Origin of the sequence: Pseudomonas sp. NPDC089392 (genome assembly GCF_044749595.1) — a bacterium.
Classification (GTDB): Bacteria; Pseudomonadota; Gammaproteobacteria; order Pseudomonadales; family Pseudomonadaceae; genus Aquipseudomonas.
In genome coordinates this window covers 109,125-222,886 of the sequence record NZ_JBIVIF010000005.1, presented here as the reverse complement: position 1 = coordinate 222,886, position 113,762 = coordinate 109,125, and the positions used below count along the sequence as shown (strand labels likewise).

Annotated in this window: 102 protein-coding genes (2 of these 102 cut by a window edge); 52 read left to right on the top strand and 50 right to left on the bottom strand. The window is 62.9% G+C overall.

The features are described 5' to 3' along the window. From rng to tldD, 4 genes are all read left to right on the top strand, one after another. Nucleotides 1–975 carry the 3' portion of a ribonuclease G gene (gene rng / locus ACIP1G_RS07940; RefSeq protein ID WP_201198720.1) on the top strand. Its footprint begins 483 nt before the window's first position, so 975 of the gene's 1,458 nt are visible here — the last part of the coding sequence; the start codon falls outside the window, past its left edge; the stop codon is at nt 973–975. A gap of 82 nt (nt 976–1,057) precedes the next feature. Continuing rightward, nucleotides 1,058–4,891, top strand: a complete 3,834-nt coding sequence (locus ACIP1G_RS07935; protein ID WP_400735264.1) for a YhdP family protein — start codon at nt 1,058–1,060, stop codon at nt 4,889–4,891. 8 nt (nt 4,892–4,899) lie between these two features. Beyond that, nucleotides 4,900–5,751, top strand: coding sequence for a carbon-nitrogen hydrolase family protein (locus tag ACIP1G_RS07930; protein ID WP_400735262.1), 852 nt, complete (start codon nt 4,900–4,902; stop codon nt 5,749–5,751). A gap of 2 nt (nt 5,752–5,753) precedes the next feature. Then, nucleotides 5,754–7,193 (top strand): metalloprotease TldD, encoded by a 1,440-nt coding sequence (tldD, locus tag ACIP1G_RS07925; protein WP_400735261.1) that lies wholly within the window; start codon nt 5,754–5,756, stop codon nt 7,191–7,193. 118 nt (nt 7,194–7,311) lie between these two features. Here tldD and yjgA read toward each other — a convergent pair whose 3' ends face one another. Beyond that, nucleotides 7,312–7,833 (bottom strand): ribosome biogenesis factor YjgA, encoded by a 522-nt coding sequence (gene yjgA / locus ACIP1G_RS07920; protein ID WP_009683052.1) that lies wholly within the window; start codon nt 7,831–7,833, stop codon nt 7,312–7,314. Nucleotides 7,834–7,941: 108 nt separating this feature from the next. On the opposite strand from yjgA, the gene pmbA reads away from it, so the two are divergent. The 6 genes from pmbA to ACIP1G_RS07890 all read left to right on the top strand — a co-directional run bounded on the left by pmbA (nt 7,942) and on the right by ACIP1G_RS07890 (nt 13,311). After that, a complete protein-coding gene (gene pmbA, locus ACIP1G_RS07915) occupies nt 7,942–9,288 on the top strand; it encodes a metalloprotease PmbA (RefSeq protein ID WP_400735259.1) in 1,347 nt (448 codons plus the stop codon). Nucleotides 9,289–9,532: 244 nt separating this feature from the next. Continuing rightward, nucleotides 9,533–9,934, top strand: coding sequence for a FagA protein (locus tag ACIP1G_RS07910; protein WP_400735257.1), 402 nt, complete (start codon nt 9,533–9,535; stop codon nt 9,932–9,934). Beyond that, nucleotides 9,927–11,303, top strand: a complete 1,377-nt coding sequence (locus ACIP1G_RS07905) for a class II fumarate hydratase (protein WP_400735256.1) — start codon at nt 9,927–9,929, stop codon at nt 11,301–11,303. Before ACIP1G_RS07910 ends, ACIP1G_RS07905 begins: the two co-directional genes overlap by 8 nt. Nucleotides 11,304–11,331: 28 nt before the next feature. Further along, nucleotides 11,332–11,793 carry a hypothetical protein gene (locus tag ACIP1G_RS07900; RefSeq protein ID WP_400735254.1) on the top strand — a complete coding sequence of 154 codons (462 nt, stop codon included), beginning with the start codon at nt 11,332–11,334 and terminating at the stop codon, nt 11,791–11,793. Nucleotide 11,794: 1 nt separating this feature from the next. Further along, nucleotides 11,795–12,406: a superoxide dismutase gene (locus ACIP1G_RS07895; RefSeq protein ID WP_400735252.1), complete on the top strand. Its 612-nt coding sequence runs from the start codon at nt 11,795–11,797 to the stop codon at nt 12,404–12,406. A gap of 11 nt (nt 12,407–12,417) precedes the next feature. Then, nucleotides 12,418–13,311, top strand: coding sequence for a ZIP family metal transporter (locus ACIP1G_RS07890; protein ID WP_400735250.1), 894 nt, complete (start codon nt 12,418–12,420; stop codon nt 13,309–13,311). 37 nt (nt 13,312–13,348) lie between these two features. On the opposite strand, the gene ACIP1G_RS07885 is transcribed toward ACIP1G_RS07890, so the two are convergent. The 12 genes from ACIP1G_RS07885 to ACIP1G_RS07830 form a co-directional block, all read right to left on the bottom strand. Then, the gene (locus ACIP1G_RS07885; RefSeq protein WP_400735249.1) at nt 13,349–13,669 is read right to left on the bottom strand and encodes a helix-turn-helix domain-containing protein; all 321 of its coding nucleotides are present in this window, start codon (nt 13,667–13,669) and stop codon (nt 13,349–13,351) included. Continuing rightward, nucleotides 13,662–14,033, bottom strand: a complete 372-nt coding sequence (locus tag ACIP1G_RS07880) for a type II toxin-antitoxin system RelE/ParE family toxin (protein ID WP_400735247.1) — start codon at nt 14,031–14,033, stop codon at nt 13,662–13,664. Before ACIP1G_RS07880 ends, ACIP1G_RS07885 begins: the two co-directional genes overlap by 8 nt. Before the next feature lie 87 nt (nt 14,034–14,120). After that, entirely contained in the window at nt 14,121–14,393 is a 273-nt protein-coding gene (locus ACIP1G_RS07875) for an HPr family phosphocarrier protein (protein WP_110744875.1), read from the bottom strand. A gap of 19 nt (nt 14,394–14,412) precedes the next feature. After that, entirely contained in the window at nt 14,413–15,267 is an 855-nt protein-coding gene (rapZ, locus tag ACIP1G_RS07870; RefSeq protein ID WP_400735245.1) for an RNase adapter RapZ, read from the bottom strand. Nucleotides 15,268–15,269: 2 nt separating this feature from the next. Continuing rightward, a complete protein-coding gene (gene ptsN, locus ACIP1G_RS07865) occupies nt 15,270–15,734 on the bottom strand; it encodes a PTS IIA-like nitrogen regulatory protein PtsN (protein WP_015269060.1) in 465 nt (154 codons plus the stop codon). Nucleotides 15,735–15,746: 12 nt separating this feature from the next. Next, the gene (gene hpf / locus ACIP1G_RS07860) at nt 15,747–16,055 is read right to left on the bottom strand and encodes a ribosome hibernation-promoting factor, HPF/YfiA family (RefSeq protein WP_003255135.1); all 309 of its coding nucleotides are present in this window, start codon (nt 16,053–16,055) and stop codon (nt 15,747–15,749) included. A gap of 79 nt (nt 16,056–16,134) precedes the next feature. After that, entirely contained in the window at nt 16,135–17,628 is a 1,494-nt protein-coding gene (locus ACIP1G_RS07855; protein ID WP_400735243.1) for an RNA polymerase factor sigma-54, read from the bottom strand. 177 nt (nt 17,629–17,805) lie between these two features. Beyond that, complete coding sequence (lptB, locus tag ACIP1G_RS07850) at nt 17,806–18,531, bottom strand: LPS export ABC transporter ATP-binding protein (RefSeq protein WP_300025442.1); 726 nt, start codon at nt 18,529–18,531, stop codon at nt 17,806–17,808. After that, on the bottom strand, nt 18,532–19,056 hold the full coding sequence (gene lptA / locus ACIP1G_RS07845; protein ID WP_400735241.1) for a lipopolysaccharide transport periplasmic protein LptA: 525 nt from the start codon (nt 19,054–19,056) through the stop codon (nt 18,532–18,534). It lies immediately after the preceding gene. Continuing rightward, nucleotides 19,043–19,615: an LPS export ABC transporter periplasmic protein LptC gene (gene lptC / locus ACIP1G_RS07840; RefSeq protein WP_400735239.1), complete on the bottom strand. Its 573-nt coding sequence runs from the start codon at nt 19,613–19,615 to the stop codon at nt 19,043–19,045. Before lptC ends, lptA begins: the two co-directional genes overlap by 14 nt. Before the next feature lie 8 nt (nt 19,616–19,623). Continuing rightward, nucleotides 19,624–20,148 carry a KdsC family phosphatase gene (locus tag ACIP1G_RS07835; RefSeq protein WP_400735237.1) on the bottom strand — a complete coding sequence of 175 codons (525 nt, stop codon included), beginning with the start codon at nt 20,146–20,148 and terminating at the stop codon, nt 19,624–19,626. Further along, a complete protein-coding gene (locus ACIP1G_RS07830) occupies nt 20,148–21,122 on the bottom strand; it encodes a KpsF/GutQ family sugar-phosphate isomerase (protein WP_400735235.1) in 975 nt (324 codons plus the stop codon). Before ACIP1G_RS07830 ends, ACIP1G_RS07835 begins: the two co-directional genes overlap by 1 nt. A gap of 248 nt (nt 21,123–21,370) precedes the next feature. On the opposite strand from ACIP1G_RS07830, the gene ACIP1G_RS07825 reads away from it, so the two are divergent. From ACIP1G_RS07825 to hisC, 10 genes are all read left to right on the top strand, one after another. Further along, on the top strand, nt 21,371–22,180 hold the full coding sequence (locus ACIP1G_RS07825; protein WP_400735234.1) for an ATP-binding cassette domain-containing protein: 810 nt from the start codon (nt 21,371–21,373) through the stop codon (nt 22,178–22,180). Next, nucleotides 22,180–22,977, top strand: a complete 798-nt coding sequence (gene mlaE, locus ACIP1G_RS07820) for a lipid asymmetry maintenance ABC transporter permease subunit MlaE (RefSeq protein ID WP_400735232.1) — start codon at nt 22,180–22,182, stop codon at nt 22,975–22,977. Before ACIP1G_RS07825 ends, mlaE begins: the two co-directional genes overlap by 1 nt. Continuing rightward, nucleotides 22,977–23,462, top strand: a complete 486-nt coding sequence (gene mlaD, locus ACIP1G_RS07815; RefSeq protein ID WP_201176384.1) for an outer membrane lipid asymmetry maintenance protein MlaD — start codon at nt 22,977–22,979, stop codon at nt 23,460–23,462. Before mlaE ends, mlaD begins: the two co-directional genes overlap by 1 nt. Nucleotides 23,463–23,471: 9 nt before the next feature. Then, nucleotides 23,472–24,119 (top strand): phospholipid-binding protein MlaC, encoded by a 648-nt coding sequence (locus tag ACIP1G_RS07810; RefSeq protein ID WP_085623998.1) that lies wholly within the window; start codon nt 23,472–23,474, stop codon nt 24,117–24,119. Further along, a complete protein-coding gene (locus tag ACIP1G_RS07805; protein ID WP_400735230.1) occupies nt 24,116–24,418 on the top strand; it encodes a lipid asymmetry maintenance protein MlaB in 303 nt (100 codons plus the stop codon). Before ACIP1G_RS07810 ends, ACIP1G_RS07805 begins: the two co-directional genes overlap by 4 nt. A gap of 117 nt (nt 24,419–24,535) precedes the next feature. Beyond that, entirely contained in the window at nt 24,536–24,775 is a 240-nt protein-coding gene (locus tag ACIP1G_RS07800; RefSeq protein WP_003255121.1) for a BolA family protein, read from the top strand. 23 nt (nt 24,776–24,798) lie between these two features. Then, complete coding sequence (gene murA, locus ACIP1G_RS07795) at nt 24,799–26,064, top strand: UDP-N-acetylglucosamine 1-carboxyvinyltransferase (protein ID WP_400735228.1); 1,266 nt, start codon at nt 24,799–24,801, stop codon at nt 26,062–26,064. 91 nt (nt 26,065–26,155) lie between these two features. Beyond that, nucleotides 26,156–26,791: an ATP phosphoribosyltransferase gene (hisG, locus tag ACIP1G_RS07790; protein WP_400735227.1), complete on the top strand. Its 636-nt coding sequence runs from the start codon at nt 26,156–26,158 to the stop codon at nt 26,789–26,791. A 135-nt stretch (nt 26,792–26,926) separates the two neighbouring features. Continuing rightward, complete coding sequence (hisD, locus tag ACIP1G_RS07785) at nt 26,927–28,252, top strand: histidinol dehydrogenase (RefSeq protein ID WP_400735225.1); 1,326 nt, start codon at nt 26,927–26,929, stop codon at nt 28,250–28,252. A gap of 2 nt (nt 28,253–28,254) precedes the next feature. Continuing rightward, a complete protein-coding gene (gene hisC, locus ACIP1G_RS07780; protein ID WP_400735223.1) occupies nt 28,255–29,301 on the top strand; it encodes a histidinol-phosphate transaminase in 1,047 nt (348 codons plus the stop codon). Nucleotides 29,302–29,395: 94 nt separating this feature from the next. Here hisC and ACIP1G_RS07775 read toward each other — a convergent pair whose 3' ends face one another. Beyond that, nucleotides 29,396–30,580: an alkaline phosphatase family protein gene (locus ACIP1G_RS07775; protein ID WP_400735222.1), complete on the bottom strand. Its 1,185-nt coding sequence runs from the start codon at nt 30,578–30,580 to the stop codon at nt 29,396–29,398. A gap of 139 nt (nt 30,581–30,719) precedes the next feature. Here ACIP1G_RS07775 and ACIP1G_RS07770 point away from each other — a divergent pair, with 139 nt between their 5' ends. From ACIP1G_RS07770 to ACIP1G_RS07755, 4 genes are all read left to right on the top strand, one after another. After that, nucleotides 30,720–31,370, top strand: coding sequence for a FadR/GntR family transcriptional regulator (locus tag ACIP1G_RS07770; RefSeq protein ID WP_400735220.1), 651 nt, complete (start codon nt 30,720–30,722; stop codon nt 31,368–31,370). Between the two features lie 13 nt (nt 31,371–31,383). Beyond that, on the top strand, nt 31,384–32,664 hold the full coding sequence (locus ACIP1G_RS07765) for a CynX/NimT family MFS transporter (protein WP_400735219.1): 1,281 nt from the start codon (nt 31,384–31,386) through the stop codon (nt 32,662–32,664). Between the two features lie 177 nt (nt 32,665–32,841). Continuing rightward, nucleotides 32,842–33,318 (top strand): nuclear transport factor 2 family protein, encoded by a 477-nt coding sequence (locus ACIP1G_RS07760; RefSeq protein ID WP_400735217.1) that lies wholly within the window; start codon nt 32,842–32,844, stop codon nt 33,316–33,318. Then, nucleotides 33,311–33,607, top strand: coding sequence for a GIY-YIG nuclease family protein (locus ACIP1G_RS07755; RefSeq protein ID WP_400735215.1), 297 nt, complete (start codon nt 33,311–33,313; stop codon nt 33,605–33,607). The genes ACIP1G_RS07760 and ACIP1G_RS07755 overlap by 8 nt, the downstream gene beginning before the upstream one ends. A gap of 129 nt (nt 33,608–33,736) precedes the next feature. Here the strand turns inward: ACIP1G_RS07755 and yejK are convergent, their stop codons facing one another. Further along, on the bottom strand, nt 33,737–34,744 hold the full coding sequence (yejK, locus tag ACIP1G_RS07750; protein WP_400735213.1) for a nucleoid-associated protein YejK: 1,008 nt from the start codon (nt 34,742–34,744) through the stop codon (nt 33,737–33,739). 369 nt (nt 34,745–35,113) lie between these two features. Between yejK and ACIP1G_RS07745 the strand changes: the two genes are divergently transcribed. Next, entirely contained in the window at nt 35,114–35,395 is a 282-nt protein-coding gene (locus tag ACIP1G_RS07745) for an HU family DNA-binding protein (protein ID WP_003255106.1), read from the top strand. Nucleotides 35,396–35,445: 50 nt separating this feature from the next. On the opposite strand, the gene rlmF is transcribed toward ACIP1G_RS07745, so the two are convergent. From rlmF to ACIP1G_RS07720, 5 genes are all read right to left on the bottom strand, one after another. After that, nucleotides 35,446–36,396 carry a 23S rRNA (adenine(1618)-N(6))-methyltransferase RlmF gene (rlmF, locus tag ACIP1G_RS07740; RefSeq protein WP_400735211.1) on the bottom strand — a complete coding sequence of 317 codons (951 nt, stop codon included), beginning with the start codon at nt 36,394–36,396 and terminating at the stop codon, nt 35,446–35,448. A gap of 163 nt (nt 36,397–36,559) precedes the next feature. Then, nucleotides 36,560–39,406: a valine--tRNA ligase gene (locus tag ACIP1G_RS07735; RefSeq protein WP_400735209.1), complete on the bottom strand. Its 2,847-nt coding sequence runs from the start codon at nt 39,404–39,406 to the stop codon at nt 36,560–36,562. 224 nt (nt 39,407–39,630) lie between these two features. Then, complete coding sequence (locus ACIP1G_RS07730) at nt 39,631–39,996, bottom strand: DNA polymerase III subunit chi (RefSeq protein ID WP_400735207.1); 366 nt, start codon at nt 39,994–39,996, stop codon at nt 39,631–39,633. 5 nt (nt 39,997–40,001) lie between these two features. After that, nucleotides 40,002–40,430, bottom strand: coding sequence for a DNA polymerase III subunit chi (locus tag ACIP1G_RS07725; protein WP_400735206.1), 429 nt, complete (start codon nt 40,428–40,430; stop codon nt 40,002–40,004). A 50-nt stretch (nt 40,431–40,480) separates the two neighbouring features. Beyond that, on the bottom strand, nt 40,481–41,974 hold the full coding sequence (locus ACIP1G_RS07720) for a leucyl aminopeptidase (RefSeq protein ID WP_400735204.1): 1,494 nt from the start codon (nt 41,972–41,974) through the stop codon (nt 40,481–40,483). 301 nt (nt 41,975–42,275) lie between these two features. On the opposite strand from ACIP1G_RS07720, the gene lptF reads away from it, so the two are divergent. Together lptF and lptG are read left to right on the top strand one after the other, a co-directional pair. Continuing rightward, a complete protein-coding gene (gene lptF / locus ACIP1G_RS07715) occupies nt 42,276–43,391 on the top strand; it encodes an LPS export ABC transporter permease LptF (protein ID WP_400735202.1) in 1,116 nt (371 codons plus the stop codon). Further along, on the top strand, nt 43,384–44,445 hold the full coding sequence (gene lptG, locus ACIP1G_RS07710; RefSeq protein ID WP_400735200.1) for an LPS export ABC transporter permease LptG: 1,062 nt from the start codon (nt 43,384–43,386) through the stop codon (nt 44,443–44,445). Before lptF ends, lptG begins: the two co-directional genes overlap by 8 nt. 181 nt (nt 44,446–44,626) lie before the next feature. On the opposite strand, the gene ACIP1G_RS07705 is transcribed toward lptG, so the two are convergent. The 13 genes from ACIP1G_RS07705 to arcD (ACIP1G_RS07645) all read right to left on the bottom strand — a co-directional run bounded on the left by ACIP1G_RS07705 (nt 44,627) and on the right by arcD (ACIP1G_RS07645) (nt 60,522). Next, nucleotides 44,627–45,115 carry an RDD family protein gene (locus ACIP1G_RS07705; protein WP_400735198.1) on the bottom strand — a complete coding sequence of 163 codons (489 nt, stop codon included), beginning with the start codon at nt 45,113–45,115 and terminating at the stop codon, nt 44,627–44,629. A 91-nt stretch (nt 45,116–45,206) separates the two neighbouring features. Further along, nucleotides 45,207–45,419 carry a cold-shock protein gene (locus tag ACIP1G_RS07700; protein ID WP_012316046.1) on the bottom strand — a complete coding sequence of 71 codons (213 nt, stop codon included), beginning with the start codon at nt 45,417–45,419 and terminating at the stop codon, nt 45,207–45,209. Between the two features lie 358 nt (nt 45,420–45,777). Continuing rightward, nucleotides 45,778–46,899, bottom strand: coding sequence for a glycine cleavage system aminomethyltransferase GcvT (gene gcvT, locus ACIP1G_RS07695; protein ID WP_400735196.1), 1,122 nt, complete (start codon nt 46,897–46,899; stop codon nt 45,778–45,780). A 27-nt stretch (nt 46,900–46,926) separates the two neighbouring features. After that, nucleotides 46,927–48,303: an L-serine ammonia-lyase gene (locus ACIP1G_RS07690; protein WP_400735194.1), complete on the bottom strand. Its 1,377-nt coding sequence runs from the start codon at nt 48,301–48,303 to the stop codon at nt 46,927–46,929. Between the two features lie 151 nt (nt 48,304–48,454). After that, nucleotides 48,455–51,310 (bottom strand): aminomethyl-transferring glycine dehydrogenase, encoded by a 2,856-nt coding sequence (gene gcvP / locus ACIP1G_RS07685; RefSeq protein ID WP_400735192.1) that lies wholly within the window; start codon nt 51,308–51,310, stop codon nt 48,455–48,457. 11 nt (nt 51,311–51,321) lie between these two features. Then, nucleotides 51,322–51,705 (bottom strand): glycine cleavage system protein GcvH, encoded by a 384-nt coding sequence (gene gcvH / locus ACIP1G_RS07680; RefSeq protein ID WP_400735190.1) that lies wholly within the window; start codon nt 51,703–51,705, stop codon nt 51,322–51,324. 426 nt (nt 51,706–52,131) lie between these two features. Beyond that, nucleotides 52,132–53,337 (bottom strand): sodium/glutamate symporter, encoded by a 1,206-nt coding sequence (gene gltS / locus ACIP1G_RS07675; RefSeq protein WP_400735188.1) that lies wholly within the window; start codon nt 53,335–53,337, stop codon nt 52,132–52,134. Between the two features lie 166 nt (nt 53,338–53,503). Then, nucleotides 53,504–55,012 (bottom strand): sigma-54-dependent transcriptional regulator, encoded by a 1,509-nt coding sequence (locus ACIP1G_RS07670; RefSeq protein ID WP_400735187.1) that lies wholly within the window; start codon nt 55,010–55,012, stop codon nt 53,504–53,506. A gap of 169 nt (nt 55,013–55,181) precedes the next feature. Then, nucleotides 55,182–55,550, bottom strand: a complete 369-nt coding sequence (locus ACIP1G_RS07665) for a DUF5064 family protein (protein WP_400735185.1) — start codon at nt 55,548–55,550, stop codon at nt 55,182–55,184. Between the two features lie 56 nt (nt 55,551–55,606). Further along, entirely contained in the window at nt 55,607–56,536 is a 930-nt protein-coding gene (gene arcC / locus ACIP1G_RS07660; protein ID WP_400735183.1) for a carbamate kinase, read from the bottom strand. 182 nt (nt 56,537–56,718) lie between these two features. Next, nucleotides 56,719–57,729, bottom strand: a complete 1,011-nt coding sequence (locus tag ACIP1G_RS07655) for an ornithine carbamoyltransferase (RefSeq protein ID WP_400735181.1) — start codon at nt 57,727–57,729, stop codon at nt 56,719–56,721. A gap of 69 nt (nt 57,730–57,798) precedes the next feature. Beyond that, a complete protein-coding gene (gene arcA / locus ACIP1G_RS07650) occupies nt 57,799–59,061 on the bottom strand; it encodes an arginine deiminase (protein ID WP_400735180.1) in 1,263 nt (420 codons plus the stop codon). A 33-nt stretch (nt 59,062–59,094) separates the two neighbouring features. Next, nucleotides 59,095–60,522 carry an arginine-ornithine antiporter gene (gene arcD / locus ACIP1G_RS07645; protein ID WP_400735178.1) on the bottom strand — a complete coding sequence of 476 codons (1,428 nt, stop codon included), beginning with the start codon at nt 60,520–60,522 and terminating at the stop codon, nt 59,095–59,097. A 434-nt stretch (nt 60,523–60,956) separates the two neighbouring features. Here arcD (ACIP1G_RS07645) and arcD (ACIP1G_RS07640) point away from each other — a divergent pair, with 434 nt between their 5' ends. Next, the gene (arcD, locus tag ACIP1G_RS07640) at nt 60,957–62,384 is read left to right on the top strand and encodes an arginine-ornithine antiporter (protein ID WP_400735176.1); all 1,428 of its coding nucleotides are present in this window, start codon (nt 60,957–60,959) and stop codon (nt 62,382–62,384) included. Here arcD (ACIP1G_RS07640) and ACIP1G_RS07635 read toward each other — a convergent pair. From ACIP1G_RS07635 to gap, 6 genes are all read right to left on the bottom strand, one after another. Further along, a complete protein-coding gene (locus tag ACIP1G_RS07635; RefSeq protein ID WP_400735174.1) occupies nt 62,364–62,777 on the bottom strand; it encodes a YbaN family protein in 414 nt (137 codons plus the stop codon). The genes arcD (ACIP1G_RS07640) and ACIP1G_RS07635 overlap by 21 nt on opposite strands. A 54-nt stretch (nt 62,778–62,831) precedes the next feature. Next, a complete protein-coding gene (locus ACIP1G_RS07630) occupies nt 62,832–63,425 on the bottom strand; it encodes a biliverdin-producing heme oxygenase (protein ID WP_400735172.1) in 594 nt (197 codons plus the stop codon). Nucleotides 63,426–63,777: 352 nt separating this feature from the next. After that, nucleotides 63,778–66,363 (bottom strand): TonB-dependent receptor, encoded by a 2,586-nt coding sequence (locus tag ACIP1G_RS07625; RefSeq protein WP_400735170.1) that lies wholly within the window; start codon nt 66,361–66,363, stop codon nt 63,778–63,780. A gap of 250 nt (nt 66,364–66,613) precedes the next feature. Continuing rightward, complete coding sequence (locus ACIP1G_RS07620; RefSeq protein WP_400735168.1) at nt 66,614–67,576, bottom strand: FecR family protein; 963 nt, start codon at nt 67,574–67,576, stop codon at nt 66,614–66,616. A gap of 88 nt (nt 67,577–67,664) precedes the next feature. Beyond that, the gene (locus ACIP1G_RS07615; protein ID WP_400735166.1) at nt 67,665–68,177 is read right to left on the bottom strand and encodes an RNA polymerase sigma factor; all 513 of its coding nucleotides are present in this window, start codon (nt 68,175–68,177) and stop codon (nt 67,665–67,667) included. A gap of 382 nt (nt 68,178–68,559) precedes the next feature. Next, nucleotides 68,560–69,561: a type I glyceraldehyde-3-phosphate dehydrogenase gene (gene gap / locus ACIP1G_RS07610; RefSeq protein WP_400735164.1), complete on the bottom strand. Its 1,002-nt coding sequence runs from the start codon at nt 69,559–69,561 to the stop codon at nt 68,560–68,562. A gap of 264 nt (nt 69,562–69,825) precedes the next feature. On the opposite strand from gap, the gene edd reads away from it, so the two are divergent. The 11 genes from edd (at nt 69,826) to ACIP1G_RS07555 (ending at nt 83,176) form a co-directional block, all read left to right on the top strand. Then, nucleotides 69,826–71,652: a phosphogluconate dehydratase gene (gene edd, locus ACIP1G_RS07605; protein WP_400735162.1), complete on the top strand. Its 1,827-nt coding sequence runs from the start codon at nt 69,826–69,828 to the stop codon at nt 71,650–71,652. Continuing rightward, a complete protein-coding gene (locus ACIP1G_RS07600) occupies nt 71,649–72,608 on the top strand; it encodes a glucokinase (RefSeq protein ID WP_400735160.1) in 960 nt (319 codons plus the stop codon). The genes edd and ACIP1G_RS07600 overlap by 4 nt, the downstream gene beginning before the upstream one ends. 67 nt (nt 72,609–72,675) lie before the next feature. Beyond that, nucleotides 72,676–73,401 carry a two-component system response regulator GltR gene (gene gltR / locus ACIP1G_RS07595; RefSeq protein WP_400735158.1) on the top strand — a complete coding sequence of 242 codons (726 nt, stop codon included), beginning with the start codon at nt 72,676–72,678 and terminating at the stop codon, nt 73,399–73,401. Next, nucleotides 73,382–74,836, top strand: a complete 1,455-nt coding sequence (locus ACIP1G_RS07590; RefSeq protein ID WP_400735156.1) for an ATP-binding protein — start codon at nt 73,382–73,384, stop codon at nt 74,834–74,836. The genes gltR and ACIP1G_RS07590 overlap by 20 nt, the downstream gene beginning before the upstream one ends. A 253-nt stretch (nt 74,837–75,089) precedes the next feature. Further along, nucleotides 75,090–76,337, top strand: coding sequence for an AGE family epimerase/isomerase (locus ACIP1G_RS07585; RefSeq protein WP_400735154.1), 1,248 nt, complete (start codon nt 75,090–75,092; stop codon nt 76,335–76,337). A gap of 108 nt (nt 76,338–76,445) precedes the next feature. Further along, nucleotides 76,446–77,732, top strand: coding sequence for an ABC transporter substrate-binding protein (locus tag ACIP1G_RS07580; protein ID WP_400735152.1), 1,287 nt, complete (start codon nt 76,446–76,448; stop codon nt 77,730–77,732). Between the two features lie 181 nt (nt 77,733–77,913). Next, nucleotides 77,914–78,822: a carbohydrate ABC transporter permease gene (locus ACIP1G_RS07575; RefSeq protein WP_400735150.1), complete on the top strand. Its 909-nt coding sequence runs from the start codon at nt 77,914–77,916 to the stop codon at nt 78,820–78,822. Next, the gene (locus tag ACIP1G_RS07570; protein ID WP_400735149.1) at nt 78,815–79,660 is read left to right on the top strand and encodes a carbohydrate ABC transporter permease; all 846 of its coding nucleotides are present in this window, start codon (nt 78,815–78,817) and stop codon (nt 79,658–79,660) included. Before ACIP1G_RS07575 ends, ACIP1G_RS07570 begins: the two co-directional genes overlap by 8 nt. Before the next feature lie 3 nt (nt 79,661–79,663). Then, complete coding sequence (locus ACIP1G_RS07565) at nt 79,664–80,818, top strand: ABC transporter ATP-binding protein (RefSeq protein ID WP_400735147.1); 1,155 nt, start codon at nt 79,664–79,666, stop codon at nt 80,816–80,818. A gap of 42 nt (nt 80,819–80,860) precedes the next feature. Further along, nucleotides 80,861–82,204, top strand: a complete 1,344-nt coding sequence (locus ACIP1G_RS07560) for a carbohydrate porin (RefSeq protein WP_400735145.1) — start codon at nt 80,861–80,863, stop codon at nt 82,202–82,204. A 117-nt stretch (nt 82,205–82,321) separates the two neighbouring features. After that, nucleotides 82,322–83,176 (top strand): D-hexose-6-phosphate mutarotase, encoded by an 855-nt coding sequence (locus ACIP1G_RS07555; protein WP_016485098.1) that lies wholly within the window; start codon nt 82,322–82,324, stop codon nt 83,174–83,176. On the opposite strand, the gene hexR is transcribed toward ACIP1G_RS07555, so the two are convergent. Next, a complete protein-coding gene (hexR, locus tag ACIP1G_RS07550) occupies nt 83,169–84,032 on the bottom strand; it encodes a DNA-binding transcriptional regulator HexR (RefSeq protein WP_400735289.1) in 864 nt (287 codons plus the stop codon). The genes ACIP1G_RS07555 and hexR overlap by 8 nt on opposite strands. 211 nt (nt 84,033–84,243) lie before the next feature. Between hexR and zwf the strand changes: the two genes are divergently transcribed. Genes zwf through ACIP1G_RS07535 form a run of 3 tightly spaced genes read left to right on the top strand, consistent with a single transcriptional unit; the run spans nt 84,244 to nt 87,111 of the window. After that, nucleotides 84,244–85,713 (top strand): glucose-6-phosphate dehydrogenase, encoded by a 1,470-nt coding sequence (gene zwf, locus ACIP1G_RS07545; RefSeq protein ID WP_400735143.1) that lies wholly within the window; start codon nt 84,244–84,246, stop codon nt 85,711–85,713. Then, a complete protein-coding gene (gene pgl, locus ACIP1G_RS07540; protein ID WP_400735141.1) occupies nt 85,700–86,413 on the top strand; it encodes a 6-phosphogluconolactonase in 714 nt (237 codons plus the stop codon). The genes zwf and pgl overlap by 14 nt, the downstream gene beginning before the upstream one ends. Before the next feature lie 17 nt (nt 86,414–86,430). Beyond that, nucleotides 86,431–87,111, top strand: coding sequence for a bifunctional 4-hydroxy-2-oxoglutarate aldolase/2-dehydro-3-deoxy-phosphogluconate aldolase (locus tag ACIP1G_RS07535; protein WP_400735139.1), 681 nt, complete (start codon nt 86,431–86,433; stop codon nt 87,109–87,111). Nucleotides 87,112–87,329: 218 nt separating this feature from the next. On the opposite strand, the gene leuA is transcribed toward ACIP1G_RS07535, so the two are convergent. The 4 genes from leuA to ACIP1G_RS07515 all read right to left on the bottom strand — a co-directional run bounded on the left by leuA (nt 87,330) and on the right by ACIP1G_RS07515 (nt 92,667). Then, on the bottom strand, nt 87,330–89,003 hold the full coding sequence (gene leuA / locus ACIP1G_RS07530; RefSeq protein WP_400735137.1) for a 2-isopropylmalate synthase: 1,674 nt from the start codon (nt 89,001–89,003) through the stop codon (nt 87,330–87,332). A gap of 443 nt (nt 89,004–89,446) precedes the next feature. After that, a complete protein-coding gene (locus ACIP1G_RS07525; RefSeq protein WP_400735135.1) occupies nt 89,447–90,274 on the bottom strand; it encodes a peptidoglycan DD-metalloendopeptidase family protein in 828 nt (275 codons plus the stop codon). Between the two features lie 3 nt (nt 90,275–90,277). Beyond that, a complete protein-coding gene (xseA, locus tag ACIP1G_RS07520; protein ID WP_400735133.1) occupies nt 90,278–91,657 on the bottom strand; it encodes an exodeoxyribonuclease VII large subunit in 1,380 nt (459 codons plus the stop codon). A 131-nt stretch (nt 91,658–91,788) separates the two neighbouring features. Next, nucleotides 91,789–92,667, bottom strand: a complete 879-nt coding sequence (locus ACIP1G_RS07515; RefSeq protein ID WP_400735131.1) for a LysR family transcriptional regulator — start codon at nt 92,665–92,667, stop codon at nt 91,789–91,791. A 97-nt stretch (nt 92,668–92,764) separates the two neighbouring features. On the opposite strand from ACIP1G_RS07515, the gene ACIP1G_RS07510 reads away from it, so the two are divergent. From ACIP1G_RS07510 to guaA, 4 genes are all read left to right on the top strand, one after another. After that, nucleotides 92,765–93,520: a sulfite exporter TauE/SafE family protein gene (locus ACIP1G_RS07510; protein WP_400735129.1), complete on the top strand. Its 756-nt coding sequence runs from the start codon at nt 92,765–92,767 to the stop codon at nt 93,518–93,520. A 47-nt stretch (nt 93,521–93,567) separates the two neighbouring features. Then, nucleotides 93,568–94,125: a sugar ABC transporter ATPase gene (locus ACIP1G_RS07505; protein WP_400735127.1), complete on the top strand. Its 558-nt coding sequence runs from the start codon at nt 93,568–93,570 to the stop codon at nt 94,123–94,125. Nucleotides 94,126–94,211: 86 nt separating this feature from the next. Beyond that, complete coding sequence (gene guaB / locus ACIP1G_RS07500) at nt 94,212–95,681, top strand: IMP dehydrogenase (protein ID WP_217840081.1); 1,470 nt, start codon at nt 94,212–94,214, stop codon at nt 95,679–95,681. Between the two features lie 78 nt (nt 95,682–95,759). Then, complete coding sequence (gene guaA / locus ACIP1G_RS07495) at nt 95,760–97,337, top strand: glutamine-hydrolyzing GMP synthase (protein WP_400735125.1); 1,578 nt, start codon at nt 95,760–95,762, stop codon at nt 97,335–97,337. Nucleotides 97,338–97,391: 54 nt separating this feature from the next. Here guaA and ACIP1G_RS07490 read toward each other — a convergent pair whose 3' ends face one another. After that, a complete protein-coding gene (locus ACIP1G_RS07490; RefSeq protein WP_400735123.1) occupies nt 97,392–100,343 on the bottom strand; it encodes a dermonecrotic toxin domain-containing protein in 2,952 nt (983 codons plus the stop codon). Between the two features lie 192 nt (nt 100,344–100,535). Between ACIP1G_RS07490 and ACIP1G_RS07485 the strand changes: the two genes are divergently transcribed. Next, on the top strand, nt 100,536–101,918 hold the full coding sequence (locus ACIP1G_RS07485) for a multicopper oxidase family protein (protein WP_400735121.1): 1,383 nt from the start codon (nt 100,536–100,538) through the stop codon (nt 101,916–101,918). After that, nucleotides 101,918–102,397, top strand: coding sequence for a tRNA adenosine(34) deaminase TadA (gene tadA, locus ACIP1G_RS07480; RefSeq protein WP_400735119.1), 480 nt, complete (start codon nt 101,918–101,920; stop codon nt 102,395–102,397). Before ACIP1G_RS07485 ends, tadA begins: the two co-directional genes overlap by 1 nt. Nucleotides 102,398–102,531: 134 nt before the next feature. On the opposite strand, the gene mltF is transcribed toward tadA, so the two are convergent. Beyond that, nucleotides 102,532–103,989, bottom strand: a complete 1,458-nt coding sequence (gene mltF, locus ACIP1G_RS07475; protein WP_400735117.1) for a membrane-bound lytic murein transglycosylase MltF — start codon at nt 103,987–103,989, stop codon at nt 102,532–102,534. A gap of 584 nt (nt 103,990–104,573) precedes the next feature. Between mltF and purL the strand changes: the two genes are divergently transcribed. After that, nucleotides 104,574–108,470 (top strand): phosphoribosylformylglycinamidine synthase, encoded by a 3,897-nt coding sequence (purL, locus tag ACIP1G_RS07470; RefSeq protein WP_400735115.1) that lies wholly within the window; start codon nt 104,574–104,576, stop codon nt 108,468–108,470. Nucleotides 108,471–108,473: 3 nt separating this feature from the next. Then, the gene (locus ACIP1G_RS07465; protein ID WP_400735113.1) at nt 108,474–108,785 is read left to right on the top strand and encodes an NGG1p interacting factor NIF3; all 312 of its coding nucleotides are present in this window, start codon (nt 108,474–108,476) and stop codon (nt 108,783–108,785) included. A gap of 103 nt (nt 108,786–108,888) precedes the next feature. On the opposite strand, the gene tatC is transcribed toward ACIP1G_RS07465, so the two are convergent. The 3 genes from tatC to tatA are packed head-to-tail and all read right to left on the bottom strand — an operon-like array spanning nt 108,889 to nt 110,170. Then, entirely contained in the window at nt 108,889–109,650 is a 762-nt protein-coding gene (gene tatC / locus ACIP1G_RS07460) for a twin-arginine translocase subunit TatC (protein ID WP_400735111.1), read from the bottom strand. Continuing rightward, complete coding sequence (tatB, locus tag ACIP1G_RS07455; RefSeq protein WP_400735109.1) at nt 109,647–109,937, bottom strand: Sec-independent protein translocase protein TatB; 291 nt, start codon at nt 109,935–109,937, stop codon at nt 109,647–109,649. Before tatB ends, tatC begins: the two co-directional genes overlap by 4 nt. Then, complete coding sequence (gene tatA, locus ACIP1G_RS07450) at nt 109,937–110,170, bottom strand: twin-arginine translocase TatA/TatE family subunit (RefSeq protein ID WP_400735107.1); 234 nt, start codon at nt 110,168–110,170, stop codon at nt 109,937–109,939. Before tatA ends, tatB begins: the two co-directional genes overlap by 1 nt. 145 nt (nt 110,171–110,315) lie before the next feature. Here tatA and gspK point away from each other — a divergent pair, with 145 nt between their 5' ends. Continuing rightward, nucleotides 110,316–111,281, top strand: a complete 966-nt coding sequence (gspK, locus tag ACIP1G_RS07445) for a type II secretion system minor pseudopilin GspK (protein ID WP_400735106.1) — start codon at nt 110,316–110,318, stop codon at nt 111,279–111,281. A gap of 131 nt (nt 111,282–111,412) precedes the next feature. Here the strand turns inward: gspK and ACIP1G_RS07440 are convergent, their stop codons facing one another. Then, a complete protein-coding gene (locus ACIP1G_RS07440) occupies nt 111,413–113,488 on the bottom strand; it encodes a PhoX family protein (protein WP_400735104.1) in 2,076 nt (691 codons plus the stop codon). Nucleotides 113,489–113,712: 224 nt separating this feature from the next. On the opposite strand from ACIP1G_RS07440, the gene ACIP1G_RS07435 reads away from it, so the two are divergent. Then, nucleotides 113,713–113,762, top strand: the beginning of a protein-coding gene (locus ACIP1G_RS07435; RefSeq protein ID WP_400735102.1) for a lipoprotein UxpA. It continues 1,591 nt past the right edge of the window; the window shows 50 of its 1,641 coding nt (coding positions 1–50); its start codon is at nt 113,713–113,715; the stop codon falls past the right edge of the window.

Genomic DNA, 113,762 nt, shown 5'->3' with positions numbered 1-113,762 from the left:
GGCGGGTTCATCCTGCGTACCGCTGCCGAGGGCGCGCGTGCCGAGGAAATCCTCCAGGACATCCGCTACCTGCGTCGCCTGTGGGAGCAGATCGGCACCCAGATCAAGACCTGCGGTGCACCCACGGTCATCTACGAAGACCTGGGCCTGGCCCTGCGTACCCTGCGCGACCTGGTCAACCCGAAGATCGAGAAGATTCGCATCGACTCACGGGAAACCTTCCAGAAGACCACGCAGTTCGTCGGCGAACTGATGCCGGAAATTGCCGACCGCCTCGAACATTACCCTGGCGAACGGCCAATCTTCGACCTGTATGGCGTCGAAGACGAAATCCAGCGTGCCCTGGAGCGCAAGGTGCCGCTGAAGTCCGGTGGCTACCTGGTGGTCGACCCGGCCGAAGCGATGACCACCATCGACGTCAACACCGGCGCGTTCGTCGGCCATCGCAACCTTGAAGAGACCATCTTCAAGACCAACCTCGAGGCCGCCACCGCCATCGCTCGGCAACTGCGCCTGCGCAATATCGGCGGCATCATCATCATCGACTTCATCGATATGGAAGACGAAGAGCACCAGCGCCAGGTGCTGCGCACCCTGGAAAAGCAGCTGGAGCGCGATCACGCCAAGACCAACATCATCGGTATCACCGAACTGGGCCTGGTGCAGATGACCCGCAAGCGCACGCGTGAAAGCCTTGAGCAGGTGCTGTGTGAGCCGTGCCTTGCCTGCCAGGGCCGCGGCAAGCTGAAAACCCCCGAGACCATCTGTTACGAAATTTTCCGCGAGATCCTGCGCGAGGCCCGAGCCTACCAGGCCGAAGGCTACCGTGTGCTGGCCAACCAGAAGGTTGTCGACCGCCTGCTGGATGAGGAGTCGGGCAACGTAGCGGAGCTGGAGGCGTTCATCGGTCGAACCATTCGCTTCCAGGTCGAGTCGATGTATTCGCAGGAACAATATGACGTGGTGCTGCTCTGAGGCCTTTTGAAACACGCCGCTGCAGGGTCGGGCTGGCAAAACTGGCGCTACGGGCCATCATGGATAGACGACTTGGAGGGCCATGGCCATGGGACGTCTGACCCGCGTTCTTGTCGCCTTGACCCGCTGGGGGCTGGGTATATGCGCCCTGCTGGCGGTATTGGTGGCGCTGTATGTCAGCCTGGGCCGCGAACTGGTGCCACTGGTGGCCGAGTACCGCGCCGATCTGGAAAGCAAGGCCGAGCAGGCGTTGGGCCTACCCGTGCATGTCGGTGCCCTGGAGGGGCGCTGGAGCGGCTTGGCGCCGGTGCTGCGGGTGCGCGACCTGCAATTGGGCGAGGGTGCCACGGCGCTGCGTCTGGATGACGTCAAGGTAGTCCCCGACGTCTGGGCCAGCCTTGCTGCCCGCGAAGTGCGTCTGGCGCGCATTCAGCTGGGCGGCCTGCAACTGATCCTGCGCGAGAACGACCAGGGGGCTTGGAACCTCGAAGGCCTGCCGAAGAAGGACGATACAGCGCTTGATCCCGCCGAGCTGCTGCAGCGCCTGCGCCAGCTGGGCCGCGTTGATGTGTTCGACAGCCAAGTCACCCTGCACCCCTGGCAGCGCGACCCGCTGACCCTGACCTATGTAAGCGCCGGCCTGCAAGCCGGGGCTTCGCGCCAGGCCCTGGACCTGCGAGCGACCCTGCCCGATGGCCAACCCTTGGCGCTGAACCTGCGCAGCCGCGCGTCGGCCAAGGACTGGCGTGATGGCGAGGTCGAAGCCTACCTGAGCCTGCCACAAAGTGACTGGTCGCACTGGTTGCCACCCAGCTTGCTGGGGCAGTGGCATGCCGACGCCCTGCGGGCGGGCGGTGAATTCTGGGTTGACTGGGGCAAGGGGCAGTTGCAGCGGGCCGTGGTGCGGCTCAATGCACCTGAGCTGCAGGGCGCCTATTCCGGGCGCAAGGCTGCCAAACTGAACAACCTGGCCCTTGGCGCCTGGTTCCAGCGCCAGGATCAAGGCTTTGATGTGGTGGTCGACTCCCTGGCCATGGATATCGGCAAGACCCGCTGGGAGTCGCACCTGCAGTTGCAGCAACGCCCAGGCGAGCATGCAGCCGATGAAAGCTGGCAGGTGCAGGCCGACCACCTCAACCTTACGCCGTTGACCTCGCTGATCGATGCCTGGGCACCACTGCCTGAAAAAGTCATGGACGTGGTCGATGGCCTGAAAGTGACCGGTGCGCTGCGCAATGTACGCCTGGTTGCCCGCCCCAAGGCCGAGGGTGACCAGCGCCTGCAGTTCGAGGCCAACCTGGACAAGGTCGGCTTCGATGCTTACCACAGCGCCCCGGCTGCCGGTAACGTCAGCGGCAGCATCAGCGGAGATCTGGGCCACGGTGAGCTGCGCCTGGATACCGATGCATTCATGCTGCATCTGTACCCGATCTTTGCCAAGCCCTGGCACTATCAGAAGGCCAATGCGCGCCTGACCTGGGCCTTGGACAAAGAGGGTTTCACCCTGATCGCGCCGTACCTCAAGGTGCTGGGCGAGGAGGGCAAGATTGCCGGGGACTTCCTCATTCGCCTGCTGTTCGAAGAAGGCCGCGAGGACTACATGGACCTGCGCGTCGGCCTGACCGAAGGCGATGGCCGCTACACCGCCAAGTACCTGCCCGAAGTGCTCAGCCCGGCCCTCGACGAATGGCTGCGCAGCGCCATCGTCAAAGGCGCGGTGGACGAAGGCTACTTCCAGTACCAGGGCTCACTGAACCATGGCGTGGCGCCGGAGGCTCGCAGCATCAGCCTGTTCTTCAAGGTGCATGACGCGGCCCTGGATTTCCAGCCTGGCTGGCCGCAAGTGCAGCACGTGGATGGCGATGTGCTGATCGAGGACAGCGGTGTGCGCGTCAAGGCCCAGCGTGGCGTGCTGCTCGACACCAAGGTCAGCAATATCAATGTCGATATCCCGCATGTTGACGAGGGCCAACACAGCCACCTGTACCTTGATGGTGACTTCGACGGCAGCCTGGGTGATGGCCTGAAGATCCTCAAGGAAGCGCCGATCGGCACGGGCGAAATCTTTGCTGGCTGGGAGGGCGAGGGGCCGCTGAAGGGCAAGGTCAAGCTCGATATCCCGCTGGCCCACGGGCAGCGGCCAAAAGTGCAGGTGAATTTCGTCACCAATGATGCGCGCCTGAAGGTCGCGCCGCCGAGCCTGGAATTGAGCCGCCTGAAGGGTGACTTCAGCTTCGATTTCGACAAGGGGCTGAGTGGCAAGGGCATCAGCCTGCAAGCCTTCGGCAAGCCAGTGACGGCGCAAATCACCGCCGAAGGCCAGCCCGGGCAGATGCAGACGCGTATCAACGCCAATGGCCAGGTGTCGCTCAAGGCGCTGACCGATTGGCTGCAGTTCAATCAAGCCTTGCCAGCCTCTGGTGACCTGCCGTACCAGTTGCAGGTCAGCCTGGGTAGCCGGGAAAACCGCCTGAGCGTCACCTCCAGCCTCAAGGGCCTGGCCATCGACCTGCCGGCACCGTTCGGCAAGGCAGCGGCAGATACCCGCGACAGCCGTTTCAGCATGAACTTGCAGGGCCCGGAGCGGCGCTTCGATGCCGCATATACCGACCTTGCCCGCTTTGCCTACGCCGCGCCGGCAGACAAGCTGAGCCAGGGCCGTGGTGAGTTGCTGCTGGGTGCAGGCGAAGCCCAGGTACCTGCCGGGCAGGGCCTGCGCGTGCGCGGGCGCCTGCAGGCGCTGGACCTGGCGCCCTGGCAAGAACAGGCGGCACGCCTTGCCGGCAACGACCCAGGCGGCAGCGCACGGCAGAACCTGCAGAGCGTGGACCTGAGTATCGGCCAGCTGAAAGCCTTTGGCATGGACCTGAACCAGGCCGTGGTGCGCCTGGCCCGTGGCGGCCCGGCCTGGGATTTGCGTCTCGACAGCAAGGAGGTTATCGGCAATGCCCGGGTGCCAGATGCCAAGGGGGCGCCCATGGTCGTGCGCATGCAAACCCTGCGCCTGCCCGCTGCCAGCCCAGCCGAAAAGCAGGCCCAGGAACAGGCCGAGGAGGGCCCGGACCCGCTGGCGTCGTTCGACCCGCGCAAAGTACCGGCACTAGACCTGAGCATCGATAAACTCTACCGCGGTGACGACCTGTTCGGCAGCGCATCGATCAAGCTGCGGCCGACCGCGCGTGGCGTTACCGCCAGCGATATCGACCTCGATTTCAAAGGCCTGCGCATCGATGGCGGTGGCGGCTGGGAAGGCGAACCCGGCAGCACCAGCAGCTGGTACAAGGGGCGCCTGGACGGCAAGAACCTGGCCGATGTGCTCAAGGCCTGGGGCTTTGCCCCGACCGTGACCAGCCGCGACTTCCGCCTGGATGTGGATGGCCGCTGGCCGGGCTCGCCTGCCTCGGTGAGCCTCAAGCGCTTCTCGGGCAGCATGGATGCGGCGCTGCGCACTGGCCAGTTCGTCGAGGTTGAAGGTAGCGCCCAGGCGTTGCGGGTGTTCGGCCTGCTCAACTTCAACTCGATTGGCCGCCGCTTGCGCCTGGACTTTTCCGACCTGTTCGACAAGGGCCTGGCCTATGACCGGGTCAAAGGCCTGTTGGTCGCCAGTAGCGGCGTCTACGTGACCCGCGAGCCGATCACCGTAACCGGGCCGTCGAGCAACTTCGAACTGGATGGCACCCTGGACCTGGTGCGCGACCGGGTCGATGCCAACCTGCAGGTGACCCTGCCGGTAACCAACAACCTGCCACTGGCGGCCCTGATCGTCGGCGCGCCGGCCGTGGGCGGGGCGCTGTTCCTGGTCGACCGTTTGATCGGTGACCGCGTGTCGCGCTTTGCCAGCGTGCACTACCGTGTCGAAGGCCCGGTGAAAGAGCCTAGAATCACATTTGTGAAACCTTTCGAGAAATCCCGCTAGGAGTGCCCATGAAGGCAGCGGTAATCCAGATGGTCAGCCAGGACGATGTACTGGCCAACCTGCAGCGTGCCGGTGCCTTGCTGGAGCAGGCCGCGCTGGGCGGCGCACGGCTGGCGGTGCTGCCAGAAAACTTCGCCGCCATGGGCCGCAAGGACGCTGCTGCCATCGGCCGTGCCGAAGCCTTGGGCGAAGGGCCGATCCTGCCGTGGTTGAAACGTACCGCCCGCGACCTCAAGTTATGGATTGTTGCCGGTACCTTGCCCTTGCCGCCGGTCGGCCAGCCCGAAGCCAAGGCCCATGCCTGCTCGCTGCTGATCGACGAGCACGGCGAGGTGGCGGCACGCTACGACAAGCTGCACCTGTTCGACGTGGACGTTGCCGACAACCGCGGTCGTTACCGTGAGTCGGATGACTATGCCCATGGCGCACAGGTAGTGGTGGCTGATACGCCGGTCGGGCGTTTGGGCTTGAGCGTGTGTTACGACCTGCGCTTCCCCGAGCTGTACAGCGCGCTGCGTGCTGCCGGCGCGGAACTGATCACCGCACCGGCTGCCTTTACTGCAGTGACCGGAGCGGCGCATTGGGAGGTGCTGGTGCGTGCCCGGGCCATCGAGACCCAGTGCTATCTGCTGGCGGCGGCGCAGGGCGGCACCCACCCGGGCCCACGGGAAACCCATGGCCATGCGGCGATCGTCGACCCCTGGGGGCGCATCGTCGCGCAACAGGCGCAAGGCGAAGCGGTACTGCTTGCCGAGCGCGACATTGAAGAACAAGCGTCCATCCGGGCGCGCATGCCGGTGGTATCGCACCGGCGCTTTTTCTCGCAGGGCGCGTTGCGGCCTGCGCACACCTCGGAGTGACTATGAGCCAGATGTTATCCACCGTCAGTGAGCAGCTCCTGGCCCCAGGCGGCTTGACCCTGGACAGCCTGCAGAGCGTGCTGGGTGAGTTGGCCGGCCCCGGCATCGATGCCGCCGACCTTTATTTCCAGGGCCAGATCTCGGAAACCTGGGCGCTGGAAGACGGTATCGTCAAAGAGGGCAGCTTCAACCTGGACCAAGGCGTAGGGGTACGTGCCCAGTCCGGTGAAAAGACCGGTTTCGCCTACAGCAACGCCATCAACCTCGAAGCCCTGACTTCGGCAGCGCGTGCCGCCCGTTCCATTTCCCGTGCCGGGCAGAACGGCACGGTGCAGGCCTTCCGCAGCCAGGACGTGACCGCCCTGTATGCGGCAGACAACCCACTGGACGTGCTCAGCCGGGCGGAGAAGGTCGAGCTGCTCAAGCGTGTCGACGCCGCCACCCGGGCCTTGGACCCGCGTATCCAGCAGGTCAGCGTGAGCATGGCCGGGGTCTGGGAGCGCATCCTGATCGCTGCGGCCGATGGCAGCCTGGCCGCCGACGTGCGCCCGCTGGTGCGCTTCAACGTCAGCGTCATTGTCGAGCAGAACGGCCGCCGCGAGCGTGGCGGACAGGGCGGTGGCGGGCGTACCGACTACCGCTTCTTCACCGAGGAACGGGTGATGGGCTATGCCCGCGAAGCGTTGCGCCAGGCCTTGGTGAACCTGGAAGCGATCCCGGCGCCGGCCGGTACCTTGCCGGTCGTGCTGGGCTCGGGCTGGTCGGGCGTGCTGCTGCACGAAGCCGTTGGCCATGGCCTGGAAGGTGACTTCAACCGCAAGGGCAGTTCGGCGTTCAGCGGCCGCATGGGCGAGAAAGTGGCGTCGAGCCTGTGCACCATCGTAGACGATGGCACCCTTGAAGGCCGCCGTGGCTCGCTGAGCGTGGACGACGAAGGCACCCCGACCGAATGCACCACGCTGATCGAGAACGGTGTGCTCAAGGGCTACATGCAGGACAAGCTGAACGCACGGCTGATGGGCATGGCGGTGACTGGCAACGGCCGCCGTGAATCCTACGCGCACCTGCCGATGCCGCGCATGACCAACACCTACATGCGGGCCGGCGAAAGCGACCCAGAAGAAATCATCCGCTCGGTGAAGAAAGGCATTTACTGCGCCAACCTCGGTGGTGGCCAGGTGGACATCACCAGCGGCAAGTTCGTGTTCTCGACCAGTGAGGCCTACCTGATCGAAGACGGCAAGATCACCGCACCGGTGAAGGGCGCGACCCTGATCGGCAATGGTCCGGAGGCGATGAGCCGGGTGTCGATGGTCGGTAACGACCTGGCGCTGGACAGCGGGGTAGGGACGTGCGGCAAGGACGGGCAGTCGGTGCCGGTCGGGGTGGGGCAGCCTACCTTGAAGCTGGATGCGATTACCGTGGGCGGTACCGGGGCGTGATGGCCGTGGGGACCGCTTCGCGGTCCATTCGCAGCACAAGGCTGCTCCCACAGGGATCGCGTGCTTCTGTAGGAGCAGCCTTGTGCTGCGAATGGGCCGCAAAGCGGCCCCAGCGATATCAGCGCAAACCGCGCTGCAGCTCGTCGAGGTCGCGGATGTACTTGAACACCTTGCGCGCGGCGGCAGGCGGTTTGTTCCGCGCCTTCTCGTGCTGGGCATGGCGTACCAGCGAGCGCAGCTGCTGGCGGTCGGTGTCGGGGTACTCGTTGACGAAGCGCTCAAGGTCTTCGTCGTTACCGTCGATCAACCGATCGCGCCAGCGCTCCAGGCCGTGGAAGCGCTCGTTGTACTGGCGGGTCGAGCTGTCCATCTGCTCGAGCAAGGCGTGGATGGCATCCAGGTCCTGCACGCGCATCAGCTTGCCGACGAACGACATGTGGCGCTTGCGGGCGCCGTGAGCCGTGTGCTTGCTGGCCTCGGCCAGGGCCTTGCGCAGCTCGTCGGTCAACGGCAGGCGGGCCAGGGTATCGGCCTTGAGCGTGGTAAGGCGCTCGCCGAGTTCGACCAGCGCATGCAGTTCGCGCTTGATCTGGGTTTTGCTTTTTTCGCCGTCGAAGGCGTCGTCGTTTGAATCAACCATGGTGGCAGTCCGCTAGAAATCGCCGCCATGATAACCAGTCGGGGGCCGCTTGTCCGGCCCGGTCGTAGAATGACCTTTGCCGAACGCAGAATTTGAGTGGAGAGAACCATGAGTGCAGTCCAGAGCGTAGGTCCGAAAGACCTGCCAGCATTGCAGGAGCAGGTCGAGGCAATCATCGCCGAGGCGCGCCGCCAAGGGGCCAGTGCCTGCGAAGTGGCAGTGTCGCTGGAGCAGGGCCTGTCCACCACAGTACGTCAACGCGAGGTCGAAACGGTCGAGTTCAACCGCGACCAGGGCTTTGGCATCACCCTCTACGTTGGCCAGCGCAAAGGCTCGGCCAGCACCTCGGCCAGTGGCCCGGAAGCGATCCGCGAAACCGTCGCCGCTGCGCTGGCGATTGCCAAGCATACGTCGGAAGACGAATGCTCCGGCCTGGCCGACGCGGCGCTGATGGCCCGTGAGATCCCGGACCTGGACCTGTACCACGACTGGGATATCGAGCCCGAAAAGGCCATCGAGATGGCCTTGGCCTGCGAGGCGGCTGCGTTCGACGCCGACCCGCGCATCCTCAACGCTGACGGCACTACCCTCAACACCCACCAGGGCTGTCGCGTGTATGGCAACAGCCACGGTTTCATCGGTGGCTATGCCTCGACCCGGCACAGCTTGAGCTGCGTGATGATCGCCGAAGGCGACGGGCAGATGCAGCGTGATTACTGGTATGACGTGAACCGCCAAGGCAACCTGCTGGCCGACCCGCGCAACATTGGCGTACGCGCTGCCCAGCGTGCCGCCAGCCGCCTGGGCGCGCGCCCGGTGCCAACGTGCGAGGTGCCTGTGTTGTTCTCGGCTGAACTGGCCGGCGGCCTGTTCGGCAGCTTCTTGTCGGCCATTTCCGGCGGCAACCTGTACCGCAAGTCGTCGTTCCTCGAAGGGACCATTGGCCAGCGCCTGTTCCCGTCCTGGCTGACCCTGGACGAGCGTCCGCACATTCCGCGTGCGCTGGGCAGTGCAGCGTTCGATGGTGATGGCTTGGCAACTTACGCCAAGCCGTTCGTCGACAAAGGCGAGCTGGTGTCGTACCTGCTGGGTACCTATTCCGGGCGCAAGCTGGGTTTGCCGAGCACGGCCAACTCGGGTGGCGTGCATAACCTGTTCGTCAGCCATGGCGTCGAAGACCAGGCGGCGCTGATCCGCCGCATGGGCCGCGGGCTGCTGGTGACCGAGCTGATGGGGCATGGCCTGAACATGGTGACAGGGGATTACTCCCGTGGCGCGGCAGGGTTCTGGGTCGAGAATGGCGAGATCCAGCATGCGGTGCAGGAAGTGACCATTGCCGGCAATATGAAGGATATGTTCCAGCAGATTGTGGCGATTGGCAGTGATCTTGAGACCCGCAGCAATATCCACACTGGCTCGGTGCTCATCGAGCGGATGACTGTGGCAGGTAGCTGATCGTTAACCATGCACTGGCCCTTTCGCGGGTGAACCCGCTCCTACAAGGTCTGCGCCAGCATTGAAGGCTGTGCATTCCTTTGTAGGAGCGGGTTTACCCGCGAATGGGCCAGTGCAAGCAACAGAGAATTCTCAGCGAAACAAACAACCCGGCCCCCACGCCGGGTTTTTTATTCATCAGCTTTCCCTTGAAGTGATTCTATTTATCACTTAATAATGAATATCATTATCCAGTAACCCGGCGATGATGTTCATGAAACCCGTCCTCCGCGAACTGCCCTACCTGGAAAACTGGCGCTGGCTCAGCTGCCGCATCCGCTGCGCGCTCGAACCCGACGAGCCACGCCTGATCGAGCATTACCTGGCCGAAGGCCGCTACTTGGTGTGCTGCACCGAGACCTTACCATGGACGGTAGCGCTGACGTCCTTCCGCTTGCTGCTGGAAACCGCCTGCGACCGCATGCTGCCCTGGCATTGGCGCTGCCTGTGCCTGGACCAGGCCTGGCGCCCGCTGCTGGACCTGCGCAACCTCGACCGCCAGGAACACAACCAGCGCTGGCAGCCCTACGCCCAGCAGTTGGCCAATTGCCGCCTGCTGCCGTCGATTTCTCCCGATGAACTGATGCAAGGATTTGATGATGAGTGATACCCGTATCGAGCGTGACAGCATGGGTGAACTGCAAGTACCGGCCCTGGCCCTGTACGGTGCCCAGACCCAGCGCGCGGTCGACAACTTTCCGATCAGCGGCCTGCGTATGCCGGCCCAGTTCATTCGTGCCTTGCTGCTGGCCAAGGCTGCCGCAGCCAAGGCCAACGTCGAGCTGGAACAATTGTCCGCGGCGCAGGGTCAGGCCATCGTCAAGGCTGTCGAGCAGCTGCTGGCCGAGGATTTCATCCAGCACTTCCCGGTGGATGTGTTCCAGACCGGTTCCGGCACCAGTTCGAACATGAATGCCAACGAAGTGATCGCCACCCTGGCCAGCCGGGTACTGGGTGAGGTGGTCAATGCCAACGACCACGTCAACTGTGGCCAGAGCAGCAACGACATCATCCCGACTACCATTCACGTCAGCGCCGCCCTGGCCCTGCACGAGCAGTTGCTGCCAGCCCTGGCGCACCTGGTGCAGGTGATCGAGGCCAAATCGGCGCAAGTGCATCAATACGTGAAGACCGGTCGTACCCACCTGATGGATGCCATGCCGGTGCGCATGAGCCAGGTGCTGGACGGCTGGGCAGCGCAGATCAATGGCGCCAAGGCGCACATCGAAGCCACCTTGCCGAGCCTGCAGGCGCTGGCCCAGGGCGGCACCGCGGTAGGTACCGGTATCAACGCCCACCCGCAATTTGCCGCCGGCTTTGCCCGCCAGCTCAGCGGCCTGACCCATGTCGAATTCACCCCGGGGCAGAACCTGTTCGCCTTGATCGGCTCGCAGGACACCGCTGTGGCCCTGTCCGGCCAGCTCAAGACCACCGCTGTGGCGCTGATGAAAATCGCCAACGACCTGCGCTGGATGAACTCCGGCCCACTGGCCGGCCTCGGTGAAATCGAGCTGCAAGGCCTGCAGCCGGGTTCTTCGATCATGCCAGGCAAGGTCAACCCGGTGATCCCGGAGGCTACTGCCATGGTTGCCGCCCAGGTGATCGGCAACGACGCCACCATCGCCGTTGCTGGCCAGTCCGGCAACTTCGAACTGAACGTGATGCTGCCGGTGATCGCCCGCAACCTGCTGGAAAGCATCGAGCTGATGGCCAACGTCAGCCGCCTGCTGGCCGACAAGGCCATCGCCAGCTTCAAGGTCAACGAGGGCAAGCTCAAGGAGGCCCTGGCGCGCAACCCGATCCTGGTCACCGCGTTGAACCCGATCATCGGCTACCTCAAGGCTGCCGAAATCGCCAAGACCGCCTACAAGCAGGGCCGCCCGATCATCGATGTGGCGCTGGAGCACACCGACCTGTCGCGTGACCAGCTGCAAGCCCTGCTGGACCCGGAAAAACTCACCGCCGGCGGCATCTGACCTTGCGTCACCGCCTCAGGAGACCACCATGCAGCACTGGAAACGCACCACGGAAACCGCCAATCACCTGTTCGAACAGGGCGAGCTGGTCGATGCCCGGGAACACTACCTGCAAGCCCTGGCGCTGGCCCAGGTGCTGTTCGAGCGCTGGCATGACGTCGACGAAGCGGTGGCCGCATTCGTCATCGCCCACCACAACCTGGCCGACCTGCACCTGCGCCTGAACCAGCCACAGGAAAGCGCCGATTACCTGTGCGCCGCGCACCAGCGGCTGCTGCAGGCCAGCCAGGAGGCGCGCTTGCCCCAAGTGCTGCGTGAAGCGGCCCTGCGCCACAGTGGGCGTACCTACACCGAATTGCTGAGTTTCATCGCCGAGTATGGCCAGTACCCACGTACCGAACGCCTGCTCAACCGCCACAGTGCCGGGGCCAGCGAACTCGCAGCCCAGCCGGACGTGGCGCCCAGACACCAAGCCTACGGAATTCACTGACATGCCTCATACCTTGCCTGCATTGCCTTACGCCTACGATGCGCTGGAGCCGCACATCGACGCCCAGACCATGGAGATCCACCACACCAAGCACCACCAGACCTACGTCAACGGCCTCAACGCTGCCATCGAAGGCACCGAGTGGGCCGAGTGGCCGGTGGAAAAACTGGTTGGCGCGGTCAAGCAACTGCCGGAAAACCTGCGTGGTGCGGTGATCAACCATGGCGGCGGGCACGCCAACCACAGCCTGTTCTGGACCGTAATGTCGCCGCAGGGCGGCGGTGAGCCGGTGGGCCAGCTGGCGCAAGCCGTCAGCGCGCAGCTCGGCGGTTTCGAGGCCTTCAAGGAGGCTTTCACCAAGGCCGCGCTGACCCGCTTCGGCAGCGGCTGGGCCTGGCTCAGCGTCACGCCTCAGAAAACCCTGGTGGTGGAGAGCAGCGGCAACCAGGACAGCCCGCTGATGCACGGCAACACGCCGATCCTCGGCCTGGACGTGTGGGAGCATGCCTACTACCTGAAGTACCAGAACCGTCGTCCGGAATACATCGGGGCCTTCTACAACGTCATTGACTGGGCGGAAGTGGAACGCCGCTATCTTGAAGCCTTGAAGTGAGCCTGGCCGGTATGCGTTCAGAGGTGATGTCTGTCAGCAGTGTGCGCCTGTTTCGCCTGGCGCTAGGAACGTTGCTGTTGCTGGCCGGCAGCGCGTTGCTGGTGGCGCGCGGTCTTGCCTGGCTGGACCTGGATCCGCGTATGTTGCGCGCCCTGGAGGGCGGCGCATTGTGCGCACTGGGAACAGCGCTGGGCGCGGTACCGGTACTAGTCATTCGCAACATGCCAGTGGCGCTGGCCGACACGCTGCTGGGCTTCGGCGCCGGCGTGATGCTGGCGGCCACCGCGTTTTCCCTGATCATTCCGGGCCTGGATGCAGCCCAGGCTATCGGCTTCAGCCCTTGGGGCGCGGGTGGCCTGATCAGCTTTGGGCTGATGTTCGGGGCCCTGTGCCTGTTCCTGGTCGACCTCAAGGTGTCCGGCGCCTCGCCGCAAGCGCTGGTCGGCACGGAGAACCAGCCGGTAATTGCCGCGCGCATCTGGTTGTTCGTGATTGCCATCATTGCCCACAACATCCCCGAAGGCATGGCTATCGGCGTGTCGGCCGGTGGCGGGATGGCCGACGCCGACAGCCTGGCCATGGGCATTGCCTTGCAGGACGTACCCGAGGGCTTGGTGATCGCACTGGTGTTGGCCGGGGCGGGTATGCCGCGCTTCAAGGCTTTCCTGATCGGCGCGGCCTCAGGACTGGTCGAGCCGGTGGCCGCAGTGATCTGTGCCTGGCTGGTGAATATTGGCGAACTGCTGCTGCCGCTGGGCTTGGCCTGCGCAGCGGGGGCGATGCTGCTGGTGGTGACCCAGGAAATCATCCCCGAATCACGCAGCAACGGCCATCACCGCCTGGCTAGCCTGGGGCTGTGTATCGGCTTCTGCCTGATGATGGTGATGGATACGGCGATGTCGTAAATCAGCTTGGGGCGCGCTTGCTTGTTGTAGGCGCCCTTCAGGCGAAGATGACTTCTACTCGTCCTTCGCGACGAGAGCGGGGGGCCGCTTTGACCACAATCTGTACATCACGCCCGAGTCGCGCCAGACATTCGATCATCTTGGTTTCACTGATTCCGCGAAACTTGCCCCGCATCATCTCGGATACCTTGGGTTGGGGTAACCCAAGTACCGCCGCGGCCTGCACCTGGGTGAGGTGACGAGCCTTGATTATGCTGCAGATCTTGCTGGCAAGCTGTGCTTTTACCAGCATCTCATTGGCGTCGGCACTGTTTAGGTCGGCATAGACGTTACCGCTGCCTGCTTCGATCTCAGTCATTTGTATCTCCTCTTGAATGTGCCTCCGCCTGCTTCAGGCGTGACCTGATCAGGGCGATGTCGTGACCGGGAGTCTTGATGCCAGAGGTGGACTTTTTCTGGAAACAATGCAGCACATAGACTGCCGAGCCAAAGCTCACGGTGTAAACAGCACGGTAAGTATTGCGGTTGTAATCCTCCACGACCTCCAGCACGCCCGCACCTGAAAAACCTTTAAGGCTCTTGGTTTGCTGGTGTTTTCCACCTTCCTGCGCCAGATGCAATGCAAAGCCGAAGATGTCCTGTACATCACTTGGAAGTGCCTGAAGATCTTTCTTGCTGCTGCCTACCCAGTACAGCGCCCTGATCCGTTTGAATGCGTCCATGGCATGGCCTCAATCTATACCCATATAGGTATAATGACAACCGCGCCTGATTGCATCCTGACAATTGACAGGAGATGTTGCGGGGGTTTACTCGCCTTCGTCGAAGAAGTTGTTGATCAGCTCGACCAGCGCGTCCATGGCATCGGTGTCCTGCTCGCCTTCGGTATGCAGGTGCACCTGGGTGCCTTTGCCGGCTGCCAGCATCATCACTGCCATGATGCTCTTGCCATCCACCAGCTTGTCCGGCGCACGGCCAACCCTGACGGTGCAGGGGAAGCGGCCGGCCACGCCGACGAACTTGGCTGCCGCCCGGGCATGCAGACCCAACTTGTTGATGATGGTGATTTCACGGGCGGGCATCGTGGGGTGGATCCTTGGGCTAGAGGTCGCGGTGGCGGACCTGGACGTTTTTCAGGGTTTGTTGCAGCTGTTGGCCAAGGCGCTCAGTGATGTACACCGAACGGTGGTGGCCGCCAGTGCAGCCAATGGCAATGGTGACGTAGGCGCGGTTGCTGGCGGCAAAGCGGGGCAGCCACTTGAGCAGGTAGCTGGAGATATCGTTGTACATGTCCTCGACATCAGGCTGTGCGGCCAGGTAGTCGATCACCGGTTGATCAAGGCCAGAATGCTCACGCAGCTCGGGCTTCCAGTACGGGTTGGGCAGGCAGCGCACATCGAACACCAGGTCGGCGTCGACCGGCATGCCACGCTTGAAGCCGAACGACTCGACCAGGAACGCGGTACCAGGCTCAGGCTGGTTGAGCAGGCGCAGCTTGATCGAATCACGCAACTGGTACAGGTTGAGGTTGGTGGTGTCGATCTTCAGGTCGGCCAGGTCGGCAATCGGCCCTAGCAGGTCGCTTTCCACGCGTATGGCTTCTGCCAGCGAGCGATCAGCATTGGTCAGCGGGTGACGCCGGCGAGTTTCCGAGAAGCGCTTGAGCAGTACGTCCTCATCGGCATCCAGGTACAGCACGTCGCACTTGATATGCCGGGCACGGGCTTCTTCAAGCAGCTCGGGGAAGCGTGTCAGGTGGCTGGGCAAGTTGCGCGCGTCAATCGACACGGCAACCTTGGGCTGCAGCAGTTCGGTATTGATCAGCGCATTTTCCGCCAGCTGCGGCAGCAGCCCGGCGGGCAGGTTGTCAATGCAGTAGTAACCGTTGTCTTCCAGGACATCGAGGGCGGTGCTCTTGCCGGAGCCGGACCGGCCGCTGACGATGATCAGGCGCATGTTCAGTGCTCGTTCTGTACGTCCAGGACAACCTGGAACAGGGCCTCACTGCTGGTGGCCGCACGCAGACGATCACGGACCTCCTTGCGATCGAGCATGCTGGCAATCTGGCGCAGCAGTTCCAGATGCGCATCGGTGGCGGCTTCTGGCACCAGCAGGACAAACAGCAGGTCCACTGGTGCGCCATCGATGGCGTCGTAATCGATTGGAGCCTCCAGGTGCAGCAGGGCGCTGACCGGGGCGGAACAACCTTCAAGCCGGCAATGCGGTATGGCAATGCCATTGCCGAAACCGGTCGAACCGAGTTTTTCCCGGGCGACCAGTTTTTCGAAGACGTCTTGCATCTCCAGTTCTGGCACTTGTTCGGCGATGACGGTGGCGACCTTTTCCAGGGCGCGCTTCTTACTGCCTCCCGGCACGTTCACAAGGGAACGGCCGGGGGTCAGGATGGTTTCAAGTCGGATCATGGATGAGGGGGATCAGCGGGCAGCTGCACCTTGCAGCAGGCTTTGCTGTTTTTCCTTGTGTTTTTTCAGTTGGCGGTCGAGCTTGTCGGCCAAGGCGTCGATCGCTGCATACATGTCTTCGTGTTCGGCGTTGGCAACCACTTCGCCGCCGGGAATCTGCAGGGTCGCCTCGACCTTCTGCTGCAACTTCTCGACTTTCATGATGACCTGCACGTTGGTGATCTTGTCGAAGTGACTTTCCACGCGAGCGAGCTTTTCAAGCACATAATCGCGCAGTGGCTGGGTGACTTCTACATGCTGTCCACTGATATTGACTTGCATACAGCTTCTCCTTTGTTGCCCGTGCATAAAGAGGCAGGTCTTGCACCTGCCCCGCAAACGCTGTGGCACATCTCAGGGGCTACATCAGTCGCTTGCGCTCGCTCGACGGTGCGATGCCGAGGGACTCGCGGTACTTGGCGACGGTGCGACGGGCTACCTGGATGCCTTGTGCCTCCAGTAAACCAGCGATCTTGCTGTCACTCAATGGCTTTTTCTGATTTTCCGCTGCAACCAGTTTCTTGATGATCGCGCGGATCGCTGTGGACGAGCATTCTCCGCCTTCAGAGGTGCTGACGTGGCTCGAGAAAAAGTATTTCAGTTCGTAGATGCCGCGCGGCGTGTGCATGTATTTCTGTGTGGTAACACGCGAAATGGTCGACTCGTGCATGCCCACGGCTTCGGCGATGTCATGCAGCACCAGCGGCTTCATCGCTTCATCGCCGTGGTCGAGGAAGCCGCGCTGGTGCTCGACGATCTGCGTGGCGACCTTCATCAGGGTTTCGTTGCGGCTTTGCAGGCTCTTGATGAACCAGCGTGCTTCCTGCAACTGGTTGCGCATGAAGGTGTTGTCGGCGCTGGTATCGGCACGACGCACGAAGCCAGCGTACTGCGGGTTGACGCGCAGGCGCGGGATGGCCTCCTGGTTCAGCTCCACCAGCCAGCGGTCGCTGTCTTTGCGCACGATGACGTCGGGCACGACGTACTCGGGTTCGCTGGACTCGATCTGCGAACCGGGGCGCGGGTTGAGGCTTTGGACCAGCTCGATGACCTGGCGCAGTTCGTCTTCCTTGATTTTCATGCGCCGCATCAGCTGGCTGTAGTCGCGGCTGCCGAGCAGGTCGATGAAATCGCTGACCAGGCGTTTGGCCTCGGTCATCCATGGGGTGTTGGCGGGCAGCTGGCGCAGTTGCAGCAGCAGGCATTCACCCAGGCTGCGCGCGCCGACGCCGGCTGGCTCGAACTGCTGGATGCGGTGCAGTACCGCTTCTACCTCGTCCAGCTCGATATCCAGCTCCGGGTCGAAACCGGCGCAGATTTCCTCGAGGGTGTCTTCCAGGTAGCCCTGGCCGTTGATGCTGTCGATCAGGGTGACGGCAATCAGGCGGTCGGTGTCGGACATCGGCGCCAGGTTCAGCTGCCACAGCAGGTGGCTTTGCAGGCTCTCGCCGGCTGATGTGCGGGTGGTGAAGTCCCACTCGTCGTCATCATTGCTTGGCAGGCTGCTGGCGCTGGTCTGGTAGATGTCTTCCCAGGCGGTATCGACTGGAAGCTCGTTGGGGATGCGCTCGCTCCATTCACCGTCTTCCAGGTTGTCGGCACTGATGGTGCTTTCCTGGAAGCTGTTGTCCTGGGCTTCGGTGGCCGGCTTGTTCTCGGCGTTGTCCGCCATCGGGTCGCTGTTGTCGAAGTCGTCGCCGTCTTCCTGGCGCTCAAGCATCGGGTTCGACTCCAGCGCTTCCTGGATTTCCTGTTGGAGGTCCAGGGTGGAAAGCTGGAGTAGGCGGATGGCCTGTTGCAACTGCGGTGTCATCGTCAGTTGCTGGCCCATTTTTAGGACGAGCGATGGTTTCATGGCAGGGGCTTAGTACCTTGTTCGCCGGCGCGCATGCGCCATCCACTACACGAGGGCGCCGAGGCGCCTGATCAAGCAAGTTTTATGCCTTAAATTGTAGCGTTTGCCTAGAGTACCGTAACAACTTTAACCCTGGATTCGGGGCGATTTGCCAGTACTCCAGGCGCGTACCGGGGGTCAGAGTCGGAACTCGTGGCCCAGGTAAACCTCTTTGACCAGTTCGTTCGCCAGGATGGTCTCGGCGTCGCCTTCGGCGATCAGGCGGCCATCATTGACGATATAGGCGGTTTCGCAGATATCCAGGGTCTCACGCACGTTGTGGTCGGTGATCAGTACACCGATGCCTTTGGCCTTGAGATGGTGGATGATCTGCTTGATGTCGCCCACGGAGATCGGGTCGACACCCGCGAACGGTTCGTCCAGCAGGATGAACTTGGGAGCGGTTGCCAGGGCACGGGCAATTTCCACGCGGCGGCGTTCACCACCAGACAGGCTCATGCCGAGGTTGTCGCGGATGTGGCTGATGTGGAACTCCTGCAGCAGGCTTTCCAGCTCTTTGCGCCGGCCTTCGCGGTCGAGGTCCTTGCGGGTCTCGAGGATGGCCATGATGTTGTCGGCCACCGACAGCTTGCGGAAGATCGAGGCTTCCTGCGGCAGGTAGCCGATGCCGGCGCGGGCGCGGCCGTGCATGGGCTGGTGGCTGACATCGAGGTTGTCGATCAGTACGCGACCCTGTTCGGCCTGGACCAGGCCGACGATCATGTAGAAACAGGTGGTCTTGCCGGCACCGTTGGGGCCAAGCAAGCCGACGATCTGGCCGCTGTCGATCGACAGGCTGACGTCACGCACGACCTGGCGCCCCTTGTAGCTTTTGGCCAGGTGCTGGGCTTTGAGGGTTGCCATTTACTCGGCCTTCTTCTTGGGCTGGATCACCATGTCGATGCGCTGACGTGGCTGGGTCACATTGCCACCGCGCCCGGCGGTCGCCACCTGGGTCTGGGTGTTGTAGACGATCTTTTCGCCTTCGGTGGTGTTGCCCTCGTTTTCGACCTTGGCGCGGTCGGTGAGGATCACGGTGTCTTTTTGCGCCTGGTACTGGATGGTGACCGCCCAGCCTTTCATCTTGTCAGGCTTGGCAGCGCTCTGCTGCTGCTCGAAATAGGCCAGGTTGCCTACCGAGGTGACGACGTCGATGTCGCCATTGGCCGCACGGGTCATGGTGACCGTGTTGCCTTTGATCATCATCGAACCTTGGGTGATGATCACGTCACCGGTATAGGTGGCCACACCCTGCTTGTCGTCCAGGTGCGCGTTGTCGGCCTGGATGCGGATGGGCTGGTCACGGTCACTCGGCAGGGCGAAGGCGCTCGCGGTTCCCAGTGCTGCGCTCAGGCTGAGCAAAAGGGGGAGGGTTTTAACGAGCCTCATACTGTCCTCTTACGTTAGAGAGCAAGTCCATCTTGCCTTCTTTCAAATACGCTTTCATGCCCTTGCCCGTGGTTGTGCCACCGGCGCCGTCGATTCTAACGGCTTGCTCGGTCTGCGCATATTGCTTCTGTGGGAATACGGTCATGCGTGAGCTGGTAATGATGGTTTCGCGCTGCTTTTCGTCGGTGCGTGCAACGCGTACCTGGTTGATCAGTTCGACTTCGGTGCCGTCCGGGTTTACCTCGGCGCGCTCACTCGTTACGTGCCAGGGGTACTCGGTACCGCGGTACATGTGCAGGTCCGGCGTGGTCACCAGGGTAACTTCAGTGGCTTTCAGGTGCTCGACCTTGTCGGCGGTCATTTCATATTGCAGCTTGCCGTCCGGCAAGAACTGCACGCTGTGCGCGTTAATCGCATAGTAGTCGATGGCGCTCTCATCGACCTGGGCCACTGGCTGGTCAAGGAAGCTCTCCGGGCTGACATTCCAGTAGCCGATGGCTGCGAGCACTGCGGCGATCACAGCCAGCAGCGCAATATTGCGGACTTTCTTGCTGAACATGGGCAGCCTTACAGGTAGTTGGCGTTGGCAGCGTCCAGGGTGCCCTGGGCCTGCATGATCAGTTCGCAGAACTCACGGGCGGCGCCTTCGCCGCCGCGTGCCTGGGTCACGCCATGGGCGTGCTGGCGAACAAACGGCGCGGCATTGGCCACCGCCATGCCCAGGCCTGCGCGGCGAATCACCGGCAGGTCGGGCAGGTCGTCGCCAAGGTAGGCGACTTGTTCATAGCTTAGGCCGAGTTCGGCGAGCAGGCCGTCAAGCACTACCAATTTGTCCTCGCGGCCCTGGTAAAGGTGCGGGATGCCGAGGTTCCTGGCCCGGCGCTCGACCACCGGGGTCTTGCGCCCGCTGATGATCGCCGTGGTCACGCCGGAAGCCATGAGCATCTTGATGCCTTGGCCGTCGAGGGTGTTGAAGGTCTTGAACTCGCTACCGTCTTCGAGGAAGTACAGGCGGCCATCGGTCAGTACGCCGTCGACATCGAACACCGCCAGTTTGATGGCCTTGCCACGTTGCATCAGGTTCTGGCTCATCACATCACTCCGGCACGCAACAGGTCGTGCATGTTAAGGGCGCCGGTTGGTCGGTCTTGCTGATCGACAACTACCAGTGCGTTGATCTTGTGGTCTTCCATTATCTTCAGGGCCTCGGCGGCGAGCATCTCGGCGCGGGCGGTCTTGCCATGCACGGTCATCACCTGGTCGATCAGGGTGGTGTGCACGTCGATGTTGCGGTCCAGACTGCGGCGCAAGTCGCCGTCAGTGAAGATCCCGGCCAGCTTGCCATCCGCTTCAAGCACAACGGTCATGCCCAGGCCTTTGCGGGACATTTCCAGCAGTGCGTCCTTGAGCAGCGTGCCGCGCTGGACCTGGGGCAGTTCATCGCCCGCGTGCATCACATTCTCGACCTTCAGCAGCAACCGCCGCCCAAGCGCGCCGCCAGGGTGCGAAAAGGCGAAGTCTTCGGCGGTGAAGCCGCGGGCTTCGAGCAGGGCAATGGCCAGCGCGTCGCCCAGCACCAGGGATGCCGTGGTGGAGGAGGTGGGTGCCAGGTTCAGTGGGCAAGCCTCTTGAGCGACGCGGGCATCGAGGTTGACCTCTGCCGCTTGGGCCAGGGTGGAGTCCGGGTTGCCGGTAAGGCTGATCAACTTGATGCCCAAGCGTTTGATTAGCGGCAGGAGCGTGACGATCTCGGCCGTGCTGCCCGAGTTGGACAGCGCCAGGATGATATCGTTGCGGGTGATCATGCCCATGTCGCCATGGCTGGCTTCGGCCGGATGGACGAAAAATGCAGGCGTGCCAGTGCTGGCCAGGGTTGCGGCAATCTTGTTGCCGATGTGCCCCGACTTGCCCATGCCAAGTACCACCACCCGGCCCTTGATCGCCAGGATCAGTTCGCAGGCTTTGACAAAGTTATCGTCGATGCGCGCAAGCAGGCCCTCGACAGCCTCGAGTTCCAGGCGCACGGTGCGTTGCGCGGATTGAATCAGCTCGCTGGATTGGCTCATGTCGATAAAGCAACGCCTGATGAAAAGGCGGCGATTATAGCCGCAAAGAAACAAACCCTCATCCTTTCCATTACCCCGACAATGGTCATCAAAGCCTGTATCAGAGCTGAATGACTCTTTTCATGGCCTTGGGGCGGTGCTGTCAGCGGTGCTATAGTTCGCCGCTATTCGGCCTGCCACGGGCGCGTGTGCCTTAAATAAGGAGGCCGGCGTCCACTAGGATGAGGCTGCACTAGCAAGGAGTCTAGATGAGTGTGGATAGCGCCTACGCGGTCGAGTTGAAGGGGGTTACCTTCAAACGCGGTTCGCGCAGCATTTTCAGCAACGTCGACATTCGCATCCCGCGCGGCAAGGTCACCGGCATCATGGGGCCATCGGGTTGCGGCAAGACCACGTTGCTTCGCCTGATGGGTGCGCAGTTGCGCCCCACCAGCGGTGAGGTATGGGTTGCCGGGCAGAACCTGCCGAAGTTGTCGCGTAGCGACCTGTTCGACGCCCGCAAGCAAATGGGGGTGCTGTTCCAGAGCGGCGCGCTGTTCACCGACCTCGATGTGTTCGAGAACGTTGCGTTTCCGCTGCGCGTGCATACCCAGCTTTCGGACGAAATGATCCGTGACATCGTGTTGATGAAGTTGCAGGCCGTGGGCCTGCGCGGTGCCATCGACCTGATGCCCGACGAGCTGTCCGGTGGCATGAAGCGCCGCGTGGCGTTGGCCCGGGCTATTGCCCTGGACCCACAGATCCTCATGTACGACGAACCGTTCGTCGGCCAGGACCCGATCGCCATGGGTGTACTGGTGCGCCTGATCCGCCTGCTCAATGATGCCCTGGGCATTACCAGCATCGTCGTTTCCCACGACCTGGCGGAAACCGCCAGCATCGCCGACTACATCTATGTGGTGGGTGACGGCCAGGTGCTAGGCCAGGGTACGCCCGATGAGCTGATGGGCTCGGACAACCCACGGATTCGCCAGTTCATGAAGGGCGACCCGGACGGCCCGGTACCCTTTCACTTTCCTGCGCCTGACTACCGCGCCGACCTGCTGGGGGCGCGTTGATGCGCAGAAAATCCTTACTCGAACGTGTCCGCCTGCTGGGTCGCTCGGCGATCGACGTGCTGGCGGTACTGGGGCGTTCCTGCCTGTTCCTGTTCCATGCACTGATCGGGCGCGGCGGCATCGGCGGCGGCTTCCAGCTGCTGACCAAGCAGTTGTACTCGGTGGGCGTGCTGTCGTTGGCAATCATCGCCGTGTCCGGGGTGTTCATCGGCATGGTGCTGGCGCTGCAGGGCTACAGCATCCTGACCAAGTACGGTTCGGAGCAGGCGGTGGGGCAGATGGTCGCCCTGACCCTGCTGCGTGAGCTCGGCCCGGTGGTGACGGCATTGCTGTTCGCTGGCCGTGCGGGTTCGGCGCTGACCGCCGAAATCGGCAACATGAAGTCCACCGAGCAACTGTCGAGCCTGGAAATGATCGGCGTCGACCCGCTCAAGTACATCGTCGCGCCACGCCTGTGGGCCGGTTTCATCTCGCTGCCATTGCTGGCGCTGATCTTCAGCGTGGTCGGCATCTGGGGTGGCTCGTGGGTGGCAGTCGACTGGCTGGGCGTTTACGAGGGCTCGTTCTGGGCCAACATGCAGAACAGTGTTTCCTTCACCGACGACGTGCTCAACGGCTTGATCAAGAGCCTGGTTTTTGCCTTCGTCACGACCTGGATTGCCGTGTTCCAGGGGTACGACTGTGAGCCCACCTCAGAAGGGATCAGCCGTGCCACCACCAAGACCGTGGTCTATGCCTCGTTGGCAGTGCTGGGTCTGGACTTTATTCTGACCGCCTTGATGTTTGGAGATTTCTGATGCAAAACCGCACCCTGGAAATCGGTGTCGGCCTGTTCCTCCTGGCCGGGATCCTGGCGCTGCTACTGCTGGCCCTGCGTGTCAGCGGGCTGTCGGCCAGCCCGAGCAGCGATACCTATAAAGTTTATGCCTACTTCGACAATATCGCCGGTTTGACGGTCAGAGCTAAAGTGACCATGGCCGGTGTGACCATCGGCAAGGTTACCGCCATCGATCTGGACCGTGATTCCTACACCGGTCGGGTGACGCTGCAGCTGGACAAATCGGTGGACAACCTGCCGACCGACTCCACTGCCTCGATCCTGACCGCCGGCTTGCTTGGCGAGAAGTACATCGGCATCAGCGTGGGCGGTGAAGAAGACGTGCTCAAGGATGGTGCCACCATCCACGACACCCAGTCGGCGCTGGTGCTGGAAGATCTGATTGGCAAGTTCCTGCTCAACTCCGTTGGCAAGGAACCGAAAGAAGCGCAACCGGCTAATTAAGGAGTTTCCATGATTTCCATTCTGCGACGTGGCCTGCTGGTCCTGCTGGCGGCTTTCCCCCTGATGGCACTGGCAGCGCAGTCCCCGCACGACGTGGTGCAGAGCACTACCACCGAGTTGCTGGGTGAGCTCAAGGCCAACAAGGAGCAGTACAAGTCCAACCCGCAAGCTTTCTACGACACCCTTGACCGGATCCTCGCGCCGGTGGTCGATGCCGACGGTATTTCCAAAAGCATCATGACCGTCAAGTACTCGCGCAAGGCTACGCCCGAGCAGATGCAGCGCTTCCAGGAAAACTTCAAGCGCAGCCTGTTCCAGTTCTACGGTAACGCGCTGCTGGAGTACAACAACCAGGGTATCGTCGTGGACCCGGCCAAGGCCGATGATGGCAAGCGTGCCTCCGTTGGCATGAAGGTCACCGGCAACAACGGCGCCGTGTACCCGGTGCAGTACACCCTGGAAAACCTGGGTGGCGAATGGAAAGTGCGTAACGTGATCGTCAACGGCATCAACATCGGCAAGCTGTTCCGCGACCAGTTCGCCGATGCCATGCAGCGCAACGGCAACGACCTGGACAAGACCATCGATGGCTGGGCTGGCGAAGTGGCCAAGGCCAAGCAGGCTGCCGACAACTCGCCAGAGAAGACCGTCAAATGAGCGAGGCCGGTGTAAGCATGGCCGAGCCGGGCGTGCTGCGCCTGGCCGGCGTGCTGGACTTCCGCAGCGGGCCGGCCCTGCGCAAGCAGGGCAAGGCGCTGATCGCCGCCAGCCGTGAGGCGCAACTGGTGCTCGATTGTTCGGCGGTGCAGCGCTCCACCAGTGTCGGCCTGTCGCTGCTGCTGGCATTCATGCGTGATGCCCAGGCTGCCGGCAAGGGCTGCCAGGTGCGCAGCATGCCCGACGACATGCGGGAAATTGCCGAGGTCTATGACCTTGACGAAGTGCTGGCCAGCTAATGGCCAGGCACGGATGACAGCCCCTCGGTCAGCGAAGCCCACGCCGGGCTTCGCAGGCGAGGGGCTTTTTTGTATGATGGCCGACCCGTGCGCATCGGGCGCCGATTGAGGTTGAGCATGCAGGCCGTAGAAGTTAAAAGCTTCCTTGAAGAGAAATTGCCGGGTTCCCGGGTCGAAGTTGAAGGCGAAGGCTGCAACTTCCAGTTGAACGTGATCAGCGACGAGTTGGCTGGCCTGAGCCCGGTCAAACGTCAGCAGGCGATCTATGCTCACCTGAATCCGTGGATCGCCAATGGCAGCATCCATGCGGTAACCATGAAATTTTTCAGCAGCGCAGCCTGGGCTGAGCGCACCTGAGCCAACTTGGCGGCGAGACTCAAATGGACAAACTGATTATTACTGGCGGCCCTCGCCTTGACGGCGAGATCCGCATTTCGGGCGCGAAGAACGCAGCCCTGCCGATCCTGGCGGCCACTTTGCTGGCTGACGGCCCGGTCACCGTGGGCAACCTGCCGCACCTGCACGACATCACCACCATGATCGAGCTGTTCGGCCGCATGGGCATCGAGCCTGTGATCGACGAAAAGCTGGCAGTGGAAATCGACCCACGTACCATCAAGACCCTGGTCGCGCCCTACGAGCTGGTAAAGACCATGCGCGCGTCGATCCTGGTGCTTGGCCCGATGGTCGCCCGTTTCGGCGAGGCCGAAGTGGCCCTGCCTGGCGGTTGCGCCATTGGTTCGCGTCCGGTCGACCTGCACATCCGTGGCCTTGAGGCCATGGGCGCGAAAATCGAAGTAGAAGCCGGCTACATCAAGGCCAAGGCGCCTGAGGGTGGCCTGCGCGGCGCGCACTTCTTCTTCGATACCGTCAGCGTGACGGGTACCGAGAACATCATGATGGCCGCTGCCCTGGCCAAGGGCCGCAGCGTGCTGCAGAACGCCGCGCGCGAGCCGGAAGTGGTCGACCTGGCCAACTTCATCAACGCCATGGGCGGCAAGGTTCAGGGCGCTGGCACCGACACCATCACCATCGACGGCGTCGAGCGCCTGGCTTCGGCCACCTACCGCGTGATGCCGGACCGTATCGAGACCGGTACCTACCTGGTCGCCGCTGCCGTGACCGGTGGCCGCGTGAAGGTCAAGGACACCGACCCGACCATCCTTGAAGCCGTTCTGGAAAAACTCAAGGAAGCCGGCGCCGACATCACCACCGGTGAAGACTGGATCGAGCTGGACATGCACGGCAAACGGCCGAAAGCCGTCAACCTGCGTACCGCCCCGTACCCAGCGTTCCCGACCGACATGCAGGCGCAGTTCATCTCGCTGAACGCCATTGCCGAAGGCACTGGTGCGGTGATCGAGACCATCTTCGAAAACCGCTTCATGCACGTTTACGAAATGCACCGCATGGGCGCGCAGATCCAGGTCGAAGGCAACACTGCCATCGTCACTGGCGTCAACGCGCTGAAAGGTGCCCCGGTAATGGCCACCGACCTGCGTGCTTCCGCCAGCCTGGTGCTGTCGGCGCTGGTTGCCGAAGGCGATACCCTGATCGATCGCATCTACCACATCGACCGTGGTTACGAGTGCATCGAAGAAAAACTGCAGATGCTCGGCGCGAAAATCCGCCGCGTACCGGGCTAGTAGCCCACTGGTGCATGGATGCACCATTCGAATTGAATGCGGCCAGGTCGATGACCTGGCCGGCAGTAGCCGCTTAAGGACCGACGTTCCAATGTTGACCATCGCGCTTTCCAAAGGCCGTATTCTCGACGATACCCTGCCGTTGCTGGCCGAGGCCGGCATCGTGCCGACCGAGAACCCGGACAAGAGCCGCAAACTGATCATCCCCACCACGCAGGATGACGTACGCCTGCTGATCGTGCGTGCCACCGACGTGCCGACCTATGTCGAGCATGGTGCCGCCGACCTGGGTGTGGCCGGCAAGGACGTGCTGATGGAGTACGGTGGCCAGGGCCTGTACGAGCCGCTGGACTTGCAGATTGCCCAGTGCAAGCTGATGACCGCTGGTGCGGTCGGCGCCGCCGAGCCCAAGGGCCGCCTGCGCGTCGCCACCAAATTCGTCAACGTAGCCAAGCGCTACTATGCCGAGCAAGGCCGCCAGGTCGACATCATCAAGCTGTACGGCTCGATGGAGCTGGCACCGCTGATCAACCTCGCCGACAAGATCATCGACGTGGTCGACACCGGCAACACCCTGCGTGCCAATGGCCTGGAGCCCCAGGAACTGATCGCCATGATCAGCTCGCGCCTGGTGGTCAACAAGGCCTCCATGAAAATGCAACACGCCCGCATCCAGAGCCTGATCGACATGCTGCGCGAAGCGGTCGAGTCGCGACACCGCGGTTAACTCTCTACCTACGTGCGCGCGGCCTTCGCTGTCGCGCCCGTCTATCCGCGTCATAGCCACTTTTCTCGGGTGCCCGCGCGGATGGACTGGTAGCCTAGGGCGCCTGAGCATTCGCTAATAATCGAGGCCCTCGCCATGACCGTGTCCACTGCAATTGCCCGTCTCAACGCTGCTGATCCGGATTTCGCCCGACATCTGGATCATCTGCTGAGCTGGGAAAGTGTGTCCGATGACGCGGTCAACCAGCGCGTGCTCGACATCATCAAGGCCGTGCGCGAGCGCGGTGATGCGGCGCTGGTGGAATTCACCCAGCGTTTCGACGGTGTCGACGCCAAGTCGATTGATGACCTGATCCTCAATCGCGAGCGCCTGGAACTGGCGCTGACCCGTATCACCCCGACCCAGCGCGAAGCTTTGGAAAAGGCCGCCAACCGTGTGCGTATTTACCACGAGCGGCAGAAGCAGGACTCCTGGCAGTACACCGAAGCCGACGGTACCGTGCTCGGTCAGAAGGTTACCCCGCTGGACCGTGCCGGCCTGTATGTGCCGGGCGGCAAGGCGTCGTACCCATCGTCGGTGCTGATGAACGCCATTCCAGCCAAGGTTGCTGGTGTGGCCGAAGTGGTGATGGTGGTGCCAACCCCGCGTGGCGAAATCAATGAACTGGTACTGGCCGCGGCCTGCATCGCCGGTGTCGACCGCGTGTTCACCGTCGGCGGCGCCCAGGCTGTCGCTGCGCTGGCCTATGGCACCGAAAGTGTGCCGCAGGTGGACAAGATTGTCGGCCCGGGCAACATCTACGTTGCCACTGCCAAGCGTCACGTATTCGGCCAGGTTGGCATCGACATGATCGCCGGCCCGTCGGAAATCCTCGTGGTGTGCGACGGCCAGACCGACCCGGACTGGATCGCCATGGACCTGTTCTCCCAGGCCGAGCACGACGAAGATGCCCAGGCCATCCTGGTCAGCCCGGATGCCGTGTTCCTCGACCGCGTTGCCGCCAGCATCGACAAGCTGCTGCCGACCATGGAGCGTGCCGAGATCATCGAGAAGTCGATCAACGGCCGTGGCGCGCTGATCCAGGTGCGTGACATGCAGCAGGCCATGGAAGTGGCCAACCGCATCGCACCGGAGCACCTGGAACTGTCGGTGGCCGACCCGCAGGCCTGGCTGCCGCACATTCGTCACGCGGGCGCGATCTTCATGGGCCGCCACACCAGCGAAGCGCTGGGCGACTACTGCGCCGGCCCCAACCACGTGCTGCCCACTTCCGGCACCGCGCGTTTCTCGTCGCCGCTGGGGGTGTATGACTTCCAGAAGCGTTCGTCGATCATCTTCTGCTCCGAACAGGGCGCGTCCGAACTGGGCCACACGGCTTCGGTCCTGGCCCGTGGCGAGTCGCTGACCGCCCACGCCCGCAGCGCTGAATACCGTATCCTGACCCAAGAGAAGGGGAACTGAGCATGAGTCGATTCTGGAGCCCCTTCGTCAAGGACCTGGTGCCTTACGTGCCGGGCGAACAACCCAAGCTGGCCCGCCTGGTAAAGCTCAACACCAACGAAAACCCCTATGGCCCGTCGCCCAAGGCGCTGGAGGCCATGCGCGGTGAGCTGAATGACAACCTGCGCCTGTACCCGGACCCGAACGGCGACCGCTTGAAGCAGGCGGTGGCCGAGTACTACGGGGTAACCCCGGCGCAAGTGTTTGTCGGCAACGGCTCGGACGAGGTGCTGGCGCACATCTTCCACGGCCTGTTCCAGCACGACGCACCGCTGCTGTTCCCTGACATCAGCTACAGCTTCTACCCGGTCTATTGCGGCCTGTACGGCATCGCCTTCGAACAAGTGGCGCTGGATGAGCAGTTCCAGATCCGCGTCGAGGACTACAACAAGCCCAACGCCGGTATCATCTTCCCCAACCCCAATGCGCCGACTGGCTGCCTGATGCCGCTGCAAGCGGTGGAGCAGTTGCTGCAGGCCAACCGTGATTCGGTGGTGGTGGTCGACGAGGCGTACATCGATTTCGGGGGCGAGACGGCCATCAGCCTGGTGGACCGCTACGACAACCTGCTGGTCACCCAGACCTTGTCGAAGTCGCGCTCGCTGGCAGGGCTGCGGGTTGGCCTGGCGGTGGGGCACCCGGACCTGATCGAGGCGCTGGAGCGGATCAAGAACAGTTTCAACTCCTACCCACTGGACCGTGCGGCGATCGTCGGCGCGGCGGTGGCGCTCGAGGACCGCGAGTACTTCGAGGAAACCTGCCGCAAGGTGATCGACAGCCGCGAGGTGTTGGTCGAGCAGTTGCAGGCCAAGGGCTTCGAAGTACTGCCCTCGGCCGCCAACTTCATCTTCGCCCGCCACCCGCAGCAGGATGCCGCTGAGCTGGCGGCGCGCTTGCGTGAACAGGGCGTGATCGTGCGCCACTTCAAGCAGGCACGTATTGCCCAGTTCCTGCGCATCACCATCGGTACGCCAGAGATGAACCAGGCGCTGCTGGATGCGTTGAACTGACGGCATCGTTGCCGCTTCCCAAGGGGTCAACATCCCCTTGGGGAGCTGGCTTGCCGGCGATTGCGTCAGTACAGGCAGCACAGGGCCGCCTACTTTAGTAGCTGCTTTCTTCGATAACAAACGCCTTGCCCGCCGGCCTGTTACGCACCGCCGCCGGTGTACCATCCAGCACCAAAACGTAATCGTTCTGTTGCTCCATCCCGTCTGGGTCAGTCCATTGCCCGTCCCTGGCCGCTACCTGGGCAACCACATGCCCGTTCTTCAGAATCGTCAGGTAGCCATTGGCCTCGCTGTTCCAGCGTATCCGCCCTTTGTGCTCATCGGCCCGCGCCTTGCGCACGCCCGTATCACCCAGCAAAGGTGTGCCGTCCAGTAACCATTCCGGCTGCAATCTCAGGCCCATGTGGCGCAGCACCGTGGGTGCCACCGAGGTCTGCGCGGGAAGCCCGTACAGGTTGTTTGGTCCAGGCATTTCCGCAGGGATGCTCAGTTCAGTCAGCTCCTGATTCATCGGCTTGTTGCTGGCGATGAAGATGCTCTTTTCCTGTTCCGAAGCGCTGCCGTGGCCTTTTCCCCAATAGTCCCGGCCGTGGTCAGTGCTGACGATCACCAGCCAGTTTTCCAGCGGGAACATGCGGCGTCGCTGGTCAACCTTGTCCAGTAACCGCCCGATCTGGTTGTCGGCCTTGCGCAATGCCCGCTGATAGCGCTCGCCGTAACCCTGGTCATGGCCGACCTGGTCAGGTTCGTCCAGTTGAATGAAGGTGAAGTCAGCAGGTGTATTGCCAAGAATCTGCAGCGTACGCTCAATCACCTGCTCATCCGACAGACCACTTTCACGTACGTCGGCCCCATGGGCGTCTTCCAGCAAGAATGCGGTATTGATGGGGGACCAGCTGACGACACTGGAAAGGTAGGCATTGGGAAAGGCCAGGCGCAGCCGCTTGAACAGGCTGGGATACGCCGCGCTTACCCGCAGCGACTCTGCATCCGAGTCAACGCCGTGCTTGTTGCTCCACACGCCGGTCAACAAGGTGACCCAGCCGGGGCCGCTCAAAGTGGCTTGCTCGCTGGCTTTGCCATTTATGCCCCCCGCATAGGCCTTGCCGTAGTACAGCCGCTGTTTCAGGTTGGTGGCGTCGCCCAGTTGCAGGTAATGCTCCAACTGCACGCCGTCGAGGCCGATGAACAGGGCTTTAGGCCGGCTCGGGTGATGGGCCGGTTCACAACCCGGCAGCAGGGCCAGGAAAAGCAGTAGCAGCAGGCTCGCTAGTCGCATGTAAGTATGCCCTTGAATGTACGCTGCGAGCGTTGCAACAAAGCGATCTGCCTACAACTGGCAGAAATGACAGGTGGTTTGCGGCGTTGCCCGGCATCCATTAAGCTTTGCAAATTCATCGGATGATTGGTTGAGTAGCATGAGTATAGAGCTGACCAAGCGTTCCCTGGTCGAACTGGCGGTTGAGCGCATGCGCGAGCGCATCGTGCTAGGTGACTGGCAGGTTGGCCAGCGCCTGCCAACCGAGCCAGAACTGGCCCTGCAATTGGGCATCAGCCGCAACACCGTGCGCGAGGCCATGCGCGTGCTGGCTTTCAGTGGCCTGGTGGAAATTCGCCAGGGTGACGGCAGCTACCTGCGTACGGCCCAAGACCCGCTGCAGGCGGTGCAGGCGATGTCTCGTTGCACGGCCGAACAGGCCCGAGAAACGCGCCACATTCTTGAGACCGAGGCTATCGGCCTGGCCGCGCTGCGGCGTACCGATGCCGACCTGCAAGCGCTGCGTGATGCCCTGGCGGGCAGTGCCGGGCACTTTCACGGGGATGTCGATGCCTATGTGGCCTGCGACCTGGTGTTTCACCAGCGGCTGGTCGACGCCGCCCACAACCCGGCACTCAGCGAGCTGTACCGGTACTTTTCCGGTGTGGTGGCTGCCGCGCTGCAGCACAACATGGCGACCGTGCCACGCTGCCAGGCCACGTTCGACCTGCATGGGCAGATCCTCGACGCCATCGAGCAACACGACGCGGAGCGGGCCAAGTGCCTGAGCCGTACCCTTATCGAATCCTGACTCCGAGTAGGCCATGGCTGAATCCATCACCCGCAACACCCCTGCAAGCGAGAGGGACCTCGATGAGCTGCTGATCGACGCCGAAGCTGAGGACGAGCAGGTGCAGCAGCAGCCGGTGGTGCTGCGGCGGCCTTGGCTGCTATTGCTTGGCCTGGTGCTGGTGGCATTGAACCTGCGCCCGGCGCTGTCGAGCATGGCGCCGGTGCTGGGCCTGGTGTCTGAAGGCCTGGGGCTGAATGCCTCGCAGGCCGGCTTGCTGACCACCTTGCCGGTGCTGTGCCTGGGCCTGTTCGCCCCCCTGGCGCCGGTGCTGGCGCGGCGCTTCGGCAGCGAGCGGGTGATTCTCGGCATTCTTGTCACCCTGGCGCTGGGCATCGTGGTGCGCAGTACTTTCGGGGCGGCCGGTGTGTTCCTCGGCAGCCTGATGGCGGGGGCCAGCATCGGCATTATTGGCGTGCTATTGCCGGGGATCGTCAAGCGCGACTTCCCGCAGCACGCAGGCACGCTGACCGGCGTGTACACCATGGCGCTGTGCCTGGGCGCGGCCATGGCGGCGGGTGCCACCGTACCCCTGGCCCAGCATTTCGACGGCAGTTGGGCACTGGGTCTGGGCTTCTGGGTGCTACCGGCCTTGCTGGCCATGCTGGTATGGCTGCCGCAGGCCCGCCAGGGGCATGGCTTGCACAAGGTGGCCTATCGCGTGCGGGGCCTGTGGCGTGATCCGCTGGCCTGGCAGGTGACCTTGTACATGGGCCTGCAGTCGTCGCTGGCCTACATCGTGTTCGGCTGGTTGCCGTCAATCCTGATCGGCCGCGGCCTGAGCCCGACCGAGGCGGGGCTGGTGCTGTCGGGGTCGGTGATCGTGCAGCTGGTCAGCTCGCTCAGTGCGCCCTGGCTGGCCACTCGTGGCAAGGACCAGCGCCTGGCGATCGTGCTGGTCATGTTGATCACCTTGGCTGGCCTGTTCGGGTGCCTGTATGCGCCTGTGTCCGGGCTGTGGGGTTGGGCCGTAGTGCTGGGCCTGGGGCAGGGCGGTACGTTTGCCCTGGCGCTGACCTTGATCGTGCTGCGTTCCAAGGATGCCCATGTGGCGGCAAACCTGTCGAGCATGGCCCAGGGGGTGGGTTATACCTTGGCGTCGATGGGGCCGTTTGCGGTGGGGTTGGTGCATGACCTGACCGGGGGCTGGGCGGCGCTGGGGTGGATTTTTGCCGTGCTCGGGCTAGGTGCAATTGTGTTCGGGCTGGGTGCTGGGCGGGCTTTGCATGTGCAGGTGAGGAGCGAAAAAGTCTGAGGCATGTATTCGCAGTACTGGCCTCTTCGCGGGTAAACCCGCTTCTACAGAAATTCCGTAATCCCGAAGATTGTGGTTACTTTGTAGGAGCGGGTTTACCCGCGAAGAGGCCGGCACTGGCATAAGGCAACGGGGCAGATTATCGTGCTGCTTTCGACTCCAGGACGGACCAGCCCCATGAGCGATTCCAACCGCGACCTGATCACCCGCTTCTACCAAGCCTTCCAGCGCCTGGACGCCGAGGCCATGCTGGCCTGCTACAGCGACGATATCGTTTTCAGCGACCCGGTGTTCGGCACCTTGCGCGGCAGGGACGCAGGCGACATGTGGCGGATGCTCACCACCCGCGCCAAGAACTTTACCCTGACGTTCGACAGCGTCCGTGCCGACGAGCGCGGTGGCGGCGCGCACTGGGTGGCCACCTACCTGTTCAGCCAGACCGGCCGCGTGGTGGTCAACGACATCCAGGCGCGCTTTGTGATTCGCGATGGGCTGATCTGTCAGCACGACGACACCTTCGACCTGTGGCGCTGGTCGCGGCAGGCGCTGGGTGTGCCTGGTGTGTTGCTGGGCTGGTCGCCACTGCTGCAGAACAAGGTGCGCCAGCAGGCATTCAAGGGATTGCGCGCATATCAGCAGGCCCAAGGTGAGTGACGTCGTCGAAACTGTTGTTGGCAAACCCTGGTATGTGTACCTGGTGCGGGCGGCCAACGGCTCGTTGTACTGCGGTATCAGCGATGACCCGCAGCGGCGCTTTATGGCACATCAGAAAGGGCAGGGCGCGCGCTATTTCAAGACCAGCCCGGCGCAGGCGCTGGTGTATGTGGAGCAATGGCCGGACAAGGGCGAGGCATTGCGCCAGGAGCGGCTGGTGAAGCGGCTGCGCAAGTCGGCGAAGGAGGCGTTGGTGGCCTCTTATTGCGCATTGTCTTTGCCAACCTAGGGCCCCTGTGGGAGCGGGTTTACCCGCGAAGAATTCGACGCGGAGCATGGCACCGGCTTTGCCGGTGTTCGCGGCGGTTCGACGCCTCGATGAACCCGCTCCCACAGGGCTCTCGCAGCCCCCAGGGCCTCAGTCCTTGCGCCGCTTGAGCTGGTCCACCAGAGTGGTCGGCAGCCCTTTGATAATCAAAGTCCCTGCCTCTTCGTCATACTCCACCTTGTCCCCCAGCAGATGCGCCTCGAAGCTGATCGACAGCCCCTCGGCACGCCCGGTGAAGCGGCGGAACTGGTTGAGGGTGCGTTTGTCCGCGGGGATTTCCGGCGACAGGCCGTAGTCCTTGTTGCGGATATGGTCGTAGAACGCCTTGGGCCGGTCCTCGTCGATCAGGCTGGACAGCTCTTCCAGCGTCACTGGCTCGCCCAGCTTGGTCTGGGTAGTGGCGTACTCGACCAGGGTCTGGGTCTTCTCGCGGGCGGACTCTTCCGGCAGGTCTTCGCTCTCGACGAAGTCGCTGAAGGCCTTGAGCAGGGTACGGGTTTCACCCGGGCCGTCGACGCCTTCCTGGCAGCCGATAAAGTCACGGAAATAATCCGAGACCTTCTTGCCGTTCTTGCCCTTGATGAACGAAATGTACTGCTTGGAGTTCTGGTTGTTCTTCCACTCCGACAGGTTGATGCGCGCCGCCAGGTGCAGCTGGCCCAGGTCGAGATGGCGCGAAGGGGTCACGTCGAGCTCGGCATTCACCGCCACGCCTTCGCTGTGGTGCAGCAGGGCGATCGCCAGGTACTCGGTCATCCCTTGCTGGTAGTGGGCGAACAGGATGTGGCCACCGGTAGACAGGTTGGATTCTTCCATCAACTTTTGCAGGTGCTCCACGGCAGTGCGGCTGAAGGCGGTGAAGTCTTTTTCCGCATCCAGGTACTGCTTCAGCCAGCCGCTCAGCGGGTAGGCACCCGACTCACCGTGGAATAAGCCCCAGGCCTTGCCTTGCTTGGCGTTGTAGCTGTCATTGAGATCGGCCAGCAGGTTTTCGATGGCGTCGGAGGCTGCCAGTTCGGAGTCGCGGGCATGCAGCACGGCGGGGCTGCCATCGGGCTTTTTGTCGATCAGGTGAACGATGCAATGTCGGATTGGCATGGAATTCTCGGCGAGCTGCAAAAGTCGTCCAGTTTACCCCAGACCCAAGGTGATGCAGTGGCCGGATGTTGGCAGAAATGCCGGTTGTTCGTTTTTTGTTCAAATTTGTGCGTTTTAGGCTAAAACCCCCGAAAAACCTGCATTAAATCGAAGTGCGCAGCGGATATTTATCCGTTCCTGTGGTAGCTTTGCGCGGTCTTGCGCCCCTCGTGTGGCGCATTGCTGGCAGCGTGCTGTCGTCGTGTCGAACCAAACGCCGATTTACGTATCTACATACGCGATTGGCGCGGCCCTCCACTTCAGGGGCTGGCCCGATAACGTCGTAGTTCGCTGCATAACCATCGAATTTGATAGGGAAGGAACATCACCATGGCATTGACCAAAGACCAACTGATTGCCGACATCGCCGAATCGATCGCCGCGCCAAAAGCAACCGCCAAGAACGCTCTGGAGCAACTGGGCCAGATCGTTGCCGACCAACTGGAAAACGGCGCTGAAATCACTCTGCCAGGCATCGGCAAACTGAAAGTCTCCGAGCGTCCTGCCCGTACCGGCCGCAACCCTTCGACTGGCGCTGCCATCGAAATCGCTGCCAAGAAAGTCGTCAAGTTCGTTCCAGCCAAAGTGCTGACCGACGCCATCAACAAGTAATTGTTGAAGCTTTGACGAAACCGCGCCCGGCTTGCCCGGGCGCGGTTTTTTCATGCCTGTGATTTACGCCGGGCGTGCCAGGCCTGGCGCGCAGCGTCGTCCTGGAAGCTCCAGGCGACCATGCGGCTCTGTTTCTGCCCCTGGCCCATTTCGGCGATGCGCACGGCCTTGGCGCCGGCCTTCTTCAGTGCGGCCTCGATGCCCGGCAGGTTGCTGGCCTTGGACACCAGGCTGGTGAACCACAGTACCCGCTCGGCGTACTGCACGCTTTCGCCGACCAACTGGGTGACGAAGCGGATTTCGCCGCCCTCGCACCACAGTTCATTGTTCTGGCCACCGAAGTTGAGCACCGGCAGTTTGCGCTTGGGGTCCTGCTTGCCGAGGTTCTTCCATTTACGCTGGCTGCCACGGGTGGCTTCGTCGCGCGAGGCATGGAAGGGCGGGTTGCACAGGGTCAGGTCGAAACGTTCTTCGTCCTGCAACAGGCCGCTGAGGATGTGCGCACGGTTGGCTTGCTGGCGCAGGGTGATGGCTTTGCCCAGGCCGTTGGCCTGAACGATTGCCTTGGCCGAGGCCAGGGCCACCGGGTCGATGTCCGAGCCGAGGAAGCGCCAGCGGTAGTCACTGTGGCCCAGCAGCGGGTAGATGCAGTTGGCACCCACGCCAATGTCCAGCGCGCGTACCTGGGCGCCCTTGGGGATTTCACCGGCATTGTCGTCGGCCAGCAGGTCGGCGGCCACATGGATGTAGTCGGCGCGGCCGGGGATGGGCGGACACAGGTAGTCGGCGGGGATGTCCCAATGCTGGATGCCGTACTGGGCCTTGAGCAGGGCGCGGTTGAACACCCGCACGGCCTCGGGGTTGGCGAAGTCGATGCTGGGTTTGCCGTGGGGGTTGGTGATGGTGAAGCGCGCCAGGTCAGGGTGGGCCTTGATCAGGCTGGGGAAGTCGTAGCGACCCTGGTGGCGGTTGCGCGGGTGCAGGGTGGGTTTGTCGGTCATGGTCGGATCCGGTGTTTCAGGCCTTGGGGCTGCTTTGCAGCCCTATCGCGACACAAGGCCGCTCCTACAGGATAGCGGCGCCTGTCAAACCGGCGCCGTCCCTGTAGGAGCGGCCTTGTGTCGCGATAGGGCCGCAAAGCGGCCCCAGCGGTCTAGCAGATTGTTACAGCGCTGCAATCCGCGCATGCTGCTCGGTGAAGTTGGCCAGGGCCTGTTCGGACTCGGCCAGCTTGGCGCGTTCCTTCTCGATCACCGCAGGCGGTGCCTTGTCGACGAAGGCGGCGTTGGACAGCTTGCCACCCACGCGTGCCACTTCACCCTGCAGACGCTGGATTTCCTTGTTCAGGCGCGCCAGCTCGGCATCCTTGTCGATCAGGCCGGCCATTGGCACCAGCACTTGCAGGTCACCGACCAGGGCGGTGGCCGACAGCGGTGCTTCGTCGGCATCGCTCAGCACGGTGAACGACTCGACCTTGGCCAGCTTCTTCAGCAGGGCTTCGTTTTCCTGCAGGCGGCGTTGGTCGTCGGCGTTGGCGTTCTTCAGGAACAGCGGCAGCGGCTTGCCCGGGCCGATGTTCATTTCGGCGCGGATGTTGCGCAGGCCGACCATCAGCTCTTTCAGCCATTCGATGTCACCTTCGGCGGCGGCATCGATGCGCGTTTCATTGGCCACCGGCCACGGCTGCAGCATGATGGTCTTGCCTTCGATACCGGCCAGCGGTGCGATGCGCTGCCAGATTTCTTCGGTGATGAAAGGCATGAACGGGTGCGCCAGGCGCAGTGCCACTTCCAGCACGCGCACCAAGGTGCGGCGGGTACCGCGGGCGCGCTCGACCGGGGCGTTTTCGTCCCACAGTACCGGCTTGGACAGCTCCAGGTACCAGTCGCAGTACTGGTTCCAGATGAACTCGTACAGCGCCTGGCTGGCCAGGTCGAAGCGGAACTGCTCCAGCTGGCGGGTCACTTCGGCTTCGGTGCGCTGCAGCTGCGAAATGATCCAGCGGTCGGCCAGGGACAGCTCATAGGCTTCGCCGTTCTGGCCGCAGTCCTCGCCCTTGTCCAGCACGTAGCGAGCGGCGTTCCAGATCTTGTTGCAGAAGTTGCGGTAGCCTTCGACGCGGCCCATGTCGAACTTGATGTCGCGGCCGGTCGAGGCCAGCGAGCAGAAGGTGAAGCGCAGGGCGTCGGTGCCGTAGCTGGCGATACCTTCGGGGAACTCGGCCTTGGTCTGCTTGGCGATCTTCTCGGCAAGCTTGGGCTGCATCATGCCGCTGGTGCGTTTTTCCAGCAGAGCGTCGAGGGTGATGCCGTCGACGATGTCCAGCGGGTCCAGCACGTTGCCCTTGGACTTGGACATCTTCTGGCCCTGGCCGTCACGCACCAGGCCGTGCACATACACGGTCTTGAACGGTACCTGCGGGGTACCATCCTCGTTCTTGATCAGGTGCATGGTCAGCATGATCATGCGCGCAACCCAGAAGAAGATGATGTCGAAGCCAGTCACCAGTACGTCGGTGGAGTGGAACTTCTTGAGGAATTCGGTCTGCTCCGGCCAGCCCAGGGTGGAGAAGGTCCACAGGCCCGAACTGAACCAGGTGTCGAGCACGTCGTCGTCCTGGCGCAGGACCACGTCGGCGCCCAGCTTGTGCTTGGCGCGCACTTCTTCCTCGTTGCGGCCGACATAGACCTGGCCGGCCTCGTCGTACCACGCCGGGATGCGGTGGCCCCACCACAGCTGGCGGCTGATGCACCAGTCCTGGATGTCACGCATCCAGGAGAAGTACATGTTCTCGTACTGCTTGGGCACGAACTGGATGCGGCCATCTTCCACGGCTTCGATGGCAGGTTCTGCCAGCGGCTTGGTGGAGACGTACCACTGGTCGGTCAACCACGGCTCGATGACGGTGCCCGAACGGTCGCCTTTCGGCACTTTCAGGGCGTGGTCGTCGATGCTCACCAGCAGGCCCTGGGCGTCCAGGTCGGCAACGATCTGCTTGCGCGCGACGAAGCGGTCGAGGTTGGCGTACTGGGCCGGCAGTTGGGTGTCGATTTGCTCGTTGACGCTGCCGTCGAGGTTGAAGGCCTGGGCGCTGGCAAGCACGAAGGCGTTCTTGTCGAAGATGTTCAGCAGCGGCAGGTTGTGGCGCTTGCCGACTTCGTAGTCGTTGAAGTCGTGGGCCGGGGTGATCTTCACGCAGCCGGTACCGAACTCGGGGTCGCAGTAGTCGTCGGCGATGATCGGAATACGGCGGCCGACCAGTGGCAGTTCGACGAACTTGCCGATCAGTGCCTGGTAGCGTTCGTCGTTCGGGTTGACGGCAACGGCGGCGTCACCCAGCAGGGTTTCCGGACGGGTGGTGGCAACTACCAGGTAGTCCTTGCCTTCGGCGGTCTTGGCGCCGTCGGCCAGCGGGTAGCGCAGGTTCCACAGGTGGCCCTTCTCGTCGTGGTTTTCCACTTCGAGGTCGGAGATGGCCGTGTGCAGCTTGGTGTCCCAGTTGACCAGGCGCTTGCCGCGGTAGATCAGGCCGTCCTCGTGCAGGCGCACGAAAGCTTCCTTGACGGCTTCGGACAGGCCGTCGTCCATGGTGAAGCGCTCGCGGCTCCAGTCTACAGACGAGCCCAGGCGGCGGATCTGACGGCTGATGTTGCCGCCGGACTGGTCCTTCCATTCCCAGACCTTCTCCAGGAACTGTTCGCGGCCCAGGTCATGCCGGTTCTGGCCCTTGGCTTCGAGCTGGCGCTCGACCAGCATCTGGGTGGCGATACCGGCGTGGTCGGTACCTGGCTGCCACAGGGTGTCGCGGCCTTGCATGCGGCGGAAACGGATCAGGGCGTCCATGATCGCGTTGTTGAACCCGTGGCCCATGTGCAGGCTGCCGGTCACGTTCGGCGGCGGGATCATGATGGTGTAGGACTCGCCTGCACCTTGTGGGGCGAAATAGTTCTCGGACTCCCAGGTGTTGTACCAGGAAGTTTCGATGGCGTGCGGCTGGTAGGTCTTATCCATGCGCGGCGGGACCCTGTGCATTTATTCGGGAAAGCCGGGAAGTATAACCAAGCTGGGGGCCGCAGGCGACAAGCTGCTGCTATCTGGCAGGGCAGGGTTGGCCTCTTCGCGGGTAAATCGGATCGCCGCACCGCCGCTCCTACAGGATCACCACAGGCCTGCAGGCGGTGCTGCACCTGTGGGAGCGGGTTTACCCGCGAAGCAGGCGACACCGATGTGCGGTATTACTCGGAACGCTTGATCAACCGCTCGATCCGCGCATCCAGCCGGCGCTTGATCTCGTTCTCGATGTGCGGGGTGAAGTCGTTGATCACGTCCTGCATGATCATCTGCGCTGCCGCGCGCAGCTCGCTTTCCAGGTGCAGCAGGGTGTCCTGGCGGCGGGCCTGCGGGTTGTCCTCGGGCTCGGTGGCCAGCGGTTCGGTGGCAGGTGCCGGGTTGCCAGGCGCTTCTTCCAGCAACAACGGGATCTGCTCCACCGTCTCGGTCAGCAGCGGCGGTTGCAGGTCGGCATCGCCAAGCAGCTGGCGAATCGACTCGAGGTCATCAAGCAGATGGGCGGAGTCGGGCAGGGGTGAGTGCTTGTCCATCGTCGTCAAAGTCGCTGTAAGCGGTGGTCTTGCAGAGCATAGCCCTGTTCACGGTAGAAACGGAATCGTTCACGGGCCGATTGGCGAATGCCAGGCGCTTCGACGACGATTTCGGCCACCCGCTCGAACTGGCCGACGAACCCCGGCACGCTGGCGCCCAGGTTGATCAGCAAGTCGCGGTGCTGGCCAGCGCTGTCAGCCAGGCCCAATGCCACGTTGGCATCGGCATGCACCTCGGCCAGGTCGTGGGGCACGAAGGCCTCGCCCTTGAAGCGCCACAAGCGTTGGTCCAGTTCGCTGCGCTGTTCGGCATCCTGGCAGTGCAGATAGACCCGGTGCCCCAGGCGCCAGGCCTTTTCGCACAGTTTGCAGGCGAAATCGAGCCGCGCCGACAGCGAGTCGGTGGGCAGGATGTAGAAGTCGACTTTACTCATGGTCGGTAGCGCCGGCCGGTGGCGCGCAAGGCACCACCGGTTTCACGGCGTCAGGCGCCAGCGCGGTCCAGCAGGTACTGGGTCAGCAGGGGCACCGGGCGGCCAGTGGCGCCCTTGTCCTTGCCACCGCTGACCCAGGCGGTACCGGCGATGTCCATGTGCGCCCAGTTGTAGGCTTTGGCGAAGCGCGACAGGAAGCAGCCAGCGGTGATGGTGCCCGCCTTCGGCCCGCCGATGTTGCCCATGTCGGCGAACGGGCTGTCCAGTTGCTCCTGGTACTCGTCGAACAGCGGCAGCTGCCAGGCGCGGTCGTCGGCGCGCTTGCCGGCGTCGAGCAACTGGCCGACCAGGTCGTCGTTGTTGCCCATCAGGCCGGAGGTGTGGCTGCCCAGGGCAACGATGCAGGCGCCGGTCAGGGTGGCGATGTCGATGACGGCCTGTGGCTTGAAGCGCTCGGCGTAGGTCAGGGTGTCGCACAGCACCAGGCGGCCTTCGGCGTCGGTGTTGAGGATTTCGACGGTTTGCCCGCTCATGGTGGTGACGATGTCGCCCGGGCGGGTGGCGCCGCCGCTTGGCATGTTTTCGGCGCAGGCCAGCAGGCACACCAGGTTGATCGGCAGTTGCAGTTCCAGTACCGCCCGCAGGGTGCCGAACACGCTGGCGGCGCCGCACATGTCGTACTTCATCTCGTCCATGCCAGCGCCTGGCTTGAGGCTGATGCCGCCGGTGTCGAAGGTGATGCCCTTGCCCACCAGCACGAACGGCTTGTCAGCCTTCTTGCCGCCCTGGTAGTTGAGCACGATCAGGCGTGGCGGCTGGTCGCTGCCCTGGCCCACGGCGTAGAACGCGCCCATGCCCAGGTCCTTGATCTTCTTCTCGTCCAGTACTTCGACCTTCAGGCCCTTGTGTGCCTTGCCCAGGTCCTTGGCCTGTTCGGCCAGGAAGCTTGGGTGGCACAGGTTTGGCGGCAGGTTGCCAAGGTCGCGGGTGAACGCCATGCCGGTGGCGATGGCGCTGGCGTGCTTGACGGCGCGCTCGACCTCGGCCTGGCCCGCCTTGTCGGCCAGCAGGGTGACTTTCTTCAGGGCGCGCGGCTCGGCCTTCTGGCTCTTGAAGCGGTCGAACACGTATTCGCCATCGAGCAGGGTTTCGGCCAGCAGGCGGTACTTGCCGTAGTGGGCGTCGCGGTTGCTGACGGCGATATCGTCCAGGGCCAGCACCGCATCGGCACCGTTCAGGCCCTTGAGCACGCCGGCGACGCTGGCCACCAGTTTGCGCCAGGCGCGGTCGCCCAGGGCATCGTCCTTGCCGCTGCCCACCAGCAGTACGCGTTCGGCCTTCAGGCCTGGGAGGTTCTGCAGCAGCAGGGTCTGGCCCGGTTTACCGGCCAGGTCGCCGCGCTTGAGCACGGCGCTGATGGCACCTTCGCAGGCCTCGTCAACGGCCTTGGCAACGGCGCCGAGCTTGCGGTTTTCACCTACCGGAATGACCAGGGTGGCGGTTTTTACGGATGCAGCAGCTACGCTTTTTACAACCAGTTCCATGTCAGGATCCCCGAATGATCGATACGAATGGCGCTGTGTGTTCCAGCGCTCTGGACGGGCCTGGCCGCGTAGTCGCGCGCCAGCGGAAAAGCTGCCAGTTTGAGCCTGTGGCAAGCGTGCTGACAACCCCGTTATGCACCTTCATGCGCGGCCAAGTGACAGGGGAGGGTAATCACAGGATAATGCGCGCACTTTACATACAGGTTCGCCTTTGGCGAACCGGCATTGGTCTTGGATGTACTAAGTCATTGTTTGGCGCCATTGACTGGCAGTCCACCCTGACAACCCAGGAGTGTCTGGTTTGATCGTCTTTCGTTATTTGTCCCGCGAGGTCCTGGTGACCTTGAGCGCCGTCAGCGCCGTGCTGTTGGTGATCATCATGAGCGGGCGCTTCATCAAGTACCTGGCCCAGGCAGCGCAGGGCGTGCTCGACCCGAGCGTGCTGTTCCTGATCATGGGCTTCCGCCTGCCGGGCTTCCTGCAGTTGATCCTGCCTTTGGGGCTGTTCCTCGGCATCCTCCTGGCTTACGGGCGTTTGTACCTGGAAAGCGAAATGACCGTGCTGTCGGCCACCGGCATGAGCCAGCAGCGCCTGCTGGGCCTGACCATGGCGCCGGCCGCCCTGGTTGCCCTGCTGGTGGCCTGGTTGAGCCTGAGCCTGGCGCCGCTGGGCGTGGCCCAGGTGCAGCAGATCATCAGCCAGCAGGATGCCCTTACCGAGTTCGACACTCTGGTGCCGGGCCGCTTCCAGACCCTGCGCGATGGCTCGCGGGTGACCTACACCGAACAGCTGTCGGACGATCGCATCAACCTGGGCGGGGTGTTCATCTCCGAGAAACGCTTCAACCAGGACAAGACCAAGGACCGCGCCCCGTCGGTACTGGTCGCCGAAAAAGGCCACCAGGAAATCCAGGCCGACGGCAACCGCTACCTGGTGCTGGAAAACGGTTACCGTTACGACGGCAACCCGGGCCAGGCCGACTACCGCGCCATCAAGTACGATACCTACGGCGTGCTGCTGCCCAAGCCGGAAGTCAGCGAAGAAGTGACCGAGCGCGAAGCCATCCCCACCTCCGAGCTGATCGGCAAGGAGGGCCTGCGTGAGCGCGCCGAGCTGCAGTGGCGGCTGTCGCTGCCGATCCTGGTGTTCGTCGTCACCCTGCTGGCAGTGCCGCTGTCCCGGGTCAACCCGCGCCAGGGCCGCTTCCTCAAGCTGCTGCCGGCAATTCTTTTGTACATGGCCTACCTGACAATGCTGATTTCCGCACGCGGCGCCCTTGAGAAGGGCAAACTGCCGATCGCCCTGGGCATGTGGTGGGTCCACGGCCTGTTCCTGCTGATCGGCCTGGGCCTGATGTACTGGGAGCCGCTGCGCCTCAAGCGCGCCGCCCGTCGTGCGGAGGTGGCCCATGGGTAAGCTCGACCGCTACATCGGCCAGAGCGTGCTAATGGCCATCCTGGCCGTGCTGGGGATCATCCTCGGCCTGGCCTCGCTGTTCGCCTTCATCGACGAGATGAGCGACCTGAGCGACACCTACACGGTGATGGAGGCGGGCAACTTCGTCCTGCTGACCGCACCACGGCGCCTGTACGAAATGCTGCCAATGGCCGCGTTGATCGGCTGCCTGATCGGCCTGGGCAGCCTGGCCAGCAGCAGCGAGCTGACCATCATGCGCGCTGCCGGGGTTTCCATTGGCCGCATCGTCTGGGCGGTGATGAAACCGATGCTGGTGCTGATGCTGGTCGGCCTGCTGATTGGCGAATATGTGGCACCGGTAACCGAGAACAAGGCTCAGGCTGACCGTTCCCTGGCCCAGGGTGGTGGTGAGGCACAGAGCTCCAAGCGCGGCATGTGGCACCGCCAGGGCGAAGAGTTCGTGCACATCAACGCCGTGCAGCCCAATGGCCTGCTGCTGGGCGTGACCCGCTACCGCTTCGACAGCGAGCGCAAGATCGTTACCTCCAGCTTTGCCCGTCGTGCGCAGTACCAGGATGAACACTGGGTGCTCAGCGATGTGCGCACCACCTTCTTCCGTGGCGACCACACCGAAGTGGTGCAAGCGCCAGAGGAGCGCTGGGACGTATCGCTCACGCCGCAACTGCTCAATACCGTGATCCTGGCGCCGGAGTCGCTGTCGATTACCGGGTTGTGGGACTACATCCACTACCTGTCCGACCAGGGCCTGAACAATGCCCGTTACTGGTTGGCGTTCTGGACCAAGGTGCTGCAGCCAATGGTGACCGCCGCGCTGGTGCTGATGGCGATTTCCTTCATTTTCGGCCCGCTGCGCTCGGTAACCCTTGGCCAGCGTGTGTTCACCGGTGTGCTGGTGGGCTTTGTGTTCCGTATTGCCCAGGACCTGCTGGGGCCATCGAGCCAGGTGTTCGGCTTCCCGCCGTTGCTGGCGGTGGTGATCCCGGCTGGCATCTGTGCGCTGGCCGGTGTGTGGTTGTTGCGTAGGGCAGGTTGATGACCTGAGCTGCACAAAAAAGCCGACCTCAGGGTCGGTTTTTTATGGGTTTTACCTGTGCGGGCCTCTTCGCGGGTAAACCCGCTCCTACAGGTACAGCGCAACCATCAAGAGCGGCGCGCCCCTTGTAGGAGCGGGTTCACCCGCGAAGAGGCCGGTACAGGCAACACAAAGCCCCGGCCTATTTCTTCTGCTTCGGCACCCGCACCAACTGGCTTTCCGAATAAATGTCATGCCAACCGCGCTTGCGCTTGTCGACCAGCACCCAGAAAAACCCCAGCCCCAGGCACAGCCACGAAGCAATCGACACCACAAACCGCAGCAACGCCTGCCACAGGCTGATGGCCGAGCCATCGGCGTTCTGCACCCGCACGCCCCACACCTGCATACCCAGGGTTTGCCCGCCATGGGTCCAGAACTTGGCAAAGAAGCCAAACAAGGCAAACAGCAATACCGTCGACAACAGCGGGTCGCCATCCAGCGCGCCAGCCTCGGTCAGCTCACGCATGCGGGCTTCGCCGATGATCGCCATCTGGATCAGCTTGTAGGCGCCTGCGGTCACGATCAACAGCGCCGTGCACAGCAAAAAGTCATAGAACATCGCTGCCAGGCGGCGGCCCAGGCCGACCGGCGGAAAATCACCCTGGGGTGTGAGCAGAGGCTTGGACATGCAGGACGGCTCCGAAAGACGAAGGCGCTATTCTACGGGCAAAAAAAAACCCCTGCACTTGGCAGGGGCTTTTCTTGAAGTCGGGTTCGGCTTAGCCGAGAACCTGGACTTTGTCAGCCTGCAGGCCTTTTTGGCCCTGAACTGCTTCGAAGGTGACCTTCTGGCCTTCTTTCAGGCTCTTGAAGCCGTTGCCTTCGATAGCACGGAAATGCACGAACAGATCAGCACCGCTTTCTGGGGTGATGAAGCCGTAACCTTTTTCGTCATTGAACCACTTGACGGTACCGTTCTGACGCTCAGCCATTGTCTTATTTCCTATGAAGCTTAAATTTTGATGACAGTTACTTTCGCACTTTTTTGTAAGCGAAAGATTACTGGGCTGGGTTGCAGGAAAGTAAGAGACGTCGAACGGGTTGTAGCAAATCTCGGCTACTGGCCCAGGTCACGAACTGTTGCGACCCATGCAAACACAGTGCAGTGACTCTACGCCAACTCCCAAGAGAAAAACAAGCCCTTGGTCGTATGGAAAATTGGCCGTTTGCCGATAACCGACCGATTTGTCGGAAACGGCATGGCGCCTGGCCTGGCGCCATGTTCAAAAGTTATTGGACAGGTTCGAAAACGAATATGCCGAACCTGCCCGCAACCTTCACAAAGTGGCTTCAGCCACGGTAGTAACGCTGTGCCACGAAAGGCATTTTGCTGACTTTCAAGGCAACCTTCTTGCCCCGCACCACAGCAAACAATGCTGTGTCGATTGCAGCATGTTCACTATTGATATAACCCATTGCTACAGGTGCACCGAGTGTCGGGCCAAAACCGCCACTGCACACTTTTCCTACAGGTTTATCGTTTGCGTCGACAATTTCCGCGCCTTCGCGTACTGGCGTACGTTCCTGCGGCAACAGGCCGACACGTTTGCGCGCCACGCCATCGCGCTGGTGGGCGAAAATGGCCTCGGCGCCCGGGAAGCCGGCGGCACGTTCGCCATCGGCGCGGCGCACCTTGGAAATCGCCCACAGCAGGCTCGCTTCGATCGGGGTGGTCTCGGTGTTCATGTCGTGGCCGTACAGGCACAGGCCGGCTTCCAGGCGCAGCGAGTCGCGCGCACCCAGGCCGATCGGCTGCACTTCGGGCTCGGCCAGCAGGCGGCGGGCCAGGGCTTCGGCAGCGTGCACAGGTACCGAAATCTCGTAGCCGTCTTCGCCGGTGTAGCCCGAGCGGCTGACGAAGCAGTCTTCACCCAGCAGTTTCACCGGGCGGAACTGCATGAAGGTCATGCTGGCCACTTCCGGGGCCAGGCGCTCCAGCACCTTGACCGCTGCCGGGCCTTGCAGGGCCAGCAGGGCGCGTTGCTCGAACAGTGGTTGTACTTCGCAACGGCTGCCGATGTGCGCTTGCAAGTGGGCCAGGTCCTGGTCCTTGCAGGCGGCGTTCACCACCAGGAACAGGGTGTCGTCGCCCAGGTTGGCAACCATCAGGTCGTCGAGGATGCCGCCTTGTTCATTGGTGAACATGGCGTAGCGCTGCATGCCCACCGGCAGGTCGATGATGTCCACCGGCACCAGGCTTTCCAGGGCCTTGGCGGCATCGCTGCCACGCAAGGTGATCTGGCCCATGTGCGAGACATCGAACAGGCCGGCCTGCTCGCGGGTGTGCAGGTGCTCCTTGAGCACGCCCAGCGGGTACTGCACCGGCATGTCGTAGCCGGCGAACGGCACCATGCGCGCACCCAGTTCCAGGTGCAGGGCGTGCAGTGGGGTCTTGAGCAGTGTTTCGGACATCGGTGACTCCTTGCTGTTGTTATCGGGTCAACATTCGATGATGTTGACGGCCAGGCCGCCACGGGCGGTCTCTTTGTATTTGCTTTTCATATCGGCGCCGGTCTGGCGCATGGTGCGGATGACCTTGTCGAGCGACACGTAATGCTGCCCGTCGCCGCGCAAGGCCATGCGCACCGCGTTTATCGCCTTCACCGAGCCCATGGCGTTGCGCTCGATGCAAGGCACCTGGACCAACCCGCCGATCGGGTCGCAGGTCAGGCCCAGGTTGTGTTCCATGCCGATTTCGGCGGCGTTTTCCACCTGCTGCACGCTGCCGCCCATCACTTCGCACAGCGCCCCGGCAGCCATCGAGCAGGCCACGCCGACCTCGCCCTGGCAGCCCACTTCGGCGCCGGAAATGGAGGCGTTTTCCTTGTACAGGATGCCGATGGCCGCGGCAGTGAGCAGAAAGCGCACCACCCCGTCCTCGCTGGCGCCCGGTACGAAGCGCATGTAGTAGTGCAGTACCGCCGGGACGATGCCTGCCGCGCCGTTGGTGGGTGCGGTGACCACACGACCGCCGTTGGCGTTTTCCTCGTTCACTGCCAGGGCATAGAGGTTGACCCAGTCGAGCACCGATAGCGCATCGCGCAGGCTGGCCTCCGGGTGGCGGCTCAGCTGCCGGTGCAGGGCTGGCGCCCGGCGTTTGACCTTGAGTCCGCCCGGGAGGATGCCTTCATGCTGGCAGCCGGCTTCGACGCAGTCCTGCATCACTTGCCAGATGCGCAGCAGCCCTGCGCGGGTTTCGGCTTCCGGGCGCCAGGCCGCCTCGTTGGTCAGCATCACCTGGCTTATCGACAGGTTTTGCGTGGTGCAATGGCCGAGCAGTTCCTTGGCAGTCTTGAACGGGTAGGCCAGCACCGTGCTGTCCTCGACGATGCGGTCGTGGCCGGCGGCATCCTCGTCGACCACGAAGCCGCCGCCCACCGAGTAGTACTCGCGGCTGCGGATTTGCAGGCCGGCGTCATCGAAAGCGCGGAAGATCATGCCGTTGGGGTGGTAGTCCAGCGGCTTGCGGATCATCGCCAGGTGCTGCTTCTCGATGAACGCAATGCTGTGCTCGCCCAGCAGGTTCAGGCGGCCGCTGTCGCGGATGGCCTGCAGGCGGGCAGGGATGGTGTCGGTATCGATGATGTCTGGGTGTTCACCTTCAAGGCCCAGCAGCACGGCCTTGTCGCTGCCGTGGCCCTTGCCGGTGGCGCCCAGCGAGCCATACAGCTCGGCCTTGACGCTGGCGGTGCGGGTAAGCAGGCCATCACGGCGCAGCCCTTCGGCGAACCGCGCGGCGGCGCGCATCGGGCCGACCGTGTGCGAACTGGAGGGGCCGATGCCGATCTTGAACAGGTCGAAGACGCTGAGTGACATGGTGACCTCCAAACCGGCTCTTCAGGTTGGTGGGACCCTGTGGGAGCGGGTTTACCCGCGAATGCGGCGGCAACGCCACCATTGCATTCGCGGGTAAACCCGCTCCTACACAGAGCCCGCCACCCAAGGGTAGGTGGCGGGGGAGGGGCTATCAGGCGTCCTGATAGCTCTCGATCGACGGGCAGGCGCACACCAGGTTGCGGTCGCCGAACACGTTGTCGACCCGGCCGACCGGCGGCCAGTACTTGCCTTCCACCAGGCTCGGCAGCGGGTACACCGCCTGCTCGCGGCTGTAGCCGTGGGCCCATTCGCCAACCAGCTCGGCCGCGGTGTGCGGGGCGTTTTTCAGCGGGTTGTCGTCCTTGTCCAGGCTACCGTTCTCGACCGCGCGGATTTCTTCGCGGATCTGGATCATCGCGTCGCAGAAGCGGTCCAGTTCTTCCTTGGACTCGCTTTCGGTCGGTTCGATCATCAGCGTGCCAGCCACCGGGAAGGACATGGTCGGCGCGTGGAAACCGAAGTCGATCAGGCGCTTGGCCACGTCGTCGACGCTGATGCCGCTGGTGTCCTTCAGCGGGCGCAGGTCGAGGATGCACTCGTGGGCCACCAGGCCATTGCCGCCGGTATACAGAACAGGATAGTGCTCTTCCAGGCGACGGGCGATGTAGTTGGCGTTGAGGATCGCCATCTGCGAAGCACGCTTGAGGCCGGCACCGCCCATCATGCGGATGTACATCCAGGTAATCGGCAGGATGCTGGCGCTGCCGAACGGCGCGGCGCACACCGCACCTTCGGTGTTTTCCAGTTGCGCATGGCCTGGCAGGAACGGCGCCAGGTGCGACTTGACGCCAATCGGGCCGACGCCCGGGCCACCACCGCCGTGCGGGATGCAGAAGGTCTTGTGCAGGTTCAGGTGGGAAACGTCGCCGCCGAACTTGCCTGGGGCGCACAGGCCGACCATGGCGTTCATGTTGGCACCGTCGATGTACACCTGGCCGCCGTTGTCGTGGATGATCGCGCAGATTTCACCGATCGCTTCCTCGAACACGCCGTGGGTCGACGGGTAGGTGATCATGATCGCGGCCAGGCGCTCGCGGTGCTCGATGGCTTTGGCGCGCAGGTCGTCGACATCGACGTTGCCGCGGGCGTCACAGGCGGTGACTACCACGCGCATGCCGGCCATGTGCGCGGTGGCCGGGTTGGTGCCGTGCGCCGAAGACGGGATCAGGCAGATGTCGCGGTGGCCCTCGCCACGGCTGCGGTGATAGGCGCGGATGGCCAGCAGGCCTGCGTATTCGCCCTGGGAGCCGGCGTTGGGTTGCAGCGACACAGCGTCGTAGCCGGTGGCGGCGCACAGCATGGCTTCCAGCTCGGTGGTCATCTGCAGGTAGCCCTGGCTTTGTTCGGCCGGGGCAAACGGGTGCAGGTTGCCGAACTCGGCCCAGGTAACCGGGATCATTTCGCTGGCGGCGTTCAGCTTCATGGTGCACGAGCCCAGCGGGATCATGCTGCGGTCCAGCGCCAGGTCCTTGTCGGCCAGGCGGCGCAGGTAGCGCATCAGCTCGGTTTCGCTGTGGTAGCGGTTGAACACCGGGTGTTCAAGGATGGCCGACTGGCGCAGCAGGGCAGCAGGCAGCAGCGAACCGGTACTGGCGGCCAGGGCGGCGAAGTCAGGCTGGGCCTGGTCGCCAGCGAACAGCTGCCACAGCGCCTCGACGTCGGCCTGGCTGCTGGTTTCGTCCAGCGACAGGCCCAGGTGGGCGGCGTCGACCTGACGCAGGTTGATGCCTTGGCCGCGTGCCTTGTCATGCAGGCTGGCGGTGGCAGTGCCGGTGGCCAGGGTCAGGGTGTCGAAGGCGCTGGCGCCCACTACCTGTACGCCCAGCACTTTCAGGCCGGCAGCCAGGATCGCGGTCAGGGCATGGGTGCGCTCGGCAATGCGCTTGAGGCCGGCTGGGCCGTGGTATACGGCGAACATGCTGGCAATGTTGGCCAGCAGCACCTGGGCGGTGCAGATGTTGCTGGTGGCCTTTTCGCGGCGGATGTGCTGCTCGCGGGTTTGCATGGCCAGGCGCAGGGCGGTCTTGCCGAAGCGGTCGATCGACACGCCGACCAGGCGGCCCGGCATGTCGCGCTTGAACGCGTCACGGGTGGCGAAGTAGGCCGCGTGCGGGCCGCCAAAGCCCAGTGGCACGCCAAAGCGCTGGGCGCTGCCGATGGCCACGTCGGCATCGAACTCGCCCGGCGGGGTCAGCAGGGTCAGGGCCAGCAGGTCGGCGGCTACGGCGACCAGGGCGTTGGCGGCGTGGAAACGTTGTACCACGTCGCGGTAGTCGAATACGTCACCGTTGCTGGCTGGGTATTGCAGCAGGGCGCCGAAGAAGGCGCTGACATCGCCCAGCTCGCGCTCGTCGCCGACCACGATCTCGATACCCAGCGGCTCGGCACGGGTGCGCAGCACGTCGAGGGTTTGCGGGTGGCAATGTACCGAGGCGAAGAAGGCGTGGCTGGCCTTGTTCTTCGACAGGCGCTTGCAGAAGGTCATGGCCTCGGCGGCGGCGGTAGCTTCGTCGAGCAGCGAGGCGTTGGCGATCGGCAGGCCGGTCAGGTCGCTGATCAGGGTCTGGAAGTTCAGCAGTGCTTCCAGGCGGCCCTGGGAGATTTCTGGCTGATACGGGGTGTAGGCGGTATACCAGGCAGGGTTTTCCAGCAGGTTGCGCAGGATCGGTGCCGGGGTGTGGGTGTTGTAATAACCTTGGCCGATGTAGCTCTTGAACAGCTGGTTCTTGCCGGCGATGGCTTTGAGTGCGGCCAGTGCGTCAGCTTCACTCTGGCCGTCGTGCGAACCGAGCACGCTGGTGCCCTTGATGCTGTCGGGGATGACCGCATCGGTCATGGCTTCCAGCGAGTCGAAGCCGAGCGCGGCGAGCATGGCCTGCTCGTCAGCGGCGCGTGGGCCGATGTGGCGGGCGATGAATTCGTTGGCGGTGCCGAGGTTGATGGTCATGGCGGGGTTCCTCAGGCGTCGTCGTTGGCTTTGATCAGGCGGTCGTAAGCGTCCTGGTCGAGCAGGGCGCCGACGGCGCTGGCATCGGCAGGGATGAAGCGGAAGAACCAGCCTTCGCCCATCGGGTCTTCGTTGACCAGTTCCGGGCTGTCTTCAAGCTGGCCGTTGACCTCGACTACTTCGCCGGTCAGCGGCATGTATACGCCGCTTGCGGCCTTGACCGATTCGACGGTAGACGCTTCGCTGCCTTTCTCATACTGCTGCAACTCAGGGAGTTGCACGAAAACCACATCGCCAAGGGCGTTCTGGGCGAAGGCAGTGATGCCAACGGTAACGCTGCCATCGGCTTCGACGCGCAGCCATTCGTGATCTTCAGTGAAACGCAACTCGCTCATGGGGAATCCTCGGGAAGCAGGGCGTTGGGCGCGGTCGCTCCGCGCTCTTGGGGTTGAGATTCCCTTAGCAAAATTGCGGCCAATCTATAAAAAACTTTATAAATCAATGAGTTAATGATTTTTTGTAATCATTTGGTCATGGTTTTGGAATGAAAACGCTACAGCGGGAGGAAGAGGGAAAAGGGTTTGGGGATCAAACCCTTGCACAGACGCACTGGAATGGCTGTGTATTGATTTCGGTACGGTGTATTTAAATCAATACATGGTTGCCTGCTGCGGCTCATGTAGGAGCGGCCTTGTGTCGCGAAAGGGCTGCAGAGCAGACCCGGTTATTTGTGCATCTGCGCTGAAATCCTGGGGCTGCTTTGCAGCCCTTTCGCGACACAAGGCCGCTCCTACAAGGACCGTGCAGGTCGATCATGCGGCTTAATTTGTGGCAAACAACGGCAACGCCAGATACAGCTTGATCACGATGACATTGATGATGTCGATGAAAAACGCGCCCACCATCGGCACCACCAGGAAGGCGATGTGCGAAGCGCCGTAGCGCTGGGTCACCGCTTGCATGTTGGCGATCGCCGTCGGCGTTGCCCCCAGGCCGAAGCCACAGTGCCCGGCAGCCAGCACCGCCGCATCATAGTTACGGCCCATGACCCGGAAGGTCACGAAGATTGCAAACAGTGCCATGACCAGCGTTTGTGCGGCTAACAACACAAAGAACGGCAAGGCCAGTGCGGCCAGGTCCCACAGTTTGAGCGACATCAAGGCGATGGCCAGGAATAATGACAAACTGACATTGCCCAGTACCGAAACTTCCCGCTCGAACACATGATAAAAGCCGAACGCCGAGAGACCGTTGCGCAAAAGCACGCCCACGAACAACACACAAACGAACGTTGGCAGTTCGAATGCAGTACCTTTCAACAAGCCGTTAAGTAACGAGCCCACGAGCAAGCTGACAGCAATCAGTGCCAGTGTTTCTATAAATGAAAACGACGTGATCAGGCGCTCTTTGTCGGGTTGCTCGAAACCCTTGGGCAGTTGCGGTGCTTCTTCTTCAAGCCCGGGTGTTTTTACCCGCTTGATCAGCAGCCGTGCGACTGGGCCGCCAATCAGGCCACCGAGCACCAAGCCGAAGGTGGCAGAGGCCATCGCCAGTTCGGAGGCCGAAGCCAGGCCAAACTTCTCGGTGAAGGTTGCTCCCCATGCAGCGCCTGTGCCGTGGCCGCCGGACAAGGTGATAGAGCCGGCCAGCAGGCCCATCAGCGGGTCCAGCCCCAATGCCGTGGCCAGGCCGATACCCATGGCGTTCTGAACCAGCAGCAAGCCAGTCACCACCAGTAGGAACACGGTTACCACCCGCCCGCCTTTTTTCAGGCTGGCGAAGTCTGCACTCAAACCGATGGTGGCGAAGAATGCCAGCATCAGGGGTGATTGCAGCGAGGTATCGAACTGCACCTGCACATCGAAACTGCGCAATGCCAGAAGCGCCAACGCAACTACCAGTCCACCTGCGACAGGTTCCGGGATGTTATAGACGCGCAGGAAACCAATGCGGGCGACCAGACCGCGCCCAAGTAACAGTACTAAAGAGGCGGCTACAAGCGTCCCGTAAAAATCGAGTTCAAACATCAGGTGCTCTCGTTATATCCAATAGCGATCCACATCCCGCGATTGCGCGGGCACGTGGGGTGACAGTCAGGATTACACTGTCACCATTCTACGAGGCACAGATGGGAGCGTATCTGTCGAACACTTAGGAAAAGTCTGATGAACTTCCGGAATATGTCGACAAGTATCAGATTTTGCCCGGTATTCCATATTTGCGCAGGCGCTGGGCGATGGCGGTATGCGAAGTTTGCAGGCGCCCGGCCAGTTGTCGGGTCGAGGGGTAGCTGGCATACAACCGTTGCAACAGCTCGCGCTCGAAATCGCCCACGGCCTGTTCCAGGCTGGCCACTTCGCCATCCTGCCCGCGGGCCACCGAGGTGCCGGCAATGTCCAGGTCACCGATGTCCACCAGGTTGCCCTCGCAGATAGCCGCCGCGCGGAAAATCACGTTCTGCAGCTGGCGCACGTTGCCCGGCCAAGGGTTGGCCAGCAGCGCCGAATGGGTGGCCGGGGTCAGCCGGCAGGGTGGGCGCTGGATCTGCGTGCAGGCCTGCTGCATGAAGAAGTGCGCCAGCATCAGGATGTCCTGGCCGCGGTCGCGCAGTGGCGGTACTTGCAGGTTGAGCACGTTGAGGCGATAGAACAGGTCTTCGCGGAAACTGCCCTCGGCAACCATGCGCTCCAGGTCGCGGTGGGTGGCGCTGATGATGCGCACATCCACCTTTACCTCACGGTCACCACCCACCCGGCGGAAACTGCCATCGCTGAGAAAACGCAGTAGCTTGGCCTGCAGGTAAGGCGACATTTCACCGATTTCATCGAGGAACACCGTGCCCTGGTTGGCCAGCTCCATCAGCCCGGGCTTGCCACCCCGTTGCGCACCCGTAAAGGCGCCGGGGGCGTAACCGAACAGTTCGCTTTCGGCCAGGCTTTCTGGCAGCGCGGCGCAGTTGAGGGCCAGGAACGGTGCGCTGTGACGGCTGCTGATGGCATGGCAGGCGCGGGCTACCAGCTCTTTGCCGGTGCCGGTTTCGCCATGCACCAGCAGTGGTGCATCGAGCGTGGCCACGCGCAGGGCACGGGCCTTGAGGGTACGGATGGTCGGCGACTCGCCAAGCAAGGCATCGAAGCCTTCGGCATGGTCGTGGTGCAGCGCCGACAGGCGTTCGCCCATGCGCGTTGGCGGGTACAGCGTCAGCAGGCCGCCGGCGTTGGTGATAGGCATGGCGTCCAGCAGCAGGCTCTGGCCGTTCAACTGCATCTCGCGCATGGGCAGGTGGAAGTTGTTGTCCAGCAGGGCCTGTAGCAGTGCCGGGTCGCCGAACAGCTCATCCACCGAGCGCCCGGCGGATTCGCGGCCGCACAGGGCTATCAGCGCCGGGTTGGCCAGCAGCACCTTGCCAGCACTGTCCACGGCCAGCACCGGGTCGCTCATGGCGGCCAGCAGGGCATCGAGCTGCAGGTGGCGGCGCTGGCCGGGGAGGATGTCGACCACGTCCACCGATTGCACGCCGCGCACTTCGAACAAGGCGTCGTGCAGTTCTTCAAGCACGGCGGGGCTGAGGGTGGGGGCGTCGATGTAGACGTTCGGCGGGACCATCTCCACGGCGTCCAGGTTGAGGTTGCGGGCACCTAGCAGGGCGAGGACTTCCTGGGTGATGCCGACGCGGTCGATGAAGCTGACGTGGATGCGCATGAGGGACGGTGAAAGTGGTGGCCGGGGAGGGCGGTAGTATGCCTTAACATCGCCGGGGCCGCTTTGCGGCCCATCGCGACACAAGGCCGCTCCTACAAGGGTTACGCGTTCCCCTGTAGGAGCGGCCTTGCGTCGCGATGGGCTGCAAAGCAGCCCCAAAATTCTGAAGCTATTCCAGATGTTCAGGCTTGATCGGATCGCCCGACTTCACATCCAGCTTTTCGCGAATATCCTTGAACATGTAGTCATAGAGCTTGTGCGGCGAATTCAGGTTCTCGAATTTCTTCGGCGGCGCCAGATACGACTGGGCCTTGCGGGTCAGAAGCATGAGGAAACTGGGCAACACCTGGTCCTTGGCCAGGAAGAACTTTTCTTCCACCGTCTTGCCTTCGATGCTGCCATGCATGTTGAACTGAATGCCTCGGCCTTCCTTGGGGTCCGACACTGCCTCGTATTCGATGTTCAGGTCATAGCTGTGGTCGTTGTTGTTCAGCGCGGTGCGCTCGATGTGTACATGACCGGGGTGGTACTGGGCCATGGCAAGCTCCTTTGGAAGGTCGAAAACGGCGGGCCGCGCAGGCCCGCCCACTGCATTCAACGGTAGCTGATCCCCGGCTTCGCGGTAGAAACCCGTGTGCCGGCGGTGCCTTTGACAATTTCTTCGATGTTTTCCAGCGAACTGATCACCGCCACTTTGCCGGTATTGCGGGCAAAATCACTGGCCGCTTGAACCTTCGGCCCCATGGAGCCGGCGGCAAAGCCCAGCCGTTCCAGTTCGTCGGGGTGCGCCTGGGCAATGGCTTTCTGCGTCGGTTTGCCCCAGTCAATGTACGCCGCATCAACGTCGGTGGCGATTATCAGAAGGTCGGCATCCAGTTGCTCTGCGAGCAAGGCCGAGCACAGGTCCTTGTCGATGACCGCCTCGATGCCCTTGAGCTTGCGGTTTTCGTCGTACATGGTGGGGATGCCACCGCCGCCAGCGCAAATCACGATGCTGTTCTTTTCCAGGAGCCACTTGATCGGGCGGATTTCAAAGATGCGCTTGGGTTTAGGGCTGGCCACCACACGGCGGTACTTGTCGCCGTCGGGCTTGACCACCCAGCCCTTTTCCTTGGCCAGGCGCTCGGCCTCGTCCTTGGCGTAGACCGGGCCGATGAACTTGGTCGGGTCCTTGAAGGCGGGGTCGTTGGCGTCCACTTCGACCTGGGTCAGCAGGGTGGCGAACGGCACTTCGAAGGCCAGCAGGTTACCCAGTTCCTGTTCGATCATGTAGCCGATCATGCCCTCGGTCTCGGCACCTAGCACGTCCAGCGGGTAGGCCTCGTCGGGCTTGTAGGAAAGGCCCTGCAGTGACAGTAGGCCGACTTGCGGGCCGTTGCCGTGGGCGATGACCAGCTCGTTGCCAGGGTGGATCTTGGCGATCTGTTCGGTGGCGGTGCGGATATTGGCGCGCTGGTTGTCAGCGGTCATGGGCTCGCCGCGACGCAGCAGGGCGTTGCCGCCCAATGCAACAACGATACGCATGGGGAATGTCCTTTAACGAAAGAAGGGGGAGCGTTGCTCTCAGGCCGCGCCGCTCCCTGTGTAGGAGCGGGTTTACCCGCGAAGGCGTCGGCAGCACCAGCATCTCAAACAGGGCTGACGCCTTCGCGGGTGAACCCGCTCCTACACAGGGGAGCGGGGTGGCCGCGCTATCGAGTCAGCCCTTACAAGTCAGCCAGGGTCGAAACCAGGATCGCCTTGATCGTGTGCATGCGGTTTTCCGCCTGCTCGAAGGCGATGCAGGCCGGCGACTCGAACACGTCGTCGGTCACTTCGATGCCGTTGGCCAGGTCCGGGTACTGTTCTGCGATCTGCTTGCCTACCTTGGTTTCGGAGTTGTGGAACGCCGGCAGGCAGTGCATGAACTTGGTCCGTGGGTTACCGGTAGCCTTCATCAGCTGCGCGTTCACCTGGTACGGCTTGAGCTGCTTGATGCGCTCGCCCCAGGCTTCGATCGGCTCACCCATCGATACCCACACGTCGGTGTGCACGAAGTCCACGCCCTTGACTGCGGCAACCGGGTCTTCGGTGAGGGTGATGCGCGCGCCGCTTTCCTCTGCGTATTTCTTGCAGCGCTCGACCAGGTCGTCATGTGGCCACAGTGCCTTGGGCGCAGCGATGCGTACGTCCATGCCGAGCTTGGCGCCGATCAGCAGCAGCGAGTTGCCCATGTTGTTGCGCGCGTCGCCCAGGTAGGCGTAGCTGATGTCGTGCAGCGGCTTGTCGCTGTTCTCACGCATGGTCAGCACGTCGGCGATCATCTGGGTGGGGTGGTATTCGTCGGTCAGGCCGTTGAACACCGGCACGCCAGCGAACTTGGCCAGCTCTTCGACGATTTCCTGCTTGAAGCCACGGTACTCGATGGCGTCGTACATGCGCCCGAGCACGCGGGCAGTGTCCTTCATGCTTTCCTTGTGGCCAATCTGCGAAGAGTTCGGGTCGATGTAGGTGACGTTGGCGCCCTGGTCATAGGCGGCCACTTCGAAGGCGCAGCGGGTACGGGTGGAGGTTTTCTCGAAGATCAGGGCGATGTTGTTGCCCTTCAGGTGTTGTTGCTCGGTGCCGGTGTACTTGGCGCGCTTGAGGTCGCGGGACAGGTCCAGCAGGTAGCGCAGCTCACATGTGGTGTGGTGTTCCAGGCTGAGCAGGTTGCGGTTGTGAATGTTGAACGCCATGACTTTTCTCCTTGAGTTTGGTGAGCACACCGGCCGCCGCTTTGTGAGGGCGGCCGGGGGTTATGGTCGTTAGTAGTCGATCGGGTCGCGCACAATCGGGCAGGTCATGCAGTGGCCGCCGCCACGGCCCCGGCCCAGTTCGCCGGCGCTGATGGTGATGACCTCGATGCCGGCCTTGCGCAGCAGGGTATTGGTGTAGGTGTTGCGGTCGTAGCCGATGACCACGCCTGGCTCGATGGCCACCACGTTGTTGCCGTCATCCCACTGTTCGCGCTCGGCAGCGAAGCTGTTGCCGCCGGTCTCGACCACGCGCAGCTTGTCTTTCTTGCCCAGCAACTGCTCGGATACCACCTCGAGGAACGAGGCATCCTGCGGCACGATGTTCATGCCATAGGGCTTGCTGGAGTCTGGGGTGATGATGAACGGCTTGATCTCTTTCACCACCTCCGGGAATACCGTTACAAGATCGCGGTCGCAGAAGCTGAACACGGTGTCCAGGTGCATCGCCGCGCGGGACTTTGGCAGGCCGGCGACGATGACTTTCTCGGCCGCGCCTTTCTCGAACAGGTTTTGAGCCAGTTGGCCGATGGCATGGCGCGAGGTGCGCTCACCCATGCCGATCAGCACGATGCCCTTGCCGACCGGCATCACATCGCCGCCCTCGAGGGTGGCGTTGCCGTGATCCTTGTCTGGGTCGCCATACCAGACCTCGAACTCAGCACCAGTGAATTCCTTGTGGAACTTGTAAATGGCTGTGGTCAGCAGAGTTTCCTGGCGTCGCGCAGGCCAGTACATCGGGTTGAGCGTTACGCCACCGTAGATCCAGCAGGTGGTGTCACGAGTGAATTGGGTGTTGGGCAGCGGCGGCAGAATAAAGCTGGAGTGACCCAGGTACTTGTTGTACATCTTGATCACTTCGGCGCCTTCGCTTACTGGAAGGTCCTGGCCAGCCACACCGCCGATCAGGAACTCGGCCAGGTGGCGCGGCTCAAGGCCTTCGAGCCAGCTGCGTACTTCGTTGGTCAGGCCCACGCCGACGGTGTCGGGGGTGATCTTGCGGTCGAGGATCCACTTCAGGGCCTCTTTGTTCTGCACGATGTCGGTCAGCAGGTTGTGCATCTCCAGCACATCCACACCGCGCTCGCGCATCTTGGTGACGAAGTCGAAATGGTCGCGCTTGGCCTGGTCGACCCAGATCACGTCGTCGAACAGCAGCTCGTCACAGTTGCTCGGTGTCAGGCGCTTGTGCGCCAGGCCCGGCGAGCAAACCATCACTTTGCGCAGTTTGCCGGCTTCGGAGTGGACACCGTACTTCTGTTTATCAGCGGACATGGTTTCATTCCTCCAATTGAACGAAAACGTGGGTCAAAGGGTCAGGAAGCCGTCGTACAAGCCATAGGCTGCCACCAAGGCGCCGATGACCACGGCTGCGAAGATCAGTTTTTCCACGTTGGTGAAGATTGGTTGGCCCACCTCGCGCTTGGCCTTGGCGAACAGGATCACGCCAGGGGCATAGAGCAGGGCCGAGAGCAGCAGGTATTTCACGCCGCCGGCATACAGCAGCCAGATGGCGTATATCAGCGCGATGCCGCCGATGATCAGGTCCTTCTGCCGCTCGGCAAGGGCCTGCTCGTAGGTTTCACTGCGCAGTGCCAGCAGGAAGGCATAGCCAGCCGACCACAGGTAAGGCACCAGGATCATCGAGGTGGCAAGGTAAATCAGCGACAGGTATGTACTGCTGGAGAACAGGGTGATGACCAGGAAGATCTGCACCATGGCGTTGGTCAGCCACAGGGCGTTGGCCGGCACCTGGTTGGCGTTCTCGCGGCGCAGGAACTCCGGCATGGTGTGGTCCTTGGCTGCGGCGAACATGATCTCGGCGCACAGCAGCACCCACGACAGCAGGGCCCCCAGCAGCGAGATGATCAGGCCGACGCTGATCAGCACCGCGCCCCAGTGGCCGACCACATGCTCCAGTACCGCGGCCATCGAAGGGTTCTGCAGCTTGGCCAGTTCCGGTTGGGTCATGATGCCCAGCGACAGCACGTTGACCAGCACCAGGAACAGCAGCACGGTGACAAAGCCGATGACCGTGGCCTTACCTACGTCAGAGCGTTTTTCCGCCCGTGACGAGAAGATGCTCGCGCCCTCGATGCCGATGAACACCCACACGGTGACCAGCATCATGTTGCGCACCTGGTTCATTACGCTGCCCAGTTCCGGTGTGCCAACGCCCCAGATGTCGGCGGTGAAGATATCGAGCTTGAAGGCGAACAGGCAGATCAGGGCGAACAGTACCAGCGGCACCACTTTGGCCACGGTGGTGACCAGGTTGATGAACGCCGCTTCCTTGATGCCGCGCAACACCAGGAAGTGCACTGCCCACAACAGCACCGACGCGCCAATGATGGCGGCGGGGGTGTTGCCTTCGCCAAAGATCGGGAAGAAGTAGCCCAAGGTGCTGAACAGCAGTACAAAGTAGCCGACGTTGCCCAGCCAGGCACTGATCCAGTAGCCCCAGGCCGAGGAAAAGCCCATGTAATCGCCAAAACCAGCCTTGGCGTAGGCATACACCCCGCCGTCCAGGTCAGGCTTGCGGTTGGCCAGGGTCTGGAACACGAACGCCAGGGTCAGCATGCCGACTGCGGTGATGGCCCAACCGATCAGTACCGCGCCAACCCCCGCGCTGGCGGCCATGTTTTGCGGCAGCGAGAAGATCCCGCCACCGATCATCGAGCCGACTACAAGTGCAACTAACGCACCGAGCTTTAGTTTTCCGGAAGAATCAGACATTTAACAACTCCTGCCAGGAGAAAGTTGACGACAGAATAAATCCGACGCCTGGGCCAACGACTGACTTGGGTCAGTTTATGGCTACGTGAAGTAGGAAAATTCCTTCACGGGGCTCCTGGAGAGTGCCGACAGCTTCTGCTGCAGGCCTTGCGCGCTGGCACCTCCATGTCCATCTAGAGCAAACGCTCTGTTTGGCCTGCGATGCTTGAAGCTAGCCGCTTTTGCCGCTTTCGCAAATTTTTCACAAGAATTTCGAGTTTTATCGGGAACTTTTCTAGATGCTCCTTAGCTGCTAGTTTTTAAGGAGGGCTGCATAGACAAAGCAGTTATGAGTGCTATAGCTTCAATGGCCTGATTTATTATAAGTAACAATGTTTATTTGGCTCGCAGGGCCGTTTCAAACGTATGACAGCGCGTGAAAAAATGGGGGATTCATGAGCGAACCGGGACAGAAGCTGCGCCTGGGCGCGCTGATCGCGCTGGTGGTCGGCTCGATGATTGGGGGCGGGATCTTTTCGCTGCCGCAGAACATGGCTGCGCGTGCCGATGTGGGCGCGGTACTGATCGGCTGGAGCATCACCGCAGTCGGCATGCTGGCCCTGGCCTTCGTGTTCCAGACCCTGGCCAACCGCAAGCCTGAACTGGATTCGGGCGTGTATGCCTATGCCAAGGCCGGTTTCGGTGACTACATGGGCTTTTCGTCGGCCTGGGGCTACTGGATCAGCGCCTGGTTGGGCAACGTCGGCTACTTCGTGCTGCTGTTCAGCACCTTGGGCTTCTACTTCCCGGTCTTCGGCGAAGGCAACACGCCTATCGCCATCGGCTGTGCCTCGCTGCTGCTGTGGGCGGTGCATTTCCTGGTGCTGCGCGGCATCAAGGAAGCGGCGTTCATCAACCAGGTAACCACCGTGGCCAAGGTGGTGCCGTTGTTGATATTCGTGGTGATCGCGGCATTCGCCTTCCGCGCTGATATCTTCACCCGTGACATCTGGGGCTTGAGCAACCCGCAGTTCGGCAACGTACTGGACCAGGTGCGCAACATGATGCTGGTCACCGTGTTCGTGTTCATCGGCATCGAGGGCGCCAGCGTGTATTCCGGCCGTGCCCAGCGCCGCTCGGACGTGGGCAAGGCCACGGTGATCGGGTTCCTGGGCGTACTGGCGCTGCTGGTGCTGGTCAACGTGCTTTCGCTGGGGGTGATGACCCAGCCGGAGCTGGCTGGGTTGCAGAACCCGTCACTGGCTTCGGTGCTGGAGCATATCGTCGGGCCCTGGGGCGCCTTGCTGATCAGCCTCGGCCTGGCGGTATCACTGCTCGGCGCGTTGCTGTCCTGGGCGCTGCTGTGTGCGGAGATCCTTTATGCCACGGCGCGCGACAAGACCATGCCGCGCTTTCTGGCCAAGGAAAACGCCAACCATGTGCCGGCCAATGCCCTGTGGCTGACCAACTGCATGATCCAGGGCTTCTTGCTGATCACGCTGTTTTCGGCCGGTACCTACACCAGCCTGATCTACCTGGCCTCGTCGATGATCCTGGTGCCTTACCTGTGGTCGGCGGCGTATGCCGTGCTGCTGGCAGTGCGTGCAGAAACCTATGCCGGGCAGCCGGGGCTGCGGCGCAAGGACCTGCTGGTGGCGCTGGTGGCCTTGCTGTACGCCGTGTGGCTGTTGTACGCCGGCGGGCTCAAGTACCTGCTGCTGTCAGCGCTGTTGTACGCCCCCGGTGTGATCCTGTTCGCCAGGGCCAAGCATGAGCAGGGCCAGACGTTGTTCACGACCTGGGAAAAGCTGATTTTTGCCGCCGTACTGGCGGGCGCTGCGCTGGCGGCCTACGCCCTTTATTCAGGGCTGCTGAGCTTGTGACGGTGCGGGGCAGGCGTGTTCCGGGCGCGACCAGATCCACAGGTTGCCCAGGGTCATGCCGGCAATGGCCAGGAACACCGGCCAGTGGTGTTCCAGGAAGGTCAGCATCAGGCTTGCGCACAGCAGCATGCTGATGGTCGCGCTGACTTTGGCGCGGCGCTGGATCACCTTGCCATTGCGCCAGTTGTACAGGATCGGCCCGAACAGCCGGTGGTTCTCCAGCCAGGCCGACAGGCGCGGCGAGCTGCGGGTAGCCGCCCAGGCGGCCAGCAGGATGAACTCGGTGGTCGGCAGGCCCGGAATCACAATCGCGACCAGGCCCACGCCCAGGCTCACGTAAGCCAGGATTCCATACAGCAGGCGGGCGAGTTTCGAGCGGGCGGGTCGGGTCATGGTCTCACTGCATAAAACGGTTCGGCCACCGAAAGGGTGGCCGGCTACGGCGTATCAAACCAGCGCGGCATCTGCAGCATAGGCGTGCTTTAGCAGCTCGGTGAAGCGTTCGAAGGCGGCGACCGCGCCGCGTTCGGCAGCGGCTTCCTCTTCGCCAGACAACTCCAGGCCATCGAGGATGCGGGTGAACTGCTTCCAGCCTTCGGCCCGGCCACCGGCCGGTTCGCCCAGGTGGCGGGCGCCGAAGCTGTCGGACAGTTCCAGCGCCACGGCACGCTTGATCAGAAACGCAGCGCCCAGTTTGGAGCCTTCGGAGACGAAGATCCAGCCCATTGCCTCGCCCAGGCTTGGGTTGCCCAGGGCGCCTGGCACGGCTGCGGGTACTTCGGTGTCGAGGTCGGCGAGGTCCAGGCGGGCCTGGTCGGCACGGCAGCGCTCGGCCAGGTCAGGGACGATGGCGATCAGTTGCGGGTCGTTGTACAGGGCCTGCAGCTCGGACTGGAACAGGTACTGGGCGACCACGAAACGGGCGAAGCTTTCGCGGCTGTCGAACGGCGCGTGGGATTTGACCAGGGCATCCAGCTCGGCGTGCGGGGCGTGGGTGATCTGGTTCAGGCGCTGGGAGCGCAGGGCTGGGCGGTCGGTCATGGGGCAGTCCTTGGAAAGAGGGGCGTCTAGAGACAAGACGAAACAGCGGGGGCGGGACAGTAAAAAAACTGGGTATTTACAGATTGGTTATTGCAGCGCCTGGGAGATCGAGCGCCGCCCGCGCGGCGCTTCGCGGCTAAAGCCGCTCCTACATTTGTTTCGGGCCAGTCCATCCTGTCCCAGGCGCGCGCGACCGCCTTGTTTGTACGACGCGATATCGAGGCGTGCGCCAAGGCGTTCGCGCGCAATTCCCACAGGCATAATTGGCCCGAAACAAACGTAGGAGCGGCTTTAGCCGCGAAGCGCCGCGCGGGCGGCGCTCGATCTCGCAGGCGATGCAAATCTGAAACGATCAGATATCCCAAACCACATTGATACCGAAATTGCGCCCCGGCATGGTCAGGCGGTCGATATTGGCCGGTTGGGTCACACCGGCTTCACCCTGGCCGTCGTAGCTGCGTACCGAGTCCCACTGCCAGTATTTCTTGTCGGTGAGGTTGTACAGGCCGGCGTTGATGGTGACGTCGTCGGTGACCTTGTAGTAGCCGCTCAGGTCCAGCACGCCATAGCCCGGGGTGCGGAACTTGGAGGTCGAGCCGTCGGGCGAGTAGAAGGTGGTGTCGTCGACACGGGTCTTGCGCTTGACCAGCGTCCAGCTCAACAGGCCGCCGTAGTTCTGCTGGTCGTAGCCCAGGCCGAACACCCCCTTCAGCGGGTTGACGCTGTTCAGCGGCTCGCCAGTGTCATCGTTGCGGCCGTAGGTGTAGGCAATCGAGCCTTGGGTGTACAGGCCCTGCGGCGCACCGAAGTGGTCGAGGTTCAGGCGGCCTTTGACCTCGGCACCCTTGATGGTGGCGTGCTTGATGTTGTTGGCCTGGAAGGTCTGTTCCAGGTTGGCACCCTGCACGGCGTCTTCGTCGATGAAGTCGCGGTATTTGTTGTAGAACACCGCCACGTCGAAGTTGCCAGCGTCGAAGTTGCCACGCAGGCCGGTTTCGTAGCTTTTGCTCTTTTCCGGTTCAAGGCCCGGGTTGCCTTCTACACGGTAACCTTCTTCAAGGTTCACGAATTTACCGTACATGGACTTCGCGGTCGGTGTACGGAAGCCTTCGGCGTATTGGCCGTACCAGGTGTAGTTGTCGTTGAAGGCGTAGGTCAGGCCGAACTTGGGCGAGACGCGGTGCCACTTCTTGTCCGAGTCGTCCTGCGAAGTGGGCGCCGTGCCGGTGGACTCCAGGCCACGCAGGAATTCCTCGGTGAACTTGGGTTCCATGCGCGTGTAGTCGTAGCGGGCGCCGGGCATGAAGGTCCAGTTGTTCCAGCGGATCTCGTCCTGGACGAACAGGCTGTAAGTGTTCACCGTTGGGTCCGGGAAGTCGCTGACCAAGGCCTGCGAGTCAGCCGTGCTGACTTGGCCAATGGCCCGGCAAGCGCCGCCGACAGCCAGGCAGGTGCCTGTGCCGCTGCGCGATCCGGTAACCTTCTCATGCTTCAGGGTTGCGCCGTAGGTCAGCAGGTGGTCGGTCTGGCCAATGCTGAATGCCTTGTCCAGCTGAGCGTCGAACATCCATTGGCGGTCTTTGTAGGTGGTATCGCGGGTACGCAGCACTGTGCGGCTGAAGGGGAAGTAGACTTCCTCGGTATGCTGGTCGGTCTTGGCGATCTGGTAGTTGAGGCTCCACTTGATGTGGTCAGCTACCAGGGAATCCAGGCCAAATTCGTGATTGATACCGAAGCGCTCGCGGGAAATGGTGTCTTCGCCGGTACGGCTGCGGTACATGCCCAGGCCGGTACCGTTGGTGAACGGCCCGCCCACTGCGCTGAGGATGTTCTGGTCGCGGTCATCCTTGTAGTGCTCGTAGGTAAAACCCAGGCGGGCGTCGTCGGCATAGTTCCAACCCAGCTTGGCCAGCACGTTGGTGGTGCGCACGTCCATCGGGTTGGCCTCGGTGCGCGACAGGCCGTCACCGCTGTGGCCGCCGTGGGTCTCGGTTTCGTGGCCATTGCGCTGGCTCAGGTGCAGCAAGCCGTCGAAATCGCCCTGGCGGCCGGCGACGGTGGCGGAGGTCAGCCAGCTTTCGTCGGCCGAGCTGTAGCCGGTCTTCAGGCGTGCGCCCACGTCCTTGCCGGGCTTGATGATGTCGTCCGGGTCGAGGGTGAAGTAGCTCACCGCGCCGCCGATGGCGTTGCTGCCGTACAGCACCGAGGCCGGGCCGCGGAGGATTTCCACGCGCTTGACGATTTCCGGGTCCACGTAGTTGCGCTGGGTCTGGGCGTAGGGGCCATAGAAGAAGCTGTCGGGGATCGACACGCCGTCGATCTGGGTGAGGATTCGCTCACCGTCGATACCGCGGATGTTGTAGCCGTTCAGGCCACTGCGCTGGCCAGTGCCGGCCACCGATACACCCGGCTCGTAGCGCACCAGGTCCTGAATGTTGTTGACGTTCTGCCGGTCCAGTTGCTCCCGGGTCTGCACGCTGACGGTGCTCGGCACCTGGCTGACGTCCTGGGCGCTACGGGTGGCGCTGACGGTAACCTGCTGCAGGGCAATCACATTGCCGCTGGTTTGGCGTTCGAGCACCACGTTGCCGTTGCTGATCTTGCGAAAGCTCAGGCCGGTTCCGTGCAGAAGGCGCTTGAGTGCGGCATCTGGCGGCAGCGAACCCTGTACCCCTGGTGAGGCCACTCCATCGGCCAGCTCAGCGCTGAAGCCGACCTGCCAGCCGGTGACCTGGCTGAAGGCGTTGATTGCCGACACCAGCGGCTGCTGGCCGATGCTGAAGCGGTAGTCGCCCATGCGTGGGCTACTGGCCTGGGCCGGCTCGGCGGCCAGCGCCGGCAGGCTGCAGGCGCCGCTGGCGAGCAGAGCCAAGGTCAGGAAGGACAGTTGCCCTGTACGGCGGGGTAGGGTGGACGAACGGGTAGGACCTGTGGACATCGAAAGCGCTCCCAGACGCGCGGACTGTTATAGGTGATGGCTGTTCTCGTTTTCAAACAAGAATCAGTTGCATTGGCTATAACGAGACGGGCGGGGCAGCGCGATCGCGTAAAAATAATTTGCTGGCTCTCGCAAGCGGTCCGCATACCCTGTGGGCTTTAGCCGCGAAGAATCCAACGTGGTGGATGGCACCGGGGCTGCGCCGGTGTTCGCGGCTAAAGCCGCTCAACGATGCGTGTACCTGCTGTGATCAGTTCAGGATCACCAGCGCTGGGTACTCATGCAGCTGTGCCGAGGTGATGTGGGCCAGCGCGCGCAGGGTTTCCAGCGGTTGGTCGAGGCGGTAGTTGCCGGTGACGGCAACGTCTTCCAGTTGCGCATTGCGGTTGATGATCCAGCCTGGGTAATAGCGCCGCACCTCGGCCAGCACTTGGCTTAACGGGCAGTTCTCGAACACCAGGCGGCCGTCGACCCAGGCCAGGTCCTTGTGCATGTCGGGGCGCTGGCGTTGGCCAAAGCCTTGCGGGCCGACGCTGATGCTGTCGCCAGCGCTCAGGCGGATGCGCTGGTCGCGGGCCCCCTGCAGGTCGACATCGCCACGCTGCACCCGTACTTGCGCCTCGCCGTCCAGGTAGCGCACGGCAAAGTCGGTGTCACGCACCTGTGCGCGCAACGGCCCGGCCTCCACCTCCAGTGGCAGCAGCGTGCCCTCGGGCACCTGGAAGTAAGCCTCGCCCTGCAGCAGCCGGGCGACCTGGCGCCCGTCACGGCGGTCGCTGGCAAATGCCGAGTTGGTGTTGAGCAGCACTTTTGCGCCGTCTTCCAGCTGCAGGCGCTGGCGCTCGCCCACCACGGTCAGATGGTCGGCCTGCAGGCGCACAGGCAGGTTGCCGAGGGTGAACAGCCCGACCAGCAGCACGGCGGCAGTGGCCAGGGGTTTCCAGTGGCTGCGCAAGCGCCCGCGCCACGAGCGGCGCTGCTGTTGGTGCATCTGCGTGGCCACCTGGTGCAGTGGCGTACCGTTCCACAGTGCTTCTGCCTCGACATAGGCCTCGGCGTTTTCCGGCGCCGCACTCAGCCAGGCTTCGAAGGCCTGGGTGTCCTCGGCATCGGCGCATTGCAGGCGTACCAGCCAGTCCAGCGCCTCGTCCATGGCACGAGCACGGGCACTGGGCCCGGCAGGTGACGGGCGAGGGGCGGGGCTGTCGGTCACGGTGAATCCTTGAATGGTTTTTTGCGAATGATCAAGGCTAGGGCGGGGTGTGGCAAGGGCTTTGCGTTACCGCTCGCCTGTTCTCGGCTCACTTGAGGCGGTCGGCGACACCCATGCAGATCGCCATGATCAGTTTCAGTTCCTTCTGTACCGTGCTGGCCGAAACATTCAGTTGTTCGGCAATTTCCAGGTAGGTGGCGCCATGCAGCCGGCTGAGGATGAAGATGCGCTGCTGGCGCTCGCTCAGCTGGTTAAGGCTGACGCTCAGGTGCTTGAGCAACTGTTCGGCATGGGCGGCATCCTCGCTGCTGCTGGCGGGGGCGGCAATGCTGTGCAGGACCTCGTCGGGTACGTCGTCGACCAACATGCGCGCCTGCACCCGGCGCGCGCGCAGGTGGTCGAGGGCCAGGTTGCGTGCGGTCTGGAACACGAACGGCTCGATATGCTCGATGGGCCGCTCACCCAAGGCGCGGGACACCCGCAGGTAGGTTTCCTGCAGCAGGTCCTCGGCGGTGCTGGGGTTGCCGACCATGCGCTGCAAGGTGCGCAGCAAGGTAAGCCGCTGGACGAGGAAGACAGAGTTGAACCGGGACTGACTCACGGGGGGACCTGGCCGACGAAAGGTTAATGATAATGCTTATCATCCGTGTCGCAGGTCAAGTGTGGAAATGTTAGGAAAAGGTAAAGATTGTGAGTCTGCAGGTGTATGGCGGAGGAATTTCTGTGTATTTGAGATTGAGCGCCGCCCGCGCGGCGCTTCGCAGCACAAGGCTGCTCCTACATCTGTTTCGGGCCAGTCATGCCTGTGCCTTTGTGCGCGACCGCCTTGTTTGCCCGTCGCGATATCGAGGTGGACGCCAAGGGGCCGCGCGCGCCTTTCTCAGGAATAACTGGCCCGAAACAGATGTAGGAGCAGCCTTGTGCTGCGAAGCGCCGCGCGGGCGGCGCTCGATCTCACAGACGCCCAAAATGCCGCGTCATACTCACCGGGCGCTACACAACGCCAAACAGTTATCCAGCATCCGGTTGCTGAACCCCCATTCGTTGTCATACCACGCCAGCACCTTGAGCATGCGCCCGTTGGCCCGGGTATGGTTGGCATCGAAGATCGACGACAGCGGGTTGTGGTTGAAATCGCATGAAACCAACGGCAAGGCGTTGTAGCCCAATACCCTGGAATGCTTGCTGGCTTCAAGGAACAGCTGGTTGACCTGCTCGGTCGTGGCCTCGCGCTTGAGGTTGACGGTGAGGTCCACCAGCGACACGTTGATCACCGGCACCCGCACCGCCATGCCGGTCAGCTTGCCGGCCAGTTCCGGCAGCACCAGGCCAACGGCCTCGGCGGCGCCGGTCTTGCTCGGGATCATCGACTGGGTCGCCGAGCGCGCGCGGTACGGGTCGCCGTGGTACACGTCGGTGAGCACCTGGTCGTTGGTGTAGGCATGAATGGTGGTCATCAGGCCCTGTTCGATACCAAATTCACGGTCCAGCACCTGGGCGATCGGCGCCAGGCAGTTGGTGGTGCAGGAGGCGTTGGAAATGACCTGGTGCGAGGCCCGCAGAATGTCGTGGTTGACCCCATACACCACAGTGGCGTCGGCACCCTTGGCAGGCGCCGAGACAATCACCTTGCCAGCCCCGGCGGCCAAATGCGCGGCGGCCTTGGCGCGGTCGGTGAACAGCCCGGTGCACTCGAACACCACGTCGATCGCCTCGGCCTTCCAGGGCAGTTCGGCCGGGTTGCGGATGGCACTGACCGAAATACGGTCACCGTTGACCGTCAGGCTTTCGTGGTCGGCTTCGACAGTGGCGTCGAAGGTGCCGTGCACGCTGTCGTACTTGAGCAGGTGGGCATTCATGGCGCTGTCGCCCAGGTCGTTGATGGCGACGACCTGCAGGTCCTGGCGGTAACCTTGGGTATACAGTGCGCGCAGGACGTTGCGCCCGATGCGGCCGAATCCATTGATGGCGATGCGTAGGGTCATGGCAGTACCTCTGGCGGTCCGAGTGAAAGCTATGGCACAAAGGGGCTTCACTGAAACGGTTTTGTTGTTGGAATTACAAGATTATTCACTATCAGATAGAAAACAAGCCTTTTTAGTGGCAGTATTTTGTTTAAACATACAACGAGTGGTTGGGCGACGTGCCTCCACCGATGCAGCGGGCTCCTTACCTTGAGCCTAGGCCGCAATCGTTTGGAGGGGAAATGCCCGGTAAACCGCCCTTACAATTAGCCTGGAGTCCAGTACATGCATCCGCGCATCCTTGAGGTCACCCAGCGGCTGGTAGAACGCAGCCGTGCCACCCGCGAACGCTACCTGCAGCTGATTCGTGGCGCGGCCAGTGAAGGGCCCATGCGTGCCAGCCTGCAGTGCGCCAACTTCGCCCATGGCGTGGCAGGTTGCGGCAGCGAGGACAAGCAGACCCTGCGCCTGATGAACGCCGCCAATGTGGCCATCGTTTCGGCCTACAACGACATGTTGTCTGCCCATCAGCCGTACCTGCACTTCCCCGAGCAGATCAAGCAGGCCCTGCGCGAGGTCGGCTCGGTCGGCCAGTTCGCCGGTGGCGTGCCGGCCATGTGCGATGGCGTGACCCAGGGCGAACCGGGCATGGAGCTGGCTATCGCCAGCCGTGAAGTCATCGCCATGTCCACTGCGGTAGCGCTGTCGCACAACATGTTCGACGCCGCGCTGATGCTGGGCATTTGTGACAAGATCGTCCCCGGCCTGATGATGGGCGCGCTGCGCTTCGGCCACCTGCCGACCATCTTCGTACCCGGCGGGCCGATGGTCTCGGGTATCTCCAACAAGCAGAAGGCCGATGTGCGCCAGCGCTACGCCGAAGGCAAGGCCAGCCGCGAAGAGCTGCTGGAGTCGGAGATGAACTCCTACCACAGCCCTGGCACCTGCACCTTCTACGGCACCGCCAACACCAACCAGCTGGTGATGGAAGTAATGGGCCTGCACCTGCCGGGCGCCTCGTTCGTCAACCCGTACACCCCACTGCGCGATGCGCTCACCGCCGAGGCTGCGCAACAGGTCACGCGCATGACCAAGGCCAGCGGCAGCTTCATGCCGCTGGGCGAAATCGTCGACGAGAAAGCGCTGGTCAACTCCATCGTCGCCCTGCACGCCACTGGTGGCTCGACCAACCACACCCTGCACATCCCGGCGATTGCCCAGGCGGCAGGTATCCAGCTGACCTGGCAGGACATGGCCGACCTGTCCGAAGTGGTGCCAACCCTGTCGCACGTGTACCCCAACGGCAAGGCTGACATCAACCACTTCCAGGCCGCTGGCGGCATGGCCTTCCTGATCCGTGAGCTGCTCGATGCCGGGCTGCTGCACGAAGACGTCAATACCGTGGCCGGCCACGGCCTGCGCCGCTACACCCAGGAGCCGTTCCTCGACAACGGCAAGCTGGTGTGGCGCGACGGGCCGCAGCACAGCCTGGACGAAAGCATCCTGCGCCCGGTGGCACGGCCGTTTTCGGCCGAAGGCGGTCTGCGGGTGATGGAAGGCAACCTCGGCCGTGGCGTGATGAAGGTGTCCGCTGTCGCCGCCGAACACCAGGTGGTCGAGGCCCCGGCACGGGTGTTCCACGACCAGCAGTCGCTGGCCGATGCGTTCAAGGCCGGCGAGCTGGAGTGTGATTTCGTCGCCGTGGTGCGTTTCCAGGGCCCGCGTTGCAACGGCATGCCGGAACTGCACAAGCTCACGCCGTTCCTCGGTGTGCTGCAGGACCGTGGCTACAAGGTGGCGCTGGTTACCGACGGGCGCATGTCGGGTGCCTCGGGCAAGATCCCGGCGGCCATCCACGTTTGCCCCGAGGCTTATGACGGCGGCCCGCTGGCGCGGGTGCGCGATGGTGATATGGTGCGGGTCGATGGTGTCGAAGGCACGCTGCGGGTGATGGTCTCGGCCGAAGAACTGGCCAGCCGCGACCTGCCGCCAGCGCCCCAGGGCAACGACCTGGGCTGCGGGCGCGAGCTGTTCGGCTTCATGCGCATGGCGTTCAGCCCGGCAGAGCAGGGCGCCAGTGCGTTCACCTCGGCCCTGGAGAACATCAAATGAAGGACCTGCTGGTTGGCGACATCGGCGGCACCAATGCCCGTTTTGCGTTGTGGCGTGACAACCAGCTGCATGAAGTGAAAGTCTTCGCCACCGCGGACTACACCAGCCCGGAGCAGGCTATCGAGGCCTATCTGGAAGGCCAGGGTATCGCCCGTGGTGGCCTGGCAGCGGTGTGCCTGGCGGTGGCCGGGCCGGTCGATGGCGATGAGTTCCGCTTCACCAACAACCACTGGCGGCTGAGCCGCACGGCGTTCTGCAAGACATTGCAAGTCGAGCGGCTGCTGCTGATCAACGACTTCACCGCCATGGCGCTGGGCATGACCCGGCTGCGCCAGGGGGAGTACCGCGAAGTGTGCCCGGGCCAGGCCGACCCAACGCGGCCGGCGCTGGTGATCGGGCCTGGCACTGGCTTGGGCGTGGGTTCATTGCTGCGCCTGGGCCAACAGCACTGGCAGGCGTTGCCGGGGGAGGGCGGGCATGTCGACCTGCCGGTGGGTAATGCCCGCGAAGCGGCGATCCACCAACACATTCACGGCCAGATCGGCCATGTCAGCGCCGAGACCGTGCTCAGTGGTGGCGGCCTGGTGCGCTTGTACCAGGCGATCTGCGCGCTGGATGGCGACACACCCAGGCACAAGACACCGGCGCAGATCACCGATGCTGCGCTAGGCGGCGAGCCACGAGCGCTGGCTGTGGTCGAACAGTTCTGCCGGTTTCTCGGCCGAGTCGCTGGTAACAATGTTCTCACGCTGGGCGCGCGGGGCGGGGTCTATATTGTCGGCGGCGTGATCCCGCGCTTTGCCGAACTGTTCCTGCGTAGCGGTTTTGCCGCAAGTTTTGCCGACAAGGGCTGCATGAGTGGCTATTTTGCCGGCGTGCCGGTGTGGCTGGTGACGGCGGAGTTTTCAGGCTTGCTGGGGGCCGGGGTGGCCTTGCAGCAGGCTCTAGATCGCTGATTGGGGCTGCAAAGCAGCCCCAATAGCAGGCAACCAAGACCTGCAACCAACAAGAGGAAGGACCACCTTGAGCACTGCCGGCAAATCGATCCTGATGGTCGACGACGACCAGGAAATCCGCGAACTGCTGCAAACCTACCTGAGCCGCTCCGGCTTCCAGGTCCACGCCGAGGCAGACGGCAAGGGCTTTCGCCGCGCACTGGAAAGCACCCCCTGCGACCTGGTCATCCTCGATGTCATGCTGCCCGACGAAGACGGCTTCAGCCTGTGCCGCTGGGTGCGCCAGCACCCGCGCCAGGCACGGGTACCGATCATCATGCTCACTGCCAGCTCCGATGAAACTGACCGGGTCATCGGCCTGGAACTGGGCGCCGACGATTACCTGGGCAAGCCCTTCAGCCCGCGCGAACTGCAGGCCCGGATCAAGGCCCTGCTGCGTCGCACCGAATTCGGCCAGGCTGCGCCCGGCAGTGCCGTACTGGCCTTCGACGATTGGCGCCTGGACACGGTCAGCCACCGCCTGTTCCATCGCGACGGTGAAGAAGTGATCCTCTCCGGCGCTGATTTCGCCTTGCTCAAGCTGTTTCTCGACCACCCGCAGCAAATCCTCGACCGCGACACCATCGGCAACGCCACCCGTGGCCGCGAGCCGATGCCACTGGACCGCATCGTCGACATGGCGGTCAGCCGCTTGCGCCAGCGCCTGCGCGATACCGAAAAACCTCCCCGGCTGATCCGCACCGTGCGCGGCAGCGGCTACCTGCTGGCGGCGCATGTCTGCTGTGCACCCTGAGCGGCGCTGGCGCCTGCTGCCGCGCTCGCTGCTGGGGCGCATGCTGCTGCTGACCTTGTTGGTGGTACTGCTGGCCCAGGGCCTGTCGAGCATCATCTGGGTTGCCCAATTGCGCGCCAGCCAGTTGCAGGGCCTGCGCGCCAGCGCCAGCAGCCTTGCCCATTCGATGAGTGCCAGTGTCAGCTACTTCCGCTCGCTGCCGGTGGCCTACCGGCCGCTGGTGCTCGACCAGCTGCGCAGCATGGGTGGCACGCGCTTCTTCGTGTCGCTCAACGCCAAGCCGCTGGATATGCCGGTACTGCCCATCACCCCGCGCAAGCAGGCGGTGATCGACGTGTTCCAGCAGGTATTGCACGAGCGGCTCGGCTCGCAGATGGAGATTTCCGTAGAGTTCGTCGCCCCCGATGACCTGCGCATCTTCAACAGCGGCCTCAAGCTCGATGAGCTGCCGCGTTCGTGGGCGCATTATTCGCTGACCCTGGAGCCGCTCAACCCACCGGTACTGGTGACGCAGATCCGCCTGGGCGAGGGCGAGTGGCTGTACATCGCCTCGCTGCTGCCCGAGCCGTACACCAGCCTGGAAGCCGAACGCCTGCCGCGCCAGCAGATTGGTTTCATCGTGCTCACTACCGCCTTGTTGCTGTTGTTCATCGGCTTGCTGGTGCATTGGCAGAGCTGGCCGCTCAAGCGCCTGGCGCGGGCTGCGCGGGAGATGTCGCTGGGTGCCGATGTGGCGCCAGTGGCCGAAGGCGGGGGCAGCGAAGTGGTCGAGGTGGGGCGGGCGTTCAACAGCATGCGCGAACGTATCAGCCGCTACCTGACTGAGCGTAGCCAGTTGTTCAGCGCCATCTCCCACGACCTGCGCACGCCAATCACCCGCCTGCGCCTGCGCGTCGAACTGCTGGAAGACGAGCGCCTGCAAGCCAAGTTCAGCCAGGACCTGGACGAGCTGGAATTGCTGGTCAAAGGCGCGTTGCAGTGTGTGAAGGACACCGACATTCACGAAAACATCGAACCGGTTGACCTTAACCAGGTGCTGGAAATTCTGGCCGAGCCTTACTTGCGCGATGGCCGCATCACCCTGGTAGGCAGGGCATTGGCGCCGTACCCGGGCAAGCCGCTGGCATTGCGGCGCTGCATCGGCAACCTGATCGACAATGCCATCAAGTACGGCGAACGGGCACGGCTGCGCATCATCGACAGTGCCGAGGGCTTTGTGCTGCAAGTGGACGACCAGGGGCCAGGGGTGCCGCAGCAGCAGTTGGAACAGGTATTCGAGCCGCACTTCCGCCTGGCAGGGCAGCAGCAGGGGTATGGGCTGGGGTTGGGGATTGCGCGCAACATTGCCCATAGTCATGGGGGTGAAGTGAGCTTGCTGAACCTGCGTGAGGGCGGGTTACGGGTGACCTTGTACCTGCCGCGGGGCATGGACTGATTTTTTGTGTTGCCTGTGCGGGCCTCTTCGCGGGTAAACCCGCTCCTACAACGACCGTGTAAGGGCCGCTCCGTGGTTAAACCCGCCCCTACAGGGATTGCGCTGTACGTGTAGGAGCGGGTTTACCCGCGAAGAGGCCAGCACAGGCAACCGAAATGTCACCGCCCAGTGACAATCCCGCCGTCCTTCGTGACATCCGCGCATACCCCGCTGGCTAGAATTCGCAAACGACTGGCAAGGATCAAGCTGGCCCATGAACACCCTCAAACTGCCTTCAACCAGCTGGCTCTACGCCCCGGCCCACAGCGCCTGGCGCCTGGCCGAAGCACAGCGCCTGCTAACCTTCGCCAAGGCCGCGAAACTGCCCGACGGCTTCGGCAACCTGGGCGCCACGGGCCAGCTCGCCCCCGGCGCCCGCGCCGAAACCATGAACACCGCCCGCATGACCCACTGCTTCGCCCTGGCCCATCTGCAGGGCATCCCCGGTTGCCTGGCCTATGCCGAACACGGCGTGGCTGCCCTGCGCGGTGCCATGCAGGATGCCAGCTACGGCGGCTGGTTCGCCCGCCCCGGCGGGCATGATGACAGCGGCAAGGCGGCCTACCTGCACGCTTTCGTTGCCCTGGCTGCCAGCTCGGCAGTGGTGGCCGGTGCAGCCGATGCCCACGCCTTGCTGGCCGCCGCCACCCAGGTGATCGAAACGCACTTCTGGAGCGAAGAAGAAGGTGCCCTGCGCGAAACCTTCTCCCGCGCCTGGCAGCTGCCCGAGCCGTACCGTGGCGCCAACAGCAACATGCACGCGACCGAAGCCTTCCTGGCCCTGGCAGATGTCACCGGCAACAGTCTGTGGCTGCAGCGCGCTTTGCGTATCGCCGAACGCATCATCCATACCCATGCCGCCGCCAACGGCTACCGGGTCATCGAACATTTCGACGCCCATTGGCAGCCGTTGCCGGATTACAACCTCGAACACCCCGCCGACCACTTCCGGCCTTATGGCACTACGCCCGGGCATGCCCTGGAATGGGCACGGTTGCTGTTGCATCTGGAGGCCAGCCTCGAACGGGCCGGCCTGCACGCACCGGGCTGGCTGTTGGGTTGCGCCCAGGCATTGTTCGATGGCGCCTGCCAGCAGGCGTGGAATGTCGATGGTGCGCAGGGCTTTGTCTACACCCTGGACTGGGCGGATCGGCCGGTGGTGCAAGCACGCCTGCACTGGGTGCACGTCGAGGCCTGCGCTGCTGCGGCGGCCCTGTTGCAGCGCACCGGCGAGGCGCATTACGAGCAGTGGTATCGCAACTGCTGGGGCTTCATCGCCAACCATTTCATCGACCTTGCCGGCGGCAGTTGGCATCACGAACTCGATGCGCATAACCAACCGGCCGGGACCATCTGGTCGGGCAAACCTGACCTCTACCACGCCTACCAGGCGCTGCTGCTGCCAGGTTTGCCGCTGGCACCCAGCCTGGCCAGCAACCTGGCTGGCAATGTAACCAGATGATGACATTCACGCATCGCTTCGTTACCTGACGGGGCGGGCACGCTGTTTAGACTTCAATGCAACGCAAGCGGTCGACTTGCACGGCATAACAACAAGAAAGGTGCTTCGATGAATTCCACGCTCCGTCTCGCTGCCGCAATCTCTATTGCCTCGTTAATTCCCCTGAGCGCCCAGGCTGCCGAATCCAAAGGCAGTGTCGAGGTGGTGCACTGGTGGACCTCCGGCGGTGAAAAAGCGGCGGTCGATGTGCTCAAGGCCCAGGTCGAAAAAGATGGCTTCACCTGGAAGGACGGCGCCGTCGCCGGCGGTGGTGGTGCCACAGCCATGACCGTGCTCAAAAGCCGCGCCGTGGCCGGCAACCCGCCCGGTGTCGCGCAAATCAAAGGCCCGGACATCCAGGACTGGGCGGCCACCGGCCTGCTTGATGCCGATGTGCTCAAAGGCGTGGCCAAGGACGAAAAATGGGACTCGCTGCTCGACAAGAAAGTCGCCGACACCGTGAAGTACGACGGTGACTACGTCGCCGTACCGGTGAACATCCACCGCATCAACTGGTTGTGGATCAACCCCGAAGTCTTCAAGAAGGCCGGCATCGACAAGGCGCCCACCACCCTCGACGAATTCTACGCCGTCGCCGACAAGCTCAAGGCCGCCGGCTTCATCCCGCTGGCCCATGGCGGCCAGCCATGGCAGGACAGCACCGTGTTCGAAAGCGTGGTGCTGGCGGTGATGGGCGCCGACGGCTACAAGAAGGCCATGGTCGACCTCGACAGTGCCGCCCTGACCGGCCCGCAGATGGTCCAGGCGCTGACCGAGCTGAAAAAGGTCGCTACCTACATGGACCCGGATGGCAAAGGCCAGGACTGGAATCTGGAAGCGGCCAAGGTCATCAACGGCAAGGCCGGCATGCAGATCATGGGCGACTGGGCCAAGAGCGAATGGACCCTGGCAAACAAGATCGCCGGCAAGGATTACCAGTGCGTGCCATTCCCCGGCACCGACAAGGCCTTCCTGTACAACATCGACTCGTTGGTGGTGTTCAAGCAGAACAACGCCGGCACCTCTGCCGGCCAGCAGGACATCGCGCGCAAGGTGCTGGGTGAGGACTTCCAGAAGGTCTTCAGCATCAACAAAGGGTCGATTCCGGTGCGTAACGACATGCTCGCCGACATGGGCAAGTATGGCTTCGATGCCTGCGCACAAACCTCCGCCAAGGACTTCCTCGCCGACGCCAAGACCGGCGGCCTGCAGCCGAGCATGGCGCACAACATGGCCACCACGCTGGCCGTGCAGGGCGCGTTCTTCGATGTGGTGACCAACTACATCAACGACCCCAAGGCCGACCCGGCCGATGCGGCGAAGAAGCTGGCGGCGGCGATCAAGGCTGCCCAGTAAAGGCTGACGCGGTCCCGTTGTAGGAGCGGCCTTGCGTCGCGATGGGCTGCGCAGCAGCCCCAAAACCTGCGCACTCGATCTTTCAGGTAGGCGTTGACCTTGAGTCCTTTGGGGCTGCTTCGCAGCCCATCGCGACGCAAGGCCGCTCCTACAGGGGAGTGCGGCGCCTTTGAGGTGAACCATGACCACAACAACCGCCCAACTGCGGGCCTCACCCCTGGACGCGCTGCAGCGCTGGCTACCCAAGCTGGTGCTGGCGCCAAGCATGTTCATCGTCCTGGTGGGCTTCTACGGCTACATCCTCTGGACCTTCGTGCTGTCCTTCACCACCTCGACCTTCCTGCCCACCTACAAGTGGGCCGGCCTTGCGCAATACGCCCGGCTGTTCGACAACGACCGCTGGTGGGTAGCCAGCAAGAACCTGCTGGTGTTCGGCGGCCTGTTCATCACCATCAGCCTGGCCATCGGTGTGCTGCTGGCGGTGTTGCTGGACCAGCGCATCCGCCGCGAAGGCTTCATCCGCACCCTCTACCTGTACCCCATGGCGCTGTCGATGATCGTCACCGGTACCGCCTGGAAGTGGTTGCTCAACCCCGGCATGGGCCTGGACAAGCTACTGCGCGACTGGGGTTGGGAGGGCTTTCGCCTGGACTGGCTGATCGACCCTGACCGGGTGGTGTACTGCCTGGTGATCGCCGCCGTGTGGCAGGCCTCGGGCTTCATCATGGCAATGTTCCTTGCCGGCTTGCGCGGCGTCGACCAATCGATCATTCGCGCCGCACAGATCGACGGTGCCAGCCTGCCACGCATCTACTGGACGGTGGTGCTGCCCAGCCTGCGCCCGGTGTTCTTCAGTTCGCTGATGATCCTTTCGCACATCGCCATCAAAAGCTTCGACCTGGTGGCGGCGATGACCGCCGGTGGCCCGGGCTACTCGTCCGACCTGCCAGCGATGTTCATGTATTCGTTCACCTTCAGCCGCGGCCAGATGGGCATGGGCTCGGCCAGCGCCATTCTCATGCTCGGGGCGATCCTGGCGATCCTCGTGCCGTACCTGTACTCGGAGCTGCGGAGCAAACGCCATGCATAGCCCTGTCGACAAGGCGCCGCTGAGCGCGAGCCGCATTGCCATTCACGCGGTATTGCTGATTGCCGTGCTGCTGTACCTGGTGCCGCTGGTGGTGATGTTGCTGACCAGCTTCAAGACCCCAGAAGACATCAGCGCCGGCAACCTGCTGAGCTGGCCGACGGTGATCACCGGCATTGGCTGGGTCAAGGCCTGGGGCACGGTAAGCGGTTACTTCTGGAACTCGATCATGATCACCGTGCCCGCGGTGCTGATCTCCACCACCATTGGTGCGCTGAACGGCTATGTGCTGTCGATGTGGCGCTTCCGTGGTTCGCAGCTGTTCTTCGGGCTGCTGCTGTTCGGCTGCTTCCTGCCGTTCCAGACCGTGCTGCTGCCGGCCTCGTTCACCCTCGGCAAGCTTGGCCTGGCCAGCACCACCAGCGGCCTGGTGCTGGTGCATGTGGTCTATGGCCTGGCCTTCACCACGCTGTTCTTCCGCAACTTCTACGTGAGCATCCCCGATGCGCTGGTCAAGGCCGCACGGCTGGACGGTGCCGGGTTCTTCACCATCTTCCGCCGCATCATTTTGCCGATGTCGACACCGATCATCATGGTTTGCCTGATCTGGCAATTCACCCAGATCTGGAACGACTTCCTGTTCGGCGTGGTGTTTTCCAGCGGCGACTCGCAACCGATCACCGTGGCCCTGAACAACCTGGTCAACACCAGCACCGGGGCCAAGGAATACAACGTCGACATGGCGGCGGCGATGATTGCCGGCCTGCCAACCCTGCTGGTCTACGTGGTAGCAGGCAAATATTTCGTGCGCGGGCTGACTGCCGGCGCGGTCAAGGGGTAAGCCATGGCAACGCTCGAACTTCGCAATGTGAACAAGACCTACGGCAGCGGCCTGCCAGACACCCTCAAGGACATTCAGCTGTCGATCAAGGACGGTGAGTTCCTGATCCTGGTCGGCCCGTCGGGCTGCGGCAAGTCGACCTTGATGAACTGCATCGCCGGCCTGGAGCAGATCACCGGTGGTGCGATCCTCATCGACCAGCAGGACGTCAGCGGCATGAGCCCCAAGGACCGCGACATCGCCATGGTGTTCCAGTCCTACGCGCTGTACCCGACCATGAGCGTGCGCGAGAACATCGAGTTTGGCCTGAAGATCCGCAAGCTGCCCCAAGCCGCCATCGACGAGGAGGTGGCGCGGGTGGCCAAGCTGCTGCAGATCGAGCACCTGCTGGCGCGCAAACCGGCGCAGCTGTCCGGTGGCCAGCAGCAGCGCGTGGCCATGGGCCGGGCGCTGGCGCGGCGGCCGAAGATCTACCTGTTCGACGAACCGCTATCCAACCTCGATGCCAAGCTGCGGGTCGAGATGCGCACCGAAATGAAACTGATGCACCAGCGCCTGAAGACCACCACCGTGTACGTCACCCATGACCAGATCGAGGCCATGACCCTGGGCGACAAGGTGGCGGTGATGAAAGACGGCATTATCCAGCAGTTCGGCACCCCGCAGCAGATCTACAACGACCCGGCCAACCAGTTCGTCGCCAGCTTCATCGGTTCGCCGCCGATGAACTTCATTCCAGTGCGCCTCAAGCAACAGGATGGCCGCTTGCTGGCGCTGCTCGACAGCGGCCAGGCGCGCTGCGAGCTGCCCCTGGGGCTGGCCGCCGATCAGCTGGATGGCCGCGAGATCATCCTGGGTATCCGCCCCGAGCAGATCGCCCTGGGCGCAGCCGAGGGCAACGGCCTGCCGGGTATCCGCGCCGAGGTTCAGGTTACCGAGCCTACCGGTCCGGACCTGCTGGTGTTCGTCACCCTCAACCAGACCAAGGTGTGCTGCCGCCTGGCGCCGGATGTCATGTGCCAGGTCGGTGACAGCCTCAACCTGCAATTCGACCCGGCCCGGGTGCTGCTTTTCGACGCCAACAGCGGCGAGCGGCTGCACCTGGCCAGTACTGCCGCTACCACAAAGGACAACGTGGCTCACTTCAAAGGCCGCTAACTCGTCTACACCATCAAATAAGAAAAAAGAGGACGCAAAGGGATGGAACAGCGCAAACGCATCAGGACATTGGGTTCGCTGGCATTGCTTGCCATCGTGGGCAGTGGTGGCGCACAGGCTGCCGAGGCCTTTTCCAGCGAATCAAAATGGATGACCGGCGACTGGGGTGGTACCCGTACCGAACTGCTGGACAAGGGCTACGACTTCACCCTCGACTACGTCGGTGAAGTGGCCGGTAACCTGCACGGCGGCTACAACGACGACAAGACCGCCCGCTACAGCGACCAGTTCGCCCTCGGCGCGCACCTGGACCTGCAGAAGATCTTCGGCTGGCACGATGCCGAGTTCAAGCTGGCGATCACCGAGCGCAGCGGCCGCAACCTGTCCAACGATCGCATCAGCGACCCGCGCGCCGGCCAGTTCAGCTCGGTGCAGGAAGTGTGGGGCCGTGGCCAGACCTGGCGCCTGACCCAGATGTGGATCAAGCAGAAGTACTTCGACGGCGGCCTGGACGTGAAATTCGGCCGCTTCGGCGAAGGCGAAGACTTCAACAGCTTCCCTTGCGACTTCCAGAACCTGGCCTTCTGCGGTTCGCAGGTGGGCAACTGGGTGGGTGGTATCTGGTACAACTGGCCAGTCAGCCAATGGGCGCTGCGGGTGAAGTACAACATCACCCCGGAATTCTTCGTCCAGGTTGGCGCCTTCGAGCAGAACCCCTCCAACCTGGAAACCGGCAACGGCTTCAAGCTCAGCGGCAGCGGCACCAAAGGCGCAATCCTGCCGGTGGAAGCGGTGTGGTCGCCCAAGGTCAACGGCCTGCCGGGCGAGTACCGCCTGGGCTACTACTACAGCACGGCCAAGGCCGACGATGTGTTCGACGACGTCAACGGCAACCCGCAGGCGCTGAGCGGCGAGGCCTTCAAGTCGCATTCCAGCAAGCACGGCTGGTGGGTGGTGGCACAGCAGCAGGTTACCGCCCATGCGGGTGACGTCAATCGCGGCCTCAGCCTGTTCGCCAACTTCACCGTGCACGACAAGGCCACCAACGTGGTCGACAACTACCAGCAGGTGGGGTTGGTCTACAAAGGTGCCTTCGACGCCCGGCCCAAGGATGACATCGGCTTCGGCGTGGCGCGGATTCATGTGAATGACGACGTGAAGAAACGCGCCGAATTGCTCAACGCCCAGAGCGGCATCAACGATTACGACAACCCAGGCTTCGTGCCGCTGCAGCGTACCGAGTACAACGCCGAGCTCTACTACGGCTTCCACGTCACCAACTGGCTGACCGTGCGGCCCAACCTGCAGTACATCAAAAGCCCCGGCGGGGTGGATGAGGTGGACAACGCGCTGGTCGCAGGCTTGAAGATTCAGTCGTCATTCTGAGGGCATTTGTTGTAAATTTACGCCAATCCATTTTCGGTACCCGGCATCCACTGGCCTGCAGTGGTTGTCGGGGATAGGCCGAGACAGCGCTATCTCAAACAACAAGAGCTCTGAACCATGCCCGAACATCCGCTCCATCGCTTCTTTTCCTCGCAGCGGCCACGGCCGACATTCGAGTGGGAGCGTTACCAGCAGCGCGATGTGCTGATCATCGATCACCCCCGTTGCCAGGCGGTCTTCAGTCGCCAGGGCGCGCAACTGCTGCACTTTCAACCGGCGGGTGAACGGCCTTGGCTGTGGTGCGCCGAGCAGTGGCCGCAAGTGGGCGCGATTCGTGGTGGCGTGCCGGTGTGCTGGCCGTGGTATGGCCGCCATCCCAGCGAGGACCTGTGGCCGGCCCATGGCTGGGCGCGGCTGCTGGACTGGAAGCTGGTCGACAGCCGCGAGGACGAGGAGGGCGTGACCCTGAAGTGGCGGCTGGACCTGTGTGACTGGCAAGTCGACCTGCATGCCCGCTTGGGCAGCCGCATGGAACTGAGCCTGAGCACCGAACACCAGGACAGCGAACCCTGCCAGCTGAGCCATGCGCTGCTGGCCTACTGGCGCATCAGTGACGTGTCCGAGATAGCGCTATCCGGGCTTGAGGATATCGAAGGTTACGACCGCCTCAATCGCCAGGCCTGCCGTGAGGATGGCGCCCTCAAGCTCAAAGGTGGCTGCCAGAAGGTCTACCCCGGTACCCCTCGGGTGCAATTGCAGGACCCGGCATGGCAGCGCGAACTGTGCATTGATACCGGTGACAGCGACGACACCGTGGTCTGGCACCCGGGCAACCGCCCGCTGATGGGCGTGACCGGCCGCGAATCGCAGCGCTTCGTTTGCGTCGAAGCCGCCAGCGGCAGTGGCGAGGGCCTGAGCCTGGCGCCGGGGCAGCGTGCCCACCTGCGCCTGCAGGCGCACCGGCTCAGTTGAGTTCGTCGTCCTCGATCGGGTAGCGGCTGGCGTTGAGGCTTTCCTTGATCTTGCGCAGGTGCGGCTGGAAGTCCACGCCTCGGCGCAGGGTCATGCCGGTGGCCAGTACATCGAGCACGGTCAGCTGGATAATCCGCGAAGTCATCGGCATGTAGATGTCGGTGTCTTCCGGCAGCGGAATATGCAGGCTCAGGCTGCAGGCGTTGGCCAGCGGCGAGCCGGCAGCGGTCAGGCCCAGCACCGAGGCGCCGTTTTCGCGGGCCAGGCGGGCCACTTCTACCAGTTCGCGGGTGCGCCCGGTGTAGGAGATGATCACGAACAGGTCACCGGTGTGGGCCACCGAGGCCAGCATGCGCTGCATCAGCACGTCGGCGTGGGCCGACACTGCCAGGTTGAAACGGAAGAACTTGTGTTGCGCATCCAGGGCCACCGGGGCCGAAGCACCAAGGCCGAAGAAGTGGATCTGCCGGGCCTGGATCATCATGTCCACGGCGCGGCTGACCTGCGCCGGGTCGAGTTGCTGGCAGGCGCTGTCGAGCGAGGCGATGGCACTGGCGAAGATCTTCTGGGTATAGGCCGCCGGGTCATCATCGGCCTCTACTGCGCGGCTGACATAGGCGGCGCCGCTGGCCAGGCTCTGTGCCAGCTGCAGCTTGAGTTCGGGGTAGCCGCTGACACCGAACGAGCGGCAGAAGCGGTTGACGGTCGGTTCGCTGACCTTGGCCGCCTGGGCCAGCGCAGCGATGCTGAAACGGGTGGCTTGTTGCGGGTTGAGCAGGATGACTTCGGCGACTTTGCGTTCGGCCTTGTTCAGCTCGTCGAGGCGTCCCTGGATCTGTTCCAGGAGGTTTCGCACGCGGTCCATGGGTGTGTCCTTGGGTCGGGAAGACAGTCGGCTGTGGGAGCAGCAGGCTTTTTGCACGGTCGTCTATCGTACTGTCGGTGCGGTTGACGCACCACTTGTCTGTAACACTTGTGTGTAATGTTATGGTTTTTACTACATTATCCCTTGAAAACCGTAAGTGAAAGCGGTATTCCTAGACCAACTTTAGGAAAGAACCTACATCATGGCTGCGATCAGTGTCGAACCTTGCACCTTTGCCCTGTTTGGCGCCCTTGGCGACCTGGCATTGCGCAAGCTGTTTCCTGCGCTCTACCAGCTCGACCGGGCCAACCTGTTGCACCCGGACACCCGCCTGCTGGCGCTGGCCCGCGAGGCCGGCGACGCGCAGCAGCACCTGCATACCATCGAAGCCCACCTGCGCCGGCATGTGCCCGAAGCTGATATCGAGCCCGCTGCGCTGGGGCGCTTCCTTGGCCGGTTGAACTACCAGCACCTGGACTTCCTGCAGCCCGAGGGTTATCAGGCCCTGGCCGAGCAGTTGCCGGGCGAGCAGCCGTTGATCGCCTATTTCGCCACGGCGGCGGCGGTATACGGGGCCATCTGCGAAAACCTCGACAAGGCCGGGCTGGCCCCGCGCACCCGGGTGGTGCTGGAAAAGCCCATTGGCCACGACCTGGAGTCGTCGCGCCGGGTCAATGATGCCGTGGCGCGGTTCTTCCCCGAAAACCGGGTCTATCGCATTGACCACTACCTGGGCAAAGAGACGGTACAGAACCTGATTGCCCTGCGCTTTGCCAACAGCCTGTTCGAAACCCAGTGGAACCAGAATTCCATTTCCCATGTGGAGATTACCGTCGCCGAAAAGGTCGGTATCGAAGGCCGTTGGGGCTATTTCGACAAAGCCGGCCAACTGCGCGACATGATCCAGAACCACCTGCTGCAGTTGCTGTGCCTGATTGCCATGGACCCGCCTAGCGAACTGTCCGCCGATGCCATCCGCGACGAGAAGGTGAAGGTGCTCAAGGCCCTGGCGCCGATCACTGGCGAAGGGCTGAGCACCCGCGTGGTGCGGGGCCAGTACATTGCCGGCTACAGCGAAGGCAAGCCGGTGCCGGGCTACCTTGAAGAAGACAACGCCAACGCCCAGAGCGACACCGAAACCTTCGTCGCCCTGCGTGCCGACATTCGCAACTGGCGCTGGTCGGGTGTGCCGTTCTACCTGCGTACCGGCAAGCGCATGCCGCAGAAGCTGTCGCAGATCGTCATCCACTTCAAGGAAACGCCGCACTACATCTTCGCACCGGAACAGCGTTTGCAGATCGGTAACAAGCTGATCATCCGCCTGCAACCGGATGAAGGCATTTCTTTACGGGTGATGACCAAAGAGCAGGGCCTGGACAAGGGCATGCAATTGCGCAGCGGCCCGTTGCAGCTGAATTTTTCCGACACCTGGCGCAGTACAAGGATTCCGGATGCCTACGAGCGGCTTTTGCTTGAGGTGATGCGCGGCAACCAGAACCTGTTCGTGCGCAAGGATGAAATCGAGTATGCCTGGAAGTGGTGCGACCAGTTGATCGCCGGCTGGCGTAACGCGGGCGATGCGCCCAAGCCTTACGCGGCGGGGTCCTGGGGGCCGATGAGCTCGATTGCACTGATCACACGCGATGGGAGGGCGTGGTATGGGGATATCTGAACTGAAACTGCCGGCGGCCGTGAAGATACACGACCTGGCGGATGCCAAAAGCCTGGCTGCAACCTTGGCCCGTGACGTGGCCGAGCGCTTGCGGGCAGCCATTGCCGCCAAGGGCCAGGCCTGCGTGGTGTTGTCCGGCGGCCGCAGCCCGGTGCCGTTCCTTGAGCAACTGGCAAGCGAACGCCTGGACTGGGCCAAGGTCACCGTCAGCCTGGCCGATGAGCGCTGGGTGCCGGTGGAGCACGCCGACAGCAACGCCGGCCTGCTGGCCCGCCACTTGCTCAAAGGCGAGGCAGCCAAGGCCCGCTTCGTTGGCGTGTACCAGCAAGCGGAGAGCCTTGATGCCGCTGCGCTGAAGGCCGACCAGGCCTTGGCCGGGCTACCGCCGATCGACGTGCTGGTGCTGGGTATGGGTGACGATGGCCATACCGCCTCGCTATTCCCGGCCAGCCCCAACCTGGGCGCAGGTCTGGACCTGGCCAGCCCACGCCGCTGCCTGCCAATGCTGGCGCCGAGCGTGCCGCACCAGCGCCTGTCGCTGACCCGCTCGCTGTTGGCCAGCGCCGCCTTCATTGCCCTGTCTGTGCAAGGCCAGGGCAAACTCGCTACCCTGCGCGCCGCGCTGGCTGGCAACGACCTTACTGAAATGCCTATTCGCGCTTTTCTTCACGACCCCCTGGACATCTACTGGTGCCCATGAGCCAAGGATCCTCTGTCATGACCACCCTCGAACGCCCACAGCCCCAGCTCTCGATGGCTGACAAAGCCGCACGGATCGATGCCATCTGCGAAAAGGCGCGCATCCTGCCGGTGATCACCATCGCCCGTGAGGAAGACATCCTGCCGCTGGCTGATGCCCTGGCCGCTGGCGGTATCCGTACCCTGGAAGTGACCTTGCGTTCGCAGCACGGCCTGAAAGCCATCCAGGTGCTGCGTGAACAGCGCCCTGAGCTATGCGTCGGCGCTGGCACTGTGCTTGATCGCAACATGTTTGCGGCTGTTGAAGCGGCGGGTGCGCAATTCGTCGTTACCCCGGGCATTACCCAGGACATTCTTGAAGCTGGCGTGGACAGTGAAATCCCGCTGCTGCCAGGCATCAGCACACCGTCCGAGATCATGATGGGTTATGCCCTGGGCTACCGCCGCTTCAAGCTGTTCCCGGCGGAGATCAGCGGCGGCGTGGCGGCGATCAAGGCCTTTGGCGGGCCGTTCGGCGATATCCGCTTCTGCCCAACCGGTGGCGTGAACCCGGCCAACGTGCGCAATTACATGGCCTTGCCGAACGTGATGTGCGTGGGCGGTACCTGGATGCTCGACAGTAGCTGGATCAAGAACGGTGACTGGGCGCGGATCGAAGCGTGCAGTGCCGAGGCGATGGCGCTGCTGGACGCCAACTGAATCTGTTGTGTGCTTTACGGCTTGTGGGGCGCTTGGTCGGCGCCCCTTTTTTTGCCTGTAATTCTTGTAGCGCCTGTTCTGGCCCTTTCGCGGGTAAACCCGCTCCTACATGGGAACGCATCCCGCTGTAGGAGCGGGTTTACCCGCGAATAGGCCGGCACAGGCCAAAAAAAAACCGCATCAAACGATGCGGGCTTCTTCATTCATCACACCAGGGCTCAGGCCGCCTTGGCTTCCTGCTGGCTCAGCGAGCGGTTCAACGCGCTGAACAGCGCCTTGAAGCTGGCTGTGGTGATGTTTTCATCAATACCCACACCGTGCACCGGGCGGCCGCCGGCCACGCGCAGTTCGATGTAGGCCGCGGCCTTGGCGTTGGTACCGGCGCCAATCGCATGTTCGTTGTAGTCCATGATCTCCACGGCAATCGGCAGGCCGGCTACCAGTGCTTCAAGGGCACCGTTGCCCTTGCCGCGCCAGTGCAGGGTGGTTTCGCCTTCCCCGGCGACTTCCACTTCCACGGCGCTGTGGCCGTTTTCTTCCTGCAGGCGGTGGCTGACCAGCGCGTACGGCGCGTTGGCCTGGAGGTATTCCTTGTGCAGCAGGCTGTAGATCTGCTGGGCGGTCATTTCCAGGCCCAGGCGGTCGGTTTCACCCTGTACCACCTGGCTGAACTCGATCTGCATGCGGCGCGGCAAGCTGATGCCGTATTCCTGCTCGAGCAGGTAGGTGATACCGCCTTTGCCCGACTGGCTGTTGACGCGAATCACCGCCTCGTAGCTGCGGCCGATGTCGGCTGGGTCGATCGGCAGGTACGGTACTTCCCACAGTTCGCCTTCCTGCTGCTTGGCGAAGCCCTTGCGGATAGCGTCCTGGTGCGAGCCGGAGAACGCGGTGTGGACCAGGTCGCCCACGTACGGGTGACGTGGGTGCACCGGCAACTGGTTGCACTCTTCGACCACCTTGCGCACGCCGTCGATGTCGGAGAAGTCCAGCAGCGGGTCGATGCCTTGGGTGTAGAGGTTCAGCGCCAGGGTCACCAGGTCGACGTTGCCGGTACGCTCGCCGTTGCCGAACAGGCAGCCTTCGGCGCGGTCGGCACCGGCCATCAGGCCCAGTTCGGTGGCGGCGATGCCGGTGCCACGGTCGTTGTGGCAGTGCAGGCTGATGATCACGCTGTCACGACGGCTGACGTTGCGGCAGAACCACTCGATCTGGTCGGCGTAGATGTTCGCCGTGGACACTTCCACGGTGGCCGGCAGGTTGAGGATGATCTTGTGCTCAGGCGTCGGGTTCCACACCTGGATGACCGCGTCGCAAACTTCTTTGGCAAACTCCATCTCGGTGGCGCTGAAGGTTTCCGGCGAGTACTGGAAGGTCCACTGGGTTTCCGGCTGCTGGGCGGCATACTTGACGAACAGCTTGGCCGCGTTCACCGCGATGTCTTTCACGCCCTGCTTGTCCTGGTTGAAGACAATGCGGCGGAACGACGGGCTGGTGGCGTTGTACAGGTGGACGATGGCCTTCTTCGCGCCGCGCAGCGATTCGAAAGTACGGGCGATCAGGTCTTCACGGGCCTGGGTGAGCACCTGGATGGTGGTGTCGTCCGGGATGTGGCCGTCTTCGATCAGCATGCGCACGAAGTCGAAGTCGGTCTGCGAGGCGGACGGGAACGACGCTTCGATTTCCTTCACGCCAACCTGCACCAGGGTCTTCCAGAAGCGCAGTTTCTTCTCCGAATCCATTGGCTCGATCAGCGACTGGTTGCCATCACGCAGGTCGGAGCTGCACCAGATTGGCGCGGCGGTGATGGTCTTCGACGGCCAGGTACGGTCAGGCAGGTCGATGGTCGGGAAAGCGCGGTATTTCTTCGAAGGGTCTTTGAGCATGGTCATGGAAGCAATCCTTTTGTGTGCGGCCGAGATCGGGCCTGCCGAGCAATAACGAGATGAAGAGGCGAGGCGACGCGATTCAGCCTGGTAGTCGGGCGCTGACCAGGCAGAGGCTGCGATGTTGTCGGAGCAGGATGAGGGTGCTGAAGGTTTTCATGCCTTCAAACTTAACCAGTGGGGTGGGGGATGGCAAGCGTTCGGGAAAAATTGAGAGGAATGCTTAAAAAAAGCGGTTAGGCGAGATTTTATGGCTGATATTTTCTGGATGGTTATTGATTGTTGCGCGGTATTTTTCGATGGCGCAACACAGTGGAATTGATGTTGGCAGGGCTGGCCTCTTCGCGGGTAAACCCGCTCCTACAACGGATAGCGCAGCCTTCAGATGTGGCGCGCCCCCTGTAGGAGCGGGTTTACCCGCGAAGAGGCCGCCACTGCCTATACAAATCTCAAGGCTGAAACGCCCCAATGAAAATCGCCGGATCAACCCGCGCATCATTCAGGCTGACGTTCCAGTGCATGTGCGGCCCGGTAGCCCGCCCTGTCGACCCCACGCGCCCGACCACCTCGCCGCGACGCAGCTGCTGCCCGACCTGCACATCCATCTTCGACATGTGGCAGAACATGCTGATAAAGCCCTGCCCATGGTCGACGAACACCGTGCGGCCATTGAAGAAGTAATCGCCCACCAGAATCACCTTGCCATTGGCCGGGGTCTTTATCGGCGTCCCGGCCGGCACGGCGAAGTCCAGCCCGGCATGCGGGTTGCGTTCTTCGCCATTGAAGAAGCGGCGCACGCCGAACTTGCTCGACAGCGGGCCACTGACCGGCTTGTCGAGGACCAGGTTGCTCGGCAGGGTCGGGCTGAAGCTGCGGTAGGCCTTGATCTGCTCGGCCAGCTCGCGGTCGATGCGCTTGAGGTCGGCCGGGTTCGGGTTGACCTGGCGGGTGTTCTTCAAGGTGATGCGCTGCTCAGGGTACTTCTTGGTCCCGACGCTGAACGGCAGGGTACGGCCGCCCTGGCTTAGCACGGCGGTGCCGGGCTTCTGGGTCAGCGGGATGCCGACAATGGCCAGCCAATTGTCCTGCTCCTTCACCACCAATACCGGTTTGCCATCGAAGCGGGCGCTGGGTGCGCTGCTGGCGGGGCCGAGGTCGACCACCGCCACGCCGCCGGGTACCGGCTTGTTCAGCGTGCGGGTGATATAGCTGGCCTGGGCGCCGCCGGCCAGCAGCAACAGGGAAAGGGCAAGCAGGGGCGCGAGCAGGCGGGGCATGTGTCAGTCCAGTAGTGAGAGGGTGACCGGGGTCAGGTGGTTGTCTTCGACCCGCACCAACAATTCGCCTTCGTTCAGGCGGGCAGTCAGGCGCTGGCCATTGCGGGTCTGTTCGGCGCTGCGAATGGCCTGGCCCTGTTCATCGAGCAGGATGCTGTAGCCGCGGGCTAGGGTGGCCAGCGGGCTGACCACCTGCAGCGTCTGCAACTGGGCCTGGAAGCGCTGGCGACGGTCCTTGAGCACTTCGCGCATGGCCCGTGGCAGGCGCTCGGCCAGGCTGTCCAGGCGCTGGCCCAGCAGTTTCAGGTTGCGTCCCGGGTGTTGGGCGGCCAGGCGGGTTTCCACCCGTGCCAGGCGCTCGCGGCGCTGGTTGAGGTTGAGCATGAACGCGCGGCGCAGGCGCATGTCCAGGTCGTCCAGGCGCTGGGCCTGCTGGCGCAGGCGCTCGCCCGGGTGGCGCAGGCGCCGGGTCAGCGACTCCAGGCGCAGGCGGTCGTGGGTCAGGCGGTTCTGCATGCGCAGCAGCAGGCGCCGCTGCAGGCCATCCAGGCGTTGCTGCAGGCCGCTGTTGTCGGGGGCCAGCAGCTCGGCGGCGGCAGACGGCGTGGGTGCACGCACGTCGGCGACGAAGTCGCTGATCGACACATCGGTTTCATGGCCGACGGCGCTGACAATCGGCGTGACGCAGGCGGCCACGGCCCGTGCCACGGCTTCTTCGTTGAAACACCACAGGTCTTCCAGCGAGCCGCCACCCCGCGCCAGGATCAGCGCATCGAAACCGAGGCTGTCGGCCAGGCGGATGGCCCGCACGATCTGCGCGATGGCTTCGCGGCCCTGTACCGCTGTAGGGATCAGGTTCAGTTCCACCTGCGGGGCACGGCGGCCGAATACGCTGATGATGTCGCGGATCACCGCGCCGGTGGGCGAGGTGATGATGCCGATGCGCTGCGGGTGGGCCGGCAGCGGCTTCTTGCGCTCGGCGCTGAACAGCCCCTCGACACCGAGCTTTTCCTTCAGTGCCTCGAAGGCCAGGCGCAGCGCGCCATCACCGGCCGGCTCGACGGTATCGAGAATCAGCTGGTAGTCGCCACGCCCCTCGAACAGCGAAACCTTGCCGCGTACCCGCACCGCCAGGCCGTCACGCAGGGCCTGACGCACCCGCGTGGCGTTCTGCCGGAACAGCGCGCAACGCACCTGGGCGCCGCTGTCCTTGAGGGTGAAGTACATGTGGCCGGACGCCGGGCGGGCGAGGTTGGAAATCTCGCCTTCCACCCACACGCTGCGGAACACGTCTTCCAGCAGCACGCGCGCGCGGCCGTTGAGTTGGCCGACGGTAAGGACCTCACGGTCCAGGCCGAGTCGTTCGAAAGGGTCTCTGATCATGGCCGGCATCATAAAGGACATCGGCCCCTGTAGTCAGCCTGCCACGATCCTGTGGGAGCGCACATCCGTCCAGGTTTGCACCGTACCTGTGGGAGCGGGTTCACCCGCGAACACCGGCATCGCCGGTGCCATCAACCCTGCATCGCTGCCACGAACTGGCGCACCATCTGCCCCGCATCTCGCCGACAAGCCAGCGCCACAGCGCTCTCACACCCCCCCTCCAGCGCCACGAAACTGACCGAAGCCGGCGCAATCTCGCGCATGCACGCCGGCAGCAACGCCACCCCAAACCCCGCCTGAATCAACTGCAACTGCGTGGTCTTGCGCGACAGCACCTGCGCCGCGCGCGGAAAAAAGCCTGCCTCCATGCACAACGAGGCCGACAGGTAACTCAGCCCGCCACGATCCCGATGCGGAATGGAAATGAAGCGCTCTTCGCGCAACTGTTCCAGCTTCACCTGTACCGCGTCAGCCAGCGGATGCCCAGCGGCAACCGCCAGCAGCAATGGCTCGCTGAACAGTTCATGCAGTACCACGCCCTCATGCTGGCGCAACACCGGCAGGCGCAGCAGGCCGATATCCAGCCGCCCGCCAGCAATATCCTCCAGCTGCGCCTCTGACGACTGTTGGGCAATCTCCAGCGAAACCCCCGGGTTGTCGCGCAAATAGCCGCCCAGGCGAGCCAGCAACGGGCCGGTCAGCGGTACAGTGCTGGAATGGTTCAGGCGCAGGCTGCCCTGCAACCCTTCGCCAATGTCGCGGGTAACCCGCTCCGCTTGCGCCAGGTCGGCCAGCAAGCGCCGCGCCCGCTCCAGAAAGGCCTGCCCGGCCAGCGTCAGGCGTGGCAGGCGTGCAGTGCGTTCGAACAGCGGCGTGCCCAGTTGCTGCTCCAGCTCCTTGATCTGCCGGCTCAGCGCCGACTGGGCGATGTACAGCCGCTCGGCGGCGCCGCTGAAGCTGCCGCACTCGGCGATTTCCACGAAGTAACGCAACTGGCGGATCGACGTCATGTCATGCCTTTTCGAGATGGCTGTGGCGATAAAGGCATATTAGTCGGCATGGCTCGCTGCTGGCTAACCTTTGCCTGTCTTCCCAGGAATTGCTGCCATGCTCGCCCAATTGTCGTTTTCCGGCCTTGACTGGCTGCCCATCCTGCTCGGTGTCGGGGTTGCCTACATCGTCTTTGGCATCGCCGGTTTCGGCACCGCGCTGGTGGCCGGCCCGGTGCTGATCCACTTCATGCCGCTGTCGCGGATCATTCCGCTGTTGGTACTGCTCGACTTCGTCGCTGCCTTCGGCAACCTGTTGCCTTCGCGCCGCGATGTAGTGCGCGGCGAGTTGCTGCGGCTGCTGCCGTTCATGGCCATTGGCTGCACGTTGGGCGTGGTGTTCCTGCTGCAGTTGCAGTCCGATCTGTTGCTGCTATTGATGGGTTTGTTCGTCACGGCCTATGCGCTGTACGGCCTGGCAGTGAAGGTGCGGCCGGTAAATCTGTCCGGTTTCTGGGCGGTGCCGATGGGCACGGCAGGCGGGCTGTTCGGTGCGTTGTTCGGCAGTGGCGGCTTCCTTTATGCGCTATACCTGAGCGCACGCCTTGGGGCGAAGGAGCAGGTCCGTGCTACCCAGAGCGCGTTGATCAGTTGCAGCACGGTGGTGCGCCTGTCGCTGTTCCTGATCGCCGGCGTGTATGCCGACCAAAGCCTGCTATTGCTTGCCGCCTGCCTGCTCCCCGTCATGTTCATCGGCCTCTGGGCAGGGCGCCGGCTGACCCACCGGCTGTCCCGCGAAGCCTTCGTACGCCTGGTCACCTGGCTGGTGCTGGCCAGCGGGCTGGCGCTCATCGGTCGCTACCTCAGCGCCTGAGCGGTAGAATTGCACCATTATCGCAGTCTTGCAGGCTTGTCCCGTTCATGAACACCCAGAGCATCATCGTTCCCAAACTGTCTACCGTGCCGGTGCACGAAGCCCGTGCCCGTGCCATCCTGCGCTGGCTGGTGCGCGAAAAGGTGGTCGAGGAACAGCTGACCACCTGTGGCCGCACCGGCAACCGCATGGGCCATGCCCTGGCCGCCGGTGCACGCAAAGTGGCCCTGCACCCAGAGAAGTTGCCCTTTGGCGAACAGGTCAATGGCCTGGAAGTGATGCTCAAGCGCTGCATCTATACCCCCAGCGAAGGCTTCCTTGAAGAGGCCGGTTGCCCGGAGTGCCGGCGCGAGGTGGGCGAGCCGCTGTTCGAAAGCCTGGAAGAGTGGATGCCGGCGGTGAGCGACAACTTCACCTGCCCGCTGTGCGGCTTCGAAGATGACATCAATGGCTTCATTTACCTGCAGCCATGTGCCTTTTCCAACCTGGGGTTCATCTTCAACAACTGGGGCGAGGCCGGGTTTACCCAGGCCTTTCTCGACAGCTTCGCCGACTGGCTCGACCAGCCGGTGGCCGTGGTACAGGTAAAACTGCCACAAGGCTGACCGAAGGCCCTTATTTTGCATTGAGCGGCGCGCCGTGCATGAGTATAATGGCGCGCTTCCATTTTTCCCGCCCGGGAGCCCCCGCGATGCTGCGTATCAGCCAAGAAGCCCTGACCTTCGACGATATCCTCCTTGTACCTGGCTACTCCGAGGTACTGCCCAATGAAGTCAGTCTCAAGACCCGTTTGACTCGTGGCATCGAGCTGAACATTCCGTTGGTTTCCGCTGCCATGGATACCGTGACCGAAGCGCGCCTGGCCATTGCCATGGCCCAGGAAGGCGGCATCGGCATCATCCACAAGAACATGACCATCGAACAGCAGGCCGGCGAAGTACGCAAGGTCAAGAAGTTCGAGGCTGGCGTGGTCAAGGACCCGATCACCATCGACGCCGACGCCACTGTGCGTGACCTGTTCGAGCTGACCCGCCTGAACAACATCTCCGGTGTTCCGGTGCTGGCGAATGGCGACCTGGTCGGTATCGTCACCTCCCGTGACGTGCGTTTCGAAAACCGTCTGGAAGCCAAAGTCCGCGACGTGATGACGCCGAAAGAGCGCCTGGTCACCGTCCGCGAAGGCGCCGACAAGAACGAAGTCCGCGAGCTGCTGCACAAGCACCGCCTGGAAAAAGTCCTGATCGTTGACGACAAGTTCAACCTCAAGGGCATGATGACCGTCAAGGACATCGAAAAGGCCAAGGCCTACCCGCTGGCCAGCAAGGATGACCAAGGTCGCCTGCGCGTCGGCGCTGCGGTCGGCACCGGCAAGGACACCGGCGAGCGCGTTGCCGCCCTGGTAGCTGCTGGCGTTGACGTGGTAGTGGTCGACACCGCCCACGGTCACTCCAAAGGCGTGATCGACCGCGTTCGCTGGGTGAAAGAAACCTACCCGCAAGTGCAGGTAATCGGCGGCAACATCGCCACCGGCGCCGCTGCCAAGGCCTTGGCCGAAGCGGGCGCTGACGCGGTCAAGGTCGGTATCGGCCCAGGCTCGATCTGCACCACCCGTATCGTTGCCGGTGTCGGCGTGCCGCAAATCAGCGCCATCGCCAACGTTGCCGCAGCACTGGAAGGCACTGGCGTGCCACTGATCGCCGACGGCGGTATCCGCTTCTCCGGTGACCTGTCCAAGGCCATCGTTGCCGGTGCTTCCTGCGTGATGATGGGTTCGATGTTCGCCGGTACCGAAGAGGCCCCGGGTGAAGTCGAACTGTTCCAGGGCCGTTCCTACAAGGCCTACCGTGGCATGGGCTCGCTGGGTGCCATGGCACAGGCGCAAGGTTCGTCCGACCGTTACTTCCAGGACTCCTCGGCCGGCGCCGAGAAGCTGGTACCGGAAGGTATCGAAGGCCGTGTTCCTTACAAAGGCGCCCTGGCCGCGATCATCCACCAGCTGATGGGCGGCCTGCGTTCGTCCATGGGCTACACCGGCAGCGCAACCATCGAAGAGATGCGCACCAAGCCGGAATTCGTGCGCATCACCGGTGCCGGCATGGCCGAGTCCCACGTGCATGACGTGCAGATCACCAAAGAAGCCCCTAACTACCGCGTAGGCTGAGGCTTCTAGCAACACCTGTTAGCGGGGCTGTCACGACAGCCCCGCGTCGTTTCCGATTTCCACTGACGAGATTGAGTCATGGCCCTCGACATTCACGCTCACCGCATCCTGATCCTCGATTTCGGTTCCCAGTACACCCAGCTGATCGCCCGCCGCGTGCGCGAAATCGGCGTGTACTGCGAACTGCACCCGTTCGACATGGACGATGAAGCGATCCGCGAATTCAACCCGCGCGGCATCATCCTCGCCGGCGGCCCCGAGTCGGTCCACGAAGCCAACAGCCCACGCGCCCCGCAGGCCGTATTCGACCTGAACGTACCGGTGCTGGGCATCTGCTACGGCATGCAGACCATGGCCGAGCAGATGGGCGGCAAGGTCGAAGGTTCCGACCTGCGTGAGTTCGGTTATGCCCGCGTAGACGTGGTCGGCAAGAGCCGCCTGCTCGACGGCATCGAAGACCACGTTGATGACGACGGCGTACTGGGCCTGGACGTGTGGATGAGCCACGGCGACAAGGTTACCCAGATGCCGGGCAACTTCCACGTACTGGCCAGCACCCCAAGCTGCCCGATCGCCGGCATGTTCGACGATACCCGCGGCTACTACGGCGTGCAGTTCCACCCGGAAGTGACCCACACCAAGCAGGGCGGTCGCATCCTGTCCCGCTTCGTGCAGGACATCTGCGGCTGCGAAGCCCTGTGGACCGCCTCCAACATCGTTGAAGACGCCATCGCCCAAGTGCGTGCGCAAGTCGGTTCGGCCAACGTCCTGCTGGGCCTGTCCGGTGGCGTTGACAGCTCGGTGGTTGCCGCACTGCTGCACCGCGCCATTGGCGACCAGCTGACCTGCGTATTCGTTGACAACGGCCTGCTGCGCCTGCACGAAGGCGACCAGGTGATGGCCATGTTCAAAGAGAACATGGGCGTCAAGGTGATCCGCGCCGACGCTGAAAAGCAGTTCCTCGACAACCTGGAAGGCGAAGCCGACCCAGAGAAGAAGCGCAAGATCATCGGCCGCACCTTCATCGACATCTTCGATGCCGAAGCCAGCAAACTGGACAACATCCAGTTCCTCGCCCAGGGCACCATCTACCCAGACGTGATCGAGTCGGCTGGCGCCAAGAGCGGCAAGGCCCACGTGATCAAGTCGCACCACAACGTCGGTGGCCTGCCAGAGGAAATGAACCTCAAGCTGGTCGAGCCGCTGCGTGAGCTGTTCAAGGACGAAGTGCGCAAGATCGGCCTGGAGCTGGGCCTGCCGTACGACATGGTCTACCGCCACCCGTTCCCGGGCCCAGGCCTGGGCGTGCGTATCCTCGGTGAAGTGAAGAAGGAATACGCCGACATTCTGCGTCGCGCCGACCACATCTTCATCGAAGAACTGCGCAAGGCCGACTGGTACCACAAGACCAGCCAGGCATTCGTGGTGTTCCAGCCGGTCAAGTCGGTTGGCGTCGTTGGCGACGGCCGTCGCTACGCCTGGGTCGTGGCCCTGCGTGCCGTCGAGACCGTGGACTTCATGACCGCGCGTTGGGCACACCTGCCGTACGAGCTGCTGGAAACCGTCAGCGGCCGTATCATCAACGAAATCGACGGTATCTCGCGCGTTACCTACGACGTGTCGAGCAAGCCGCCGGCCACCATCGAGTGGGAATGAGTTGAGCCACAAGGGCGCCGCAAGGCGCCCTTGTCGTATCCGCTCCCTGCGTCATCAAGGTACAACGTGCCGCATGCCGCGTAATCTCAGGTGAGTATGAAGCTCGGCAAGGTTTTGAAAGCGGCGCTCATGAAGGGCTGGCCAGTCGGGGCGCTCGATGAAGTAATAGCGCCCGTCGCGCTTGATCAGCGTGCGTTTCAGGGTCAAGTCCCGGCTGCGGTTGATGAGATATTCCTCGCCATTGGTCCGTTCGATGGTGTAATCGCCCGGCCTTGCCAGCATGGTGTCGAAGTCCGGTGATGGCGGGCGTGTGGTCAGGACGCCGGCGCGTAGACGCAAGTCGCTTTTCACATGCCTTATCTGGCCATGTTCGTCTGAGGCATCTTTACCAGGGTCTGCGCTGTAGACATCGGGCTCTTCGACCGGACCATCTTCTACCCGCAGGCCTATGGCGCCTTCGGTTTCAGCCAGACCCGGTACGCCATGAAAGGTGTTAGCGTGTGTGCTGCCCACCAAGGCAACCCATTTCCCTGGGCCGCGCGCAGCCTGATCTGCCTCGATGATCAAGTGTGCATAGAAGTTCATCTGCTGCTGGCGTGCCACGTCGGAAACGGGTGTTGCCCAAGCCTGACGGTAGCTGGCCATGCAATCGATAGACTGTATACGCACGCCATTTTTCTGCGCCTGGATCAACACGTGGCGGAAGGTATAGCGGCCCTTTGGGTCGGTGAAATGCCCGAAATCCTGTTGTTCCACATAGTGATCAAGGTCGTTCGGCATCTCTCCGGTGCGGTTGAACGTGTCCAGATCGGCTTGCTGGAAGTCGGTGGTGTAGTGCTCCATGTACAGCGTCTTCACTTTCAACTTGCGCAGCAGGCGCATGTTGTCGATCAGCAGCCGCTTGCTGCCAAGCCCACTGTGCGCCTCGCCAACCACCAAGCCGTCACTGTTCTCAAAGATACTTTGCAGAACTTGTTTGGAGGAAGCACTGGCAGTTAATGCTGGCATGTGCGGGCGTGGTGGCATTTGTACTGTGCGCATGAACTCCTCGGCGTCGGCTGCCAGCTGAATACGTAACTGGCGGAATCGGACGATGGCGGCGGATCTTTCGGGATCACTGAGGAACTCTTGCGCGCCTGTTATTTCATTATCAGACACCCCCTTGAGTGAGGGGCGCAAGTCCGCTGGTACCTCATAAGGTGTTTCAGCCAAGGGAGGCAGGCTTGCGCTCGTTGACGGTCTACCCCAGACCTTCAAGCGATTGAGCATGCCGCCTTTAAGGCCAAAACGCTCCACAGGGTGCCACTGGCCCTCGCCGTCCATTCCAATTGGCTGGCTTTTGTAAAAGGAAAAAGGGTTTTCCGGGTCCACGATGGCCCAGCTGTTTAGCTCGGGTACAAAACGTACCTGGTATGGCATCTCGTCGACCAGTGCGTAAAACTGGCCCCCTTGCACATAGATGCCTTCAAGGGCCTGCGTGCCGGGTTTGCCGCTGAGCACCACATTTGTTTCGAATGGGCGCAGCAAGGTCCAGCTGTCAGCAGGCTGAAAGGGGAGAGGTACCCAAGCTGCAACAGCGCCCCAAGCATCGTTGTCAGTGGGGGCTTCATCGCCTTCATGCGTCGGCTCTCCCGAGGATTCAGGGGCTTTCGCGTCCTCCGTTGCAGCACCTGCTTCACTGGCCTCGCCCAGCTCTGTGAACGGTTTGCCAGGTGCACTGAGCAGGAAGGTTGCATTGAACAGTGTCTCGATGGCGGCGAAAATCGCCCCGGTAATGCCTGCCTTGCGCTCTCGGGTGGTGTGTCCGTGAATCGCCTGGTCAATGTTCAAACCTGTTTCAGCAATGCCTGCTCCCACCAGCGCCAGCGCCACCGGCCAGTCCACTGCTGCCAGGGGGCTGAACACTTGCAGGCCTGCCTTCACATAGCCGATCCACAGCTGTTTTCGCAGGTCGGCGTTGGAGTGCAGAGAAAAATGGGCATCATCCACCATCCGCTGGCGGGCTTTGTTACACAGCCAGTCGAAGGGGTCCTCGTCGATTGCCTGGTCAAGGCTGTTGAGAACTGAGTAATCATCGGTGCCCCAACCCTGGTATAGCAGGTCGATCAGATGATTAAGGCCGACTTTGCCGCCAGCCTCTTCACGGTCGTCGAGCGAGAAATGTGCCAGGAAGCGTGCCCGGTTTTCGGCATGATTGCAGTGGTTGAGCACCCACCAGAAGAGTGCCTGTTCGTTCTCGAAGTAATGAAGGCTGTCGACATCACCAGGCAGGTAGATAAGCTGTTCGCCATTGTTCAGTTGCAAGCGAAGAATATCTGTCGCTACATACCCGCCGATGTCAAACGTGCACAAGCGCACCTGCCCACCGGGTATCGTCCGTTGGTTCAGTGCTTCCAAAGATGGCGGCCAGGTTGTTTTACCTGCCAGCGCTAGGGCAATGGCGTGGCTGTGACGGGCTATCGGTGATGATGCATCCTGGGCACAGTCTTCCAGGATCTTGCTCAGAAAGTTGGCTTTGGCCAGCGTGCGGAAGTTCTCTGATTGTGTTGACCAGAATAATGTCATTCGCTCGCGGAAGCGGGTGGCGAAATCGACGTTCCAGAAATATTCCAGCACTTCTTTGGCGTCGAGCCGGACTTCGTTGCGCTCGTCGTAGGCGTCCTGGCCAGGCCCATCACTGTAAAAGCCGACCAGATAACTGAGCAAATCAGCATTGTCCTGGTCTTGAGCATCGAAGCGGTGCATCACCAGTTGCACAAGCGTTAAGGATTCGTATGGCGGATCCAGGTGTTGCCAGCCGTTGAAGGTTGTGGGGCTGCTGACGGCAGTACGGAACCGGTGCAGGTAGACGCCGTCGGGATCGAGGGCCTTGAGGCCGTGAGATTCAAGCAACTGCAGCGCGACTTCACGCGCCATCTCGCGCATGTCGGGGCAGTCGTCAGTGATTTTGCGGGCCAGTGTCAGCAGCGCCTGCTGGTCGCTGGCGAGGGTGTCGGGAGGCATCATGGTGGTCCAGTTAAAGAGGAAGCGCGCAAGTTTCGAGCTGTCGTAAACCTGGGCGGTGGTACATAGTGCTTGGCAACCGGGTGACGTCTGCTTTTCACTTAATCTTTCCCATTTGCAGGTGTATCGTATTCGCCCTTCATCGCCAGCCACTGCTGGCAGCTTGATTGCGCAGAACGCGAGGTACCCGCACCGATGTCCTTCACCCGTCGACAAATGCTCAAGGGCCTTACCGGCCTGGTTGTGGTTGGCCTGGGCGCCGGTGGCGCGGCGCGTTACTGGCTGGGCAAGGTCGAGGACGACAATGCCGGGCATGACTACGAGCTGATCGCAGCGCCCCTGGACGTCGAGTTGGTGCCGGGCTTCAAGACCGAAGCCTGGGCCTTCGGCCCTTCGGCGCCCGGCACGGAGCTGCGGGTGCGCCAGGGCACCTGGCTGCGGGTACGCTTCATCAACCACTTGCCGGTGGAAACCACCATCCACTGGCACGGCATCCGCCTGCCGCTGGAAATGGACGGCGTGCCCTACGTCTCGCAGCTGCCGGTCAAGCCGGGCGAATACTTCGACTACAAGTTCCGCGTGCCGGATGCCGGCAGCTACTGGTACCACCCGCATGTCAGCAGCTCCGAGGAACTGGGCCGTGGCCTGGTCGGCCCGTTGATCGTCGAGGAGCGCGAGCCAACCGGCTTCCAGCATGAGCGCACGTTGAGCCTGAAGAACTGGCATGTGGACGAGCAGGGCGCCTGGTTGCCCTTCAGCATTCCGCGTGAGGCCGCGCGCAACGGCACGGCCGGGCGCCTGATCACCATCAATGGCCAGGCCGACTCGGTCACCGAGCTGCCGGCCGGCCAGGTGGTACGGGTGCGCCTGCTGAACCTGGACAACACCTGGACCTACCGACTCAACCTCAAGGGCAACTGCGAAGCGAAAATCTATGCCCTCGACGGTAACCCGGTGACCCCGCGCCCACTGGAGGATGATTACTGGCTTGGCCCTGGCATGCGTATCTGCCTGGCCATCCGCATCCCCGAGGCGGGCGAGGAAATCTCCCTGCGCGACGGTTTCGTGCGCCTGGGCACCCTGCGATCGGTAGCCAGCAACGACGCGCCGAGCGACTGGCCCAAGGCCCTGCCAGCGAACCCGATCGCCGAGCCGGACCTGGAGAATGCCGAGAAGCTCAACTTCAATTTCGAATGGGCGGCGAGCGTCTCGGTCACCCCTGATGAGAACAAGCCATCAAGCATGTGGCAGATCAACGGCCAGGCCTGGGACATCACCGACAAGACCTGCGCCGACCGCCCCATCGCCACGTTGCAGAAGGGCAAAAGCTACATCTTCGAGCTGAAGAACATGACCCAGTACCAGCACCCGGTTCACCTGCACGGCATGAGCTTCAAGGTGATCGCCTCCAACCGCCACGACATCAAGGAACCGTGGTTCACCGACACCTACCTGCTGGGCAAGAACGAGCGCGCCCAGGTGGCGCTGGTGGCGGATAACCCGGGTACCTGGATGTTCCACTGCCACGTCATCGACCACATGGAAACCGGCCTGATGGCCGCGATTGCGGTGGTCTGATGCGCCCGCAGATCATCGATCGCAGCCGAGATCAGGAATTCATGCGCCTGGCGCTGGCCTTGGCCGCTGAGGGCGCTGCCATGGGCGAGGTGCCGGTGGGCGCGGTACTGGTGCAGCATGGGCAGGTGATCGGCCAGGGCTTCAACCGGCCGATCGTCGACAGCGACCCGAGTGCGCATGCCGAGATGGTGGCGATCAGGGCGGCGGCCAGGTCGGCCAGCAACTATCGGCTACCCGGTAGCACCCTGTACGTGACCCTGGAGCCATGCAGCATGTGTGCAGGGCTGATCGTGCACTCGCGGGTGATGCGCGTGGTGTATGGCGCGCTGGAGCCCAAGGCGGGGATCGTGCAGAGCCAAGGGCAGTTCTTCGGCCAGGGTTTTTTGAACCACCGGGTAATGGTGGAGGGCGGGGTGCTGGCGGAGGAGTGCGGGCAGATCCTCAGCGACTTCTTCAAGGCCCGCCGGGCCAAGGGTTAACCTGGCCCGGCCTCTTCGCGGCGGTTCGTCGCCACGATGAACCCGCTCCTACAGGCTATGCGCAACCGTTGTAGGAGCGGGTTTACCCGCGAAGAGGCCAGAGCAGGCAGTAAAGATCCCACAGGCTGAAAGGCTTACATCGGCGGCGACTGGTCCGCCGGCTTGTCCTTGTTCACCCCAGGCACATGCAGGTTACCCTCGGCCACCTGGCCTTCAAGCTGCGGCTGGGTCACCCAGGTAAGAATGTCGTAATAACGCCGGATGTTGGCCACGAAATGCACCGGCTCGCCGCCACGGGCATATCCGTACTTGGTCTGCCGATACCACTGTTTCTGCGACAGCCGCGGCAGCATCTTCTTCACGTCCAGCCACTTGTTCGGGTTGAGCTTCTCACGCTTGGCCAGGGTACGGGCATCTTCCAGGTGGCCGCCACCGACGTTGTAGGCAGCCAGGGCGAACCAGGTGCGGTCTGGCTCCTGGATGCTGTCGTCGAGCTCTTCCTTGATCTTCATGAAGTACTTGGCACCGCCCTGGATGCTCTGCTTCGGGTCCAGGCGGTTGGACACGCCCATGGCCTGGGCGGTGCGCTGGGTCAGCATCATCAGGCCGCGCACGCCGGTCTTGGAGGTGACCTCCGGCTGCCACATCGATTCCTGGTAGCCGATGGCAGCCAGCAGGCGCCAGTCCACCTGCTCGACCTTGGCGTAGCTCTTGAAGTGCTTCTCGTACTTGGGCAGGCGCTGCTGCAGGTGCTGGGCGAAGGTGTAGGCACCGACATAGCCCAGTACATCGACATGGCCGTAGTAACGGTCCTTCAGGCGTTGCAGGGTGCCGTTCTTCTGCGCCTTGTCGAGGAATTCGTTGATCTCGTTGAGCAGGCTGTTGTCTTCGCCCGCTGCCACCGCCCAGCGCTGGTCGCGGGTGTCGCCCAGGTCGAAGGCCACCCGCACGTTGGGGAAATACACCTGGTTCATCGCCAGTTCGTTGGAGTCGACCAGGGTCAGGTCGATCTGCCCTTCGTCGACCATGCGCAGCAGGTCGACCACCTCGACGGCGTCGGATTCTTCATATTGCAGGCCCGGGTACTGCTTTTTCAGCTCGGCCAGCTGGTCGGCGTGGCTGCTGCCCTTGAGTACCATGATCTTCTTGCCGACCAGGCCCTTGGCATCAGTGGGGCGGGGGCGGCCGTTGCGGTAGATGACCTGCGGGGTCACTTCCAGATAGGGGTGCGAGTACCTGACCTGGGCCTTGCGCCGTTCGCTGCTGACCAGTCCGGCGGCCGCCAGCACCGGGCCGGAGGGCTTGCCGAGGGCGTTGTACAGTTCGTCGAGGTTGTCAGCGGTCTCGATCTGCAGCTTGACGCCGAGATCTTCGGCGAAATGCTGGACCAGTTCGTATTCGAAGCCGGTTTCGCCGTTGCGGTCCTGGAAGTAGGTGGCCGGGCTGTTGCGGGTGATTACGCGCAGCACGCCATCCTCCTTCACGCGCTCGAGGGTGCTGGGTTTTTCAACGCAGGCACCGAGCAATAGGAAGAGTCCGGTTGCGAGAAGCCATTTGGCGCAACGCTGGCGCAAAGCAGTGTGGGCGAACATAGGTTGCAGTATACGCAAAGGACTGGCACTGCCATATCTCGACAACTGTTAGCTTGTCTGGTAGCGGGTTGTGTGGTTGGGTGGGTAGATGGGGGTGGGGTTAGGTGGGATTGCATCAAGGCCACCAGGTGCCTGCCACAACATCTTCAGCGCCTGTGAGATCGAGCGCCGCCCGCGCGGCGCTTCGCGGGGCAAGCCCGCTCCCACAGTCTGTTTCGGGCCAGTCACTCCTGTGAAGTCTCCACTGTCCGCCTTGTTTGTTCCCTTCGATATTGAGGGGAGCGCAACTGCTTTCAACTGATCTTCAGTCATCCACCAAGGCGGGCACCGGTAATTGCACAGGAGAGACTGGCCCGAAACAGACTGTGGGAGCGGGCTTGTCCCGCGAAGCGCCGCGCGGGCGGCGCTCGATCTCACAGGCGCTGAACCTCTAAAGGCAGGCACCCCGCACCCATCAAGAAATCTGACCCCAAAGTCCGGTTCCGCCGCCCGGCAGCCGTGGCGTAGAGCGGGTGCCGAAACCCTTCGAATTAGGCTAGAATGCACGGCCTCTAAGCACACCCCTTCCTGAGGCTGTCCCGACGATGTTGATCCTGCGCGGCGCTCCTGCCCTTTCTGCCTTTCGCCACGGTAAATTACTCGAGCAACTGAGCCAGAAAGTCCCCGCTGTTACTGGTTTGTATGCCGAATTCGCCCACTTCGCCGATGTTGACGGCGAGCTGACCGCCGACCAGCAGCAGGTGCTGGGCCGTCTGCTCAAATACGGCCCGAGCGTGCCGGTACAGGAGCCGACCGGCCGCCTGTTCCTGGTCGTGCCGCGCCTGGGCACCATTTCGCCATGGGCCAGCAAGGCCAGCGACATCGCCCACAACTGCGGCCTGCAGTCGATCCAGCGCCTGGAGCGCGGCATCGCCTACTACGTTGCCGGCAACCTGAGCGACGCTGAAGCCGAACTGGTCGCCGCCGAACTGCACGACCGCATGACCCAGCGCGTGCTCGGCCAGCTGGAGCAGGCAGCCGACCTGTTCAGCCACGCCCAGCCCAAGCCGATGACCTCGGTCGACATCCTGGCTGGCGGCCGTGACGCCCTGGCCAAGGCCAACATCGACCTGGGCCTGGCCCTGGCCGAAGACGAGATCGACTACCTGGTCAACGCCTTCCAGGGCCTTGCGCGCAACCCGAACGACATCGAACTGATGATGTTCGCCCAGGCCAACTCCGAGCACTGCCGCCACAAGATCTTCAACGCCAGTTGGGACATCGACGGCCAGGCTCAGGAAAAGAGCCTGTTCGGCATGATCAAGAACACCTACCAGATGCACAACGAAGGTGTGCTGTCTGCGTACAAGGACAACGCCTCGGTAATCGTCGGCAACGTTGCCGGCCGGTTCTTCCCGAACCCTGAAACCCGCCAGTACGGCGCGGTGCAGGAGCCGGTGCACATCCTGATGAAGGTCGAGACGCACAACCACCCGACCGCCATCGCCCCGTTCTCCGGTGCCTCCACCGGCTCCGGCGGCGAAATCCGCGACGAAGGCGCGACCGGCCGTGGCGCCAAACCCAAGGCTGGCCTGACCGGCTTCACCGTGTCCAACCTGCGCATTCCGGGCTTCGAACAGCCGTGGGAGCAGGCCTATGGCAAGCCTGAGCGCATCGTCGACGCCCTCGACATCATGATCGAAGGCCCGCTGGGCGGCGCCGCGTTCAACAACGAATTCGGCCGCCCGGCCCTGACCGGCTACTTCCGTACCTTCGAGCAGGCCATCAACACCCCGCACGGCGAAGAAGTGCGCGGCTACCACAAGCCGATCATGCTCGCCGGCGGCATGGGCAACATCCGTGAAGACCACGTGCAGAAGGGCGAGATCACTGTCGGCGCCAAGCTGATCGTGCTCGGCGGCCCGGCCATGCTGATCGGCCTGGGCGGCGGCGCCGCTTCGTCGGTAGCTACCGGTGCCAGCTCGGCAGACCTGGACTTCGCCTCGGTACAGCGCGAAAACCCGGAAATGGAGCGCCGTTGCCAGGAGGTCATCGACCGTTGCTGGCAGCTGGGCGACGCCAACCCGATTGCCTTCATCCACGACGTCGGTGCCGGTGGCATCTCCAACGCCTTCCCGGAACTGGTCAACGACGGTGGCCGTGGTGGCCGCTTCGAACTGCGCAACGTGCCCAACGACGAGCCGGGCATGGCCCCGCACGAAATCTGGAGCAACGAGTCGCAAGAGCGTTACGTGCTGGCGGTCAGCGCCGTCGATTTCGAGCGCTTCCAGGCCATCTGCGAGCGCGAGCGCTGCCCGTTTGCCGTAGTCGGCGAAGCGACTGAAGAGCCGCACCTGACCGTAAGCGACAGCCACTTCGGCAACACCCCGGTGGACATGCCGCTGGACGTGCTGCTGGGCAAGCCGCCGCGCATGCACCGTTCGGTTACCCGTGAAGCCGAGCTGGGCGATGACTTCGACCCGAGCGAGCTGGACCTGGACAACGCCGTGCAGCGCGTGCTGAACCACCCGGCGGTGGCCAGCAAGAGTTTCCTGATCACCATCGGTGACCGCACCATCACCGGCCTGGTTGCCCGCGACCAGATGGTCGGCCCGTGGCAGGTTCCGGTGGCCGACTGCGCCGTCACCGCCACCAGCTTCGACGTCTACACCGGTGAAGCCATGGCCATGGGCGAGCGTACCCCGCTGGCGCTGCTGGATGCCCCGGCGTCCGGCCGCATGGCCATCGGCGAGACCCTGACCAACCTGGCGGCTTCGCGCATCGAGAAGCTGTCCGACATCAAGTTGTCGGCCAACTGGATGTCCGCTGCTGGCCACCCCGGTGAAGACGCGCGCCTGTACGACACCGTCAAGGCTGTCGGTATGGAGCTGTGCCCGGAGCTGGGCATCACCATTCCGGTCGGCAAAGACTCGATGTCGATGAAGACCAAGTGGAGCGATGAGGGCGTCGAGAAGAGCGTCACCTCGCCGATGTCGCTGATCATCACCGGCTTCGCCCCGGTCACCGACATTCGCCAGACCCTCACCCCGGAACTGCGCATGGACAAGGGCGAAACCGACCTGATCCTGATCGACCTGGGCCGCGGCAAGAACCGCATGGGCGCCTCGATCCTGGCCCAGACCTACGGCAAGATCGCTGCCCAGGCACCGGACGTCGACGACGCCGAAGACCTCAAGGCCTTCTTCGCTGTAATCCAGGGCCTGAACGCCGACGGCCACCTGCTGGCTTACCACGACCGCTCCGATGGCGGCCTGGCCACCACCGTGCTGGAAATGGCCTTCGCCGGCCATTGCGGCCTTGACCTGCAACTCGACCCGCTGACCGACAGCAAGGGCGACGTGCCGGCTATCCTCTTCAACGAAGAGCTGGGCGCGGTCATCCAGGTTCGCCAGGATGCCACTCCGGACGTGCTGGCACAGTTCAGCGCAGCTGGCCTGGGCGAGTGTGTGGCGGTGATCGGCAAGCCGATCAACAACGCTGAAGTGACCATCAGCCTGAACGGCGAAGTGCTGTTCGACGACGACCGCCGCATGCTGCAGCGCCAGTGGGCCGAGACCAGCTACCAGATCCAGCGCCTGCGTGACAACGCCGACTGCGCCGACCAGGAATTCGACCTGCTGCTCGAAGAAGACAACCCGGGCCTGTCGGTGAAGTTGGGCTTCGACGTCAACGACGACATCGCCGCACCGTACATCAAGAAGGGCGTGCGCCCGCAAGTGGCCATCCTGCGCGAGCAGGGCGTCAACGGCCAGGTCGAGATGGCTGCTGCCTTCGACCGCGCCGGTTTCGCGGCCATCGACGTGCACATGAGCGACATCCTCGCTGGCCGCGTCGACTTCGAAGCCTTCAAGGGCCTGGTCGCCTGCGGTGGCTTCTCCTACGGTGACGTGCTGGGCGCCGGTGAAGGCTGGGCCAAGTCGGCGCTGTTCAACAGCCGCGCCCGCGACGCCTTCCAGGCCTTCTTCGAGCGTACCGACAGCTTCGCGCTGGGCGTGTGCAACGGTTGCCAGATGATGTCCAACCTGCACGAGCTGATCCCGGGCACCGAGTACTGGCCGCACTTCGTGCGTAACCGCTCGGAGCAGTTCGAGGCGCGCGTGGCCATGGTCGAAGTACAGAAGTCCAACTCGATCTTCTTGCAGGGCATGGCCGGTTCGCGCATGCCGATCGCCATCGCCCACGGTGAAGGCCATGCCGAGTTCGCCAGCGAAGAAGCATTATTGGAAGCCGATGTGTCCGGTTGCGTGGCCATGCGCTACGTCGACAACCACGGCAAGGTCACCGAAGCCTACCCGGCCAACCCGAACGGCTCGCCGCGCGGTATCACCGGCCTGACCAGCCGAGACGGCCGTGTGACCATCATGATGCCGCACCCGGAGCGTATGTTCCGCGCCGTGCAGAACTCGTGGCGCCCGGACGAGTGGCAGGAAGATGCCGCGCTGATGCGTATGTTCCGTAACGCACGGGTGTGGGTGAACTAAGGCGTGTACAAGCTCGCCTTCTTCGTCCCCGCCAGCCATGTCGAAGTGGTCAAGGCCGCTGTGTTCGCCGCCGGTGGCGGGCGCATAGGCGACTATGACCACTGCGCCTGGCAAACCCTGGGCCAGGGCCAGTTTCGCCCGCTGGACGGCAGCCAGCCGTTCCTCGGGCAAGCGGGCCAGGTCGAGGTGGTGGAAGAGTGGAAGGTGGAGCTGGTGGTGGCTGACGAGCTGATTGATCAGGTCGTCGCTGCGCTCAAGCAGAGCCACCCGTACGAGACGCCAGCCTATGAAGTCTGGCGGCTCGCCGAGTTCTAGACCGCATCAAGGCTATTCGCGGGTAAACCCGCTCCTACAGGAATTTCACAGGTCCTGAATCTTGTGAGATCCCTGTAGGAGCGGGTTTACCCGCGAAGAGGCCCTACAGTCCAGCCACAATCTCCTTGCCCGGCTCCGGCCGCTTCAACATCCCACAAGCCAGCAACCCCACCTCGAACAGCACCCACATCGGCACCGCCAGCATCGTCTGCGAAAACACATCCGGCGGCGTCAGAATCATCCCCACCACAAAGCACCCGACGATCACGTAGGGCCTGCTGCGCCGCAACGTTGCCACATCGGCCAACCCCACCCAGACCACGATAAACGTCGCCACCGGGATCTCGAACGCCAGCCCGAACGCCAAAAACAGCGCCAGGATAAAGTCCAGGTACTGGCTGATATCGGTCATCATCGCCACGCCATCGGGCGTCACGCTGGCAAAGAAGCCGAACATCATCGGGAACACCAGGAAGAACGCGAAGGCCATGCCGGCATAGAACAGCACAATGCTCGACACCAGCAGCGGCAGGGCAATGCGCCGTTCACGGCGGTACAGCCCCGGCGCCATAAAGCCCCAGGCCTGGTGCAGCAACAGCGGCATGGCGACGAACAGCGCGCACATTGCCGTCAGCTTGAACGGCGTCAGAAACGGCGAGGTGACGCTGGTGGCGATCATGCTCGCGCCTTCCGGCAAAAACCGCCGCAGTGGTTCGGAAACAAGCGTGTACAGCGTCTGGGCGAAGGGGAACAGGCCGGCAAACACCAGCGCCACCAGCCCCAAGCAACGCACCAGGCGCTTGCGCAGGTCGCGCAGGTGTTCGGTCAGCGGCATGCTGGCCGCCGGGTCCATGGCGATACTCATGAGGCATTTTCCTTGGGCAGCGCGACCGTGGCCGCATCATTGGCCGGCTCCGCGTTCAGGCTGATGCCCTGGCGGATTTCCTGTTCCAGGCGCTGCAAGGGTGCACTGTCGAGATTGGGGAGCTCGATCTCGCGCTCCACCTGTGTGCGCAAGGCATGCATGGCCCGGCGCGCCTGGCCCAGCCCGCGCCCGAGGGTGCGTGCCGCCACCGGCAGGCGCTCCGGGCCCAGCACCAGCAACGCGACGATGCCGACCAGCAGCAACTCGCTGAAGCCTACCTCGAACATCAGGCCTGACGGTCCGCTTGAGGTTGTTGCGTGGCCTGGCCGGTCAGCGGGGCCTGCTGCTGCACCTGTGGCTGGCCAGGGGCGTTGGCGTCATTGTCACCGCCCATGGACTTGCGAAAGCCCTGGATTGCCTCGCCCACATCGCTACCCAGGCCCTTGAGGCGTTTGGTACCAAACAGCAGGAATACGATCATCAGTACGATCACCAGTTGCCAGATTCCAATGCCACCCATTGCGACCACTCCTGTAAGGTCATGAAAAGGAAGGGCAATCCTGCCTCGCCTAGATGACGTGCACATGACGAACGGGCATTGCCATCTAGCTGCAACAAGCCGCGTGTTGACTGGCGTTTTTATTTTGCGAGCGAGGCAGGCACGGATGGCTGGCAGGCAACAGCAGGGCGCGGCCTTGCTGATGGTGATGGTGGTTTTGGCAATGCTGGCGGCGGGCATGGCTTGGCTGGTGGAAGATGGCCGGCGCCAGGTCGAAGAGGTGCGCCTGTTGCACCAGCGGGTGCAGGCAAGGGCCATGGAGCAGGCTGGCCTGGCCTATGCCGAGCAGGCCCTGCGTGACCCAGCCTGGCGGCTGAGCCCGCTGTTCTGGCAGGCCCTGCGCGGGCAGCCATTGAATTACGATTTTGGCGCCGGCCAGGCGCAGTTGCGGGTACGCGACCAACACACCTGCTTCAACGTCAATGCGCTGCTCGGCGCCGATGGTGAGCGTGCCGAGCACCAGTTGCGCTACCTGCTGGGCGACGACATGGCTGCCGAACGCCTGGTCGATGCCCTGGCCGACTGGCTCGATGCCGACAGCGATGCCCGCCTGCAGGGCGCCGAGAGCGCCCAGTACCTGCGCCAGCAACCACCACGGCTGGCGGCCAACCAGCCGATGCTCGACACCAGCGAGCTGAACTTGCTGCTAGAGCCGGATGCCAGCCGCCAGGGCCGTTACCCAATGCTGTGTGCCTTGCCGCAGACCACTGGTTGGCGGTTGAATGCCAATGCCTTGGGGCTGGAGCATCTGCCGCTGCTGGAAGCGCTGTACGAGGGGCGATATCCGCGTTCGCTGCTCAGCCGCATTATCAGTGGCCGGCCGGCCTCGGGGTATGTGGACGCAGCTGCGCTGCGCCAGGCGCTGGGGGCGGTGGATGACGAGACCTTCGAGCGATTGAGTGAAGGTTTGCTGCTCAACAGCGGGTATTTTCTGTTGCAGCTGTCGTTCGCGGAGGAGGGGCGGGTGATACGCAGCGAGTTCCAGGTGGAGGCGCTGGGGGTAGTGCAATGGCATGCCCGGGTGCCGGCGCAGCAAGTGCGGGTGCGCAGCCGGGAGCCGATGGCCTGGTAAGGCTTGAGATAGTCGGGGGCTGCTTTGCAGCCCATCGCGACACAAGGCCGCTCCTACAGGGTTACGCGATCCCTTGTAGGAGCGGCCTTGCGTCGCGATGGGCCGCAAAGCGGCCCCCGTGCGCCGATCTATCAGACGGTCCCGATCTCCCCGCCATCATCGCGCTGAATCACCACCGTCGAAGCCCGCGGCCGTACCGTGGCCCCAGCCGGGGTAGCATCGGTGGCCTTGTCGTTGAACGGCCAGTTACCCGGGTGCTGAATGTTCACGAACAGCGTCTTGTTGTCCGGGGTAAAGGTAATCCCGGTCACTTCGCAGTCATTCGGGCCAACGAAGAAGCGGCGCAAATCCACCTGGTTCTGCGCGTTCACCGGCACCTGCTTGCCACTGGCATCCACCAGGTCGGTAGGGATCACTGCCAACAGCTGGTCGTTGGTGTAGTCGGTGAGCGTGGTCTCGCCGTTGTCGGTCTCGAACCACAGCACGCCACGGCTATCGAAGCTCATGCCGTCAGGGCTGGCGAACTGGTTCAGTTCGGTCAGGCCGGAGCGGTTGATGTCGGCGGTACCGGCGGCGTTGGCGCCGAACACGAAGATGTCCCAGGTAAAGCTCAACTGGTCGTCACTGTCGTGCCAGCGGATGATGTGGCCGTGACGGTTCGGCCCGCGCGGGTTGGCCGCATCGACCTTCTCCGGTGTACGCGCACTGTTGTTGGTCAGGGTCAGGTAAACGTCGCCATTGAGCGGGTTGACCGTAGTCCATTCGGGGCGGTCCATCGGCGTCGCGCCCACGGCATCGCCGGCACCACGGGTGTTGAGGATGATACCTGGCAGGTCACCGTACAGCGCACCCAGGGTGCTGCCGCCGGTGGTGGCGGTGGCCACGTCCAGCAGCAGCCAAACGCCAGTGCCGTCGGCATTGAAGCGGGCCACGTAGAGCTTGCCTTGGTCCAGGTACTTGGCGCCGGTGGCCAGGCGGTCGGCCGGGGTGGCGTCGGCAGCGTCCCACACGGCGGTGGACACCCACTTGTACAGGTACTCGTTGTTCGAGTCGTCACCCATGTACCACACCAGCGGCTTGCCGGCGACTGGCAGGCCCGGGGCGCAGCCTTCGTGGCGGAAGCGGCCCAGCGCGGTGCGTTTGGTGGCCAGGGTGCTGCTGTTGTACGGGTCGATCTCGACAATGTAGCCGTAGGTGCTGGCTTCGTTGCGGTAGTCGTCAGTGGCGCTGGCGCCTTTTACGGTTACGTCGAAACGGGCGAACTCATCAGCCACTTCGGTGCTGTCACCGGCAGCGGTTTCCCACTTGTACTGGCCGCTGGAGGTGCCCACGCCAATGCGGCGCTGGTCTTCGGGGCGGATGCCCTTGTTGACGAAGATGCCTGGCCAGTTCTCTTCACAAGTCAGGTAGGTGCCCCATGGGGTGTAGCCGTTGCCGCAGTTGTTGTTGGTGCCACGGCAATGGGTGCCATCGCTGGAATACTTGGTCTTGACGTGGTCGGTGCCACGCAGCGGGCCGGTGATCTCCATGCGCGAGGCGGTGGTGAAGCGGCGGTTCAGCGGGTCGTTGTCGACCACCTGCCAGCGACCGTTGATTTTCTGCAGGCGCACCACGCCGGCACCGTGGGCGTTGATTTCCTTGCGCACCTCTTCAACCGGGCGCTTGCCGTCGACGTCGGTGGTCGGGCCGGCCGGGTGCAGGGCAGCGGCATCGATGTATTCGAAGTTGATTGCCAGCAGGCCGTCTTCCGAGCTGCCGTTGATGGGGAAGAAGTGCATGCCGTCGTGGTGCATGCCCATGGCGTTGGCCTGGTCGGTCGAGGTGTTGCTGCCGTCGGACTTCCACGGGTTGCCGTTGCTGTTGATCGGCGTGCCCCAAGGCGCCAGCACATAGGCGCTGTAGCCAGCGGCAACCACGCAGGCGTCGGTGCGCGAGCCCGGGATGGACTGGAAGCCCAGCGCCAGTTTCGGTACTTCCGGCTCGGTGACTGGCGGCTCGGTCACCGGCGGCTGGGTGACCGGATCATCGTGATCGGAACCACCACCGTCGAAGCAGCCTGTCAGGCCGGTACCGGCAATCATGGCGATGGCGGCGCCCAGGCTGCCGCGCATCACGCTACGGCGGCTCAGGTAGGCGTCCATGACGTTGGCCATCGGCAGATTGCCGCTTTGGTTCCGGTCCAGGTTGTCGCCGGTATCTCGACTCATCAGGGTGTCCTTATGTTGGCTGAGTTAGAGGAAACCGCGACTTTAAGGCGCAAGTGTGATGATTCATTGGCAGAAATGTTAACGAGCTTTTAAAACTGCCGGTTCTTAGAGTTGTGCTCTACAGATCAATTTGGAATTGCTGTCGGATTTCTGCCATCAAACTGTAATGCCAACGCCGCAACATCCGGGGCCCTGAAAGAGCATGGATAAGGATGGCGGGTTCGATGGCAAGCAGTGTGCACAGGCGCGAAGTGATCGGCTGGATGGGTGTCGG

Coding starts and splice junctions, on each gene's coding strand:
- ACIP1G_RS07565 (WP_400735147.1), top strand. CDS start 79,664: ATGGCAACGCTCGAACTTCGCAATGTGAACAAGACCTACGGCAGCGGC.
- ACIP1G_RS07745 (WP_003255106.1), top strand. CDS start 35,114: ATGGCATTGACCAAAGACCAACTGATTGCCGACATCGCCGAATCGATC.
- ACIP1G_RS07625 (WP_400735170.1), bottom strand. CDS start 66,363: ATGTCCACAGGTCCTACCCGTTCGTCCACCCTACCCCGCCGTACAGGG.
- ACIP1G_RS07875 (WP_110744875.1), bottom strand. CDS start 14,393: ATGCCCGCCCGTGAAATCACCATCATCAACAAGTTGGGTCTGCATGCC.
- gltS (WP_400735188.1), bottom strand. CDS start 53,337: ATGTTTGAACTCGATTTTTACGGGACGCTTGTAGCCGCCTCTTTAGTA.
- ACIP1G_RS07890 (WP_400735250.1), top strand. CDS start 12,418: ATGCGTTCAGAGGTGATGTCTGTCAGCAGTGTGCGCCTGTTTCGCCTG.
- gcvP (WP_400735192.1), bottom strand. CDS start 51,310: ATGACCATCAACCTCGGCACCGCCAACGAATTCATCGCCCGCCACATC.
- mlaE (WP_400735232.1), top strand. CDS start 22,180: ATGCGCAGAAAATCCTTACTCGAACGTGTCCGCCTGCTGGGTCGCTCG.
- ACIP1G_RS07600 (WP_400735160.1), top strand. CDS start 71,649: ATGAAGGACCTGCTGGTTGGCGACATCGGCGGCACCAATGCCCGTTTT.
- ACIP1G_RS07900 (WP_400735254.1), top strand. CDS start 11,332: ATGCAGCACTGGAAACGCACCACGGAAACCGCCAATCACCTGTTCGAA.
- hisD (WP_400735225.1), top strand. CDS start 26,927: ATGACCGTGTCCACTGCAATTGCCCGTCTCAACGCTGCTGATCCGGAT.
- purL (WP_400735115.1), top strand. CDS start 104,574: ATGTTGATCCTGCGCGGCGCTCCTGCCCTTTCTGCCTTTCGCCACGGT.
- ACIP1G_RS07580 (WP_400735152.1), top strand. CDS start 76,446: ATGAATTCCACGCTCCGTCTCGCTGCCGCAATCTCTATTGCCTCGTTA.
- ACIP1G_RS07935 (WP_400735264.1), top strand. CDS start 1,058: ATGGCCATGGGACGTCTGACCCGCGTTCTTGTCGCCTTGACCCGCTGG.
- yjgA (WP_009683052.1), bottom strand. CDS start 7,833: ATGGTTGATTCAAACGACGACGCCTTCGACGGCGAAAAAAGCAAAACC.
- ACIP1G_RS07720 (WP_400735204.1), bottom strand. CDS start 41,974: ATGGAACTGGTTGTAAAAAGCGTAGCTGCTGCATCCGTAAAAACCGCC.
- tatC (WP_400735111.1), bottom strand. CDS start 109,650: ATGAGTATCGCCATGGACCCGGCGGCCAGCATGCCGCTGACCGAACAC.
- arcA (WP_400735180.1), bottom strand. CDS start 59,061: ATGTCCGCTGATAAACAGAAGTACGGTGTCCACTCCGAAGCCGGCAAA.
- ACIP1G_RS07895 (WP_400735252.1), top strand. CDS start 11,795: ATGCCTCATACCTTGCCTGCATTGCCTTACGCCTACGATGCGCTGGAG.
- ACIP1G_RS07760 (WP_400735217.1), top strand. CDS start 32,842: ATGAGCGATTCCAACCGCGACCTGATCACCCGCTTCTACCAAGCCTTC.
- zwf (WP_400735143.1), top strand. CDS start 84,244: ATGGCTGCGATCAGTGTCGAACCTTGCACCTTTGCCCTGTTTGGCGCC.
- ACIP1G_RS07835 (WP_400735237.1), bottom strand. CDS start 20,148: ATGAGCCAGAACCTGATGCAACGTGGCAAGGCCATCAAACTGGCGGTG.
- ACIP1G_RS07525 (WP_400735135.1), bottom strand. CDS start 90,274: ATGCCCCGCCTGCTCGCGCCCCTGCTTGCCCTTTCCCTGTTGCTGCTG.
- ACIP1G_RS07490 (WP_400735123.1), bottom strand. CDS start 100,343: ATGATGCCTCCCGACACCCTCGCCAGCGACCAGCAGGCGCTGCTGACA.
- ACIP1G_RS07510 (WP_400735129.1), top strand. CDS start 92,765: ATGCTCGCCCAATTGTCGTTTTCCGGCCTTGACTGGCTGCCCATCCTG.
- tadA (WP_400735119.1), top strand. CDS start 101,918: ATGCGCCCGCAGATCATCGATCGCAGCCGAGATCAGGAATTCATGCGC.
- ACIP1G_RS07655 (WP_400735181.1), bottom strand. CDS start 57,729: ATGGCGTTCAACATTCACAACCGCAACCTGCTCAGCCTGGAACACCAC.
- ACIP1G_RS07730 (WP_400735207.1), bottom strand. CDS start 39,996: ATGGACAAGCACTCACCCCTGCCCGACTCCGCCCATCTGCTTGATGAC.
- hisC (WP_400735223.1), top strand. CDS start 28,255: ATGAGTCGATTCTGGAGCCCCTTCGTCAAGGACCTGGTGCCTTACGTG.
- ACIP1G_RS07575 (WP_400735150.1), top strand. CDS start 77,914: ATGACCACAACAACCGCCCAACTGCGGGCCTCACCCCTGGACGCGCTG.
- ACIP1G_RS07800 (WP_003255121.1), top strand. CDS start 24,536: ATGCAGGCCGTAGAAGTTAAAAGCTTCCTTGAAGAGAAATTGCCGGGT.
- mltF (WP_400735117.1), bottom strand. CDS start 103,989: ATGTTCGCCCACACTGCTTTGCGCCAGCGTTGCGCCAAATGGCTTCTC.
- hisG (WP_400735227.1), top strand. CDS start 26,156: ATGTTGACCATCGCGCTTTCCAAAGGCCGTATTCTCGACGATACCCTG.
- ACIP1G_RS07775 (WP_400735222.1), bottom strand. CDS start 30,580: ATGCGACTAGCGAGCCTGCTGCTACTGCTTTTCCTGGCCCTGCTGCCG.
- ACIP1G_RS07505 (WP_400735127.1), top strand. CDS start 93,568: ATGAACACCCAGAGCATCATCGTTCCCAAACTGTCTACCGTGCCGGTG.
- arcD (WP_400735178.1), bottom strand. CDS start 60,522: ATGTCTGATTCTTCCGGAAAACTAAAGCTCGGTGCGTTAGTTGCACTT.
- edd (WP_400735162.1), top strand. CDS start 69,826: ATGCATCCGCGCATCCTTGAGGTCACCCAGCGGCTGGTAGAACGCAGC.
- ACIP1G_RS07830 (WP_400735235.1), bottom strand. CDS start 21,122: ATGAGCCAATCCAGCGAGCTGATTCAATCCGCGCAACGCACCGTGCGC.
- arcD (WP_400735176.1), top strand. CDS start 60,957: ATGAGCGAACCGGGACAGAAGCTGCGCCTGGGCGCGCTGATCGCGCTG.
- leuA (WP_400735137.1), bottom strand. CDS start 89,003: ATGACCATGCTCAAAGACCCTTCGAAGAAATACCGCGCTTTCCCGACC.
- ACIP1G_RS07735 (WP_400735209.1), bottom strand. CDS start 39,406: ATGGATAAGACCTACCAGCCGCACGCCATCGAAACTTCCTGGTACAAC.
- ACIP1G_RS07855 (WP_400735243.1), bottom strand. CDS start 17,628: ATGAAACCATCGCTCGTCCTAAAAATGGGCCAGCAACTGACGATGACA.
- murA (WP_400735228.1), top strand. CDS start 24,799: ATGGACAAACTGATTATTACTGGCGGCCCTCGCCTTGACGGCGAGATC.
- ACIP1G_RS07700 (WP_012316046.1), bottom strand. CDS start 45,419: ATGGCTGAGCGTCAGAACGGTACCGTCAAGTGGTTCAATGACGAAAAA.
- tatA (WP_400735107.1), bottom strand. CDS start 110,170: ATGGGTGGCATTGGAATCTGGCAACTGGTGATCGTACTGATGATCGTA.
- rlmF (WP_400735211.1), bottom strand. CDS start 36,396: ATGACCGACAAACCCACCCTGCACCCGCGCAACCGCCACCAGGGTCGC.
- ACIP1G_RS07705 (WP_400735198.1), bottom strand. CDS start 45,115: ATGTCCAAGCCTCTGCTCACACCCCAGGGTGATTTTCCGCCGGTCGGC.
- ACIP1G_RS07440 (WP_400735104.1), bottom strand. CDS start 113,488: ATGAGTCGAGATACCGGCGACAACCTGGACCGGAACCAAAGCGGCAAT.
- lptC (WP_400735239.1), bottom strand. CDS start 19,615: ATGTTCAGCAAGAAAGTCCGCAATATTGCGCTGCTGGCTGTGATCGCC.
- gap (WP_400735164.1), bottom strand. CDS start 69,561: ATGACCCTACGCATCGCCATCAATGGATTCGGCCGCATCGGGCGCAAC.
- pgl (WP_400735141.1), top strand. CDS start 85,700: ATGGGGATATCTGAACTGAAACTGCCGGCGGCCGTGAAGATACACGAC.
- ACIP1G_RS07670 (WP_400735187.1), bottom strand. CDS start 55,012: ATGCGCATCCACGTCAGCTTCATCGACCGCGTCGGCATCACCCAGGAA.
- ACIP1G_RS07905 (WP_400735256.1), top strand. CDS start 9,927: ATGAGTGATACCCGTATCGAGCGTGACAGCATGGGTGAACTGCAAGTA.
- ACIP1G_RS07555 (WP_016485098.1), top strand. CDS start 82,322: ATGCCCGAACATCCGCTCCATCGCTTCTTTTCCTCGCAGCGGCCACGG.
- gcvH (WP_400735190.1), bottom strand. CDS start 51,705: ATGAGCGAGTTGCGTTTCACTGAAGATCACGAATGGCTGCGCGTCGAA.
- ACIP1G_RS07770 (WP_400735220.1), top strand. CDS start 30,720: ATGAGTATAGAGCTGACCAAGCGTTCCCTGGTCGAACTGGCGGTTGAG.
- ACIP1G_RS07805 (WP_400735230.1), top strand. CDS start 24,116: ATGAGCGAGGCCGGTGTAAGCATGGCCGAGCCGGGCGTGCTGCGCCTG.
- tatB (WP_400735109.1), bottom strand. CDS start 109,937: ATGTTCGAGGTAGGCTTCAGCGAGTTGCTGCTGGTCGGCATCGTCGCG.
- ACIP1G_RS07690 (WP_400735194.1), bottom strand. CDS start 48,303: ATGTCACTCAGCGTCTTCGACCTGTTCAAGATCGGCATCGGCCCCTCC.
- yejK (WP_400735213.1), bottom strand. CDS start 34,744: ATGCCAATCCGACATTGCATCGTTCACCTGATCGACAAAAAGCCCGAT.
- ACIP1G_RS07590 (WP_400735156.1), top strand. CDS start 73,382: ATGTCTGCTGTGCACCCTGAGCGGCGCTGGCGCCTGCTGCCGCGCTCG.
- ACIP1G_RS07515 (WP_400735131.1), bottom strand. CDS start 92,667: ATGACGTCGATCCGCCAGTTGCGTTACTTCGTGGAAATCGCCGAGTGC.
- rapZ (WP_400735245.1), bottom strand. CDS start 15,267: ATGCGCCTGATCATCGTCAGCGGCCGGTCCGGCTCCGGCAAGAGCACC.
- ACIP1G_RS07930 (WP_400735262.1), top strand. CDS start 4,900: ATGAAGGCAGCGGTAATCCAGATGGTCAGCCAGGACGATGTACTGGCC.
- tldD (WP_400735261.1), top strand. CDS start 5,754: ATGAGCCAGATGTTATCCACCGTCAGTGAGCAGCTCCTGGCCCCAGGC.
- gcvT (WP_400735196.1), bottom strand. CDS start 46,899: ATGTCCGAAACACTGCTCAAGACCCCACTGCACGCCCTGCACCTGGAA.
- guaB (WP_217840081.1), top strand. CDS start 94,212: ATGCTGCGTATCAGCCAAGAAGCCCTGACCTTCGACGATATCCTCCTT.
- pmbA (WP_400735259.1), top strand. CDS start 7,942: ATGAGTGCAGTCCAGAGCGTAGGTCCGAAAGACCTGCCAGCATTGCAG.
- lptG (WP_400735200.1), top strand. CDS start 43,384: ATGGGTAAGCTCGACCGCTACATCGGCCAGAGCGTGCTAATGGCCATC.
- ACIP1G_RS07825 (WP_400735234.1), top strand. CDS start 21,371: ATGAGTGTGGATAGCGCCTACGCGGTCGAGTTGAAGGGGGTTACCTTC.
- ACIP1G_RS07885 (WP_400735249.1), bottom strand. CDS start 13,669: ATGACTGAGATCGAAGCAGGCAGCGGTAACGTCTATGCCGACCTAAAC.
- ACIP1G_RS07665 (WP_400735185.1), bottom strand. CDS start 55,550: ATGGCCCAGTACCACCCCGGTCATGTACACATCGAGCGCACCGCGCTG.
- ACIP1G_RS07910 (WP_400735257.1), top strand. CDS start 9,533: ATGATGTTCATGAAACCCGTCCTCCGCGAACTGCCCTACCTGGAAAAC.
- ACIP1G_RS07880 (WP_400735247.1), bottom strand. CDS start 14,033: ATGGACGCATTCAAACGGATCAGGGCGCTGTACTGGGTAGGCAGCAGC.
- ACIP1G_RS07765 (WP_400735219.1), top strand. CDS start 31,384: ATGGCTGAATCCATCACCCGCAACACCCCTGCAAGCGAGAGGGACCTC.
- lptB (WP_300025442.1), bottom strand. CDS start 18,531: ATGGCAACCCTCAAAGCCCAGCACCTGGCCAAAAGCTACAAGGGGCGC.
- xseA (WP_400735133.1), bottom strand. CDS start 91,657: ATGATCAGAGACCCTTTCGAACGACTCGGCCTGGACCGTGAGGTCCTT.
- ptsN (WP_015269060.1), bottom strand. CDS start 15,734: ATGATCCGACTTGAAACCATCCTGACCCCCGGCCGTTCCCTTGTGAAC.
- hpf (WP_003255135.1), bottom strand. CDS start 16,055: ATGCAAGTCAATATCAGTGGACAGCATGTAGAAGTCACCCAGCCACTG.
- ACIP1G_RS07810 (WP_085623998.1), top strand. CDS start 23,472: ATGATTTCCATTCTGCGACGTGGCCTGCTGGTCCTGCTGGCGGCTTTC.
- ACIP1G_RS07560 (WP_400735145.1), top strand. CDS start 80,861: ATGGAACAGCGCAAACGCATCAGGACATTGGGTTCGCTGGCATTGCTT.
- ACIP1G_RS07725 (WP_400735206.1), bottom strand. CDS start 40,430: ATGAGTAAAGTCGACTTCTACATCCTGCCCACCGACTCGCTGTCGGCG.
- lptA (WP_400735241.1), bottom strand. CDS start 19,056: ATGAGGCTCGTTAAAACCCTCCCCCTTTTGCTCAGCCTGAGCGCAGCA.
- guaA (WP_400735125.1), top strand. CDS start 95,760: ATGGCCCTCGACATTCACGCTCACCGCATCCTGATCCTCGATTTCGGT.
- ACIP1G_RS07535 (WP_400735139.1), top strand. CDS start 86,431: ATGACCACCCTCGAACGCCCACAGCCCCAGCTCTCGATGGCTGACAAA.
- ACIP1G_RS07570 (WP_400735149.1), top strand. CDS start 78,815: ATGCATAGCCCTGTCGACAAGGCGCCGCTGAGCGCGAGCCGCATTGCC.
- gspK (WP_400735106.1), top strand. CDS start 110,316: ATGGCTGGCAGGCAACAGCAGGGCGCGGCCTTGCTGATGGTGATGGTG.
- ACIP1G_RS07635 (WP_400735174.1), bottom strand. CDS start 62,777: ATGACCCGACCCGCCCGCTCGAAACTCGCCCGCCTGCTGTATGGAATC.
- ACIP1G_RS07585 (WP_400735154.1), top strand. CDS start 75,090: ATGAACACCCTCAAACTGCCTTCAACCAGCTGGCTCTACGCCCCGGCC.
- ACIP1G_RS07485 (WP_400735121.1), top strand. CDS start 100,536: ATGTCCTTCACCCGTCGACAAATGCTCAAGGGCCTTACCGGCCTGGTT.
- arcC (WP_400735183.1), bottom strand. CDS start 56,536: ATGCGTATCGTTGTTGCATTGGGCGGCAACGCCCTGCTGCGTCGCGGC.
- mlaD (WP_201176384.1), top strand. CDS start 22,977: ATGCAAAACCGCACCCTGGAAATCGGTGTCGGCCTGTTCCTCCTGGCC.
- ACIP1G_RS07630 (WP_400735172.1), bottom strand. CDS start 63,425: ATGACCGACCGCCCAGCCCTGCGCTCCCAGCGCCTGAACCAGATCACC.